Here is a 108437-nt window from a genome sequence, read left to right on the forward strand (position 1 = left end):
GAAAATATATATCGTTGGCAGAAGAAATTATTTAGACCAATTATCAAAAACTTCATTGATGACTTTATTCTCGATAAAAATCATCTGCTACCACAGAGAATCTATAAATGATAGTGCGTAAGTCCTAAATCATTGCGATAAGATAGACCAAAACAAAAAACCAATATTCTTTACGGCGTGCACGTCCAGTAAAGTTGGCATAATTTTTTAGACATTTGACAAACCAATCAATCATGTTGAATTTTGATTCAGCTTGGTCTTGGTTTGAAATTTTATCGAGGTGCTGTGAAATTTGTTGAATAGGATTACTGCTGCCAAGTGCATTGAATACTTGAACCGCTTGACCTTCGGGACTGATATCGAAATCTACATGATCGCCACGTTTAGGTGAGTTTTGGCCACGCCATTCTGCACCTGTAAACTCATAACGGTTTTGATCATCTCCACTGATGATGCCTGAATTGGTTTGTACTGAATAATCTAATATCTGACCTTTCATTCTGTCCTCTTTTATTATGTGATTTTTATTAATTAATGTATTTTTATACCGTTTTATATTAGCAGAATATGAATTAAATTAAATGCATAGATTTGCTTGGGTGAATGAAATTCTTCATAAAAAAAGCGGAACACTTGGTTCCGCTTTTGATATTTCGCTGAAAAATTTATTACCAGCTTAACGCTCCACCAGTTTGGTAGTCAGTTACGCGAGTTTCAAAGAAGTTCTTCTCTTTACGTAAGTCCATCATTTCTGACATCCACTGGAATGGGTTATTCACGCCAGCAAATTGTTCAGGTAAACCTAATTGGCTCAAACGACGGTTACAGATGAATTTCAAGTATTCTTCCATCATGCCTGCATTCATACCCAATACACCGCGTGGCATAGTGTCACGTGCATATTCGATTTCAAGCATTGTACCTTCAAGAATCATTTGAATGATTTCTTCTTGGAACTCAGCAGTCCATAGGTGAGGGTTCTCGATCTTGATTTGGTTGATCATGTCGATACCAAAGTTCAAGTGCATAGATTCATCACGTAAGATGTATTGGAATTGCTCAGCAACACCATTCATCTTGTTACGACGACCCATAGACAAGATTTGGCTGAAACCACAGTAGAAGAAGATACCTTCAAGGACGCAGTAGAACGCGATCAAGTTGCGAAGCAAGATTTGGTCGTTTTCAGGTGTACCTGTTTTGAACGTAGGATCACTTAAAGATTGTGTATATTTCAGACCCCAAGCTGCTTTACGAGCCACTGAAGGAATTTCACGGTACATGTTGAAGACTTCGCCTTCGTCCATACCTAAAGATTCGATACAGTATTGGTAAGCGTGCGTGTGAATCGCTTCTTCAAATGATTGACGTAAGATGTACTGACGGCATTCAGGGTTTGTGATGTGACGGTAGATTGCAAGAACCAAGTTATTTGCAACCAATGAATCCGCAGTCGAGAAGAAACCTAAAGAACGCATAACAATGGTACGCTCATCTTCGGTCAAGCCATTTTCAGACTTCCAAAGTGCGATGTCATGGTTCATGTTCACTTCTTGCGGCATCCAGTGGTTTGCACAACCGTCTAGATATTTTTGCCAAGCCCATTCGTATTTGAACGGTACAAGTTGGTTTAAGTCAGCGCGGCAGTTGATCATCGCTTTATCGTCAACTTGAACACGCTGAGCACCCATTTCTAACTCTTCTAAGCCAGGTGCAACGTCTAGATTTTCTAGAGCGTTAGATGCTCTTGCCAACGGATCGGTTGGATCTGTTGGTCGATTTGTACTGGTTCGAGCGGGTTGTGCAGCTGCCAAATTCGGCGATGAGTGCTGTGCATTAGATACCACTTGCGAATCAGTCGTTTTTTGCGGTTCGACGGGCGCAGGCTGGTGAGCTTGTGCAGCTTGTTTCGGTTCATCATCTTCGAAATCGTCCCAACTTAGGATAGACATAACAGTTCTCTCTTCGTTGCTTTATATCTTTTATAGACATCCAGCGTCGCTGAGATGTCCTACTATACGCTCAATTTGTGTAAGCAAAATTAAGTTTTGTCGATCACTGCTCTAAAAGTGTTCGGTAGAGCAAATATCCCCACTACTTATTTTGATTACGCGATTTATATGCCTTGAACCAGAAATAGGCGATCGGGACATAAAAAGTCAAAATAAAGGAAACCACCAAGGCAATTAACCCTAACTGATAGTTATGCGTCATATGTGGCATGGTGGATTCCTTTATTTATTTTTAATTTTTTAATCCCCCTAAATCCCCCTTTTGCAATGGGGGGACTTGCATCCCGCCATTTGCTTCGAGGAATCTCCCTCCTTTATTAAAGGAGGGTTGGGGAGGATTTAAAACCTGTCAGATTACTGACAAGCTTCACAATCAGGGTTGTCAATTGAACATGCCATTGGCACTGGAGCTGCTTGACTAAAACCTTCTTCTTCAGCAGCAACTTCAGCTTTAGGTTCTTCTTTCGCAACAGCAGTTACAGGTGCTGCAACTGTAGCAGGCTTAACCGCGTTCAATGCACCAGTATTAATGGTTGATTTCTCAGCAGAAGTCGCACCCAATGCACGTAGGTAGTAAGTGGTTTTTAGACCACGTAACCATGCCATTTTGTAAGTCATATCAAGTTTCTTACCGTTTGCACCAGAGATGTAAAGGTTAAGAGACTGAGCTTGGTCGATCCATTTTTGACGACGTGATGCAGCATCAACAATCCAACGTGGCTCAACTTCGAACGCAGTCGCGAAGATTGCTTTAAGCTCTTCAGGAATACGTGCGATTTTTTGAACCGAACCTTCGAAGTGTTTCAGGTCGTTCACCATTACAGAATCCCAAAGACCGCGATCTTTTAACGCACGCACTAGGTACGGGTTGATCACTGTGAATTCACCAGAAAGGTTAGATTTCACATACAAGTTTTGGAAAGTTGGTTCGATTGACTGTGATACGCCACAAATGTTCGAAATGGTTGCAGTCGGTGCAATCGCCATCACGTTTGAGTTACGCATACCGTCTTTTTGAACTTTAGTACGTAAAGTATCCCAGTCCAAACGTGTCGTACGGTCAACTTCGAACATACGGTCAGGACGTGCTTTTTGTACGATATCTAAAGAGTCAATTGGCAAGATACCTTGATCCCAAAGTGAACCTTTAAATGTCTCGTAAGTACCACGTTCAAGTGCCAAGTCGCTAGATGTTTGAATCGCGTAGTAAGAAATCACTTCCATAGATTCATCAGCGAACTCAACCGCAGCATCAGAACCATAAGCCAATTTCATTTCGTATAAAGCATCTTGGAAGCCCATGATACCCATACCCACTGGACGGTGTTTCAAGTTCGAGTTACGAGCTTGAGGAACAGCGTAGTAGTTGATGTCAATCACGTTGTCGAGCATACGAACAGCAGTTTTAACTGTACGAGCAAGCTTTTCACGATCTAACACACCGCCTTGAACGTGTTGTACAAGGTTGATTGAACCTAAGTTACATACTGCGATTTCATCTTCGTTAGTGTTCAGCGTAATTTCTGTACACAAGTTAGAAGAGTGAACTACACCAACGTGTTGTTGTGGTGAACGTAAGTTACATACGTCTTTGAATGTGATCCAAGGGTGACCAGTTTCAAACAACATAGACAACATTTTGCGCCATAAGTCTTTCGCACGGACTTTCTTATGTAGCATGTTGGTTTCTTTCGCAATGCCTTCGTAGTAAGCATAGCGTTCAGCAAATTCTGCACCTGTTAGGTCATGCAAATCAGGTGTTTCAGATGGTGTGAACAGTGTCCATTCAGCATCTTCGAATACACGTTGCATAAACAAGTCAGGAACCCAGTTCGCTGTGTTCATGTCATGGGTACGACGACGGTCATCACCCGTGTTCTTACGAAGCTCTAGGAATTCTTCGATGTCCAGGTGCCAAGTTTCAAGGTATGCACATACTGCACCTTTACGTTTACCACCTTGGTTGACTGCAACGGCAGTATCGTTGGCAACTTTAAGGAACGGTACAACACCTTGTGACTTACCATTCGTACCTTTGATATACGAGTTAAGCGCACGAACAGGCGTCCAGTCATTACCTAAACCACCCGCCCATTTAGACAACATTGCGTTATCACGCATTGCGCCATAAATGTTGTAAAGGTCATCTGAAATCGTTGTTAAGTAACAGCTAGATAACTGTGGACGTAAAGTACCAGAGTTAAATAGAGTCGGCGTAGACGCCATGTAATCGAAGCTAGACAATAAGTTGTAGAATTCGATCGCACGTTCTTCACGGTTGTCTTCGTTCAATGAAAGACCCATTGAAACACGCATGAAGAATAATTGTGGTAATTCGAAACGTACGCCATCTGAGTGGATGAAGTAACGGTCAAATAAGGTTTGTAGACCTAAATAAGTAAATTGGTTTGAGCGTTCTGGTTGAATCGCAGCAGCCAATTTTGCAAGGTCAAAGTTAAGTAGCTCTGGAGAAAGAAGATCAAGCTCGATACCTTTCTTCAAGAAAGTTTCTAAAGCGTCGCCTTCGTTCGTGTCAGTATCTAAACCTAAAAACTCTAAACCTGTAGCAACAAGGTCATTACGCAATAAACGCGCAGTCACGTATGTATAGTTTGGTTCTTGTTCGATACGTGTACGAGTTGCCATCATCATGGTCGTTGAGATGTCTGACTCTTTTACGCCGTTATATAGGTTTTTTACAGTCTCATCGATAATCGCTTGAACATCGATGCCTTCTAAACCTTCAGCTGCTTTGACAATATTTGCCTCAAGCGCGCCAAGATCAAGCGGTTTAAGCTGACCGTTTGAACCCGTCACTTGTAAAGTAGGGTGGTGGTGAGCACCAGTTTGTTTACGAGCTTCAGCACGTTGTTCGCGGTAAATCACGTAAGAGCGAGCAACTTTTTGCTCACCTGTACGCATAAGCGCAAGTTCAACCTGATCCTGAATTTCTTCAATGTGAATGGTACCGCCAGAAGGTAAACGACGGTTAAAGGTATTCAGTACCATCTCAGTTAATTGAGAGATACGGTCATGAATACGACTGGAGTCAGCGCTTTGCTGGCCTTCAACGGCCAAGAACGCTTTACCAATCGCCACAGAGATTTTTTCTGCATCAAAAGGTGCAACGTCACCGGTGCGTTTAATCACCTGAATTTGACCAGGGGTTGAATTCGTTACGCTCATGCTAGCATAGCTCCATTTTTCATCTATTTTTATGTTAGGACCGTTTGAACTGGGCAATTTTTATGCCACAGTGTTTGAGGTTTAAACACAAGACCTAGTGGTTTAAAAATTTATTGAACACAAGATACGGGAAAATTTAGGGTAGATCAATATTGACATTTTACTAAAAGCTTTGAACGTTTCTGGCAGCTATCCATCTCAAAAAATCCCTATTTTTTATCTTTGTTATATATGCCTTATCCGACAAGGGCATAGCATAGCAAAGTCGAAAAAGAGTGCTTATAGATAACATTGTGGATAACTTTAGAAAGCGTAAAAAGTTGTGAATCAACCAGTCAGTTTTTATCCGATGAAAATGTATCCAAATTTATAATTGTTGCTATTGTGAGCAATAGGTCATGGAAATGATCGGTAAATAAAATTGCAGAAATATGGCAGGTTAAAATTTATTACAAAATACGATATTGATGTATCAGTTTCGTGAATGCCATCTTGTTTACAATGTAAACGTGTGTATATTGCAAACTATGTTTAAGCGTATCTATCGGATTTCAAATAGGATACGCCCAATCAAATAAGGGGCAATCAATGAGCCAAGAAGAAAAGTTACCTAAAATTTTAATTGTTGAAGACGATGAGCGTCTTGCTCGTTTAACTCAAGAATACTTAATCCGTAACGGACTTGAAGTTGGGGTAGAACCAGACGGTAACCGTGCAATCCGCCGTATTATCGCTGAACAACCAGACATGGTATTACTTGACGTAATGCTTCCGGGTGCAGATGGTTTAACCATTTGTCGTGAAGTTCGTCCGCATTACCATCAACCAATTTTAATGTTGACTGCACGTACCGAAGACATGGACCAAGTTTTGGGTCTAGAGATGGGTGCAGATGACTACGTTGCAAAACCTGTTCAACCTCGCGTTCTACTTGCGCGTATTCGTGCATTATTACGTCGTACAGACAAAGCACCAGAAGATGAAGTTGCACAGCGCATCGAATTTGATGACCTTGTGATTGATAACGGTGGTCGTTCTGTCACGCTCAATAATGAGTTGGTTGACTTTACTAGTGCGGAATATGACCTTTTATGGTTATTGGCATCTAATGCGGGTCGAATTCTTTCTCGTGAAGATATCTTTGAGCGTCTTCGTGGTATTGAATACGATGGTCAAGACCGTTCAATCGACGTGCGTATTTCACGTATTCGTCCAAAAATTGGCGATGATCCTGAAAACCCGAAACGTATTAAGACCGTACGTAGTAAAGGTTATTTATTCGTAAAAGAAACCAACGGCATTTAATGTAAAATGCCGTCCCTCAGTTTGGCAAAGTAGGACACTTTTTACGTGTTTAAACACAGTATATTTTTGCGCGTCTACGCGGGACTACTGATATTAGTCTTCTTAGTCGCTACATTTGGCTATTTGCTGGTACAGATCATCAACTACCAGCGCGCGCAAGAATATCGTGAATCGCTTACTGACGGTTTGGCTTTCATTATAAGTGAAGGTATTGCACGTCAGCCAAATGAACAACAAAAGTCAGATTGGGTGTCAGATGCATCTGATCTACTTGAGTTGCCTATTTATTATGTAAAAGCTAATCAGGTTGATTTAACCCGAGCGGAAACAAAACGTATAGAAGAGCGTAAAGCTGTAGTGCGTTGGGATGCACAAACTACGGCAGCCTATATTATTATTGGCTTAAAAGATGACCCTGCGCATCTGCTGTATATCAAAGCCGATAATATTTCAGAACGCCAAATGAAGGCGTTGCCTGTCTTTATACTGGATTATTTGGTTTATTACCCAGGTCAAGAAAAACAATATCTTGAAAAAATTCAGCATCATTTTTCATATCCAATTTCAATTCAAAATGTTCAGAGTTTACCTTTAGATTCTGAGCAAATCGGCCGATTACGCTTAGATCACAGCATTATTTTGTATCGTGACAGTGCGACGGAGCGCGGTACAACTATTTCGATCGTATCGCCAATTCCAAGCTCAACTTCAGAAGTCTTGGTTATGGGGCCGGTACCGCTATTCAATTGGATGCCTTTTCAGTTGGCAGCCGGTATTACGCTACTAAGCTTATTTGTCTTGAGCTTGGGTGTTTATGGTCTATTGGTGCCGATGCAACGTAAGCTGCGTGCTGTAAATTATGCGTTAAATAAAATGAAGGGCGGGGACTTATCTGTACGTCTGCCTGTCGAAAGTACCGATGAATTTGGTACCTTGGCATCGAGCTATAACTCAATGTCAGATCATATTGAACGTTTAATTGAAGCACAGCGTGAGTTGATGCGCGCGGTATCGCATGAACTGCGAACACCTGTGGCGCGGATTCGCTTTGGTGTAGAAATGATGGCGGATGAAGACGACTACGACTACCGTCAGCAGCAAGTTGAACAAATCGACAAAGATATCGAAGCTCTCAATACCTTGATTGATGAAATTATGACTTATGCCAAGCTCGAACAGGGCATGCCATCTTTAGAGTTTGAAGATGTCAGCTTGTTTGAAGTTTTAGATCAGGTCTTGATTGAAACCGAAGCCTTAAAGACAGGGAAAACCTTGGAATTGCAAGCACCACCGATTGGGGTGATTGTGGAAACCGAGCGTCGCTATTTACATCGCGTTGTACAAAACTTGGTGGGTAATGCAGTGCGTTATTGTGATGATAAAGTGCTGATCAGTGGTGGTGTGAATGATGAAGGCATGGCCTATATCTGTGTTGAAGATGATGGCCCCGGCATTCCAGAAGAAGATCGTAAGCGTATTTTTGATGCCTTTGCACGCTTAGATGATAGTCGTACCCGTGCTTCAGGGGGCTATGGTTTAGGTTTATCGATTGTTAGCCGTATTGCTTATTGGTTTGGTGGAACAGTTGGTATTGATGGAAGTCCAACATTGGGTGGGGCGCGTTTTACCATGACATGGCCTGCGACACGTTTTAAGAAGAATAAGCCGAAGCTAGATGGTAAAGAGCTTAGTGCCAATGAAAGCTAAACAGCCTAAGAAATCTAACTCAGCTGTATTTAGCGAGTGGTACATATAAAAAGCCATTCAATTTGAATGGCTTTTTTACATCAGGTTTTTATTTATTCGGTAATCGTTGCATCAGGTTCAATAATGGGTTTGCCATTTTTCAGAGCAGCAAGGGCATCTGCATTGAAATCGATGAGTAAAGAGTTGTTTTTAGCATCGATAGAATAATTGCTAATGAGTTTTTGGTCGCCGTTTAGAGTCTCAATTTTATATTCATCTACAATATTCATAATCCCGCTAAGGTTGGTGGTTGCAGAAGCTAAATCTTGACGTAATAACTCATAGATATCACGTAAATCAAAAATGGCATTTTGAGCATCAGGGTGCTTATCTAAGTAGTTTTTAATATGGTGAATCACCAATTGCGCAGATAGAAAATAATCAGGTTTATGCGTAAATTCTAAAGTCATTATTGTCTCTCCGTTGTGATTGCTTTTTGTGTTTTAACTACAAATATCACACTCTTTATAGGTCGTGTCAAAGAATTGCAAAAAAGCCACAAGAAGCTAAAAAAATGTCTTTTTACATAGAACCAATACAGCTGGCTTTTCATTTGAAGAAAAGATCAAAAGCAAAAGAAGTGAATAAAGAAACAACAAAGTTGAGGTGGGGGAGTATTTATTTAATAAATGACACAGTTGATAAAAATACGCCAATTTGAACGTGTATGCTGAGAAATGAAGGGTTTGTTGATGAAACTGAACAGTCATAATTTTCTGATAAAATCACATAAATGTAATAATTAATAAAAAAATGCAATCTAATCTAATTAAGCGATTAATCCTAATTTTAAGGGAGTAAACCCAATTTAAATGCTGAAATGATTAAAAAATCATCCTAAAGACGAATACCGATAAGCTAGCAAGAAGCCTCCTCAATCAGGTACAATTGGCGGGATTAATTTTGTGTTTGGTGTATTTGAAGGCCAATACATACATTCTTTGTTAATAAATAGGCCTGCCAGGAGTTATCCCCGCATGAGTGCCATTACTCCATACGATTGGGCAATTATTGCCTTCGTGATCGGCGTTACATTCCTTTGCGTCTTTATGCTGACCGTCCCTTTACTCCTTGGGGGTAAATCATGGGGTCGTGCTAAGCAAGAGCAGTTTGAGTCAGGTGTAGTAGGTGCTGGTGGTGCACGTATTCGCTTGTCTGCGAAATTCTATTTAGTTGCAATTTTCTTCGTCGTGTTTGATATCGAAGCACTTTATCTATATGCATGGTCTACTTCTGTTCGTGAAGCAGGCTGGTTTGGTTTTACTACCGTGGTTATTTTTGTGGTCGATTTATTGATTGCTTTAATTTACGCGGTAAAAGTAGGTGCATTAGATTGGGCGCCTTCTGATAAGCGTAAAGCTGCAGGTAAAGCGTTGAAAATTGGTTCACCAAATATGGACATCGCAGAAATCACACGCTTTAACTCTATTGAAGAGTTGGTTATGGACCCTACAGGTCAAATTCCAGCGCAATCATCTGGTCGTGTGAAATCTAAGTCACCGACTGCATCATCTGACAAGGAGTAAGACGGGATGAAATATACATTAACCCGTGCGAATCCGGATGCTGATCAATATCCACTTCAAGAGCGTCAAATCGTTACCGATCCGCTTGAAGAAGAAGTGAATAAAAATGTGTTCATGACTCGTTTAGAGGATGTTGCACATACAGCAGTAAACTGGGGTCGTAAAAACTCAGTTTGGCCGTTTAACTTTGGTACATCTTGCTGCTACGTAGAGTATGCAACGACTTTAACAGGCGTGCATGACTTGTCACGTTTCGGTGCCGAGGTTATTCGTGCTTCACCACGTCAGGCTGACTTGATGATTGTTGCAGGTACATGCTTCATGAAAATGGCGCCTGTAATTCAACGTTTGTACGAGCAAATGCTTGAGCCTAAATGGGTAATCTCAATGGGCGCATGTGCAAACTCTGGTGGTATGTACGACATTTATTCAGTTGTACAAGGTGTGGATAAAATCATCCCTGTCGATGTGTATATCCCGGGTTGCCCACCACGTCCTGAAGCTTTAATTCAGGCATTGATGTTATTGCAAGACCAGATTCAACTTGAGCGCCGTCCTTTATCGGCCGTGATTGGTGATGATCTTAAGCCAGTGTATAAGCCAAAGATGATGCCAGAACGTGACCGTAAGAACGCACAGCGTATTGCAGTGAAAAACTTACGCTCAATGGATGAAATTAAATAATCACTGCGACGAAATATTGATACACCCGGACTGGGTGTAATTGTCGTTTTGATTGACTGAATTTGTATTAAATAGGAAGCCAAGCCAATGGCTGAAACTGACATTGCTATGCCAGAATCAACTCCAGTTGATTCCCGCCCTGCATTTGCAATTGTAGAAGAGCTCAAAACCAAATTTGGTGAGAACTTCTACGTGCAAACGACTTTTGAAGACTTTCCAACAGTCTGGGTTGAGCGCGCACGTGTACAAGAAGTTTTAATGTTCTTGCGTACGGTGTCACGTCCATACGTGATGCTGTTTGACTTGTCTGCGGTTGATGAGCGTTTACGTACACACCGCGATGGTCTGCCTGCATCTGACTTCACTGTGTTCTATCACTTGTTATCGTTAGAGCGTAACAGTGATATTCGTATCAAGGTTGCATTAGCTGAGAATGATGTAAACATTCCAACGGCAACCAATATTTGGCCGAATGCCAACTGGTACGAACGTGAAGCTTACGACATGTTTGGTATCAACTTCGAAGGGCATCCAATGCTCCGTCGTATCTTGTTGCCAACATATTGGGAAGGTCACCCGTTACGTAAAGAATATTCTGCACGTGCGACCGAATACACGCCTTATCGCCAAAACCAAGCGAAACAGGATTACGAACAAGAACATCTTCGTTTCGTACCTGAAGATTGGGGTATGAAGCGTGGGAACGATGATGAAGACTTCATGTTCCTAAACTTGGGTCCTAACCATCCATCTGCGCACGGTGCCTTCCGTGTGATCTTGCAGTTGGACGGTGAAGAAGTGAAAGACTGTGTTCCTGACATCGGCTATCACCACCGTGGTGTGGAAAAAATGGCTGAGCGTCAAACATGGCACTCATTCATTCCGTATACAGACCGTGTTGACTACTTAGGTGGTTGTGCGCAAAACATGCCTTACGTTCTTGGCGTAGAGCAAATGGCAGGGATTACCGTTCCTGACCGTGCACAATGTATCCGTGTCATGATGTCTGAATTGTTCCGTATCAATAACCACTTGTTGTTCATTGGTACTGCGATTCAGGATGCCGGCGGTATGACCCCTGTATTCTATATGTTCGCTGACCGTCAAAAAATCTATGACGCGATCGAAGCGATCACGGGTTACCGTATGCACCCAGCATGGTTCCGTATCGGTGGTACAGCGCACGACTTGCCAAACAACTGGCAGCACCTCATTCGCGAAATCCTAGATTGGATGCCGAAGCGTATGAACGAGTACTACACTGCGGCACTGAAAAACTCAGTGTTTATCGGTCGTACCCGTAATGTTGCTCAGTATGATGCAAAATCAGCATTGGCTTGGGGTGTAACAGGTACAGGCCTACGTGCTACAGGTATCGACTTCGACGTTCGTAAATATCGTCCGTATAGCGGCTACGAAAACTACGACTTCGATGTGCCTTTAGAGTACGAAGGCGATGCTTATGCACGTGTTCTTGTTCACTTCCGTGAAATTGAAGAATCACTGAAAATCATCAAACAATGTTTAGACAACATGCCTTCTGGTGCATACAAAGCAGACCATCCATTGGCTGTTCCACCACCAAAAGATAAAACTTTACAAGACATCGAAACATTGATTACGCACTTCTTGAGCGTGTCATGGGGTCCTGTAATGCCAGCAGGCGAAAGCTCTGTAATGGCGGAAGTGGTAAAAGGTGCGTCGAACTACTACTTGACTTCAGATAAGTCAACGATGAGTTACCGTACACGTATCCGTACACCAACCTTCACGCACTTACAGCAAATGCCTTCTGTGATTAACGGCAGCTTAATGTCTGACTTAATCATTTATTTAGCGACAATTGACGTCGTAATGGCTGACGTGGATCGCTAAGGGGTAATCGCATTATGATGATTTTGACTGACAAAAAACCACGTGTGAACGTTGAAGGGATTTTAACTGCGGAAGAAATCCACGATATCGAACATCACATTGGTCACTATCCGTACCCACGCGCAGCATGTCTTGATGCGTTGAAGTGTGTACAACGCCGTAATGGCTGGGTAGATGATGCACAGATGAATGCTATTGCGCAATTGCTTAGCATGAGCCTTGCAGACCTAGAAGGTGTTGCTACTTTCTATAACCGTATTTACCGTCAACCAGTTGGTCGCCACGTAATTTTATTATGTGACTCGATTGCTTGCTTCTTGATGGGTGCGGAAACACTTGCTGAAGCATTCCAGCGTGAATTAGGCATTTCATTTGGTCAAACGACTGCAGATGGTCGCTTTACTTTATTGCCAATTTGCTGCCTAGGTAACTGTGACAAAGGTCCGACGTTAATGATTGACGAAGACACTCACGGTCTAGTTGAAGTGACTTCAATTAAACAGTTATTGGAGAAGTATGTATGAATACTGAACCAAAACCAATTTATGGCGACGGTAACCCAGAAACTCACCCATTAACTTGGCGTTTGAGCAAACAGGAACACGTTCGCAGTGCAGATGATTACGAAGCACTTGAAGGTTATGCAGGCTTTAAGAAAGCTGTTGGCATGCAACCGAAAGAAGTGCTTGAAGTGATCAAAGCTGCGACTGTAAAAGGTCGTGGTGGTGCGGGCTTCCCAGCAGGAATCAAATGGTCGCTTATGGCACCAAATGATAACTCAGGTCCTCGTTACCTCATCTGTAATGCCGATGAAATGGAACCAGGTACCTTTAAAGACCGTCTGTTGATGGAAAAACTTCCTCATCAGTTGATCGAAGGGATGTTGATTGCTGCTTATACATTAGAAGCAACACAAGGTTATATCTTCATCCGTGGTGAATACATCGAAGCGGCTCAATACTTAAATGAAGCATTGGACCAAATTCGTGCCAAAGGTTACTTAGGCGAAAACATCCTAGGTACTGGTTGGAACTTTGAGTTACACGTGCATACCGGTGCGGGTCGTTATATCTGTGGTGAAGAAACTGCATTGATTAACTCGCTTGAAGGTCGCCGTGCGAACCCTCGTACTAAACCGCCATTCCCACAAGTTGCAGGTGCTTGGGGTCGTCCTACGATTGTTAACAACGTAGAGACTTACAACAACTTACCCGCAATTATGCTTCATGGTCCTGAATGGTATATCGGTTTATCTGAAGGTAAGTCGAAAGATCCAGGTACTAAAATCTACGGTGCATCAGGTAAAGTGACTTTCCCAGGTCTTTGGGAACTTCCATTTGGTACAACTGCGCGTGAAGTGATTGAAGATCATGCTGGTGGTATGCGTGATGGTTTAAAACTCAAAGCATGGTTACCGGGTGGTGCTTCTACAGACTTCCTTGCTGCTGAACACATTGACCTTCCTATGGATGCTGAAAGCATCATGAAAGCAGGTTCACGTTTAGGTACGTGTTTGCTCATGGTGGTTGATGAAACTCAGTGTATGGTTTCTGCGACACGTAACTTAGAAGAATTCTTTGCGCGTGAATCTTGCGGTTGGTGTACACCATGCCGTGATGGCTTACCTTGGGCGGTTAAAGCGCTTAAAGCCTTGGAAGATGGCACAGGTAAGAAAGAAGATATCGATCACTTACAAGAACTTACTCGTAAGCTTTGGATTGGTAAAACTTTCTGTGCGCATGCTCCAGGTGCGATGGAACCGTTAATGGGCGCACTCAAACATTTCCGTGGCGAATTTGAAGCTAAAGTCGTAAATGCGGCAGCTCAAACTAGCAACGTTGAACAAGCTTAAGGAATTCGACTATGGCTACAATTCATGTCGATGGAAAATCGTATGAAGTCAACGGCTCAGAGAACTTGCTACAAGCATGTCTTAGCCTTGGCATCGACATCCCATACTTTTGTTGGCATCCATCCTTAGGTTCTGTCGGTTCTTGCCGTCAATGTGCTGTGACTCAATACGCGAATCCTGAAGATACTCGCGGTCGTTTAGTTATGTCATGTATGACGCCTGCATCTGACAATACCTACATCTCGATTGAAGATAACGAAGCAAAGAATTTCCGCGCTTCTGTTGTTGAATTCTTGATGACCAACCACCCACACGACTGTCCAGTCTGTGAAGAGGGTGGTCACTGTCATTTACAAGATATGACTGTAATGACTCAGCATGATCGTCGTCGTTACCGCTTCACAAAACGTACGCATTACAACCAAGAGCTAGGCTCTTTCATTTCTCATGAAATGAACCGTTGTATCGCGTGCTACCGTTGTGTGCGTTACTACAAAGATTATGCAGGTGGTACGGACTTTGGTGTGTATGCAAACGCTTCGCGTGTTTACTTTGGTCGTCCAGAATCAGGTACTTTAGAATCTGAATTCTCTGGTAACTTGACTGAAGTTTGCCCAACAGGTGTATTCACAGATAAAACACACTCTGAACGCTATAACCGTAAATGGGACATGCAGTATGCGCCAAGCGTATGCCAAGGCTGTTCGTCAGGTTGTAACATCTCTCCGGGTGAACGTTATGGCGAACTACGTCGTGTAGAAAACCGCTTTAACGGTGACGTGAACCAATACTTCCTTTGCGATAAAGGTCGTTTCGGTACAGGTTATGTGAACCGTGAAGATCGTCCACGTCAACCACAATTCCGCTCTGGTGCAAATGTAACTACAGTTTCTGTAGACCAAGCATTGGATACCGTAATTGAAAATATCCAAGGCAAAAAAGTATTGGGTATCGGTTCACCACGTGCGTCACTTGAATCAAACTTCGCACTTCGCGAACTTGTAGGTCAAGACAACTTCTCAACGGGTATGTCTCAAAAAGAGCAAAAACTTGTTGAACTTGCAGCTTCTATTATGCAAACCGAAGGTGTTTATAACCCTGGTATGCGTGAAATCGAAAGCTACGATGCTGTGTTGATTTTGGGTGAAGATCTGACTCAAACTGCGCCACGTATGGCTCTATCTGTTCGCCAAGCTGCGAAAAATAAAGCTAAAGAAATGGCTGCAGAGCGCCGTACGCAAGAGTGGTTGGCTGAACCTGTACAACGTATTGCTCAAGATGCGAAATCTCCGATTTACATCCTTGCTGCAACTCAAACACGTTTAGCTGATGTTGCAACGGGTGAAGTTGTTGCATCACCTAACGACATTGCACGTTTAGGTTTTGCGGTCGCTGCTGCTGTGAAAGGTGAAGTGATCTTAGGTTTGGATGACGATGCGAAAGCATTTGCACAAACTATTGCGGACACTTTAAAAGCTGCGAAAAAACCATTAATCATCTCTGGTACGAGCTTACAAGACGCATCAATCATGGAAGCTGCTGCACAAGTTGCACAGAACCTTGGTAATGCGGGCTTAACATTGACTGTTCCTGAAGTGAACTCAATGGGCTTAGCGATCTTTGGTGGTCAAAGCTTAGAACAAGCATTCGCACAAGATTACGATATCGTGATCGTGGTGGAAAATGACCTTTATCGTCGCTTACCAGCCGCGCAGGTGAATGCTGCACTTACTGGTAAAGAAGTGATCGTACTTGATCATTCTGAAACTGAAACTGTGAAAAAAGCCAACATCGTACTTTCTGCTGCTTCATTTGCTGAAGGTGACGGTACTGTTGTCTCTCAAGAAGGCCGTGCACAACGTTTCTACCAAGTGTATGACCCAAGCTACTACAAACCTGAACTTGCGATCAAAGAATCTTGGCGCTGGTTACATGCCATTGAAACTGGCGTGAAAGGCAAAGCGATTTCTTGGACACTTCTTGATGATGTTATCGAGTCAGTAGCGAAAAACGTTCCTGCACTTGAAGCAATTCAAGACGTAGCACCAGATGCTGGCTTCCGTGTACATGGTCTGAAAGTGGCACGTGAACCACGTCGTTACTCAGGTCGTACTGCGATGCGCGCACCACTTTCTATTCATGAACCAAAACAACCAGTCGATAAAGACTCTGCGTTGACGTTCTCTATGGAAGGTTATGTAGGTAACCAAACTCCAGCTTCACTTGTACCATTTGCTTGGTCTGCAGGTTGGAACTCTCCACAAGCTTGGAACAAATTCCAAGACAACGTGGGTGGTCACTTAAAAGGTGGTGATGCAGGCGTTCGTTTATTCGATCGTTTAGCGAAACGTCCAGCACGTACTTTCGTTACACCTGCACCTGTTGCGGTTAATGGTGAAAGCTTCCGTCTTGTGCCGATGCATCACATCTTCGCTTCTGGTGAATTTACAGTGAAAACACCTGCGATGGAATCGCGTATTCCTGAAGCAATGTTTGCTGTGGGTGAACAAGATGCAGCACGCTTAAATGTTCAAGATGGTCAACGTATCGCTGTGAAAGCAGGGGATGCTGAAATCGTCCTTCCAGTTCAAGTGATTGAATACTTACCTACAGGTTATATCGGTTACCCAGTGGGTCTAGCACCTACAGTATCGCTTGCAGAACCTGTTTCAGTCGCGGTAGGAGTGTAATTCATGGAACAAGAATTAATCCGTCAAACGCCGCTGTGGGCTGAAAACTGGCCAATCGCCTATTCAGTTCTTCAAGCAATTGTGATCTTACTGGTTGTGGTATTGATTGCTGCGTTGATGTCTTTTATTGAACGTCGTTTACTCGGCTTGTGGCAAGACCGTTACGGTCCGAACCGTGTAGGTCCGGGCGGTATGTTCCAGATTGTTGCCGACATGCTGAAAATCATGTTCAAAGAAGACTGGACACCAAAATTTGCTGACAAATTGACTTTCCGTATGGCTCCAGCAGTTGCGATGGCAACTGCGGTGCTATCGTTCATGGTTATTCCTGTTTCACCTTATCTAGGTGTTTCAGACATGAGCATCGGTCTATTGTTCTTTATGGCAATGGCTGGTATTGCGGTATACGCAGTATTGTTCGGTGGTTGGTCATCAAATAACAAATACGCATTACTTGGTGGTTTACGTTCTGCTGCTCAAACCATTTCTTATGAAGTGTTCTTGGGTATTTCACTGATGGGTGTGGTTGCGATTGCAGGCTCATTCAACATGCGTGAAATTGTTGAAGCTCAACGTGATGTTTGGTTTGTTATTCCTCAGTTCTTAGGTTTCTTGATCTTCGTGGTTGCGGGTGTCGCGGTAACTCACCGTCATCCATTTGACCAACCAGAAGCAGAACAAGAATTGGCGGAAGGTTACCATGTTGAATACGGCGGTATGAAATGGGGGATGTTCTTCGTTGCGGAATACGTCAACGTTGTACTGATCTCGGCATTAATCGTGACTTTATTCTTCGGTGGTTGGTTAGCGCCTTTCAACCTAGATATTCCATTCATTCCAGCTGCGTTCTGGTTCATTATTAAAACAGCATTCTTTGTAATGATGTTTGTCTTGGCTCGTGGTTCTTTAATGCGTCCACGTTATGACCAAGTCATGAACTTTGGTTGGAAAATTTGCTTGCCATTGGCGTTGGTTAACCTTCTGGTAACTGGTGCTGTGATTCTGATGAATCAGGCCTAAGACAGCAGGGAGAATAAAATGTTTAAATTTCTAGCTGGATTTGGGTCAATTGTACGTTCGTTGTGGATGGTATTCTCACACGCGACACGTAAACGTGACACCATTTTATATCCAGAGGTTAAAGCGGAAGACATCGTACCACCACGTTTCCGTGGTCGTATCGTGTTAACGCGTGACCCTGATGGCGAAGAGCGCTGTGTAGCATGTAACCTTTGTGCGGTTGCATGTCCAGTCGGCTGTATTTCACTACAAAAAGCTGAAAAAGAAGATGGTCGTTGGTATCCGGAATTTTTCCGTATCAACTTCTCACGTTGTATTTTCTGCGGTATGTGTGAAGAAGCATGTCCTACAACTGCGATTCAAATGACACCTGACTTTGAGTTAGGTGAGTATGTTCGTCAGGACTTAGTTTATGAGAAAGAAAACCTTCTTATCTCAGGTCCTGGTAAATACCCAGACTATAACTTCTACCGCGTAACAGGTATGGCTGTTGCTGGTAAAGATAAAGGTCAGGCTCAACGCGAAAGCACACCAGTTGATGTACGGAGTCTATTACCATGATGTGGCCATTTTATTTGATGGCGCTTGTGGCCATCGTCTCTACCGTTCGTGTTGTAACTAACACGAACCCAGTACATGCTTTATTAAGCTTGATTATCTCTTTACTTGCAGTTGCAGGTATCTTCATGATCGTGGGTGCGCCGTTTGCCGGTGCCCTCGAAATTATCGTTTACGCTGGCGCAATCATGGTGCTATTCGTATTCGTCGTGATGATGCTGAATCTTGGTCAAAATACTGTTGAACAAGAAAGCAAATGGCTGACTTCTTCAGCGTGGGCATATCCTGCGTTGATGAGCTTCCTGATGGGTCTAATCCTTGTTTGGATGTTGAAGTCAGACTACACAACTGCTGGCACTGTCATGGGTGCTCAAGTTGTCGGTCCGAAAGAAGTGGGTACTTCACTCTTTACTCAGTACTTATTGCTGGTTGAAGTTGCTGCGATGTTATTGCTTGGCGCACTTGTCGCTGCATTCCATCTTGGCAAACGTGAGCCAGGTGCAGAAGAGGACAAAGAATAATGGGCAACATCCCTTTAGAACATGGTTTGATCGTTGCAACCATTCTTTTTGCACTGGGTTTTTACGGTGTGATGGTTCGACGCAACCTACTATTTATTTTAATGAGCCTTGAAATCATGATGAACGCTGCTGCTTTAGCGTTCGTTTTGGCAGGAAGCGCATGGGCACAGCCAGATGGTCAAGTGATGTTTATCTTGATCTTAACGCTTGCTGCAGCAGAGGCTTGTATCGGTCTTGCGATCGTCCTTCAGTTCTATCATCGCTTCCATCATCTGGATGTGGATGCTGCTAGTGAGATGCGCGGATGAGTTATTTATATTTAACAGTACTTTTCCCGCTAATTGGTTTTATCCTGTTGGCGGCAGGTCGTAAAAACCTTCTTGAATCAGTTGCTGCAATTATTGGTGCAGGTTCAGTGGGTCTTTCAGCTTTATTTGCATTAATTGCCGGTATCGACTTTGTTAATAATGGTTCAGTTGCAACAACTCAGCATCTTTGGACTTGGTTCAGTGCAGGTAACTTAGCACCGGGCTTCACGCTTCATTTAGATGGCTTATCATTATTGATGATGGGCATGATCACAGGTGTGGGTTTCTTAATTCACATCTTTGCAACATGGTACATGCGTGGCGAAGAAGACTTTGCACGTTTCTTCTCATACTTCAACTTATTCGTGGCAAGCATGCTGCTTTTAGTGTTGGGTGACAACTTAGCGTTGTTATTCCTCGGTTGGGAAGGTGTAGGTCTATGTTCATACCTATTAATTGGTTACTACTACCAAACACCTGCAAACGGTTTTGCTGCAATTAAAGCATTCACTGTGACACGTGTGGGTGACGTATTCTTACTGATTGCATTGTTCTTGATCTACCAACAATTCGGCACTTTAAACATTGCAGAAGTTGTGGCTGCTGCGCCAACAGTTTTGGCTCAGAGTTCTTCGATTGCAATTTGGACTGCATTGATGTTGTTCTTGGGTGCTGCAGGTAAATCTGCTCAGATCCCATTACAAACATGGTTGGCAGATGCGATGGCTGGTCCTACACCAGTATCTGCATTGATCCACGCAGCAACAATGGTAACAGCAGGTGTTTACCTATGTAGCCGTATGTTCAGCGTGTTTGAACAAGCGCCAGAAGTGATGATGTTCATCTCAATCACAGGTGCGGTAACATTGTTGGTTGCGGGCTTTGCTGCATTGGTACAAACAGACATCAAACGTATTCTTGCTTACTCTACTATGAGTCAGTTGGGTTATATGTTTATGGCTGTAGGTGCTGAAGCTTACCAAGCCGGTCTATTCCACATGCTGACTCACGCATTCTTCAAGGCATTATTATTCTTGTCTTCTGGTGCTGTGATTTTGGCTTACCATCACGAACAAAACATCTTCAAGATGGGTGGTCTATTCCACAAAAACAAATTCTTGTTTGCTTGTTTCGCTATTGGTGGCGGTGCATTGGCAGCGATTCCATTCATTACTATCGGCTTCTTCTCGAAAGATGCGATTCTTGGTGCGGTATGGGTGAAAGGTCAAGCGATTGCAGTTTATGACTGCTTGTACTGGACTGGCGTAGCAGGTGCGTTCTTAACTTCAATTTATACATTCCGTCTTATTTGGGTTGTATTCTTTGGTAAAGAAAACACGCCTTACCATGAAATCAAAGGTGTTACTTACTGGGGTCCATTGGCGATTCTTGCAGTGCTTTCAACTGGTTTAGCTTATGTCTTAAAAGCACCAGTAACGAATATTTTAAATGCTGCACAAATCCCAGCGTTTAATATTCCAGAAGCACTAGAACACGGTATGCATAGCGCTGAATATACAGCAGTTGGTATTGCACTTGCAGGTCTTGCAGTGGGTGTGGTGTTATTTGCCTTTGCTTATGGTGCAGTGAAATCGTTCGCGAAAACTTCACTGGGCGCGGGTCTTGCAAATATCTGTCGTAATGCACTTGGTTTCGATGCTTTGTACAACATTGTTTTCGTTAAGCCTTATTTGCTACTGGCTAAAATCTTTGGTCGTGATCCAATTGACGGCTTATGGCTTGTATTGCCTGCACTTGTTAAAGGCGGTAATAGTTTTACAAGTTCACGTCAAACAGGTTCATTGCGTGAATACGCATCTAGTATGGCATTCGGTACGTTTGCATTACTATTGATCCTGGTCGTGATTCAGGTCGTGGGGAAATAAAATGGAAACTCCAAACAATTTAATTCTACCCGCTCTGATCCTTATTCCGTTCATTGCAGGTTTTGTATGCTGGCTTGTCGATAAACTCGACAAGCACTTACCACGCTATATTGCCTTAATTGGTATGTTATTAACGTTGGTGTTAACCGTCGTTTTATGGCAAAGCGGTAGTTATAACTACGAGTTGGGTACGCAAGCTCCACAGTGGGCTGCTCAATTTAACCTACCGTGGATTACCACTTTAGGGATTAACATTCACCTTGCGGTGGATGGTCTTTCACTGCTTATGGTGGGTTTAACTGCATTACTGGGTGTACTTGCAGTTGGCTGTTCATGGGGTGAGATTCAAAAGAACGTTGGTTTCTTCCACTTAAACCTACTGTGGTCTTTAGGTGGTGTGATCGGTGTATTCTTAGCAATTGACATGTTCCTATTCTTCTTCTTCTGGGAGATGATGCTGGTACCAATCTACTTCTTGATCGCACTTTGGGGTCATAAAGGGGCAGAAGGTAAGTCACGCGTTTACGCTGCAACTAAATTCTTTATCTATACTCAGGTTGCGGGTCTGATCATGTTGATCGGTATCTTGGGTCTAGTGGTTGTTGGCTTCCAACTTCACGGTCAAATCAGCTTTAACTATGACTTCTTGATGAGTGTTGCACACACTGTTGAGGCGAAAGCTCCAGCACTTGCGTATGCATTCATGATCTGTATGTTCATTGGTTTTGCGGTAAAACTTCCAGTTTTCCCATTACACGGCTGGTTACCAGATGCACATGCGCAAGCACCTACAGCGGGTTCTGTCGACCTTGCAGGTATCTTGATTAAAACTGCGGCTTATGGTCTTTTACGTTTCGTAATTCCATTCTTCCCAGTAGCATCTGCTCAGTTTGCTGACATCGCGATCATTCTTGGTCTAATCGGTATTTTCTACGGTGCATGGTGTGCATTCCAACAAACAGACATGAAACGTCTGCTTGCGTACACATCTATTTCGCACATGGGCTTCGTACTTCTTGCTTTGTATGCAGGTAACATCCTGACATTCCAAGGCTTAATGATTATGATGCTGGCTCACGGTCTATCTTCTGCTGCATTGTTCATTATGTGTGGTCAGGTTTACGAACGTCTGCATACACGTGACATGCGTTTAATGGGCGGTATCCGTGGTCAGTTCCAATACCTTTCATTCTTCTTAATGTTCTTTGTTGCGGCACTTGTAGGTATTCCAGGTCTAGGTAACTTCATCGGTGAATTCCTGATCTTGATGGGTTCTTATGACAAGTTCCCTGTGTACACAATCCTTGCTGCAGTAAGCTTAGTATTTGCCGGTCTTTACGGTTTAATCCTGATCCACAAAGCATTGTTCGGTACACCAAACGAAGAACAAAAACAGCATTACGCAAATCCGTTGAAAGACTTAAATGCGCGTGAAGTTGTGATTCTTTTAATCTGTGCTCTTGGTCTAGTATGGCTTGGTCTATTCCCACAAACCTTCCTTGATATTTCAAATTCAAGCATGGCGTGGATTGCAAATAGCTATATCCCAGTTCAAGAAGTCGTTGATGTTGTGCAGCAGATTGCTGTACAACCTGAAAATGTGGAGATGCAATAAGCCATGGACTTCACAATGTCATTTTCTGAGCTTATGCCATTAGCTCCTGTGATGATCGTGGCTTTAACTGCGATCGTCGTGATGTTGCTAATTGCAATCAAGCGTAACCACAATTTAGTTGCAACGACTTCCGTTATCGGTCTGAACCTTGCAGCCTTTTATATTATTTTTGTTTTCGTTGCAGGGCAGTATGCACCTGCAAACGTAATGAATTTGTTCATCGTAGATCCATTTACGATGTTGTACCAATTCGTGATTTTGATTGCAGCACTTGCTTGCTGCACATTGTCACATGCGTATATCGAAACCTATAAAGATAACCGTGAAGAACTTTATATCTTGATGCTGTGCTCTGTAACAGGTGCATTGTTAATGGTTGCAAGTTCGCACTATGCGTCTTTCTTTATCAGTCTTGAGTTAATGTCGATTCCTGTATACGGCCTATTGGCTTATACACACCAACGTTCACAGTCGCTTGAAGCGGGTGTGAAATACTTGGTGCTTTCAGCAACTGCTTCTGCGATGTTGTTGATGGGTATGGCTTATGTATATGCGTACACAGGTACAATGGCATTCGTTGCTGAACCAGGCAAAATGTTCACAACATTCAGCCAACCGGGTGTAGTCCTTGGTCTTGCACTGATTGTCTTTGCTGTTGCATTTAAATTGTCTCTTGCGCCATTCCATAAATGGACACCGGACGTGTATGCAGGTGCGCCAGCGCCAATCGCGACATTCTTAGCGACTGTGGCTAAAGTGGCAATGATCGGTCTATTCGTTCGTTACTTCTTGGCTTCTGGTTTAATCCTTTCTGATAGCTTCATCACGATCGTGACCATCATTGCAGTATTGTCTATCCTTGCGGGTAACTTACTAGCAGTACGTCAAGTGAACTTGAAACGTATCCTTGCATACTCTTCAATCGCTCACTTTGGTTACTTACTTGTTGCGATTGTCAGTGCACGTAATACTGACTTTGTTCAAGTACAAGGCTTTGCAACATTCAGCAGCGTCAACGTCTATGTGATTACTTATGTATTAACAACGATTGGTGCGTTCGGTGTTGTGACACTGATGTCTAGCCCTTACAACAACAAAGACGAAGCAGGTAGCCTTGCGGAGTACCGTGGTTTGTTCTGGCGTCGTCCAGTGTTGACTGCAACACTGACTGTCATGATGTTATCTCTTGCAGGTATCCCATTAACAGCTGGCTTTATTGGTAAGTTCCTTGTGATCAAAACAGCGGTTGCTGGTGGTTCATGGTTCTTAGCTGCGATGGTGATCCTTGGTTCAGGTATCGGTTTGTACTACTACCTACGTGTGATGATTGTGATGTACATGACTCCACCGGAAAACCCACGTATCGATGCTGTCGATCATTGGGGTCAAAAAGTGGGTGGTATTATGGTGCTTGGCGCAGCTGCACTTGTGTTGTTGATCGGTGTATATCCAGATCCAATCATTGCAGTATCTCAAGTGGCATACTTTGCGATTTCACCTGAATTACAACAGTTCATTTTTAGCTTAATTCAGAGTGGTTTTAACTAATGAATTAAGCAATTAATTTGCTTATTACAAAAAAGCCTCCTGTAAAGGGGGCTTTTTTATTTTTATCATTTGTTAAATAGCTTTATAATGGTTGAAATTTTATCTTAACCTTTTAGGTGTTCTCCCGTGGCTATCCATGAAATCCGTCATCCGCTTATTCGACATAAACTCGGCTTACTTCGTCGTGCAGATATTAGTACTAAAAACTTCCGTGAGCTTGCTCAAGAAGTGACTATGCTTCTGACTTATGAAGCAACGAAAGATTTACCAATGGTCGATCATGAAATTGATGGTTGGAATGGTAAAGTAATTGTAGATCGTATTGCCGGTAAAAAAATAACAGTCGTACCGATTTTACGTGCAGGTATTGGTATGTTGGATGGTTTCTTAAACCTGATTCCAAGTGCGAAAGTATCTGTATTGGGTTTAGAGCGTGATGAAGAAACTTTAGAAGCGCGTACTTACTACAAAAAATTAGTACCAGACGTACAAAACCGTTTAGCGATGATTATTGACCCAATGCTTGCAACAGGTTCATCGCTCGTTGCTGCTATTGACGTTCTAAAAGCCAGTGGTTGTAAAGATATTCGTGTCATGGTGCTTGTTGCCGCTCCAGAAGGCATTAAACGTGTAAATGAAGCTCACCCAGATGTGATCATTTATACAGCATCTGTAGACCAAGGTTTAAATGAAAACGGTTATATCGTTCCTGGTCTTGGCGATGCAGGCGATAAAATTTTCGGTTCAGTTCAAAAAGACTAATTTTTGCATCATGAACAGAAAAGGGGCTTTTATAGCCTCTTTTTTATATACTAAAGACATTGGCATAAATGGAATAGGGTACTTTATGAAGTCCGAACAATATAAAGGTAAAGTGAAGCAGTACAATCCTGAAAAGGGCTTTGGCTTTCTTTCATGTGAAGAAGGTGATGTATTTTTCCATATCTCTGACTTTCCCGCAGATGGTGTCGAGCCAAAACGTAATGATCGCGTGAAATTTAATGTGGTGGAAAATGGTGATCGTTATAAGGCCATTAACATTGAGCGTGAAGAAGACAAATCTGCAAAAGCTAAAAAATCTAAAGTCGTGGCAAATAACCAGTCGATTACTTCAGCATTGCTTTCGAATTTGCGTAAATAATGTGATTTTAAGATTTCATAGAAATCTTTGAAATAAAAAAGAGGTCTATAGGACCTCTTTTTTATTATGATAAGAGTATTAAAAGAAAATGTGAGAGACAATTTTTATGTTTAAAGAGGGGAAAATCAAAAGCTATAATGTTGAGCGCGGCTTTGGATTTATACAACAAGATCAAGCAAAGGATTTATTTTTTCATATTCGTGATTTTCCTAGCCGACACATCGAACCACGTGTTGGAGAAAATCTCAAATACAGGATTGAAGCAGATCAAGGTAAATTTAAAGCTGTAAATATCATCCGTTTAGATTTGAAAAAAGAGCAGCCCACTCATGAACAGATAAATCCGTCATTTGAATCAATGCCAGATCGAGTAAACGATCAAGTTACTCCTCACGATATAGCCAAAGGCACAGTTTGGGGCAGTAAAATCATCAGTATTATTGGACTCATTGTGATTCTAGTTTTAGCTGTGGCCGTCTATAGTAAATATCAGCAGTACCAAGAACAGAAGCAACAACATTTACAACAGCTCATGCAAGAAAATGAAAACATCGTAAAAGAACAACGTAAAGCTCAGGGGGATTTACCCGATCGGGTGCTGTCTGAGCAAGGTGAAAAAAATCTATACGGAACAGCTTCAACGCAAGCTCAGTCTGTTGTTCAAGACACTGCGCAGGCACCTGCTTCAAGTGATTCGCCAAGGGCAGTAGAAAAAGCTCAGTTTAGTTGTGATGGACGACAGTATTGCAGTCAAATGCGCTCAAGAGATGAAGCTCAGTGGTTTATTAAGAATTGTCCAAACACGAAGATGGATGGTGATAATGACGGTATTGCTTGTGAGAATGATTCTAGGTGGTAATGGAAGCATTCACAAAAAAAGCGCCATTAGGCGCTTTTTTTATTTAGACAGATTTTTCACAAAATTGCATAAAGGCTTTGAGACCCGGTCCTTGGTATTTCTGACGATGTACCAACATGAATAATGGACGGGCAAGTTGCCAAAACGGCGTATCTAAAACCACCAATTGACCTTTTTCACGTAAAGGCTCAATTGCCAGTTTAGAAATACATGACATACCAAGACCACCTGCCACGATTTTTAGAATGGCTTCGTTATGACCCAAGGTTAAACGAATATTGGCATCTGGCAGGTCTTTTAAAATTGCGTTATCAAATACTTCACGTGTGCCTGAACCTTCTTCACGTAAGATCCATTCTACGTTATCAAAGTCAGCCGCAGTGAGTGCACGATCCAGCTTCGCTAAAGGGTGCTCAGGTGAACAGCACACAGCAAGTTCATCGTCACGCCAGTGAATACATTGCAGCTGTGGCAGATGACATGAACCTTCAATTAAGGCCAAATCCAACTGAAATTGGTTTACCGCTTCAATCATTTGGCGGGTATTGCCGACTTGAAGTTGTAAATGTGCTTGAGGCTGAATTTGTAGGAAATCTGCCATGAGGTCTGGCATCAAGTAGTCACTGATGGTTAGGGTCGCACCCAAACGCAGATCAATACTTTGTAGTTCGCCTTTGGCTGCTTGTTCAAAAGCTTCGCAGCGCCCTAAAATTTCCAAAGCTTGTGGCAATAAAAAACGACCCAAGTCATTCAATTGCAAGCGTTTACCAAGTCGGTCAAACAGTGGAGCACCGAGACCATCTTCGAGGTCTGCCAATGCCATACTTGCTGCACTTTGAGTAAGTTTGACAGCATCACTGGCTTTGGTAACGGTACCTTCTTGAGCGACTGCTACAAAAACAGCCAACTGGCGTAAAGTCATGCGCATGAATCAGGCCTTAACATTTAAAAAATATTAATAAATTATGCTGTCATGCTAACATGAGCACAGTCTGTCACGCCACGTTCAAATCATGTCAATTGAAAAATTTAGCTTAGAAAAGGTTTTATCTGTACACCGTTGGACCAATACTTTGTTCAGTTTTACCATGACACGCCCTGCACATTTTAAATTCACCGCTGGTCAGTTCGCACGAATTGGTTTGAAAGTGGGCGATGAATTGGTGGTTCGTGCCTATTCTGTGGTGTCGTCACCCTTTGATGAAACTTTAGAATTTTTCTCTATCGTCGTTCCAGATGGTGCGTTTACCTCGAATTTACAGCATCTACAAGTGGGTGATGAGCTGTATTTAGAAAAAGTCCCTTATGGCTTCCTTACCTTGGCACGTTATCAGTTGCCATTGCCGAAGGACTTATGGCTGTTGGGGACAGGAACGGGTCTTGCACCATTTTTATCAATGCTACAAGACTTTGAAACGTGGTCTAAATACGAAAAAATTAATCTAGTCTACAGTGTGCGTACCGTATCAGAATTGGCTTATATCGAGCGTATTCAAGAAATCGCCGAGACCTTTGGTGAAGGGCATACGGGTTTTAAATTTATACCTATTGTGACACGTGATCCAAATGCACCGCTGCATGATCGTTTACCAGTTTTAATTGAAAATGGCGAGCTAGAACAGGCGGCGGGCTTAGCGTTTAATGTGGAAACGACGCATGTCATGTTGTGTGGTAATCCACAAATGGTTGATGACACCAAGGCAGCATTAAAGGCGCGTGGTTTGACCATGAACCGCCGTGGTGAAGGTAATATTGCTGTAGAAAACTATTGGTAAGGTGCCATGAAAAAAAGCTCATCGATGGATGAGCTTTTTTATTTTCGGAAAATAAATAACTGATGTTATGCATGCAAAAGTAATTTTGCATTTTTAAAATGATTTTTAAGCCAATTCGACGGAGTCTTACATCAAGGGAATGAATAAAGTGATTAGCCTTCGGCTGGAGGTACTCTTACGAAGCACGCTTCTCATTAGGCAAAATGAGAAGCGAAGCTTCGCAAGGAAACCATCTTGCGGAGCAGTGCTCCTCACCGCAAAACTCGTTCACTAGCGTCTAATTATCTAAAGTATCGCAAAAACATTTTTGATTAGAAGAATTCCTATCTCAAACACTTGCGGATGACGTTACCGCGTATCGTACTTTTATTTGAATCAAATTACGCTTCTGATGTTACTTCGTAACATCAGTTAAATAAACGTTTTGATGTTAATGCAGAATTTTATTTAAGAACTGCTGCGCTCGTTCACCACGAGGAGCATTAAAGAAATCATCTTTGCTGCAGTCTTCTACAATTTTTCCTTGATCCATAAAGATCACTCGGTCTGCAACCTGACGAGCAAAGCCCATCTCATGGGTTACACACATCATGGTCATACCTTCTTTGGCAAGACCCACCATTACATCAAGCACTTCGTTAATCATCTCTGGATCAAGTGCCGAAGTTGGTTCATCAAACAGCATGGCAATCGGGTCCATACTGAGCGCACGTGCAATGGCAACACGTTGTTGCTGTCCACCTGATAACTGTGCAGGAAATTTAGCGGCATGCGCACTCAAACCCACACGATCTAAATAAGCCAAGCCTTTTTTCTTGGCTTCGGCTTCTGATCGACCCAAGACTTTAACCTGCGCAATGGTCAGGTTTTCGGTAATGGATAAATGTGGAAACAATTCAAAGTGCTGGAACACCATACCGACACGACTACGCAATTTATTTAAATCGGTTTTTGGGTCATTAATGGAAATACCGTCGACTAAAATCGTACCGGCTTGAAAAGGCTCAAGTCCATTGACGGTTTTAATGAGCGTTGATTTGCCTGAACCTGAAGGTCCACACACGACAACCACTTCACCTTGTTTAATTTGAGTCGTGCAATCGGTAAGCACTTGAAAATCTTTATACCATTTACTGACATTTTGGAGGTCAATCATCGTTTTTTGATCGGTCATACACTTAACCTCCGTTGTAATTTTTTAACTGCATAGGTAGCGATCATACTAATAGTGAAATACACCAAACCAGCAAACAGAATGTATTGAGTTAACAATGACATAAGGTCGCCTCGAACATAGTTGGTGCGGAAAAAGTCTAACAGTCCGATGGCATAAACCATGGTTGAATCTTGGAACAGAATGATGGTTTGTTGTAAGAGAAGTGGCGTCATTTTGCGAAAAGATTGCGGCAAAATAATTAAGCGCATCGCTTGGCTATAACTCATACCGAGAGCATAAGCTGCAGATGTTTGACCTTTAGGAATTGATTGAATCCCGGCACGGACAATCTCTGAAAAGTAAGCCGCTTCAAATAGCATGAAGGCCACGATACTTGAAACGAGGGCAGTATCAATCGTTAGATAGTTACCCGTGATCCCTGTGTAGATAAAGGGTACGGCAAAGTAGAACCACATCAGCACCAAGAGCAAAGGAATAGAACGAAAGAGGTTCACATAGCCTTTAGCAAAAATATTAAATACTTTAATCGAGGACAGGCGCATCAACGCCAACAATGTCCCCATAAAGACACCACCAATGGTTGCCGTGATCACCACTTTGAGTGTGATGCTGAAACCATGCCATAGCGCAGGGCCAGACGCTTGGAGGTCTTGAATAAAAGAACTGAGCCATTCCATTATTTATCTCCTGCAATTAAGCCAGGAACGCGTAGGCGTTTTTCCAGAAAATTCATGAAACCAATTAAACAGATATTGATCACGATGAAAATAATGGTGACGTAGGTATAAATTTCGATGGTGTTTTGCGTGTATTCACTGATGGTTTTCATCTGTGAAATGATTTCTGCAACACCGACCAAGGAGGCGACTGAGGTGTTTTTGACACAGTTGGTCAACTCAGAGCTGAGGGGTGGCAAAATCGTGCGGAATGACTGCGGTAAGATCACATAGCGGTAAAGTTGAGCCGTGCTAAATCCCATGGCATAACCTGCATTGGTTTGCCCCAAAGGAAGTGCTTCAATACCTGTCCTGACTTGCTCACAGACCCGTGCAGCTGTAAAAAGACCCAAGCCGACACTTGCAGAAATTAAGGCGGTCGTATTTGCCCCAAGGTCATTCATCCACCAGCTTTTAATCGCAGCAGGGAGGAAGTTGGGCACAACATAGAACCATATAAACAGTTGAATCAATAAGGGTACATTTCGGAAAATAGTCACGTAGGCCGTACCAATACCTCGTGCTACAGGACTCGGTAGGGTACGCATAATACCCAAGATGCTGCCGAGCACCATCGCAATGCTCCATGCCACCAAAGCGATGACAAACAACCAGCCGATTCCAATTAAAATCCAATTCAGGTAGGTCGAATCACCTACACCAGTAGATTGGAACAGCACACCCCAATTCCAGCTATAATTCATAGGAACTCCCTATAATGAGCTTAAGCCAAAATCCGTTTGGCTTAAGCATCTTTAGAATGTTTAGGGAAAGTTATTCGTCACGGTCATGTGGATTACTAATCAATGCTTTTAATTGATCAGACATCGGGAAATTCAAATTGATATTTTTTGGTGGAATTGGCGTTTGGAACCATTTTTTATACATGTCATTGATTTCACCAGAGCTATAGGTCGCTTTGATTGCATCATCAACCACTTGTTTAAAACCAGTATCGCCTTTACGCATCATACAACCATAGATTTCATGAATCGGTGCTGTACCCACGATTTCCCATTTATTAGGATCTTTGGCTTTCGATTTTTCACCCGCCAGCAAAATATCATCCATCATAAATGCCGCTGCACGACCATTTTGTAGCATGAGGAAAGACTCAGCGTGGTCTTTGGCAGAAATGACTTCACCAATACCTAACTCTTTTTCATGTTGACGAATATAACGCTCAGATGTAGTTCCTGCCGTGGTGACTAATTTTTTACCTTTAAGGTCAGCGAAGTCTTTAATCCCAGAGTCTTTTGCAGTAAGTAAGCGTGAACCCACTTCAAAGAAACCTGTTGAGAAATCAACTTGTTGTTGGCGTTCTTTATTGTTGGTGGTTGAACCACACTCTAAGTCGACGGTGCCATTAGAAACTAATGGAATTCGGTTTTGGCTGGTCACTAAGTTATAACGGATTTTTAAATCGGGAAGATTTAATTGTTTTTTTACTGCTTCAACTACTTTTAATTGAAGATCATGCGCATAACCCACAGGTTGGTTTGGATTATCTGCGATATATGAAAATGGAATCGATGAATCGCGATAGCCTAAAACAATCGTGCCCGATTTTTTGATCTTATCTAAAGTCCCTGAGTCAGAAACAGCAGCTTCACTTCCTGCAGCTTTATCCGTTGTAGGTGCTTTATTGTCACTACATGCGCTAAGCCCTAAAGTGAGCGCACTTGCACAGAACAAAGTTGCTAAATGTTTTTTTGACGTCATCGTTAAAACTCCTTTTACCCTGATTTAATATCCACTTTTTATGATCTTGTTACGTATTTAGTTTTATTGCTCTGTTTTTAAGAATGTTTCAACAATAAAAAAGAGATCATTTTCTACATCTTAGGTGATAAATCGAACAAGGCTCAAGCAAAATTTATTGCCGAATTGTTACTAAGAAATGGGATAAGTTATGAAGATTTTTTATAAGTAAATTTGTTATAAGCGATTGAATATTAAATGAATTATATTTATTGTGAAATAGATAATGAAAATAAAAGGCCATAAAAAAACCTCCAAATGGAGGTTTTCGGGATTAAACTTTAGTTTAATCTCCGTGTTAATGCACAAACATATCCATAAATTCACGAATTTCTTGAATCGCTGTGTCTACGTCGGAAGTCAACCAAGTCGGTTCAAAAAAGCCAGCATAATGCTCCAGTCGATCTTGGGGAACAACTAAGCGAATCGGGCATTCTTCTTCGAGCAAGCGCCAAGGAATAATAGGCACTTCATTATCTAAAAAAGCCGCAATATTTCGAATATCAATCACCATCGCATTGATGCATTCAGGGAATGGCATCACTGAAAACTCTTCAGTACGTCGGCGGAAATATTCCAAATCACCCCATTTCAACACATAACTTGGCTTACTAAATTCAATAATGCCAATAAGATGCTGATCACGAGTGTAATGAAGGGAACATTGATGAGTGACGTCAGTGTCAAGATCAAGCGTTACACCTTGTTGATGGTACGCCATAGATTTGATAACAGGTGAAAAATAAGGTGCATGATTATAGCTCATTTCATCCATCAAAAGCAGAGAATTCCATCTAGCTCAAAAAAAGCATTTATTATCGCAACACTTCTCACGCTGTAAATAAATACGATTGAAATGGTGCATTCAGTTCATTGTCCGATATTTATACCTTAGCGATTGATTTTAAATCTAAAAATAAGTCATCTATCTAAACAGTAACACGGAAATAAATTGAATTGATCTTTCAAGTTACATGTTTTCACGGATTGTAATTGTTCTTCACACAACAAAGGATATTGTATTGCTAGTATAAAAAGTGAACGACGAACAACAAAATAGCGAGGGGAATATGACACACGATTTTAATAAACCGCCCCATACCACCAGCGCAGAAGAAACAACACAAAAAAAACGTATCCCAGTGTATATGCTAATTTTAGTGGGTATCTTCTTAATCGCGTTATTATTTTATATGTTTGCAGATATGAAACCGTCTGCTTCGGATGCACCACCTGATCATCCTGCACCGAATGCACAAACTGCAACTGCCAATGATACGACTAGCGGTACAGCGGGGGATGAAGCTGTTGCCAATGATTCAAATACAGCAACTGCGACAGATCATTGATGATAAATACATGAGACAGATTTACATGATTGCAAGATCTGAACCTTAAGCATCTCATCAGAATGACACAAATAAAGCCTTGGTTATGCCAAGGCTTTTTTACATTCAATTGTGAGCTTTTGTTGGAGTTATGCATACTTTGGTTGATTAAAAAATACGCAAAAACTAAGGTGGAAAAGAAAGCTCAAGTTTAAAGCACCAATGCTGTGTGATATCGCGGCATACGTAAAAATGCACATAACAACAGATCATGTATAACAATGAGGGCGAACGTATGAATGATTATCTGGGTGGTCCGCGTGGCCGTTTTGATGCCATGTATTATTGGGAACAGTTTCACCCCATTTTAAGTGCAGTAGCAATTCTCCTGATTGGTTGGGTCATTGCTTTATTGATTGCTGCTGGCGTCAAAAAAGTTCTGCAACAATTAGGTACAAATCAAAAACTTTCAAATGCAACTGGGCACCGTTCCAATGTTGAAAATATAGTCTCCAGAGTAGTGTTCTGGATTATTTTGATCATTGCCGTCATTGGTGCGCTCAATGTGCTGAATTTGACCAGTGTCAGTGGCCCATTCAGTAATATGATTCAGCAGTTCTTGTTATTTATTCCACAGCTCTTGGCTGCGGTAGCCGTGGGTTTTATTGGTTGGATCGTGGCGAGTTTGGTCAAAGTCGGTTCAAAAAAACTGCTTGATAAAACCCAACTCGATGAAAAACTTAGTTCTGAGGTTGGCGTCAGCCCTATCAGTCAAAATATCAGTGAAATTGTATATTGGCTGATTTTGTTACTTTTCCTACCGATTGTTTTATCGATCTTGGGTTTGAACGGTCTATTGTTCCCAATCCAAAATATGGTCACTGAAGTTGTTTCTTATCTTCCCAATATCTTTATTGCCGGTGTCATCGTCTTTGTGGGTTATATTTTGGCGAAGATTGTGCGAGGTATCGTGGAAGGCTTGGTGAACAGTTTGAGTTTGCAGCAGCAAGTCGAAAAAGTGGGCATGTTTAAAAACGCAAAACTTGCTCAAGTTTTGGGTAATTTTGTCTTTGCTATAGTCATTATCACTGCATTAATTGTGGCTTTCGAAGCACTTGGTATCGAGGCGATTTCTCAGCCTGCAACAGCCATGTTACATGAGATCATGTATGCGATACCGAACATCATTGCCGCAGGTTTAATCTTAATCTTGGCCTATGTGGTGTCACGCTTTGTAGCGCGTCTAGTTGTGGATGTGATCTCGGGTACAGGTGTTGATGCTGTACCAGAAAAATTAGACATACAACGCTTTTTGGGCAAAACCAAAGTGTCGGATGTTGTCGGTTGCCTCATTGTATTTTTCACAATGTTGTTTGCGGTATCTGAAGCTGCTAACCGTTTAGGCTTTGAGCAAATCAGTGCCTTGATTGCCATGTTTATCCAGTTCGGTGCAAGTATTTTACTTGGTGCTGTAATCTTGGTGGTGGGTTTCTGGCTTGCCAATATTGTGGCAAATGTGGTGCAACGAGGGGAATATAACAGTTCACGTTGGTTAGGTAATTTGGTCCGTGTGCTGATTATGGGCTTGGTTGTAGCCATGGGCTTGCGTGCCATGGGTATTGCCGACTCGATCGTGAATTTGGCCTTTGGTTTAACGCTTGGTGCGGTTGCTGTTGCATTTGCTTTGGCCTTTGGTTTAGGCGGTCGCAATCCAGCGGAACGATTGTTATCAGATCTTATTGATAAAGCAAAACGTGAAGCCAACGAACCGAATCCAGTACAGGAACAGGCGAAGGCAAAAACCACCTTTAATACGCCAACATCGTCTACAGCGAGTCCAACGCCATCAACATCTGTGATGACTTCTGAAGTGAAAACCGATGATGGCTATCCAAACATTCAACAGGCTGCTCCCGGTGTCAGTGAAAAAGAAACGGCCACGCCAGATCAGTTGGATGTAAACCCAAGTGATCAACCACAAAATAATCCATTTGGATCGACAGGCGAGGCTGAAAATTCGGCACCTTTAACCCCGCCAAAACCAGATGATCCAAATTAAACTATTCTGTCTTTAAAAAAATCGGCCACGCTTAAGTGGTCGATTTTAATGCTTTATAAGGAATATTGTATGGCAAAAGCACCGAATAAATTTTTAGCCCCAGTGATTATTGCAGGGATCACGGTGGGTTTTTTGGCAAGCGCACGACGCTTTATTTTTGCAAAACCAAAACGCACTAATTTGGAGCAGGCAGAACAATCACCGCCAAAAAGTGAAAAAAATTATACCAATCAGTCCAAAAATAATGATTGAAATTTACTCGAAAATTGGTATTTTAAGTAATAGTGATATATAGAATATTACTTAAAATATAAAAACTTAGGATTCATATTGCTGTCATGAATGACACTTATGATCCGTGCAAAGGAATGGCAAAATGGGGGTAATTTCAATGCTCAATACTTTAGTATCGACACTCAAACAAACCGCAAGCGTGCAACCACAACATATTTCAGTTGCCGTTGAAAAAATGGATCTGACAATTCAACGAACTTCGACGTCGTCAGTATCATTATTTAAAACCGACTATCTTGAATAAGTTAGATCGGGCATAAAAAAGGGCTGAATGAATCAGCCCTTTTTTATGCAGAGTTCATCTGTACGTTATGTTTAATTCATTCTAAGTCGAGATCAGACGTATTCAGAAGCCGCATGTGCAGAAGCCCATGCCCATTGGAAGTTGTATCCACCTAAATGCCCCGTTACATCGAGCACTTCACCAATAAAGTACAAGCCTTTCTGTTTTTTACTTTCCATGGTTTTTGATGAGACTTCAGTGGTATCCACACCACCGAGTGTAACCTCAGCAGTACGATAACCTTCAGTGCCTGATGGTTTCACTTCAAAGCTTTCTAAACGGCTTGCAATGAGTTCTAGTTTTTCATCACTGATATTGCCAATGGCTAATTCAGCTTGTTCAGGCCAAATCAGATTTTGTAATTCTATAACTACACTTTTCGGTAAGTGTTCATTGAACAATGTGCGCAGTAACACTTTTGGTTGACTGGATTTTTTAGATTTGAGGAAATCTAAAACATCTAAAGCTGGCAGGAAATTGATATTAAAACGTTGACCGACATCCCAGTAGTTTGAAAGCTGCAATGAGCTTGGGCCACTTAAACCACGGTGAGTAAAGAGTAAAGCCTCAGTAAAACTGTTTAACTCATTCGATAACGTGGCTTCAATAGCATTGCCGCTCAAGCGAGAGGTTACTTCTTTAAAACTATCTGAGAAAGTGAAGGGTACTAAGCCTGCGCGAGTGGGGTAGACGGAATGTCCGAATTGTTTGGCAATCTCATAGCCAATTCCTGAACCACCTAACGTAGGAATAGAAAGACCGCCACTGGCAATAACCACCGATTCTGCTTCAAAATAGCCTAGATTGGTTGCCACTTGAAAGCCTTGTTCTGGCATGGTATTGACTGCTTTTACTTCGCAGTTGGTTTTAATATCCACCAAGCCTGTTTTGTCACATTCTGCCAATAGCATGGCGAGAATTTCTTTTGCACCATTTTGGGTAAATAACTGTCCATGTTTGCGCTCTTCGTACTCTATGCCATATTCGCAGACCATACCAATGAAGTCCCAGTTGGTATAGCGAGTTAATGCTGAAATAACAAAGTGTGGATTATGTGAAATATAATTTTCTGGTTCGACATACAAATTGGTGAAATTGCATTTACCACCACCAGACATTAGGATTTTTTTGCCAACTTTATTGGCTTTTTCAACCACCAAAACTTTGCGTCCACGCTGCGCCGCTTTATATGCCGTCATTAAGCCTGATGCACCAGCACCTAAAACAAGGACATCATATTGATTTTGCGACATGGTAAGTTTCCGCGTGGAAGAAAGGACGCAGGATTATACGCTTTTTAGCGCTTCGGTTGAACCTTTCAGGCGACCTTGTAGGCCACCAGTATGGATCACTAAAACACGCTGATGGTTTGTAATCTGACCCCGCTCAATCATACTGAAAATACCTCGCAGCATTTTAGCCGTATAAACCTGTTCTAATGGGACCGCATAGCGTTGTTCAAAGTCCCGCATAAACTGTAATAGTTCCGGCGTTGTTTTGGCATAGCCGCCACAGCAAAATTCATTACTGATGTTCCAATTGGTTTTCTGCGTCAACTGAGCAACATCGTCGCAAAGAAAATTACCTTTGAGCGCTGAAAAACCTAGAACATGTTGATGTTCCGCACTGGCTTCGATCAAGCCCGTTATGGTTCCACCTGTACCGACTGCACAGCAGATGAGATCAAAATTTTGTTGATTTTCATGGCTTAAGATTTCCGTACAGCCACGGATAGCCAATGCATTAGTTCCACCTTCAGGAATGACATAATGTTCGGGATATTGCTGTCGTAATTGCGCTAAAGCGTCTACTTGTTTCATTTCCCGATACTGTTGGCGTGTGACAAAATTGAGCTGCATACCAAACTGTTCGGCGGTAGCTAAAGTAGGATTTCGGGCTTGATGTTGTAATTCTTCCCCACGGATGATGCCTAGACTACCGAATCCAAATAAATGTGCGGCAAATGCGGTGGCTGCAATGTGATTTGAATAAGCGCCCCCAAAGCTAAGCACGTGTTTAACCCCTAATTTCTGAGCCTCAATAAAATTATATTTAAGTTTATAAAATTTATTGCCTGATATTTGTGGGTGTACTAAGTCCAAACGCTTAATACACAAATCAACCCCTTGATATTGAATAGTCTGCTCAGGAATGGCGTGGGCAATAGATTCAAACATGTTGGTGATCGTTATCTTGGTGGTTAGAGGTCAAATAGGTAGGCATTGTAAAACGGCAGGTGCAGAAGATGAAATCCTTTGCATCTTGTTCTATTCATCTTTACTTAAAGCACTTCACTACTAGCATCCGCTAACTAGCAACATCAACTAACTAGCAACATCAACAGAGGTGACGACAGACATACCGGGCCAAACCTTGTTGATTAGGATCAATTGCAATTTTCACGGCAATGCGTTGCACGACTTTGGTGAAATTTCCTGTAGCATTGTCAGGTTTCAATACACTAAATTCAGAACCAGCCGCAGGGGAGATTTGCTCAACTTTGCCGTAAAATTTTTGATGTTTCATACCATCGACGCTGAACCAAGCTTTTTGACCAATATGCATATCTGCAATTTGCGTTTCTTTAAAGTTAGCAGTCACCCAGCGCTGCTGTGGAATTAAATACATCAGTTGAGAGCCTGCAGCAACATATTGACCAATACGCGGGCTGACTTCACCAAGCTGACCATCCATAGGTGCCACAATCGTGCTGTAGTCTTTAGTGGTCACTGCCTGATCAAATTGTGCTTTGGCACTATTCACTTGCGCTTTAAGCCCTGTCGCTGCAACTTGTGCAGTTTTGAATGATTCTTTGGCAACTAGTAAATTGGCTTCTGCTTGATGAAGTTGGGCCAAACTATTTTTAGCGTCTGCAATCGCTTTATCTTGTTCTGATTTCGATGCAGCGCCAGTATTGCCGAGTTGTTGGTAGCGCGTCATTTGTGCAAGAGCTAATTCATAGGCCGCACGTGATTGGTCCACTTTCGCTTCGGCTGCCGTAATATCTGCTCTGCGTTGTTCAATGGCTTGACTTTGATTGGCAAGAGAGTTCTGTGCTTGTTCCACCCCAGATTCAGCCTGTGTGACTTTTTGATCATAGGTCGTTGCATCGATATGCATAAGCACTTGACCTTTTTTCACATGATCAAAATCCGTCACCAAAACATCTTTCACATAACCATTAATTTGTGATGAAAGCACCGTGGTTTTGCCTTTGACATAGCTATTTTCAGTCGACTCGATACTGTTATGAAATGGACCAATCCGCCACGCCCATAAGATCAGCGCAATTCCCAACAAGAGGATGATCAACATAAAAATCAAGGTACGCTGCGGCGTAGAAATAAGCTTACTCGATGGCGCAGGCATAGCGGTTGCTGTTTGTGGTTGCTGCGGTGCTGCTTGCTCAGTGGGTTTATGGTCTTCGGTCATGTTGTTCTCAATATCGATTAGGTCATTTGGCGGTTGCTTATGTTGTGTAAGTCGGGAAAATTTTAACTACTATCCGTGCGTTGCTGTTGGCGTAATTGATATTTATTTTTGCCCATCAGCAATAAACCCCAAAGCAACAATAAAACGGCGAATATGCCATTTAAAAAAATCACATCGTTATAGGCTCGAACTTGGGCTTCTCTAGTGATGGTTTGATTAAGGCTACGTATGGCTTGTTGTTGGTCTAAATTTGAGTCTAAAGAATATTGATGCGCACTTTGCGCCAATTGTTGTAGGCGCTGTTCGACTATAGGGGAGGTTTTCGATAAATCATTATAAATCTGTGCCTGATAGGTTTGGGTACGCATTTGCTGATAGGTCGAAAAGAACGATGAGCCGACGAGACCACCAAAAGTTTGCGTTGCAGAAAATAGTACGATAAACGTCACCATGTGCGATGGGCCTTTTTGCAAAGCACTGACAATGCCTGTAAGCAAAAGTGGGCCAATAAACATGCCACTGGCAAAGCCCACCAAAAACTGACTCCAATAAAAATCATGTGGTCGTACATCACTGGTCAGATGGTAATCCAGTGCACAGGCAAAGAGCACGAGACCTGCTGCACCGAGCAGATGAAGCACAATTTTTTCTTTGGAAAAGGTCAGGGCACTAAACACTGTGCCTAAGACAATTCCGATCAGCACAACGGTATAAAAAGAAACGAATTGGTCGGGTCCCATGCCCATGGTTTTCAAAAAATTCACGGCCGCATAGCTTTGTTCTGACATGAGAAAGCGAATGGCAAAGGCACCAATAATAAAACTCACGGTAGACGATGTTCCGAGCCAGCGTGTGACAATCAGGGGGTTGACCCGAAAATGTTCATAGGTCAGGCCGACAACTAAAAGAATCAAAGCGGCGATGAGTAAATAGGCCAACCATTCAGCCTCAAACCACCAAAGAATCGGGCCTTGAGTTAGCACGATACATAGCAAAGCAAAGCCGGGTGCTAATAATGCAAAGGTGAATAAATCTTGCTTTTCAAACACTTCTATACGTAGGCTTCGTGGCAGTTTTAGAGAGACCACCATCGCCAAACAACATAAGGCTAAACCTAATTCAAAGGTGTAAAAAATAGACCAATCGTTGACATCGACCAGATAGGGCGACATGATCCATGCCAGTGGAATCCCCAACTGCTGAAAGCCCAAAGCTAGATAAAGCCCACGACCAAAATGAGCACGTTTAAACGCTTGCATGATGTAATACATCCCAAGCGAACTGAGTGGAGCTGCAAGTAAGCCGCTAATCACCCGTGCAAAAATTGCCATTTCATAGGTATGGACGAATAAATGCAGCACCATCACAGCGATAAATAAAACCAAACCAATTTCTGAAAATAGCCTAAATCCATATTGTTGACGGGCTTTAAATAAGATCAGGTTAGAGCTGACATTGGCCATAACAAATGCCGCAGGAATCCATGCCGCTTCTGAAGGCGTTAAACCATATTCACCTTGTAGAAGGGGTAAATTTGCCGTGATAAATCCATTACTTAAACTCCCCGAGATCGCAACAAATAAACCGATAAAGAAGTATAAAAAACGCTTATAGGTGGGATGTGCAATGGCAGCGGGAGAGCCGGGCAAAGTCGGTTTTTCTTCGGGTGTCCAATCCGGAGCAGGTTCCAATAAACGTGGAGATTTGGACATGACGTATTACCCGCAAATACCATGTAGTAAAAACTCAACGGCACGTTTGGCGAGTTTTTCCTGATCTGCTTCGGTATGGCCTTGTAAAGCTGCACGTAAAATGGAAGTGACCATGGCATAGTCTGCCGGTTTAAAGTCTGCTCGACAGCGACCATTTTGAATGGCCTGATCAATCATCGGTTGCAAAATGGCATCACGTCGTTGGTATATTTCAACCATGGCAGGATCATCTCGATCGATCACGCGCCAATATTCCATTAGGGCTGTGAGATAGGGAATATTATAAATATGGTCTTGAATGAGGCGAATAAATCCATCATCGAACTGTGCATAATTAAGCGCACGCTGTTCAAGTCGGTTCAAGGCAGCTTGCATTAAGGCGCGTACCAACTCACGACGGTCATTAAAATTACGATAAAACGTCGCACGTCCAACTTGAGCCTGATCCATGATGAGTTGTAAAGGCGCATTGATTCCGTGAATACGGAATACCTCAACCGCAGCTTCTAAAAGCACTTCTCGGTTTTGCGCAGCGAGTTGTTGACGTGTGGACATTATTCTTTGACATCATCATTCTAAATTTATCTAGCTATTAAACGGACAAAAGTGTCCGAAGTAAAATCGTATTCGATAGCAGTTTTGTAACTTGTCTTTTATGTAGTTCAAATGAAATGAATAAATTATTTATTTTTAAAGGAAAAAATTCATATCTGCATGAATTTTCATCCGCATTCGTAAGACCCTCGAGACATAATTCCTGACAATTAACCCTAAATCGGCAGATAAATAAGGTGAATATCTGCACAAAAATGCTATGCTGAATTTATAAGCAAGATAATTATAAAAATGGAGGGCATCCAATGAGCAAATTAAGTCGGGCTGTGCTGCCTATGCTGTGCCTGTGCAGTTTTTGGATGGTTGGCTGTGATACGACTGACGAATTGCATCGTCCTCAAAATGAACATCGCACTATGATCATTGGCGGTGTCCCTGTAAATGACCATGACTATAAATTACCGCGTGAAGATGTTGCGCTCAATGAAGCTGCCGCAGATGATGATTAGCAGCTATATGCATCAAAAATAGGGTGGACATACTGTCAGTACACGGTAGTGAGACGTGACATGTAAAGAGTCACAGATGCAGTGTGCTACGTCAGATGTGTGAACATTTTGAAGTAGACGTCTTACTTCTGCAGTTTAGTTTGTTGGATTAAAGCCTTACAAACATTTAAAAAGGCTCTGTACTCGCCCAGTATGCCCGAACTGGAATGAACCGTGGTTCAAATGCTTAAATCAGGTCAATCTATCAGGTCTATTTGCCAATTTGATGCCTGAATTTCTAAGTTATTTTGTCTAAGTTGCTGACTAATGCTATCTGCCTGTTTCTGTAAATCTGCCACTGCAATGGTTTTAATCCAACGGATTTCACTTGAGCTATAACGACCATTTTCACGGCGTGAGCTGTCAATAGCTTGTTGCAAGATACGATGCTGTTGGGTCAATAAATCACGTTCATTGAGGACCGAAAGCATGCAGCGTCCTGAACTGGTTTTAGCCTGTGCATTGGTGGCGTGAATCTTTTCAATTAAGCCATAAAGTTCTGTATTTACGGCAAATGCTTCTTGAATTAAAGCATTCGGTTCTTCGCTAGGTGCATCACCTTCTTGAATGAGCACGTTGTTATTGATTCGTTGTTGCAGCGAGGCCAATTTTGTTTGTAAGTCACTGCGTAAAAGTAGGGCTTCGGCTAATTTCATTGTCTTGATATTAATTTGTACTTTTAGCGATCATGCGATGGATTAATGCGGTATTCAAGTTATTTATAGTGAAAAATTTGGTCAATTAAAATAAACACTGCAAATTATAGAGAGAAATTCAGAGAGTCTATCTGTAAAATTGCCACGAATTTAAGTGAAAACGGTGTGACAGTGGAATCATTTTGGATTTTAGGCTCGATTGCGGCAGCGCTATTACTTGGTGCAATGAGCCCGGGGCCAACGTCAATTTATGTGGCGAAGAATTCCATTGCAATTTCACGTAAACACGGTTTATTTACTGCACTTGGTACAGGTTTGGGCGCTGCAATATTTGGGCTTTTAGCGGTATTGGGTTTGCAGGCATTTTTATTGGCTGTACCTTCTGCATATTTGGCTTTAAAAATTTGTGGTGGTTTATACCTGCTTTGGATGGCATTTAAAATTATAAAACATGCCAAAGAACCGATTGAAACTGGTGATGCCAGCAGCTCGCAGATATCACTCCGTCGAGCCTTTACGACTGGTTTAATTACCCAGTTGTCGAATCCGAAAATTGCAATTGTGTTAGCCAGTATTTTTACGGCACTTTTACCGAAAGACATTCCGACGTATTTTTACTTTGTACTGCCAGTTTTGTGTTTCTTTATTGATGCTGGCTGGTGTTCATTGGTCGCTGTGGCTTTGTCGGCAGAAAAACCACGCAAAGTGTATTTGAAGTTTAAAGCGGGTTTTGATCGGGCAGCTGGGGCAGTGATGACAGTGCTTGGATTAAAGCTGATTTTGGGGATGAAGTGATTTACAGTTAAGGTGTAAAGAAATATATTAAAATACAATAATTTATTTTTGAATTTTAATATGTCTAATTACATTTCAGAACCTAATAAGCACATTGAAGACTACTTAGACTATTATTTCGATGGAAATAAGAATTTTGAATATGCTGTATTGTTGAATGGAGCATGGGGTAGTGGCAAGACATGGTTTGTAAAACAATATTTAGAAAAGAAAAAAGATCAGGGAAAAAAGATTTGTTATGTGAGTTTAAATGGTATTACTAAGACTTATATGATTGATGAAGCTATTTTTAAAAGTATTCATCCAATTCTTGGGAGTAAAAGTGCAAAATTAGCAGGTCAAATTTTAAAAGGTACATTGAAAGCAACAATTAGAGTTGATTTAGACAACGATGGTAAATCAGATGGAAATATCTCAGGTAGCATTCCCAATATTGATTTACCAGATTATCTAAAAATTAATGATAACTTCGTATTAGTTTTTGATGATTTAGAACGTTGTGAGTTAAAAAAAGAGGAAGTACTTGGCTATATTAATTACTTTGTAGAGCAGGAAGGAATTAAAACCCTTATTGTGTCGAATGAAGAAGAAATTAAAGATAATGAAGAATATACTAGAAAAAAAGAAAAACTTATTGGAGCAACTTTTTATTATATAGAGGATCAAGAGTTAGCAATTAGAAGTATTCTACATGAGGTTGAAAATAGAGATTTAAACAACCTGCTCACTTCAAATTTTGAATTAATAAAGCAAACTTTTAACCAAGTAGGCTATAAAAATTTACGATCTTTTAAGCAAGCAATTTTTGACTTTGAAAGATTTTATAAAAAAGAATATTTTTCTTATAAAGATTGTTTTGATCCTGACATTTTTAAAAAAGTATTAAAGGTTTTTTTAACACTTTCATTGGAAAATAAAAAAGGAAGATTTAAAGGAGAAATCTTAAAATTTAAGCTTGATGACAAAGAACCTTCGACCAATGAAGAAAAAAGGACTAGTGCTTTTCAACATCTTGTCAGCTATGTTGGTGAAGATGCACACGGTTTCCATAAAAAGTATCAAATGAATCTGAATGATTATATTTTTACTCAAAAGCTTTGGGATCAAATTCTGAATAAAAATATTATTTTAGATAAAATAATTCACGATGAGTTATATGAGTCATATTTTAGATTACAAGAAGAGTCACCCACTTGGTTTAAACTTTGGCATTATTTGGATTTAGAACAAAAAGAGTTCGAAGAACTAGTCAAAGAAGCAAAATTAAGTATTGAACATCAAAGTTTAACTAATGTAACAGATATTCTTCATACGGTTAGTATGTTGGTATATTTCAAAGAAAAAAGTCTCATTTTCTGCTCAATTGAAAGTCTATTAATGTTAGCAATTAGCCAATACAAAAAAATTGTAAATTTACAGGAAAATATTAAAAAATTTGGTTATTTTGATATTAGTGATGAGTCTGGTGGATATGGATTGTATGCTAGAGAAATTCCAGTTTTTCAAAAATTTATACAGGATATTGCTCAAGCATATGAAGATAAATATATTGAAAAAAATGAAGAAAGAGGAAAATTATTATTAACATTAATGGAAAATGATAGTTATGAGTTTCACCAACAAATTACGAATAAATTTTACGATTATCCAATCTTAAATGTATTAGAACCTCAAGACTTTCTTAATCAACTTTTTAAAATTAACTATAGATGTGCTATGTCTGCGATAGATGGATTAAAATCACGCTATACAGCACGTTCCCAAGCTAAAATTTATTTACAGGAAGAAAACTGGTTTGAGCGACTTATTGTAGTAACAAATGAAAAACTAGCTCAGCCTATAACTATTTTGGAAAAGCATAAATTACAAGATAAATTTTTGCCTAACTTAACAGAAATTAAGAACACCGCATACAAAGGCTAAATCGTACTTTCATGGAAAAGTTAATAAATTAAAAGCCAAAAAAAGCCCCCTACAACGTAGAGGCTTTTTCTTATCTTAATCTAAAAATTAAGACACTTTATCACCAGCTTTAGCACCAGTTTCAGGTGAAATCACCCAAACACCTTCGCCATTACCCGCAGCTAAAACCATACCGTTAGAAATACCAAAACGCATCTTACGTGGAGCAAGGTTCGCCACCATCACCACCAATTTGCCTTTTAAGTCTTCAGGTTGGTAGAACTCACGAATACCGCTAAATACGTTACGTGGCTCAGCTTCACCGACATTTAAAGTCAATTGAAGCAGTTTGTCAGAACCTTCAACGTGAGCAGCTTCTAAAACTTCCGCCACACGCAAGTCAACTTTCATAAAGTCTTCGATACCGATAATTTCAGCTTCGCCAACTTTAAGCTCAGGTTTCTTTTCAGCTTTCTTCTCTTTTTTCTTCTCAGCTTTTGGTGCTTCCGCAGGTGCAGCTAAAGAGTCTTTAGACGCATCAACCATCGCAGCAACCGCTTTCGGGTCTACACGTTGCATCAATGGTTGGAACAATGCAATTTCATGATCAACTAAAATCGTTTTGCCTGAAGCAAAGTCGAAAGATTCTAATTTTAAGAAGCTTTGAACTTCTGCTGCCAATGTAGGAAGTACTGGCGCAAGGTAAACCGCCAATTGACGGAACAAGTTGATGCCGACAGAACATACGTCATGCACTTGTTGTTCTTCGCCTTCAATCTTCGCAAGTGCCCAAGGCTTTTTCTCGTCGATATATTGGTTGGCTTTATCAGCAAGCGCCATGATTTCACGGATGGCTGCAGAGAACTCACGTGCTTCATATTGAGCAGCGATTGACGCACCTGCATCAATAAAGCTTTGTACCAATTCAGGCTCAGCACAATTTGCAGAAAGTTTGTTATCAAACTTAGTATTGATGAACTTGGCACAACGGCTTGCGATGTTCACGACTTTACCAACCAAGTCAGAGTTTACTTTCTGAACGAAATCATCAAGGTTCAAGTCAGAATCTTCAACTTTGTCAGAAAGTTTAGACGCGAAGTAGTAACGTAAGTATTCAGGGTTTAAATGCTCAAGATACGTTTCCGCTTTAATGAACGTACCGCGAGATTTAGACATCTTCTGACCGTTTACAGTCAAGAAACCGTTTACGAATAAGCTTGTTGGGGTACGGTAGTTTGCACCTTCAAGCATTGCAGGCCAGAACAACGCATGGAAGTAAACGATGTCTTTACCAATGAAGTGATAAACTTCATTTTTCGAATCTTTTTTCCAGTAGTCGTCAAAGCTTAGGTCAGGACGTTTAGTTTTGATGTAGTTTTCAAAGCTCGACATATAGCCGATTGGCGCATCTACCCAAACGTAGAAATATTTGTTTGGCGCATCTGGAATTTCAAAACCGAAGTAAGGCGCATCACGCGAGATATCCCAATCAGACAGACCTGCTTCAAACCATTCATCCAATTTGTTGGCAATCGACACAGGTAGACGACCTTCATCACGTGTCCATTTTTGTAGGTATTCACCAAAGTTCGGCAGTTTAAAAAAGTAGTGATCTGAAGATTTCTCTACAGGAGTCGCACCACTTAAAGTCGATTTTGGATTGAGTAATTCAGTTGCGTTATAGGTTGTACCGCACACTTCACAAGAGTCGCCGTATTGGTCTTCTGCTTTACATTTTGGGCATGTGCCTTTAATGAAACGGTCAGACAAGAACATCGCTTTTTCAGGGTCAAACAATTGCGTAACAGGGCGTACAGCAATGTTGCCTGCTTCACGGTTCTTAATATAAATCTCAGAAGCGCGTGCTTGGTTTTCAGGGCTGTTGGTTGAGTCGTAATGGTCAAAGTCAACTTTAAAGCCAGCAAAGTCACGCTCATGTTCTTTTTGAACATTGGCAATTTGCTGTTCAGGTGTAATACCGTTTGCTTCCGCACGGAGCATGATCGCTGTGCCGTGAGCATCGTCCGCACATACATAAGTCACGTTATGACCCATTGCACGCATCGCACGTACCCAAATATCTGCTTGGATATAACCGAGTAAATGACCCATATGAATTGGGCCATTCGCGTATGGAAGGGCGTTAGTAACTAAAATATTACGCACGGATATGACTCTCTCATTCGTATTTATGCAATGGGCTGTAATTTTACATGAGATAGCCAGTACTTGCACAAGGGAATAGGTGAAATCTTTGCAAAAGTAAAAAATTCTATATTGCTGACACAATTACAGTGATAATAGGGCATAACTGTGATGCCTAAGAGTAACAAGCCCATGTATGAAGATGACTATGAAGACGATCAGCCAATCACTCGTATTCCTCAAAATGAACAGCGTCATAAATTGGGGCATCACATTATTAAAGATGCGCAGCAATATTTAGAACAGATTTCAGCAGATGAGCATGCCTTACTGATTCAAACTCTGCGTCATTTGGCACAAGATGAGCCTTATTTCGATATTTTGGCCGATGAATTAGATCAGCCGGTAGAAATGAAAGTAGCGAATGATGCTTTAAATTTATTGTATTTTTGGCAACTGCTTCATCAACATGAAAATGATGCAGACTTTGATTTTCTGAATGTCATCAATAGCGAGTTTTTCCAAACTGAAATGTTGAAAGCCTTTGATGCTTTGAATATTGGTGAACATAAAGCAGCGCGCCGTCAGGTACTTTTAGATGCGTTTAAACTGTATAAATTAGACATTCATGCAGGCTGTATCCCAGTGTTATATGCACAGCTTGAAGGCATCTTGACAGACGTGCTGATTCAAACGGGTTTCTTAAGTCAAAATGGCACTAAATTTGTCGATGTCTATAAAATTGTACCGGGGCTTAAAGGCAGTGAAATTAAAAGCCTTTGGCACAAATCTAAAATTGCCAATGAGTTAAATCCGTATTTTGCCGAATTGGCGGCCTATCAAATGGATAACAGCTCTACCGTAGCGATGACCCGTCATAATATTTTGCATGGTACCGATGTCGCGCATTTTAATCAGGGACGGAGTTTTATCCTGTTTATTTGGCTGTTTTCCGCAGTGAGCTTTATGAGTACGGTCAGCAAATAAGTTTAATTTCAAGAGATCAATGCATAGGAGTGGCATTGATCTCTTTGCATTACATCATCCTTTAAAATTAAAAGCATAGAGTAAAATCGACCATACATATTTGTATCAAGCCATTGTGAAAATAGGCAATCACATGGCGTTTTCCTGTGGTTGATTTGTTTCTAAATGCGTCTATTTCAGGTATCTGCTTCAAATCGCGTTATAACTATTGTTAGGCAATAACTGAGAATAGGGTGAGCGAGATGACAACAGAAAGCACATTAAATGATTTAAAAAATAAAGCATCAGAACTCGGTGATGACATACAACTCAAGGCCAAAGAGGCGCAACTAGAAGGCGAAAAAGCACTCGATGGTGCAAAGCATAAAGTTGAAGAGCTCAAGCTTGAGGGTGAAAAAGCCTTAAATGAGGCCAAACATGAACATGCAGAACAGCATGCAGAACAGCATGCAGAAACCAAAGACCGTCTAGAGCAGTTAAAAGCAGAAGCGAGTCATAAATTTGATGAAGCCAAAGTCAAAGCAGCTGAACTTAAACATGAGGCTGTCGAAAAATTTGATGAACTGAAGGTGCAGGCGACAGAGAAATTTGACGAGTTAAAAAAGAAAGCCTCTGACACACTGCATAAGTTTAAAAAAGATGACCAAGCTTAATTGGGTCTAATGAAAAAAGCCGCTCTATCTTGAGCGGCTTTTTTAGGTTTCATTGCTTTAATCCATCTAAATTTTCAGTCTTAATATTTTTGACTTGATCATCGACTACGGTAATCACGTAGCGCATATTGGCAATTTCATAGGTGTAATCTACCGCCAATTTTGCAGGCTGATTTTTCTCTTGCAGCGGATAAGACACCATTTTCATCGGAGAAGCTTGCATACGCGAGCGCATGAGATCGAGGCTATCACCAATCGCCACAGTTTGTCGGTCAGGTGTTTGAATGGCTTCAGTCGCAATTTCTGCATAGGCTGCTGAAGTCAGGAGCATCAAGGCGCATAAAGTCGTTTTATACACAGACTTCTTATACATAGTCTTCCCCATTTTTAAAATTAAAAGTACAAAATGTGCCTTTAGATTGCACATCCATCGCTATGATTATTCTGTTGAAACGACTGAAATATAAACTGAAATTACGCTGAAAATGTATGGTTGATATGTAATCAATTCAAATTTAAAGGCTTTGGTTTAGCCGCAAAAATCAGTTGCAGGTGCATTTTTAAGCGTCACACGTTAGAAAAATTGTTTGAAAGCTGACTAAATTACTCAATTTTATAAGCTTATAGGGATAAGTCATTCATCTCCCTCTTACTCTGGGGCAGATGAACAGGTAAACTATCGCTATTATCTTTTGATGTTCCTGTTTGGAGACAACATAATGTCGTGGCTTTCTTCTCTAAAATCTGTGTTTTCACCCTCCCAAGAGGTGAAAGAGGAGGAAATCCAACAGGTTTTACAAAACTATGTACTTCCCAATTCGAATAATGCCTTAAAAGACCGTATTACTCAGGTGAATGTGCAAGGTCAGATCTTACAGATCACGATTAATACCTTTCCTTCAGAAGCCGATGACTTGCAAAAAATCCATGATGATTTGGCTGATGCGTTAGAAAAATGCGGTATTAACGAGCTGAATATGCATGTGATTCAACAAAAAACAGGGCATAAATCTGAAGGTGGTTGTGGTCATCATCATGCAGAAGGCGAAATTTGTTCTAGCCAAGAAAAAGCTGAAAGTTCAGCTGCAAAAAGTCAGTTACCTCCAGTTGTGGATGCGTCTGCGAAAACACCTGAAGCACCTGCCGAAGTTGATCCGAATAATCCACCGATTCAAAAAGCGGCTCCACAACAGCGTGATGTACCGAAACATCCACGCATTAAAAATGTCATTTTGGTGTCATCTGGTAAAGGTGGTGTGGGTAAATCGACCACCACTGTGAATTTGGCGCTCGCATTACAACAGCTGGGTTTAAAGGTTGGGGTATTAGATGCGGATATCTATGGTCCAAGTATTCCAACGATGCTCGGTAACGCTGGCCGTACGCCTATGATTGAAGCTGAGCAATTTGTTCCTATTGAAGCTTATGGTTTGGCAGTCTTATCGATTGGCCATTTAACAGGTGATAACAATACCCCTGTGGCTTGGCGTGGGCCGAAAGCGACGGGGGCGTTAATGCAGCTCTTTAACCAAACTTTATGGCCTGATCTGGATGTATTGGTCATTGATATGCCACCAGGCACAGGTGATATCCAGTTGACGCTTGCACAGCGTATACCGGTGACAGGTGCTGTGATTGTGACGACACCACAAAATGTTGCATTAATGGATGCGACCAAAGGCATTGAGTTGTTTAATCGTGTACATATTCCCGTGATGGGCGTGGTTGAAAATATGTCGACTCACATCTGTTCGAACTGTGGGCATGAAGAGCAAATCTTTGGTACAGGTGGTGGCGACCAACTTTCAGCCCAATACGACATTCCGCTCTTAGGTCGTTTACCGCTGAATGTACAAATTCGTGAAAATGCCGATGCAGGGAAACCATCTGTGATAGCAGGTGATGATGCTGCTGAAAGCTACATGGCGATTGCACAAAAAGTTGCAGATGCATTACCTCAGGCTGAAAAAGATAAAAACCGTATTTTCTAAGGGTGAACTGAAATTTAAGTTGATCGTATTAAAATCTGGCCTCGTGCCAGATTTTTTATAACGTGGTATTGGGAGTGTTTGAAAATTATGAGTACTGAACTTTAGACATTCAACGATGTCTATGAATTACACATCTAAAAAACGATTTGCACAATTTCTTATTTTTCCTGCGATTATAAGCCGTCTGCCAAGGATAAAATTCTTGAGGCATATCAAAGGATGTCGCGTTTGTACTTAGTTTTTACAAAATAGCTTTCACGATATTTCTATTATTTTGGCTAGGATCAATTCTCTGAACGGCAGTAACTGTACAAACGCATTGTGTCTTAGATTTTTTGCCAAATGTCCTCTGTTACAAGGGGCTTAGCATTGAAAAAATATAGAGGAACAAATAATTTTAAATATTATTTGAAGTCATTAAAACCCACCCATCAAATGAGGGTACGCCTTAGTCTAAGAAATTAAAAAGCCCGGTAATTACCGGGCTTTTTAATTGGTTTTTTAGGAGGAAAGAGACGGGTTTGCTTTACGTTTAGCAGTGATAATATTCACCGTAATTGCGATGATGACCATGATAATGCCTACAATATCTGTAATGGTTTCTGGAATAATCATACACAGCGCACCCACACCTAAAAAAATACGCCAGAACCAGTTGAGATAAGTCTTGAAATAACCTTCAACTGCGGAGCCTAAAGCGAGAATTCCTATCACTGAAGTGACAGTAATACTCACTATAGTTGTCCATGCAGGAAAGGCAAATTCTCGAGCATTGACTGCAACATTGGTGGTATCAATCATCAGCATGGCAGGGTTATAAACGAATAAAAATGGAACAATAAAACCAGCAAGAGATAGTTTTAAGGCCTGAAACCCAGTGCGCATTGGATCACCGCCTGCAATTCCTGCACCAGCAAAGGCGGCAAGGGCAACTGGTGGGGTGATGTTTGCAAATAAACCAAAATAGAACACAAACATATGCGCGACTAATACAGGAATATCAAAGTTTGCGAGTGCTGGTGCTGCCATAGTGGCAGTAATGATATAGGCCGGAATAGATGGAAGCCCCATGCCTAAAATCATCGATGCAATCATGGTCAAAAATAAAGTGAGAAAGAGACTACCTGCACCTAAACTCATAATTGAAGAAGTCATTACTGAACCAAAACTTGTCAGACTTACTACGCCGATAATAATACCAACGACAGCACAAGCAGCCATCACAGATAATGATTGTTTGGCTCCATCAACGAGCGCATCTAAAATATCTTTTACACCCATTCGTGTTGATTTTCTTATAGCTGCTACAAAGATGGTCAGGACGATGGTGTAGACAGCAGCATAGCTCACAGGAATATTTTGAAATAAGAAAAAGACCAGTGCCAAAATTGGAATAAGTAAATGTCCACGCTCTTTTAGAACTTCTTTTACTTTTGGTAAATCAGCTTTAGGTACGCCTTTCAGATCATCTTTACCCGCACGGAAATGAACTTGAGCCATGACGCCAAGGTAATACAATAAGGCAGGTAATAATGCGGCTAGTGCAATCGTGCCATAACTCACGCCAGTTGTTTCGGCCATAATGAAGGCACTCGCACCCATGACTGGCGGCAAAATTTGTCCACCGACGGATGCACTGGCTTCAACGGCACCAGCAAAATTCTTGTGATAACCAATTTTTTTCATCAATGGAATGGTAAATGAGCCTGTGCCAACAACATTGGCAACAGCAGTTCCATTAATACTGCCCATAAATCCACTTGAAATTACAGCAACTTTGGCAGGACCACCTTGTTTATGACCCGCCAATGCCATGGCAAGATCATTGAACAATTTCCCCATACCTGATTTTGCAAGAAAAGCACCAAAAAGGATAAATAAGAAAATAAAAGTGACGGATGCACCAATTGCCGAAGAATATAAGCCTTCGGTTTTTAAATACATATGTCCGAAAATGTCGCTGATGGTATAAGGGCGAGTAATTAATCGATCTGGCAACCAATCAAAGTGACTGATAAATGTATAGGTCAGGAAAATTAAACTTAAAATGGGCAGCATCCACCCCATGACCCGGCGAGTTGCTTCTATGACTAATACCACACTCATAATTGCAAACGCGATATCTAAGGTATTTGGAATACCACCTCGAGTGGTCATAATAGATTGATATTCTTTCCATAAATATAAAAAACTGAAGATGGAAAGCAAAGCCAAGAACCAATCGAGAAGTGAAATATGCTGTCGGGAGCTTGTTTGACGAGCTGGATAGAGTAAAAAAATGAGTGCTAGGCCAATAGCGACATGGGCTGCACGCTGTATTAACTCAGGTAAAGGATTAAACGTAATAAATAAATGAAATAATGAATAAAAGATCGCTACAAATGCAACAAAGTAGGTAACAGATTTGCTCATATTGATTCGAGTAACAGATTCCCGATCAAATTTTTCTAATATGGCTTGTTGTTGTTTCTCATCGAGTTGTTCTAATACAACTTTATCTTCTTTGGAATTCATAGGCATTCTCCAATCCACCAAGACTTCCATTTGGGTTGATATTGAACCGAGATGTTGACCAAACTATAGTCTGGGTAACTTTGAAAAATAGACCAAATTTTTTGGTCAGCGAGGATCGTGCCTTGCATATTTCTAGAAATCACCCAGTTGATTTCATCTATATTTTGATTGACCCGCATTCTAATCACACCATTTTTTTGAAACTCAATGGGATAATTTGAGGGTGTACCTGCACCAAATGAAATCAAATCGGTGTGGCGCAGTAAAAACTTATTCTTTTGACGCTGATATTGTTCAGACCAAGCCGTCTTTTCTACTGAATGCTTCCACTGTAAATCAAATTGATCAGTTGAAATTTTGCATATATCAGTTTCAACTCTAACCTGCGTATACAGTGTTGGATAGCTAGCATAGATTAAGAAGAACAATATAAAAAATGCAGTATAAACTGCATTTTTTTGAAGCTTATTATTTTTTAGCCACTTCATCATAGTAGCGTTTCGCGCCTGGATGTAGAGGCGCTACAAGGCCTTGTTGAGCACCTTCAAGCGTGATTTCTGTTGCTGCTTGGTGTGAAGTTGCCAATTGAGGCAAACTGTCAAAGAAAGTTTTTGTTAGTTTGTAGACATCATCATCCGATATATCTGTGCGAACAACTAATGCATTTTTAATTGCGGCAGTTTGAATGTCCGCAGTATTGCCATATGTGCCTTTTGGAATAATCATCGGTAAGAAATAACTTTGATCTTTAGCTATTTCTTTGACTTTATCTGCATTGATTGAAACTAACTGTAGATCAAAGCTTTGTTGAAGTTCCATGAGTGATGAATTTGGAATGCCACTGGTCAGGAATGCTGCATCAAGCTTGCCACCTTTTAAAGCATCAGCGGCTTCAGCATAGCCCAAATAATCAACTTTAATATCTTTATAGGTGATTCCAAAACCATTCAACAGTGTACGTGCATTTACTTCTACACCTGAATTTTGTGCACCTACAGCGATACGTTTACCTTTCAAATCTTCGATATTTTTGATCCCTGATTTTTTAGAGGTTACGATTTGTACGTAGTTTGGATAAAGCGCTGCGACTTGGCTGACATTCTCAACTTTACCATTTGCGAAACTTCCTGCTCCGTTCAGTGCTTCTGTTAAGCTGTCACTCATAACAAATGCCATTTCAACTTTATTCTGTTTCAGAAGGTTTAAGTTTTCGACGGATGCACCTGTAGTTTGAGTCTTAGAATTTACACCAAAGGTTTTGTTATAAATTTCTGCAAGACTTGTCCCAATCACATTGTAAGGTCCTGATGCTCCGCCAGTTGCAATGGTTACGAACTTGGTTTGAAGTTTGTCAGATGTAGCAGTTTCTGCGCTTTTTCCTTCCGTGGTATTTTTTGAAGTAGATTGATCATTTGAGCAAGCAGTAATACACGCCAAAGTAACCGAGAGTAACGTGAGTTTTGTCCATTGGTTCATAGAAACGTCCTTTTACACATAAATTTTGAATATTGATTTGATGAGTTTTAATTTTAATTTCCACTACTCAATTGAACATAACTTAATCAATTATTTTTGAAAAGTATTTTTTTTTATTTTTTAGTCTCCAATAAATAATGGTTATGCGTAAGAATGGCATGGAGCTATATCGTTTATTTTAATAATATTTTGTTACGTGTAAAAACTGTAGGGTATACATGGAATCATGTGAAATTTCTTTTATAAATATAAGTTCAAGATATTTCTTTGAATTGTAAGGTGCTCTGAATGACTGTTCAGCTAAGGTTTTGTTTTTCTATTTAAGTTACTGAATTTATAATTAAATAAGGAGTTTTTTATAAGCATTTCTATTTTTTATTTTGCTAATACGAAACAACTGAATTAATCTTCGCGGATTAAGTTTGAGGTCAAAGTATGATTTCATGGTTTTTTATTGGTCTAGTTATCAGTATTTTGTTAACGCCGGGACCAACCAATACCTTACTCGCATCTTCGGGTATTCAAGTTGGGCTACGTAAATCATTCCGACTCATTCCAGCGGAAGCCTTTGGTTATCTTATTTCGATTAGCCTATGGGGTTTTCTCATTGGTAAAATTTCCGTACATCTGCCTTTACTGCCGACCATTTTAAAACTGTTTAGTGCTGGCTATATTCTATTTTTGGCTATGCGATTATGGCGTACAGCAACTGTTGCTGAAAATTTTAATCAAAAGGGCATTCGTGCACGCGAACTCTTTGTTGCGACGTTATTAAACCCCAAAGCATTATTATTCGCATCTGCGATTTTTCCTGCATTGGCTTGGCAAAATGCGCAGTATTATGTAGCTCACATGCTGATCTTTTTGTTGTTGATCGTTCCTATTGCATTTTTTTGGACCTTCCTTGGTTCAGTTTTGGCATCGAATAAAATTAGTTGGCTCAATCAAGCCAATTTACAACGAACAGCGTCATTGGTCTTGGTTAGTTTTTCGATACCACTGAGTTATTCTGCGATTTTAAAACTCTAAATTGATTTCAAAATGACTAAATCCGCTTAGTTCGGCAAAGCTTATTTTCATTAAGTCGGATTTCAGTTAAAGTACCACGCAATAATTGATTTAAGTTTTTGGATAGAGATAAATGGCTATTAAGTCTGATCGTTGGATTCGCGAAATGAGCGAAAAACACGGCATGATTGAACCGTATGCAGAAAACCAAGTCCGTTATGATGAAAATGGCGAAAAGCTTATTTCGTATGGCGTGTCGAGCTATGGTTATGACGTGCGTTGTGCTCGTGAATTTAAAGTCTTTACCAATGTTCATTCAGCAATTGTTGACCCTAAAAACTTTGACGATAAAAGCTTTATTGATATCGAATCAGACGTTTGTATCATTCCGCCGAACTCGTTTGCACTAGCACGTACAGTCGAATATTTCCGTATTCCACGTAATGTGTTAACCGTTTGTTTAGGTAAATCAACCTATGCTCGCTGCGGTATTATTGTCAATGTGACACCTCTTGAACCAGAGTGGGAAGGTCACGTAACTTTAGAATTTTCAAATACAACCAACTTGCCTGCACGTATTTACGCGGGTGAAGGTGTCGCACAAATGTTGTTCTTTGAATCAGACGAAGTGTGTGAAACCTCTTATAAAGACCGTGGTGGTAAATACCAAGGTCAAACCGGTGTGACATTACCGAAAGCTTAATCCTTCGGATTGAGTTTAAAAAAGCGGGCGAATTAGCCCGCTTTTTTGTTGGGTCATTCATCGGAAAATAGACCATTCGGTGGGGAAGTTTTTGCAATTGAGTAATTATTCAGCATAATAAAAAGTTAAGTGACTGGTCTATCACAAGTCTCCATTTAAGGAATAAATGGACAATAACATCAAAGCCAGTTCTCAGGAATAAATATAAGAGAGATGCAGAGCATCTGATAAAAGGAAGGTCGAGATGACTCAATTCACCCAGGCTAAGTTATTCCGCCAGAGTTGCTTAGCAGCCGCAGTCAGCATGTTCGCTGCACCATCTGTTTATGCGCTTCAAGATTTATCAGATGAAGCACTTTCAGCCACAACGGGTGAAGGTGTTGCACTCACTTTAGAAAATTTCAAAATGGTCTTTCAAGGCCCAAATGACCGTTCTACAGCTTCTAGTTATGCGTCAGGTATGGTTGATCCTGGGAAAAACGATACAGGTTTTATTCGGATTATTCCTACTGGTGAAAACTATGAACAATTAGGGCAGCGTGCTTACGATAAAATCTACAAAGCAGCTTATGTTGATGCTTATCAGCAAGGCCGAGTTACGGGCTATAACGGTGTTTATGACTCAACTTTCTTAAGTTCTAAAAGCACTTATGAGACCAATAATGCTACACGTATTACCAATGAAACCATAACAACATATTCAACAGAATATCGTGGTCGATTAGTACAGTCTTATCTTGAATCGCCAACGATGAAGGCATATTACGATCAGCGTTATAAAGACTATTATAATGGGTCATCGTGGTTAATGGATTTCGAGGAAGATGGAACAACGAAAGAATCAATTATTCCAGGACTAAAAGAAAAGTCACAAACTGCTGCTTTAAAAAATACCTATGAAATGATTGAGTTACTATACGGTAACAATAGTACGGGTAATTTACCGACCACTTCGACTTTTTATAAAAATTATGTCTCAGGAAAAATTACACGTTCAAATCTTATTGATCCAACAAAAGATGCTCAGTTAAATGCCAAAGCTGCAGAAACCCTCAATCAGTTGGCAACGGACTATGCCAAGCTTGAAGCTCAAAAGGCGAGTGATTCAGCATTAGCAACGGTGAAAAAAAATGCTGAAATTACAGCAAAACAAATTGCCTCGACTGCGACCGTATCGAGCCTCAGATCGAAAGCAGATGTATTTATATATGGCTTAGCCCTGTCCAATAGCAAAGATAAAAATGGAAAAAGTTCATTAGCAACGCGCTATACAGACCAAGGATTTAATTGGGGTACAGCAGAAAACCCATGGCTTTTCCATGCGGGTAATCAAGATGTTGAACAATTTGCGAAAGATAATAAGGGGAATGTTGGTTACTTAGCGATTGAGGCACCATTAAAGAAAATTGCGGCAGATGATGCATCTAACAACATCAAGCTTGGTTTGTGGATGGATGTATTTTCACGGTCGTTGAATTCAAGCAATGTCGTCGATCCGATTACCGGTGCGCCGACTAGCGGCTTAGATAAAGACTATCGTTTACGTACTCAAATTGTTGCGAATGGCCTGAGTTTTAATGGATCACAAGTTCGAATTTTTCAAACCCTAAAATCTACAAATACAAATTACAACCAAACCTTAGGTTTAGCCAGTTTAATTCGTATTAATACCAATGATCGTGCTGAGTCACTGAGTATCAATGATGGAGATTTGGATGCTCGCGGCATGCGTATCAGTACAGCTGCACGCCCTGAATTGGATGATGGAACAGCAGCGACACCAGCGATGGATCGATCTGCAGCTCCAATCTTTCATGAAACTGAAGGTCTATATTTATATAGCCCAAATATCAATTTAGTTTTAGGAAATATGTATCAGCCCTTTATTGTGGGTTCAGAAGGTCGAAATATTATTTTGGAAGTGACACGTATTCCAAATGTACCTTCTATTTACAGTAAAATTTATACTTACTATACGGATATCGCTGGTAATACCACAGGTACATCGGGTTTAAATGCCTCAGACTTTAAAGGATCAACCTGTAACGTCTATAGTTGTGGCACGGAGTTAAAAGCAAACTCTTCAGATGCGACAGCACTATATCAAGGACGTAATGCAACACACAGTAGCATTGCGATCGGTACAGTAGAGCGCTTGCCTGGTAATCTGTTGAATGCAAAAAGTACGGATACTGCGACAGGTGTGGTGTTTAAAGGTGTCAATGGACAAAGCACGAATTTAGGATCTGTTGCCATAGATGGCGTATTGATTCAGCACTTAAAAATAAGAACAACAGGGCTGTAGGAGAAATCACATGTATAAAATTTTATGCGCTGTTGTTTGTGCTGCACTGACACAAACTCATGCAGGTTTAGTGTCTATGGATAATAGGGAACTTACCGCTGCAACCGGTCAAGGCGGTGCAGATCTCAGTTGGACACTTTCCTTAAATCATCAATATGCCAATGATATGTCAAAAAACAACATATCAATCATGGATGCGAATGGTAAAACAACGCAAGCATTTTATGGATATCAATGTTCATCCAATGAGTTTTGTCGCTTAGCACTTGCGCCCAATAATCATGTGGATGCAAATGGTAATAAGAAATGGTTGGTGTTTAAACAGTTTCAAGGAACGTTACAGATCGATCAATTTTCACTAGATGGTGTGACGATTATCAATCGTGAAGGTAATCCACAAACGGCTATGCAGTTGACATTTTATGATGATAAGCCATTAAAAATTAGGAATTTAGGCTTTGCTACGTTGGCGGTGGAAACAGGTACGACAGGTAAGGAAGGTTACGAGAATACCAGTACTTATACGACCTATACCGAAAAGAAAGCTGATGGAACAACTTCAACTTTAGCTGTGCCTGATTTTGATCGTGGTTCAGAACAAGGATTTATGGGTGTTAATGTGCATGGCAACATGCACATGAGTGGAAAGTTAAACATCTTCAGTTTTAACTGCACTGGAAATGGTGCAGGTCGCTGTTAATCAGCTGTGACTGAATATAAGGATATAGTGATGAAAAAAATAACAACTTTGACGGCACTCGCAACCAGTATTTTACTTGCTCAACACACCTATGCTTTTGAAGCAATGACCGACGAAAGCTTGGGTGCAGTTACTGGCCAAGATGGTATTTCGATTACCCATGAAGTTTCTAGAGTCAAAGTCGATCAATTAAATTGGGTTGACCCAACCGACCAAAATAAGATGAAAATGGGTTTGCACAATGTGCAAATAGATGGCGTTGGGCAAAGCACCATTACATCAAAATTAGATTTTGATGTTGGGACTACGGATGCTGGTGTAGGCATGCGTATAGCTGCGAGTGTCAGCCCATTTACGGCTGTTGCACAAAATATTATGTTGCTGTGTCAAGGAACAACGTGCCAAACGCCTACACAAAATTTAGGTTCACTTACGATTGCAACATCTTCACCTTTAAAAGTATTACTTGAAACCAGCAATGGTCTATTTAACCGTAATGATACGGCGTATATGGAATTTCAATTGCAAAATGCCAGTATTAGTCATGGTATGAATGGATATAGCGTAACCTTAAAGGACTTTAACTTTAACTTTGCTGGTTCAGGTTATATGTATGTTGCAGCTGATGAAGGCATTGTTCTCACCACAAAATCCACAGGGAGCAAAGATCATACGGTCAATTTGGGGCGGGTCAAGGACACATCAGATGTGCATAGCTCACGTAGCGATGCCACAAACCCCGGCGTTAATATCGATTTACGATACGGTACCGATGGTGGTGCACAGCGCAATTTAATTCGTATGGGAGCATCGGGTGCTGTCACTAATGCACGAGTGGCCTTAAACGCCAATCAAGAAGGAATCAAAGATTTTGGTCTAGCAACGAAAGCTTCAGGATATGAGTCTGTTGGTTCAGGTGGTTTACATTTAGGAGTGCGCGCGGATTTTACTTCAAAGGATGATCCGAGTCTTGTTGCAGGTCAAGCACCGACAACCTTAGAAATTGGCCATACGGGTATTGGTAGTTATGCCATTGAATTTTCTAATTTAACGTCTTTAGTTGCTGATAAAAATGCCTATATTGATTTTGGCGATATTTATATCAATACCATTCAAGCCAAAAGCCTTGATTTTCTGGTAAATGATAAATTAAAAGCGACATTAGGCTTAACCAATAATGTTTTAACCCAGAATCTGTCAAATCAAACGGCGGGTGGAAATTTTGCACTTGTGGCGATTCGTGGTATGGATTTTCAGTCCATCGCGCGTACCGCACGATTTATTTCTGATAACTCAATTGCTGCAATTGCAAGTAATGACAACAGTTGGGGGATTGGTATCCCGATTTATAATATGAATGCCAATGTTGCATTATCAGAGAAAAAATACAGTTATAAAAATGCGGCTGAAAAATCAGGTATTGGCTATAACCTTGTAATGAGCACAGATGGTTATGGTGTTGATAAAAAAACAGGAACACCAAGTACAACTTCCATTATTTTGATTGATGGTAAAAAAGGTATTAATGGTCAAGAAGTCAATTATTATGCAGGCTTACGAAACATCAATGCCCTTATTCAATCTGATGGTGTGATTGGTTATGAAAATGATGGCATCTATGTACGTGCAGATAATTTATTGATTGCAGCTAATGCCGAGTTAGCGATTGGTCAACTTCCGGGTTCAACCTATAACTGTGCGACTACAGCTTCTGCCAAATGTGGGACTACAGTACCTTTAGATAATTTCTCTAAACGTGATGATGTGTTGACGAATATTGCGTTTAAACTTGATGGTAAAGGTGAGCTATTTATAGTACCGGGCCTAAATGACAGTGCAGAAAATAATTATTTATCTTTTCGTGGAAGCTTTGAATTTAAAGCATTAACAGATGCTGAAAAGAAAGATCAAAAAGTTATGGGAAGCTATTTAAGTTTGATGAATGAAGATGTAAATGCCAGCGGTGTCGTTTCAGCTTCAAGTATCAATATTAATAAAATGCAGGGCGATCTAGGTTTTGATGCTCGAATTAAAATGAAACAAGATTCGGTAGAGTTTGATAATCAGGTGAAATTCAATCCAACCAATAATATGTCTAAAGCGTTTCGTGCAGAAGTATCGATGTTAACAAATGGCAATATGCAAAAGATGGCGGATATAGCCCTAACCGGTGGAACAATGCGAAGCACCATGGGGATTACTCCGCGCTAGTCAATTTAAATCAATAACAAATAAATAAAATAACGAACAGGGAATTTGTTATGAAAAAGAAGTTAATCAGAGGTTTGATCTTCTCGACATTTGCGATGAGTAGCTTATCTCATGCAATGATGGCTTTAGATGATGAAAGCTTATCAAAAGTTGATGGTCAAGCATTACTCTCCATGGAATATACGCAGGGGTATAATTCTGTGGATGAGAGTGGACAAGCCGTAGACCAATCCAATGTCGGCTTTTATAAGCTTGGTTTAGAAGCTGAAATGGAGCTCAATGCCAATATTAAAAAGCTGCAATTGGGTTGTGGTGGTGCAAATGGCTCAGGGGCTTGTGATATTGATATCGATCATATTTCATTGAGTGGATTGCCTGTAAATAGCAATTATACGTCTGATGAACGTGCGGCAACTTCTGCTTTGTTGACCAATCCTTTTATCGAAATTGCAATTAAAGATCCCAAATCAGCTGCAACTCGTGAAGTGATGGGCTTTCGTCTGAGCGCTGAAAAAATTTCTGGGTTAATGACATTAGGTACAGAAAATAGTAATACACCCAATGGTATCAACACCTTTAGTGGGTATATGAAAACCAAAGCGTCTGCGGGTGTTGCAACAACTGCCGAGCGTGTGATGGACTATGCTTCTACGCAGCAATACATTGAAGGGGCAGTTAAGGGGACATTATTTGGTGCTGAAGTTGATCTACCGCTTCACTACAAATCAGATAATTATTCTTTTAATTTAAAATCAACCACAGCACCTTTTACAATTCCAGCCACTGTCGTGAGCGGGAATAGAATTAAGGATAATATTGCGGTATTAAAAGGCACAGGTACAGTTGATCGTCTAGATTTTAGTGGTCCATTAGAAGCTCAGATCTCTCTACTTGGGTTAAATATTAATTTGAATAAAGACGTAACAGGCTATCTTACTGGACTACAAACCGATATTACGGTAAATCAAAGTTTAGGTTTGATCCATGCACTTTATCTAAATAACCCTGCTTCGTTATCCTTACAAGCTCAAAAAATACTCTGGCCTGGTGCTGCAGTTGCAGCAGAAAGAGGTTGGTGGTTGGCGATGGAAGATGAGGTCGATTTGGGGAGTATTACACCTTCAGATAAAGTGGCGATTACGGATGAAGTGTTGAAACAAACGATCGCTGGAATTAACCATGACTTAAGTACCAATGTTCGTAATTGTGGAGATTTAATCTTTGGTTGTGTTGCAGGTTCGGCTTTAGATGTTAAAGAAATTAAAAACCCGTCATTAATTGATTTCCCATTAAACAATTTAAAACTTTCTGGACAGGAGTTTCGTTCTAACTGCTTCGGCGGGCTGAAATTCTGTTAAGGCTTAAAGTATTTAATATAAAAAAATCCCGCACTTAGCGGGATTTTTTTATATTTAGCGCAAATTATTTTGCAATTTTCGCTAAAAGGTCTTCTTTACTGAGGTTGCTTGATTCTTCATCACGGCGACCTTTGTACTCAAATGTACCAGCATCCAAACCTTTCTCACCAATAACGATACGGTGTGGAATACCTGTTAACTCGATATCAGAGAATTTAACACCAGGACGCTCATTACGATCATCAAGAAGAACATCATAACCAGCAGCAGTTAATTCTGCATACAGTGCTTCAGCTGCTTCCATTGTACGTGGTGACTTATGTGCATTCATTGGCACGATAGCAACTTCGAAAGGAGCAATTGCAGACGGCCAAATAATACCTTTGTCATCGAAGTTTTGTTCAATCGCAGAAGCAACAACACGAGTTACACCAATACCGTAGCAACCCATAGTCACAACGAGAGGTTTGCCATCTTCACCTAAAACTTTGCAGCCAAGCGCTTCAGAGTATTTTTGACCCAACTGGAAGATATGACCAACTTCGATACCACGTTTAATCAAGATTGTACCTCGACCATCTGGAGAAGGGTCACCTTCAACAACATTACGCAGGTCATAAACTTCGGTGTATTGTGCATCACGTTCCCAGTTTACACCTACAGCATGTTTATCAACTTGGTTTGCACCAGCAACAAAGTCTGAAAGTACAGACGCTGCACGGTCAACAATAACGGTAATGCCTTTTTCGGTTAAGCCTTGAGGGCCACAGAAACCAGCAGTTAAGCCTAAGTCAGCTAATTGTGCTTCAGTTGCAAAAGTTAATGGAGCAGCAATTAATGGGTGTTTTTCTGCTTTAATTTCATTCAGTTCATGGTCACCACGTAGGAATAAGGCAACCACTGGTGCAGCTTTACCTTCTTCAGCAACACCTTGAACCAATAATGCTTTGACAGATTGAGTAGGGTCTGATTTAAGGAATTCAGAAACCTCAGCAATGGTTTTTTGATTTGGTGTATCAACAATTTCAAGTGCTTTAGTTGGAGCAGCACGTTCACCTACTAATACTGCTTCCGCCATTTCTACGTTAGCAGCATAATCTGACTCTGTAGAGAATGCGATGTCATCTTCACCGCTAGACGCAAGGACGTGGAATTCGTGTGAACCAGAACCACCAATTGAACCTGTATCCGCTTGAACTGGACGGAAATTTAAACCTAAACGAGTGAAAATTTTGCAATAAGCTGCATACATCTTGTCATAGGTTTCTTGTAAAGAAGCTTGGTCAACATGGAAAGAATAGGCATCTTTCATGATGAATTCACGTGAACGCATCACACCGAAACGAGGGCGGATTTCGTCACGGAATTTGGTTTGTACTTGGTAGAAGTTTGCAGGCAATTGCTTATAGCTTTTCAATTCATTGCGAGCAAGATCTGTAATCACTTCTTCATGTGTAGGGCCAAGTACAAAGTCATTGTTATGACGGTCTTTAAAACGTAAAAGTTCTGGACCATATTGTACGAAACGACCTGATTCTTCCCATAAAGATGCGGGTTGAGTGACAGGCATCAGGACTTGAAGTGAACCAGCACGATCCATCTCTTCGCGGATAATCGCTTCAACTTTATTTAATACGCGAACGCCCATCGGCAGCCAAGTGTATAAACCTGAAGCCAATTTACGAATCATCCCGGCACGAAGCATAAGCTGATGTGAAATAACTTCAGCATCGTTTGGGGTTTCTCTTAACGTTGCAAATAAAAAGCGACTCGCGCGCATGGAAACTGTCCTAAAAAATTAAGCGTTAAAGTGGAGAGTATACAATAAAAAATGAGGTGAACATTTTCCAAAGTCACCTCATTTTAGATTTTGTCATTATGACATGATTTTTTTGGCCTGACGTGCAAGGAAGTTTCGGAAATCATCCAAATAGGTAAAAATCACTGGAACAACCACGAGTGTCAGTAAGGTAGAAGTAATCACTCCGCCAATCACGGCATGTGCCATTGGCGCGCTTTGTTCACCGCCTTCACCTAGACCAAGTGCAAGCGGAACCATACCCATCACCATTGCACTGGTGGTCATTAAAATGGGGCGTAAACGGGTTTTACCTGCTTCAATAATTGCGTCATAACGATCTACACCATGATCCATGGCTTTTTTAATAAAGTCGATGAGTAGAATTGCGTTCTTTGTCACCAAGCCCATGAGCATAATAATCCCGATAATGGAAAAGAGGTTCATGGTTGAATTAAATAAGAATAGGGCTAAGAAAACCCCAATCAATGATAAGGGTAATGAAGCCATAATGGCTGCAGGGTGAATGAAGCTATTAAATTGTGAACCCAAAACAATATAAATAAATACAATAGAGAGGGTAATCGCTGTCATTGCATAACCCGCAGACTCAGCCATATCTTTATTGGCACCTTGCGTGACAAAACTATAACCCGGTGGCAAGTCGAAGTTTTTCTCTATCTCATTGATTTCGGCACCAATATCACCCGCAGGACGTCCTGCTGTGTTGGCTTCAACCATTACTTCACGTGCCAGATCACGACGGTTAATTTGTGAAGCACCAAGTGTTTCTTCAAAGCTTGCCACACTTGCCAATGGAACTAAAATAGGTAAGCCTGCAGCATCGGTTTTTTGTGATGTGATGTACATGCTTTGAATGTCAGTTGGCAGTCGACGCTGATCTTCAGTGAGTCTTAAATTTACATCATAGGTTTCGCCTTTATCATCCTTCCACGTTGTTACATTATCCCCCGCAAGAAGAGGGCGTAACACATTGGCGATCTGATTGACGGATAAACCTAAATCACTGGCTAAAACGCGATTGATATGTACACCTAGCGTCGGTTTAGGTTCTTTGAGTGAGCTTTCTAAGTCGACAATACCGTCGACTTTCGAAATTTCTTTCATGAAGCGGTCAGATATGCGTTGTAACTCATCCAAGTCGGGGCCTTTAATCGAGATCATGACCGGCTTTTGACCGCCCGAAACTGTTTCATCAGCTGAGGCAATCGAGGTAATAGTAATTCCTGCCACATGTTTTAAACGTGTACGGAATTCATTGTTGAGATCCGTTAAGGTTTGACTACGCTCCGTACGTGGTGAAACGGTGACACGAATGCTGGCATGGTTTTTGCCGCGGTCAGTAGCACTATTAATGGCACCATAAGTGGCTTTGACTTCTGGATGCTGGCGAATGATACGATCTACTTGCTTAAGCTTCGCCTGTGAATATTCAAGGGTTGCATCAACGGGTGTTTCAAATTTGATCCGAATTTCACCTTTGTCTGGTACCGGTACAAATTCGGTTCCGATCAGTTTGGATAAACCCAATGCACCAAATAATGATGCAACGGCGATTAAAAGGGTGATGAGACGGAACTTTAAAGCAAGCTTGAGTAATTTTTCATAATGATGGCTTAAGTTGTCGAGTTTGCCCGAAATCCAGTTAAAGAAGCATTTGATTTTTCCCGGCTTTTTATTAGGATCGTGGCGCTCTGCCCAGTGAGCAGACAACATCGGGTCAAGGGTGAAACTCACAAACATTGAAATCAGTACAGCAGTACTGACGGTTACACCAAATTGATAGAAGAACCGCCCAATAATACCGCCCATAAATGCCACAGGTAAAAATACCGCGACAATGGTCAAGGTCGTGGCCAATACAGCTAAACCAATTTCTTTCGTGCCGTCGAGTGCTGCGGTGACGTGGTCCTTGCCCATATCGGCATGGCGGACAATATTTTCACGGACCACAATGGCATCATCAATCAGGAGACCGATACTCAGCGAGAGAGCCAGTAGGGTCATCATGTTGATGGTAAAACCAAAAATCCAAACAAAGGTGAGGGTGCCCAGTAGCGAAATCGGTAGGGTTAAACCTGTAATGGCTGTCGAACGAAATGAGCCGAGAAATAACAATACAATGAATACCGCAAGTACAGCACCTTCAATTATGGTACGTGCCACATCTTTAATGCTGCCACGAATACCTTTAGATGAATCAACCACAATTTCTGCGGTCGTGCCCTGCGGCAATTGCTGTTGAATTTTACTTAAGGTTTTACGGGTATTATCAACAACCTCAATCACATTAGAGTCCGAACTTCTCAGAATGTCGACAGCGACGGCTGTTTTACCATTCAGATAAGCACTCGACTCCATTTCAGCTTGGCTATCTTCTATTTCGGCAATTTGTTTGAGATAAATCGGCGCGCCATTTTTATTGGCAACCACTAAATCACCGAATGAGTTTGGGTGAATAACCCGAGATTTAATTTCGACCACCAATTCTGAGTTCTTTTGTTTTAAAGTCCCCCCTGGAACTTCAATATTTTCAGATTTTAGGGTGTTTATAACTTGGTCTATCCCAATCCCGAAACTTTGTAATTTTTGCGGATTTACTTGAATACGAATTTGACGCTGTGCATCACCCAATAAATTGACCGTACCGACACCGGGAACCGTTCTAAGCTGGGGCACAATCCGTTGATTCAGATAGGAACTCAAATCACGTAAAGACATGTCCTTCGATTCAAAAACAATCGACATAATCGCACTGGCAGTAGGGTCATAACGTTCTACGATGGGGTCATCAATTTCATCACGAAATTGTGCGGTTACTGGTGCAATTTTATCTCGAATATCCTGTGCAGCTACAGAGGACGAGACATCTAGATTAAATTCGACAATAACCGTGGATAAACCTTCACTGGATTGAGAAATGACTTGCTTGAGGCCTGAAATGGTATTGATCTGATCTTCAAGTTTCTTGGTGATTTCAGATTCGACAGACTCAGGAGAAGCACCCGGATAGTTGGTGTAGACAACAACAAAAGGGAAGTCGATATCAGGAAACTCTTCAACACCCATACGTTGCCAAGATGCGAGTCCTAGTACCATCAGACAGAACATCATCATGATAGTGAAAACAGGATATTTCACACTAATTCGGGTTAACCACATAACAACTGTCCTGCCTTATTCTTTTAATTTTGGCTGATACTTACATCTTGTTTGATATCTGAATCATTAAATTTAATTCGGCTGATCAGATCACTATTTTGTAAGCCCTGAACAATCGCGGTGTTATTGCTATAACTCTGATTCAAAATTTGTACAGGTACTTTGGCAATTTTATTTTGACGAATGACCCAGACGTAAGGTTTATCTTTTAGACTTTGAATGGTGTCGAGTGGAATTTTTTGGCCTGAAATATTATCCGTGCCTAAGATGTGGCCTTCGACAAAAGCACCAATACTTAATGAAGTAATAGTTTCATTTGGGGCTGCAAAAAATTCAATTTGACGACTAGCCTGATCGGCAATTGGTGAAATCCGGCTGATTTGTGCTGTGAGTAAATTGCTATTACCTTGGATGCTATATTCAATCTTTTGTCCAATTTTCAGTGCAGCTTGCTGATCACTTGGTAATTTGGCTTGAATTTCTAATTGGTCTGGATTGACGATTTCAAAAAGGGTTTGTCCGGCAGCAACCGTTTGTCCCGGTTCAACATCACGTTTGGTAATCACGCCTTGGATAGGGCTATAAATGGTGCCGTCTTGATTGGCTTTACGTGCAATATCGACATTGGCTTGTTGAGCGCGAACATTTTCCATTTGAGCTTGGTAATCGACACGACTTTGTTCAAACTCTACTTTGGAAATAAAGCCTTGATTCAGCAAACGCTGTTTACGGTCCATCATCAGTTTAGCTTGATTGGCTTGAGCTTGTGTGGATGCAAGGTTTGCTTGTGATTGAGCAAGACGTGCGGCATTGTCTTGATTATTTAAACGCACCAACACTTGGCCTTTGCTGACACGTTGTCCGACCTCTGCATTCACATTGGTTGCAGTCGCAGTGACTTGGGCTTGAATACTGCTCTGATTGACCGCCCGAATGGTACCAGTAAAGGCCGTTTTTGAAATGGCGTTGCCTTGTTCGATCGTCACCAGATCTTGTTGAATCAATTCAATCTTATTTTCTGGTTTAACACTTTTCTGCGGATCTTCTTTTTGACATGCAGCCAAAGCCAGGCTTATGCAAAGCAGGCTAAGCTTTAAAAATGGGGATGATTGCTGTGCAGAGTGCATAATGGTCCTTATATCAGCGGTCTACAAAAGCAATTGAATAACAAGTTTATTCCATCGCTTTTAAACGCGTAATAATTCTGTCGTATTCAGCTTCTGTATTTCGATAGCGAGTTTGTAACGATTGAATGTATTCTTTTTTCGCTACCATATTTTTTTGATTATTATCCAACATTGTTTTTAATTTTGCCGGAACGGTTTCACCTTTTCGAAAATGTTCACGTTCTTGGCGAACAAATAATACACGATCATTTTGTAATTGTTTTAATTGTTCTTGTTCAAACACGATCTGTTTACGTATACCAGTCAGTGCATCACGCTTTTTGATGGCCGCAGTTCGGCTATTGGTATAGGCTTTTTTAAGTTTGATATCTGATGCTTGCTGACGTGCTTGGGCAGCACGCTGAGGAGCTTGTCTAACATCAGCTTCAGCATTGTAGGGGCGGTTACGTTTAATCACTTGCATATTTTGATCAAGTGCTTCATAACCATAGCGGATGTGATTTGGTGTCACATTGGTACTGATGTTTGCTACACCTTTACTGTCATAGTAACGATACCAAGTCGCCTTTTGTGGTTGCTGCGTATTGGTTGGTGCAGCAAATAAAAGCGGGGTATAAGCCAGTAAACAAGTCGTCAGAATGATTTTTTTTGAGAAATGTTTAAGGCCAATCAAGTGAATTTTTTTTGTAAGCGGACTCAACCTTGTACTCCCCAGTTTAAAGTTGACTAAATTACTTATTTTAAAGTAATAATCTTGCTATAATATGCTTAATTAAGACAATTAAATACTATTCCAAGTTAAAAAAAAATCGTTGGTCATCGGAAAGTGTGAAGCAGTTAATAAAAACAAGAAATCTTGTGTGTTTGCGCAGAAAATGTTCATTGAAAACGCAAGTAAAGATATGTTAAAAATGTTCACAACTTGTAAATAATAATGCTGCTAACTTAATTGTTTGTACATCCTCAATGGGTAGGGTCAATAAATGGACGATAAATTCCAAAATCTAAAAGTCATGGTAATTGATGATTCAAAAACCATTCGTCGTACGGCCGAAACGCTGCTTCAGCGTGAAGGATGTGAAGTAGTCACTGCTGTAGATGGTTTTGAAGCACTTTCAAAAATTGCAGATGCGAATCCAGATATCGTATTTGTCGATATAATGATGCCACGTCTTGATGGCTATCAAACTTGTGCCCTGATTAAAAACTCTCAAAATTATCAAAATATTCCTGTGATTATGCTTTCAAGTAAAGATGGTTTATTTGATCAGGCGAAGGGTCGTGTTGTAGGTTCGGATGAATACTTGACTAAGCCATTCAGTAAAGATGAATTGCTGAATGCAATCCGTAATCACGTTACGGCTTAATTAGATTTTTTATTTTTTGGGGAAAAAGCATGGCACGTATCCTAATCGTTGATGATTCACCAACAGAAACATTCCGTTTTAAAGAAATTTTAGGTAAACACGGATTTGAAGTGATTGAAGCTTCAAATGGGGCAGATGGGGTGACGATGGCTCAAGCTGAGTTACCTGATTTGGTCTTGATGGATGTGGTAATGCCGGGTGTGAATGGATTCCAAGCAACACGTCAAATTGCACGTGGTGCGACCACCAAACATATCCCGATTGTCATTGTAAGTACCAAAGATCAGGCAACTGACCGTGTTTGGGGTAAACGCCAAGGTGCTTCTGATTATCTAACTAAACCTGTAGACGAAAAACAATTAATTGATGTGATTAAGCAACACCTCAATGCAGGATAAAGCTCTATGGCAGCAAATGGATTTATCGAATTACTTCGAATCGCAAAACGAGGAAACAAGAACTACGTTTCCACTGAAAATGAAGTAAACCGATGGTCAGGCATTGCTTTTGAGATGATGGGGCAATATTACGTTGCTCCTTTAGGTGAAGTAGCTGAAGTGATCTACCCACCAAAATATACGCCAGTTCCCAACACCCAACCTTGGGTGATAGGACTAGCCAATATTCGGGGACGCTTACTTTCTTTGTCTGACCTAGCACAATATATAACCGGTCATCGAAGTAGTTTTTCACCCACTCAAAAAGTTTTATGTATTAGTCATAATGACCATTATGTCGGTTTGGTAGTCGATCAAGTTTTGGGTATTCAACACTTTAATAAGAAAAGTTATTTTTCTAAACATAATGAGTTGGATCGAAATTTACAGGAATATTGTCAGGGGTATTTCCACCAGCATAACCAGCAGTGGAATGTATTTCTCTTCAGTCGTTTACTGCAAAATCCAAAATACATGAACGCATCTATAAAATTTATAAATTAATTGTCGCGCACGAACGAAAGAAGGCGTAATCGGGGAGAAGCTGAATGGGCTTTAAACTTAAAAAGAAAAATACGGGTGAAAGCACCAGTGGTCGTAAAGGCGGTAATGCTTTTCTGGCAAAACTGCAATCACAGACAGATCAATTATCTCGAGTTTTTGGTGATAGTGAAAAATCCAAACCATTTATTTATGGTGCGATTGGTTCATTAGTACTGGCAACGATCATTTTATTATACCTATTCTATAGCGTTCCTCGCGGTAACCAATTAACGCAAAGTTTGGGTGAACTCCGTCTTCTTTCGCAAACAATTTCGCGTCAAGCAACTGAAGCAACAGCTTCAGGTACTGAAGATGCAATGAAAAAATTAATTGCTTCTCAAGATTCGTTCAAAGAAAACTTGGAAACTGTAAAAGATATTCATGCAAATACCGATGCGCTGAAATCTGTAGATACGCAGTGGGCTGAAGTTTCAAAAAGTATTGACTTGATTACTTCGCAACAAAAAATCATTAACAAGTTATATGACACAAACATCGCGATTGGTGAAACCATTCCGGGGATTCAGGCTGAATATAACTTGATGGTCGACCAAATGGCACGTCAAGACATGCCTTCGAACCAGGTGGTAATTGCGAAAAACCAAGTATTAATTGCGGAACGTATTTTACGTTCGATCAGTTCGGTGCTTTCAGGTTCTGATAGCTCACGTGAGTCTGCAGATGACTTTAGTGCCGATACTGAAACCTTTGGTTTGTACTTAAATGCTCAATTGGATGGTAGTACAGAGCTTGGTGTACAACGTATTGAAAGCCCTGAATTACGTGAGTCACTTGAAGGTATTAAAGCTGAATATGATGACGTATTAAAATCAGCGGCTGCGACAATTTTGAAAAACTCAACGCAAATTGTGAACGTACGTAAAGCATCTTCACAAATTTTTGCTGAGTCAGACAAATTGTTGGACAACTTAAATCAATTGTCTTCTAGCACAGGCTTGAAAACCATTTTACCTGCGGTACTGTTGATTCTTGCTTTAACAGCCTTCTTGATCTGTGTGTTCAAACTTCTTTCTTTACGTGGTCAATCGGATAAATTCCGTGTAACCCGTCTTCAAGAAGAATATGACCGTAACCAGAACGCGATTTTACGTTTACTCGATGAAATTGCCGATCTTGCAGACGGTGACTTACGTTCGTATGCGACGGTATCTGAAGACTTTACGGGTGCGATTGCCGACTCGATTAACTTCGCAATCGACCAATTACGTGACCTTGTATCGCGTATTACAGAAACTTCTCAAGAAGTTGCACAATATACGGCGAATACGCAGGGTATTACCAACCAGCTTGCAGAAGCATCTGAGCATCAGGCGCAAGAGATTGCTGGTGCATCTGCCGCGATTAACGAAATGGCAATGTCGATTGACCAAGTATCTTCGAACGCTGAAGAATCAGCTGTCGTAGCAGAACGTTCAGTACAAATTGCTGCAAACGGTGCAGATGTTGTAAACCGTTCAATTGAAGGTATGGACACGATTCGTGAGCAGATTCAAGAAACTTCAAAACGTATTAAACGTTTGGGTGAGTCTTCTCAAGAGATTGGTAACATTGTCGCACTGATTAACGATATTGCCGACCAAACGAACATCTTGGCATTAAACGCAGCAATTCAGGCGTCGATGGCGGGTGAAGCAGGTCGTGGTTTCGCCGTGGTAGCGGATGAGGTACAGCGTCTTGCGGAACGTTCAGCGTCTGCAACCAAACAGATTGAAGGCTTGGTAAAAACCATTCAAACGGATACTAACGAAGCCGTAATTTCAATGGAACAAACGACTTCGGAAGTTGTACGTGGTGCGAACTTGTCTAAGGATGCCGGCGTAGCACTGGATGAAATTCAGTCTGTATCGGGTAACTTGGCGAAACTGATTGCAAACATTTCGGATGCTGCAAAACTTCAGTCTGCTTCAGCAGGTCATATTGCGACAACGATGAACGTTGTACAAGAAATTACCTCGCAAACCACCAGTGCAACATTTGATACTGCACGTTCGGTATCTGAATTGGCGAACATGGCTGAATCATTACGTGAATCTGTATCTGACTTTAAACTCCCAGAGTAAGTCAGGCGCAAACCTGCAGTACCTTAGCTACGGTTAGGGTACTGCACCGATTACAGATAACACATCGATAAGGTGAACTTAACGTCACAGTTAAGTCTTAGGTGATGGTTACAATTAAGTTTGAGCAACCTTCTTGGTGGCAAAACATAAGAAGCCTTAGCTATGAAAGAAATATTAAAAAATTTAGTTGAAACAACTACGCTTCCTGAAGATAGTTATCTTGATCAAGATGCAGAAATTTTAGAGATTTTTGTTGAAGAAATAGAAGAAATCTTTGAAGAACTAGCGGGTTTATTTACAACTTGGTTGGAAAATCCACAAGATAAAGACACTTTAACGACGATTCGTCGTCATTTCCATACCCTGAAAGGTTCGGGTCGTATGGTCGGGGCAAAATCGGCGGGTGAAACTGCATGGGCAGTTGAAGATACGCTGAACCGTGTCATTGCGGGTTCAGTACAGTTAACGCCAACCGTTCAAAAGTTTGCACAAACAGTTTTAAATGTTTATCAATATAAGCTCTATCCACGGTTTAAAAATGTTGCCGAATTGGATGTTGATTTACGCCCATTGGTTTTAATGGGGCAACAATTACAACAAAATATCAGCCTTGAGCCTGCACTCGAAGAATTATTAAAACTGGCAGATCAATTAAAATCTGAAGATGGTGTCACTGGTTTAGAACTGACTGATGTTGAAGCTACAGCACCTGTAGAAGTGCTTGAAAGTACGATTGATGTGGTCATTGAATCAGAATTTGTTGTTGAGCAATTGGATGCAGATGCATCACTAGTCGAAGAAACAGTGAGCATTTTTATTGAAGAAGCTGAAGAACATCTACAAACGATTGATCAGTTCCTCCAATCTGATGACAGTAAATCACAAGACTATAATGGCTTGATTCGCGCGCTACACACCTTACGTGGTAGTTCGTCGATGGCACAAATCGAAGAGATTTTTGAAGCCAGTTCAAAAGTTGAAAATTTATTCAAAACTTTATTGCAAGACGAAATCGTATCGAGCTCGAAAGAAACTGCTTTATTGATTCAATATGCTGAATTTGTTCGTGATTATTTACACGTGCTGCGTTCAGGAGATAAGGCAAATCTTGCATCTATTTATGAAACCTTCAAAGCCGCTTGGGATGATTATGGTTTTGCTAGCCAAGATCAATTGGCGCCTGAAGATAATCCACAAGGTTTGGTTTCTAAACTAATCGAATTAAATATTGATCAGTTATTAGATGCTGAATTTGAGTTTGATAAACGTGCACTTGCTGAATTCCCAGACTATATTCAACAGCTTAGTCAGCAAGCTTTAGAGTTGATCGAACATACAGATAATCGTGCGTCTGTTGGTATTCATGATTTCACAACTCAACTGTGTGCAGCGTATCAGTCTTTAGTTGAAAAGCCTGAATTGCTCCATGCTGATTATGGCTATGAGTTATTTGCGCAAGCACATCAAGAGTTCATTCACTTATTTGACACTTTAGCTGCGGGTCAGCGTGTAGTGTTAAGTGAAGAGGTTCAGCGTTTCTTAAATGAGCTGACTGCATTTGTTCAACAAGACATTGAAGCAGTTGCAGCGACGACTACACCAGAAGCTCATGTAGTTGCTGAACCTGTTGCCACAGTAGAAGATAAAGCCGCTGTTGCAAATACAACAGCAGTAGACTTTGCACAATTAAGTCAGCGTATTCAACTTGATCATCAACAGATGCAAGCGGCTGATGCGAATAATGACTTTGATGAAGATCTTTTAGGGATCTTTATTGAAGAGGCAGAAGAGTTATTGGTGGGGATTGACCAAGACCTCAGTACTTGGACACGTGATCAGACCAATACTTCAGCTTTGAATAATTTAATGCGCTATTTGCATACCCTAAAAGGTGGTGCAAATATGATTGCCGCGTCTCATGTGGGTTTAATTTCGCATGAATTAGAGTCGATTTATGAGCGCATTATTCGTCAGCAAATTTCGATTACGCCTGCGTTAATTCAAATTATTCGTTTAGTGCAGGATGATATTTCAGATCGTATTCAAACCATTCGTGACCAAGGGATCGACTACCCAGCGAATAATGTGATCGATATTCTCAAGAATATTCAGTCAATTGTGGCAGGAGAGCGTTCAGAAGCTGTTGCATTGGCTTCGGCCCCTATTTCTGCTGAAACTGAACAAACAGCAGTAGAACCAGATGTATCGGTGTCAGAGCCGATGGATGTTGCTGAAGACACTGCAGAAGCAGTGGTTGAAGCTCAAACGACTGCTCACACTGAGTCTGCTGTTGAACATCTTGAACATGCGGTTGCTGAACATGTTGAGCATCCAGATGACGATCTACGTTCTGTCATGGAAGAAACCTTCCTTGAAGAGTCTGAGGAAATTCTTGAACAAGCCGTTCAATTATTAAATCAATGGACTGAACAACGTAGTGACCGTAACGTATTGCTTCAATTACAACGTGCTGCCCACAGTATTAAGGGTGGTGCGCGTATGGTTGAAAATGAACCTGTTGCCGCAATTGCGTATCAACTTGAGACGACGTTTGAGCATTTCGCGGTTCATCATTTCAACTCAAATGCATATGACGGCTTACTCAAAACGACGTTGGCATGGTTAAAAGAAGCGATCTTCAACCACGACTATAGTAATTTTGATAGCATCAAATTGAGCCTAGAATCCATTCAGTATGTGGATGTTACGGTTCAATTGCCAAACCGTGTTGCAGAATTAGAACAAGGTATTGTCAGTAAAGGCTTTGAATTTATTCAAGGTGATGGTGTTGAACCTCCATCTATGTTGGGTGAATGGTCTGAAGCTAATTCTTCTGATAACAGTAATGAGATGATTCGTATCTCGGCTGATCTCGTCGAGAAGATGATTGACTTATCAGGCGAAAACTCGATTAACCGTTCACGTATTGAGATGGACTTAGGTCAGCTAGGCAATACCTTGAATGAAATGGAGTTAGCAATTAAGCGACTTGCTGACCAGTTACGTCGAATGGATGGTGAGCTTGAGTCACAAATTATTGCCAAACATGGTTCTGAAAATTCACGCTATGCGGATTTCGACCCATTGGAGATGGACCAATATTCATCGATTAACCAATTGTCAAAATCTCTAGCCGAATCTGCGTCGGATTTGGTTGACTTCAAGAGTACTTTGGCAGAAAAAATCCGTGATGCGGAAGGTCTGTTATTACAACAATCACGTATTCAGTCAGAAATTCAAGAAAGTCTGATGCGTACCCGTTTGGTGCCATTTGATCGTTTGTTACCACGTTTACAACGTATTGTGCGTCAAACCTCTTCGACCTTGAACCGTCCTGCAGAATTGATTGTTCAAAATACAGAAGGTGAATTGGACCGTACGATCTTAGAGCGTTTGGTGACACCATTTGAACATATGCTGCGTAATGCGGTCGACCATGGTTTAGAAGATACTGCTGACCGTTTGGCTTTAAAAAAGCCAGAAGTAGGTAGCATCGTCTTGAACATTAGTCGTCAGGGTACTGATGTACTGGTGTCTTTCAGTGATGATGGTAAAGGGATTGATGAAACCAAAATTAAAGACAAAGCCTTAAAACTTGGTTTAATCAAAGCGGATCAGTTCCTCGATAAACAAGAAATCTTGCAATTGATCTTCCATCCAGGTTTCTCAACGGCACAAGCGGTAACGCAAATTTCGGGTCGTGGCGTTGGTCTGGATGTGGTGCAAAGTGAAATTAAAGCCTTGGGTGGTCATGTTTCCGTAGAGTCTGAGTTAGGTAAAGGGACAACCTTTACCATTCGTGTACCAACGACGGTAGCGGTCAGCGATGCCTTGATGGTGAAAGCTGGCGATCAGCAATATGCGATTTCATTAGCGCAAATTGAGCGTATTGTCCGTATTACACCTACGGCACTTGAAACTTACTTCAATAGTAAGGATGACGTGTTTAAAATTGACAATACCAATTACAAACTACGTTATCTATCAGAGTTTGTGGGTAATCAGCCAATTCCACGTTTAAATAATGTCGGCCATTCATTGCCTGTACTGTTAATTAAAGGCAACAGTGGTCAAACCATTGCTTTATTGGTCGATCAGCTGGTGGGTTCACGTTCTCAAATCGTGGTGAAACCAATTGGTCAACAATTTACCAGTGTGGCCGCGATTGCAGGTGCCACGATTCTAGGTGATGGTCATGTATGTTTGATTTTGGATGGGCAAAATATTGCACGTCAAATTCAAACTACACAGCGTGTTAAACATTCAGCTGAGCAGCGTGATTTGGGCCGTCAAGCCAATGCGCGTCGTTTAGTGATGATTGTCGATGACTCGGTGACAGTACGTAAGGTGACTTCACGCTTACTTGAACGTCAAGGTTATGACATCGTGACAGCGAAAGATGGTGTGGATGCAATTGAACAGCTTGAAAATGTCCGTCCAGACTTGATGCTACTTGATATTGAGATGCCACGTATGGATGGTTTCGAAGTGACTAACTTAGTCCGTCACCACGACATTCACCGTGACTTGCCAATCATTATGATTACATCGCGTACAGGTGAAAAACATCGTGAGCGTGCATTTAGCTTAGGTGTGACTCACTATATGGGTAAACCATTCCAAGAAGCTGAATTGCTTGCCAATATTGAAGCTTTAATTGCAGAAAAGCAGGGGTAATCTATGAGCCAAAATACTGTTTCTCAGGTTGTCAGCGATAAAATTGATCAACAGGAACTGCAACATCTTATTACGGTTTCTACCGGTTTTATAGATGCGTATATCATTGATTGTCATGGTAAAGAGCCAATGTTGTTGCCACAAAATATTGTGCTTTCAGCGCTCGATAGTGCAACCAAGGTTCCTTTTGTTGAATGGCATGAATTGAAATTGCCTGTTTTCTCGGTCAATGATCCTGCAAAAAATCAGGGCGTGGCTTTGGTGATTGAAGGTGATGATGTTGGACAGCGTTTTGCACTGATGTGTAATGAAATGCCGAAAACCATTCGTCTGCGTATTTCTGAAGTGGTTGATGAAGAAAAAGCTGTGAAAGACGCCAATATTTTCCAATATGTACGCCTGGCCGATCAGGTATTTCATATTCCAAATTTAGCCAATATTCAAAACAGTATTGGGCTTCAAGCGGCTTAATATTTGCAAAACGCGATATAAAAAAAGGAACTCAATGGAGTTCCTTTTTTTTGACTATGCAGGGAATATTTAAGCCAACAGGTTTTCTAAAATCTTTTCGTAAATTTCAGAAAGTGGCTCCAGTTCTGCCACATTGACGTGTTCATTGATTTGGTGAATCGTGGCATTTAAAACACCCAATTCAAGCACCTGCGCACCTGTAGGTGCAATGAATCGACCATCAGAAGTACCACCACTGGTCGAAAGTTCTGTTTCAGTCCCTGTAACATCTCGAATGGCATCACGTGCGGCATTCACTAACTCACCGACAGGGGTGAGGAATGGAAGACCAGATAAGGTCCAAGAGATATCATATTCAACGCCATGACGATCTAGAATTTCCAAGGTGCGTGCTTTGAGTTCGTCCGCCGTCACTTCTGTTGAATAGCGGAAGTTAAAGAGTAAATTCATCGTGCCCGGAACAACGTTGGTTGCGCCTGTACCGGCATTGATATTGGAAATTTGAAAAGATGTTGCGGGGAAGTATTCGTTGCCATTATCCCACACGGTATCGCAAAGTTCAGCCAGTGCCTTTGATGCTGTATGGATTGGATTGACCGCTAGATGTGGGTAAGCAACGTGCCCTTGTTTACCCTTAACCGTTAAATTCGCATTTAGCGAACCACGACGACCATTTTTAACAATATCGCCAAGTGTGTTGGTGCTAGATGGTTCACCCACCAAACACCAAGTCATTTTTTCATTACGCGCTTCTAAAGTTTCAACAACTTTGACAGTCCCGTTGATCGAAGGACCCTCTTCGTCAGAGGTAATAAGAAATGCAATCGAACCTTTATGATTTGGATGCTTTGCAACAAAACGTTCTGAAGCAACAACCATAGCTGCCAACGCGGTTTTCATATCTGCGCTGCCACGACCATACAGTTTACCGTCGCGAATTTCAGGAAGAAATGGGTCAGAACCCCATGCATCCAAGTTACCCGTAGGTACTACATCCGTATGACCTGCAAAGCAAAATACTGGTGCTTCAGTCCCTTTACGTGCCCAAAGATTATCTACATCATCAAAACGCATATTTTCAATGTTAAAGCCAATTTTGGCTAAACGATCCGCCATAATGTTCTGGCAGGTATGGTCAATCGGTGTCACCGACGGTTGGCGCAGTAGTTCTAGGCTGAGATCAAGAGTTGCTGTTGAGGTCATGCTAAATACAGAAGTCAAAAATGTCGCAATATAATAGGCGAATCAACAAGCGAAGGGAAATTTAGACGTAAAAAACCCTATTAAAAAAATAGGGCTCTTTTATAAAATCTTGGGAAATAAATTAATTGCGGCGAATTTCTTCTGAAGTTTTCTCTGCAGTATTGGTTACCGCATCTCCAGCTTTAGATACGTCTTGACCCATACCCTTTACTGTATTACAACCTGTCAGTATAAAAGCGACCATAAGTGATGCAGCTAGAATTTTTTTCATTGACTGTATTCTCCATTATGAAAGAATAATTTTTAGAGGAATAAATTATTCTGATGTGAGATTTAGATTAAAAAATGGCCGTATTAAACAGTAGGTGGTTTTTATGGTGATTAAGTAAATTAATGTAATTTCTACTAAACTACAAATTTCGCCTTCCGTTATTTTAAGTGATTTGCGGTAAAACCAAGCGTGGTTGTCTATACATATAATAGCTTTCATCACTGCTTTTTTTATACAGGCCATCTGTCCACCAATGAGCGGTTTCACTTGTGGGTTGCTGCTGCACGCAGATCCATTCATGTCGTTGTAAGCGATAATAGCCTTGACTTGTGGATGGAATAGCGTGTCCCCATTGACCTATTCTGCGCGCAGGATTGACCCAGTTTGGCAATGTGTTGGTACGCTGAATAGGTAAATATAATTGACCTTTTAAAACACAATAGCGCTGTTGAATTTGCTGCCCAAGTGCTTCATCAAATTGGAATTGTTTTTGGGTGAAATGATTAAGCTTACGAGCCAAAGTATCACTACGATTTAAGCCATACCAATAGGGTAATTGAAAATCACGCTCGGCTAGATAATATTTTAAAGCCACTTCCCAATGTTCAACTTCATCACTTTCGGTATTTTTTAAAACAAAATCGAGTTCACCTACTGTACGAGGGCCGTCAATTTTTTGAATGCTATGTCCGAGTAACTGGTAGGGATGGTATGGGTGATCGAGAAGCCAAAACCATATAAACATTTCGAAACGTAAACCAAGGCGAGTACTTTTTAATTTTTGTAAAAATTCTACTAATGCACTTGGGTGTTGTTCGAGTTGTTTTAAACGGGGAAGGTAGGCTTCAAAATGTTTTTGCCAAAGCTCGCTTGGATGAAAATGAAAGGGATAGCGGATTTCGAGTTCATTGGGAATTTGCTGCAGAATATTTGGGCTAGCAATACAGAAAGCCAATTGGCGAACTAAGGGCTGTTTAAATTGCAACCATGGCTCAAAATAAGACGACGTTGTCGGGGTTACAGCCATATTGAAACCTTTCGAATAATGCAGAATAACAACGGATAATTGTTAAAAACATCTTATACTACCTGAATTGAAAGTTCAGGGTAGCGGTATGAAGACGTTGTTTTGGCGAAGCTTAGTGGTTGTCTTTGTCATTTTAGGCTTTATAGGGGCTTTATTGCCGGGAATGCCCACGACAGTCTTCTTAATATTAGCAGCATGGGCAGCTTCAAAAGGCTGGCCACAAATGGATGCTTGGTTATTGAATCATCCTAAATACGGCCCAACCCTACGCGCTTGGCGCGAAAATGGCACCGTCCCCCGCAAAGCAAAATGGTTTGCATCGATCATGATGTTTGTGAGTGGTCTGATTATGCTTTTTACTTCTGCACCGATTGCCGTCAAGATTTTCACGGACTTAACCATGTTGATCGTTGGTATTTGGTTATGGACACGACCTGAGCCAAATCAGATGCGGACTATTGAACAATCGCCGCAGACTAAACAAGAAGATAAAGATAAGCAGAAAGAGCAAGAGCATGTCTGAATATACCCAAGATCAAGCCGATATCCTGATTAACTTGAAAGATCAAACTTTAACTTTGCCGAAGCTGAATAAGTTTTACCTGATTTCATCGGGTAAAAATGGCATTGGTGAGCAGGAAAATAGTGGTAAGACCCCACGAGGCTGGCATCAAGTCGCTGAAAAGTTTGGTGGACAACAACCTCAAAATGCAGTTTTTAAAGCACGTCAGTGGACCGGAGAGGTTTACGACGAGCAACTTGCTGCATCACACCCTGATCGGGATTGGATTTTATCTCGAATATTATGGCTCAGTGGTTTAGAACCCGGCTTTAATGCAGGTGAGGGCTGTGATACTTATAAACGTTATATTTATATTCATGGCACACCAGATCGCGAGCCTATGGGTATACCGATGTCACATGGTTGTATTCGCATGCGAAACAGCGATGTTGTAGAACTTTATCAATTGATTCCATTAAATGCGCTGGTTTACATCACTGAACATTGAACACGTCGTTAAAAGCACAAGCCATGAAAACCGAAGTTCATGGCATCAAAACTAAGATTTGAAAAATTAAAGTGAGTTTGAAAGGCGTTTTTTTGTCAGGACTTTTGTCAGGACTAATGCTCGCAAACCAACAGAAAGTCGTGTTTGAATGTATTTTGTACACTAGGGTGTTTTAGAATGCAGTGTGTGTGGTGAATTAATCGTCGGTTCGCTGAACGATTAGCTATGAGTCCACGCGAAAAACTGTTTTTATGTGAATGATGCAGAATATAAGTCATATTTTTAGTAATAAATTTACAGGTTTATAGCTAAAAAATGTTCAAAAATACTGATTTTTCCGCAATATAACTTATTTTTTAATCACTCAAACAGAAAAAGTGGAAAAGAGTTAGAAAAGCGTTTGACAGACCGTGAGGATTCTCTATAATGCACCTCATCAAACGATGAACATGTTTTGAAAAGGGCGCTTAGCTCAGTTGGTAGAGCGTCTGCCTTACAAGCAGAATGTCGGCGGTTCGATCCCGTCAGCGCCCACCAAACCTTTTCAGCGTTAAGATATTTAGAGTGCAGCGGTAGTTCAGTTGGTTAGAATACCGGCCTGTCACGCCGGGGGTCGCGGGTTCGAGTCCCGTCCGCTGCGCCACTTTAAATCTTAATTCGTTTGAACCACAATAGCGACATTGTGTAAGTGCAGCGGTAGTTCAGTTGGTTAGAATACCGGCCTGTCACGCCGGGGGTCGCGGGTTCGAGTCCCGTCCGCTGCGCCATTTACATGATAGATCTTTTGAGGGCGCTTAGCTCAGTTGGTAGAGCGTCTGCCTTACAAGCAGAATGTCGGCGGTTCGATCCCGTCAGCGCCCACCATATTTTTTGCGATGCAGCGGTAGTTCAGTTGGTTAGAATACCGGCCTGTCACGCCGGGGGTCGCGGGTTCGAGTCCCGTCCGCTGCGCCATTTCAAAGAATATAATTGTTGTACCCTTTAAGGGCGCTTAGCTCAGTTGGTAGAGCGTCTGCCTTACAAGCAGAATGTCGGCGGTTCGATCCCGTCAGCGCCCACCATATCTTTTAAGATATAGGTTGTGTTTCGAAAGAAACTACGTGATGCAGCGGTAGTTCAGTTGGTTAGAATACCGGCCTGTCACGCCGGGGGTCGCGGGTTCGAGTCCCGTCCGCTGCGCCATTTATCTTAAAAATCTCTGTTCAAGAGAATGCCTTTAGAAAAATCTTCGATTTTTCTCTTGCGCTCAGACAAAGCTTCGCTTTGTTACTCTTCGCTCAGGGCGCTTAGCTCAGTTGGTAGAGCGTCTGCCTTACAAGCAGAATGTCGGCGGTTCGATCCCGTCAGCGCCCACCATATTCTTCTATAGAAACTTCTTTATCCAAAAGCTTGCCTAAATTTTCTGATTTACATAGAATCCGCTCTATAATAATTTTAATATTGTATGTGATCTATGAGAAATCCATATCAGCGCAAGGCAGCGTCTAAAACTCAAACCACAAATTACAATCCTCAAGAAACCTATAAACAATTTATTGAAAATATGGTCGCTCAAGGTGGCGTGATTGCGTTATATCAAGATGGTTGGGCACTTTGTGCGACACCTACAGGTCAACGTTCCTTCGCCATTTGGCAAAACCGTGGTTTGGCACGTTTATTAATTAAAGACAATTGGTCCAATTATGAAATTCAGGAAATTTCATTAAAAGACTTTATCGAAAAAGTCATTCCGTTTTTACGCAGCGAGAGCACTACAGTATCTTTAGATTTAACCCCAGAAGGGCAAAATATTTTGGTTGCGCCTGAAAAGATGCTGTTAGATATTAAAAATTATTTATATCAAGTCTATCAACAGCGCCCAGAAATTTTTGAAAACCTTAAAATTCCTTTGCCACGTAGTATTCGTTTAAATTAATGGTTTATTTACAGCATAAAAAGTCCTTGTTCATTGGTCGAACAAGGGCTTTTTTAATATTCATTGAGTACAAAACCACTCAAAAAGGCAAAATATTCACGTAACCAAGAGTTGTAGCGGATGTACAGCGGTGTAGGTGCTGCAATGGTATACACTTGTGTATAGCCTAACTTTCGTGCAATTGCTTTTGCACGTGGGAGGTGAAAGTCACTACTGGCAATTGCAATGGGGGCATCAAGAGAAATCTGATGTTGTTTTAAAATCATTTTACTGTTGATCAGGTTGAGTTCTGTACTGGTACTTTTACTTTCTTCATATATGCCTGCCGCTGAAATGTCATAGTGTTGAAGTAAATAGCGTTTCATGACGGAAGATTCGGTCATTTTTTCATTAAAGCCTAAACCACCGGTCATGATCATAATAGTATTGGGTTGTTGCAAGGCATACGGTGCTGCGGCATCGAGACGCGCCTTTAAGGTCGGAGAGGGTTGACCATTTTCAATACCGCTACCCAAAACGATGATGGCTTGGAAGGAAGTAAATGGCTTAGATTGGTGGCTATTGAAGTGTAAATACGCAAAAAACAGCAAAAGGCTCAATAGCCAAAGCCAAAACAACCACCATGCCGCACGCCAGAGCCTTTTGAGTTTGGGGGAATGATCTAAAATATTGTGGATTTGGGTTGTAAATAGTCCGGATATAAGAAAAATACACCCAATGACTAAGGGTAAAAGAATGCCTAAATGAATTTTATCTAATGTAAGCAACCAAATGGCATCTACACAGAGCAGCAAGCCTACACAAAGCAGTAGTATTCTTTTCATTCAAAAAATTAAAGCAGTATCCGTATTTGGCCTAAGTATAGCGTGAAAAAAACCAGACACGAGGTCTGGTTTTGAGTTGGGGCTATTGATTAGTAAACATCTTATTAGTAAACATCACGGCGGTAACGTCCAGCTTGACGCAGTTCAGCAACAATATCTTCACCTAATATATCAATTAATGCGTGGTCAACGTCAGTTGCCATACCATTGATACTACCGCAGACGTAAATCACGGCACCTTGTTCTACCCATGATTTTAATAAGGTCGCTTGGTCACGTAGCTCATGATGCACATAGCGTTTCTCCGTTTGATCACGAGAGAAGGTGAGGTCTATGCGTTGTACTAAACCGGTGTTTTGCCATGCTTCAATGATGTCTTGATAAAAGAAATCATGTGCGCGTTGGCGCTCACCAAAAATCAGCCAGTTTTGCGTATAGTCTTGACGAACGCGTGCATGTAATAAGCTGAGTAAACCAGCAATACCGGTACCGTTACCAATACATATCACAGGACGATTATCTGCAATTAGATGGAATGATTCATTGGTACGAATACGCAGTTGTAGTGTGCTGTTGATCGCTGCATGTTGTGTTAACCAACCAGAGCCTAAACCAAGCTCACCATCCGCATTGGACTGCTGACGTACCACTAAGCGTAATACTTGCTGACTTGGAATACTGGCAATGGAGTATTCGCGAGTTGGAAGCGGTGGAAGCTGTTCGAGCAAATGATCAAGATTGGCAAATGGTTCAACATCCGTATTTAGGTTGCGATCCAATAATGCATCTTCAATGCGTTGCTGAGTAGAATCAACCACTTGCTGACTTTGAATTTGGTACTTTTGCATGAAGTTTGCAATACGTTCAGCACTATTACCCGGCTGAATCTCTGCAATATCACCCGCTTGCCAGTTGGCTTCATGTTGCGGTTTTAACTCAATATTAAATGCAGGGGCACCTAAACTGTTCGGGTTGAGTAGATCACGTTTGGTCAATGTCCATGCATCAAAAGTTTTTTCAATTTGCATGTGCTGAAGTTCAAGTTTAGTCGCTTTGGCTAAAGCGCTATTCCATGCTTGAATGGCTTGGGTGTCGCCATTATTGACTTCAATTGTGTCAAACAGGGGCTTCGCAGCATTACTTTGCATCCAGCGATGAATCGCATGACCAAAGCTACAGAACGTATCCGGATATTCTTCAGAGCCTAAAGCTAAAACGGCAAACTGAACATGACTCAAATCGAGGCGTTGTGTCATCAGTTTACGTTCAAAGCTTGAAGCGAGGTCAGGTGCTTCGCCAGTGCCATAAGTACTTGCAACAAATAAAACCTGAGAGGCTTGAGTTAAGTCATCTGCTGAAAGTTGCTGAACAGGTTTCACTGTTACAGGCTGATGAGCCTCTTGTAAGCTTGTTGCTGTACGCCATGCCAATTGTTCAGACTGACCTGTTTGTGATGCATAGCAAATTAACCAAGGCTGTGCATTTGGGTCGATGGTAACTGGTGCTAAGCTTTGACGGGCTTGCTGTGTCAGTTTTTTCTGTTTACGACGTTTGAGATAGAGCATCCATCCTGTGACAAAGAACAGCGGCATCATGAGGGATGCAATAACCGCAAAGAACTGATAAATCGGTCCGAAGAAACTACCACGATGCACAGGTAACATGCTGGTCATGATTTTTTCATTTAACTTTTTATCTTCGTATAACTCGATATCGGTGAGAGCAGACGTTTGGTAGTTATAAGTCGCTTTGTTGCGAGCACGCTCATGTTGAGGGACTGCATCGACGAAGTTAATCTCTAATTCACCATTGGCTTTTTTCGGAATATTAAAAGTGACACTTGAGTATTCACGACCAATATTTTGATTAAAGCCGTTCCAACTTTGCGTAAGAGCAATATTTACTTGTTTAGGTTTTAGACCACGTTTTTCTCCGCGACCTTCAGCACCATGTTTATTTTCTTGAGCGCCATGTTCAGAGAGACCTGACGTTGCAGGATTGCTTTCAGAACGTGCTTGGTGTTCACCTCGAGATTGTCCTGCTTCAGTGGCTTGTTTTTCACCACCTTGCTTTGCACCTGCCTGTTCAGTAGGGTGCCCATTCGTTTTTGGCCCTTCTTGTAATTGGGGCTGTGGACGTTCAACGCCCATGACCTTAAACATGCCATTACGCCACCAGTCATAAGACCAGTACAGACCTGTACATGCCAAAATGAGATAAAAAACAATCACCCATGTGCCGACGACTGCATGTAAATCCCATAGGAAATTACGTCCTTTGAGTTTCGGTTTTACTGCAAGCCATTGTTTTACAGAATGTCTTTTTGGCCAACGCAGATACAAACCACTCAATACAAAATAAATCAGCATCAGTGTACATGCGCCGGTAATTTGTTTACCTACAGGGCCAACAGTTAAATTACGGTGTAGTTGCTGTACAAACTGGAAGAATTTTTGACCTTTGATTTCAGGTAAAACTTCGGCTGTATAGGGGTTAACCATCATGTTATAGCCACGACGAGCACCTTCCTTGACAATATTCACGGTACTTGAGGCGGTAGCATCTGAGGCAATAGAGATGCTGTTAATTTTCATGTCAGGATCAGACTGACTAAAGTGCTCATAAAGCTCAGCAGGGGTTAGTTTAGGCTGCTGTTGAACCTGAACTACATAACTGTCCTGATTGATTGCTTTAAGTATTTGCTGTTCATAGGAATAAATGGCACCTGTAACCCCCATGAGCGAGAGTATTAAGCCGGCACTAATCCCCAAGAACCAGTGAATCTGGAAAAGGGTTTTCTTAAACATGATGGATTTAATATTGATAAAAGGTTGCTGAATTGCGACGAATTATAAACGATGATGTAGTAGAGAATGTGGAAAAAGTAAGTAATATTCATTCTCATTATTGTAATTATCAATGATCATTCGAAAATTAAACAGATAAAAAAACCTCCAAAAAGTGGAGGTTTTTTTATACATAAATGTCTGTTTGGCTTAAATTGCTTTAGCTGGGCCTACAGTTTCATTTAAGTGCTTACGAATGGTCGAAAATGGAAACTTCTTGCTATCCATACGTTTAGGCAAGATGTATGCACCGTCTTGACCCTTCACTTTAAAGTTTAAAAGGATGAAGTCTTTGGTGTCATACCATTCATGAATGTCTTTCCAACCGACAGTCATCGTACCCATGTTTGCGCCCATACGTTGCTGCATTGAGATCCCATGCGGCTGAACACCCATACGAATGCCTTTAATTTCTTGTACAGGGACTTCGTTCAGTTTGCGTTTCGCATACCATTCGATACCGAATTTACGCACAAGGAAGTAAATCACGACACAGACAATAGCTACCCAGCAAAATACTGTTGAATAGTTCTTAATAAAGATGAGGCCCAAGAGTGCCAGTGCAAGAATTGCACCCATAATTAGCCATGCTTTTTTGCCAATTTTGAAGTTACTGCGAGACAGAACAAGTTGAGCATAACGTTGTTCTTCTTCAGAAATTTCATAAGCCACTGGCTCTAGCGTGTAGGCGTATAAATTTTTTGCGGTCATAGTGAAAGTAACAGATTTAAAACTGTAAAAAGTTTAGCATTATTTATACCAATTCAGTGAGTATATTGTTCCAAAATCATCCAAATTATAGCGAAGCCAGTTCAGTCGATGCCTGATCATGCTCATGACTGAGATTTTGTTTCAATTGGCTAAATTGGTTCAACACGTTAAACATCAAAGAAAGCTGTTGTAGCACAATTAAGGCTTTCTGATCTTCCTCACTGTTTTGTGACAAACGCTGACGGATTTCTTGCAACATATTTTGCGCAGATAAGTCTGGAACTTCGTCACGTAGCAATGCACCTTGAATGTCATCCGCAGCTTTATCCAATAAGGCTAAGACCTGTTGGCCTTGAATTTTTTCACGATGCGCACCTAAGGCCGCGATATAACTAATAAAGGTATGATTGAGGCACAAAAACTCAAAGGCTAAAGCTTTTTGAGTCGGATCGGTATCGGGTTCGGTGGCTAATGTGGAAATCAGTGATGCTACTTCTGCATCGGTATTATGTGCTGCACGACGGACCACACGATAATTCAACCCGTTATTACGACCAGATTTGTATTGTTCAACCACTTCGGCCAAATAATCACACTGCGCTTGAATAGAACGACTGATGGTCCGAGGCAGGCGACGGAATTTCCAATCTGGGAAAATGAAACTCACACCAAACCATGCCAAGGCACAACCAATCAGTGTATCAATCATACGCGGCATAGCTGCGGCAAAACCCATGCCATCTAAGTTAAAGTTAATCAGCGCCAAAATGGTAATAAACGCAGTGGCTTGTGCATATTGCTTACTACGTAGTTCAAAAAACAATACGCCACTTAAAATGAGTAGCAATAACTGACCTTCGACAGAAGGGACAAAATATAAAATTGCATAACCTAAAATAATCCCGACCAAGGTGCCAATGATACGTAAATAGAGGCGGCGCTTGGTGGCGTTAAAGTTCGGCTGGCTGACAAACAGGGCAGTCAATAAAATCCAATAGCCATAACTGATATTGGTCACTTGGACAAAAATATAACCAATAAATAACACGGTCGATAAACGCACAGCATGACGGAACAGCACCGATTCAGGGCTCAAATGTTGTTTGAATCGAATGACGATGTCGTCCCAACCTTTTAAATCATCATCTTTTAAACGATTTTCAATCAGGTATTGTCGGTCAATATAACGCTCGGTTTCGACATTACGTAATTGCGCATCGATGCCTTTTAGGTTTTGGTATAAAGCAAATAAAGAGTTGATCCAAACTTCATCATATTTTTGCTCTTCACGCAGCTTTTCGAGTGACAGTTTTAGATTGTGGAATGCATGTTTAAAGCGTTGATTATGATGATATGGCTTTCGCTGTAAGATACTGATACTCAAATCTTTACAGGCTTTTCCTTGAATTGAAAGCACACGTTGAAAGCGAAATAAAATATCACTATGTTCAAAAATACGGGTCAATTTTTGATAATCAATATGCGCGGAATCGGCACGTTCATGAATGTCTTGCGCGACAAAATAATATTGCAGGCTACGACGCGTATCTTTTTGTCCACGGTCGCCTTTTAAACGCGTTAATAAGGCTGTTTTCATATCGTTGAAAATGCCAATTAATTTGCCATTTTCTAGCGATAGCTCAATCAAACTTTGCTGGTAACTTTCTGGTGTCATATCGACATCAAACAAGTTAGATTTTGCAAATAAGAAGTCACCTAGAGATGAATAGCTTTGCGCCAATTTGTCCTGAACTTGACGTACAGGAAACAGTAGAAAGCTCAAAGTCGAAAGCAGTCCATACCACATCGCACCGATGACCAATAAACCTGCTTGTGTATACCAATTTTCAAAAAGTTCGACCCCTAGCATGGAATACACGGAGATCACCAGACAGCCATAAGAAATGGTGGCATAGCGACGACCCAATGAACCCAAAAGAATCCAACCGATACAAGACACAATCAGCCCCAAAGCAAATAAAATCGGATGCGGGAACAACAGATAAATGGATACCGCAGTAACAAAGAACCCGATATAGGTATAAATTTGATTGAGCACGCGGACTGAAAAGCGGTCATCGATATCACTTAGACCTGCGGCAACCACACCCAAAGTGAGGGGAATGGTCATCAATTGCTGATCTAAAAAATATGGGACAAAGGCTGTTCCTGCGAAGGCAATGACCATGCGCAAGTTATACATAAAGGTCGTGTTATAGGTTGCTTGTTTCAGTCGTGCGAGCCAGGCGTTCAAAATTTTTCCTTTGCTAAAGCGATGGGACAGTAAGCAATGTGTATCGTGTGAATTTTCACATTGAAGCCAAGAAATAATACTATGTGCAGTGTAAACTTGTCTGCAAAACTTGCTTGCGATAAATGAATTATTCTTATGAAAAGCGTCGAATCACAAAAGGAATTTTCTCAACGCTGGATCGTCTTGTTGGCGTTGCTGACTGCTTTAGGTCCACTTTCAATCGACATGTATTTGCCGGCTTTACCTCAAATGGCCGACGATTTTGGTGTGACAACGCAACAAGTGGCCAATAGTCTTCCAGCGTATTTCTTGGGTTTGGCGATTGGACAGTTAATTTACGGGCCGGTCAGCGACCGCATTGGGCGTAAAACACCGCTATATTTCGGTTTGGTTTTATATATTTGTGCCAGTTTTCTGTGTGTCTTTGCCAAAAGTGAATGGAGCTTGATCGCGGCTCGCGTTTTGCAAGCCTTGGGTGGCTGTGTTGGTGTGGTGATTGCCCGTGCAGCAATTCGTGATCGCTTAAGTATGCAAGCTTCTGCTCAAGCCTTTGCCAGTATGATGATCGTGACAACAATTGCACCGATCATTGCACCTACTTTAGGCGCATGGGTATTGCAGGTGTTTGAATGGCAATACATATTTGCGGTATTGGTACTTGTCGGTATTTTTTGTCTTTTCTGCGTACATTTTTTCTTTCAAGAAACCCTGCCTGTTGAGCGACGCTTAAAATTAAGTTTGAAACAAGTCTTAGGTTTATATGGTGCGATTGTACAGGACGAAACTTTCCGTAAACCGATGCTCACAGGCTGTTTTTCTGGCGCAATTTTATTTTGTTATATCAGTGGCTCATCTGCCATTTTGATGGATGGTTATGGACTGAGCCAACAGCAATTTGCTTACGTATTTGGTGCGAATGCTTTAGGGATTATGGTGTTTTCAACCCTCAATAAGAAACTTGCAAATCGACTGGATGTTCGCCATCGATTGCACTTGGGTAATGCACTTCAATTATGTGGTGTGCTGATCTTATTGGTGGCGGGGCTATTTTATCTTTCATCTATCGTTGTTGTAATGTTTGGCATGTTCTTATGTGTTGCTTCAATCGGCTTCACTGGGCCAAATGCCATGGCATTGGCGATGTCTGAACAAGGCTCACGAGCTGGCACAGCCAGTGCCATTATGGGAAGTATGCAATTTGCCTGTGGTCTATTGGCCGGAGTGTTTTTGAACTTTTTAGTATGGTCAGCGCTGATCAATATGGCCCTGATTATGTTGCTATTTGTAGTTGTTGCAATGATTACTATGCGCAGTTTAAAAGCTTCAACGATGGGGTGAGCTGAATGCAGGTGATGATGTTTAGGTCATTTGACTTAAACGTCGGTCATCAACGTACTAGTATTTTGATCAAATATCCGCGTCACTCATTATAAATGTTCATCATCCATAACGATGAATGAGGGTGCTATTTTCCCATTGTGAGGGCAGTATCTGTTTACTCGAAATTTATCTCTAAACAATCATCCACTTGAAAATAAAAAGTGAAACGGTGGATCGCTGTAGTCCCATTGTAATGAAATAGAGCAACTGATAAATAAGTATTATTTGCATTAAACACAGTGCTTTATGCTAGATCACTACATATCGAATGCCTCTATCGGTAATGTGTCGGATTTTATCGTTTTTATGACATACCTATAGGGTATGGATATTTACCTTTAAGGTATGAGTGTTGAGCTTTTTTGCCATCTGAATCGGCTAAGTCTGAATTTTAACTAAATATTTCAGTCTATTTTCAGTGATGGATTCAGCGTTTTTGCTTTTTGCTTTCAAGTATTTCGTTATTAAGGGCTGCAAGTTGGGACTTTAATGCGACTAAAGCACGGATATGCAGCTTGAAATTTGTCCGCTCAAATAGGCGAATAACAAAGCGCCCAGAGTTAGGGCATACAACAATGACAGGACAATAGAGAGCTTAGGATGAAAACTCAAACTGTATTCCACCCAATGAAAACCCTTGTTGTTGCCATGAGTTTGGCTACGGTCTCAATGGCTCATGCAGGCAGCAATACTTCTGAAATTGAACAATTACGTGCAGAAGTTGCAGAACTGAAAAGTTTGATTAAAGCGCAGCAGCAAGTTCAACAACAGCAACAAACAGAGATTCAGCAAGTTAAAGCGCGTCCTGTTGCACCACCACCGCCACCAGCTACTCCAGCTGCAAGCTTGAAATCTAAAACAGGTGCAGATGTAAGTCTTTATGGTTTTGTTCGTGGTGATGCAAACTACATCATTGAAGGTGCGGATAACGACTTCAACAACGTACATACGTCTAAAGAAGAAGCACGAGATAAACTTCGCGCAACTGCAAAAACCACACGTTTTGGTTTAGATTTTACAGCACCTGTCGGTGGTGATAATAAAGTGGGCGGTAAAATTGAAGTCGACTTTGCAGATGCAAGTGGTTCAAATGATGGACTTCGCTTACGTCACGGTTACTTAACCTTTAACAACTGGTTATTTGGTCAAACGACATCTAACTTCTTGTCTAGCCATGCACCAGAAATGATTGATTTCAATACAAACTTGGGTGGTGGTACTACACGTATTCCTCAAGTTCGTTATAACTACAAATTAGCTCCAGATACTCAACTATTTGTTTCTGCGGAAGAAGGGGATAGTAAAGGGACTGTTGCTGCAGATCCGACATATCGCCTTCCAAACTTAACTGCCAAAGTGACTCAAGGTTTTGCTGCAGGTAAAGGTACCGCTTCAGCTCGTGCATTGGTTGAAAACTACAAATCTAAAGCTGCGGATGATACAGAAACAGCTTGGGGTGTAGCAGCGGGTGCATCTTATGCAGTGACTGATCAATTGAAATTGAATGGTGATGTCTCGTATACAGAAGGCAACAGCAACTATTTATATGGTTCTAACTCGGCTTACTCTGTTGTAGATGGAAACATCGAGCAAAACAAATTCACTGCTGTACAAGTGGGTGCAACTTATAAGTTTAATGAAAAACTACGTTCGACTTTAGCTTACGGCGCGCTATTTGCGGATGATGGCAGCGCGTATGCGAAAGATGCATTGAATTCAAATGCGAACGAAGAAGCACAGCAAGCTTGGATTAACTTTATTTACGCACCTGTAAAACCAGTTGAACTTGGCTTGGAATATGTGAACGGTAAACGCAAAAACTTTGCTGGTGAATCTTATAACGATGACCGCGTTGGCTTAATGGCTAAATATAGCTTCTAAGCTCAAATCATCGATCAGAATCGATCAAAAAAGCCTGACTTAGTTCAGGCTTTTTTTGTTTAAACAGAGGATGTATTAACACAAATGAACTCACAGCACTAAACAGATAGATTCATTAAATCGCCTGAGTCATGATGTCGTACTGGTTAAAGCAGGCGTTGAACCACGTACAGTGTATAGATCACGCTTAAATCTTTAATATTTTATATAGATAAAAAATACGAATGCATTTAAATAAAAACAATTGGATATAACTTTAAATTATAGAAAAATTAACTTTTTGTAATAAAAAGTACTGAAATTTTATTGTTCAGGCTGCATAATGTGCGACTTTTCAGAAATAGTGCGAAACAGTACAGACATACACAATGTTCTGTCATTAAATTTGCTTCATTTGAGGCTGTTTCTCAATTTAAAACTTTTAGCGATTTGTTAGTCATTTTGAGTTGATTTTTAAAGCTCAGACTTACTTATTTGAATCAGATGATGAATATTTTTCAAACTCTTTAGCTTGAGTCGTTTAATTGCATTATTGATTTGAAATTACAAAATGTAGTTGTATTTCAGACCATAAAGGCAGCTAATGCTGATAGAAGAGCTTTAAAAATATTCAAATAATTTTGGACAAATTATATGGAATTTAGTTTTAACGCGTTTTATACCTTAATCGCAGCGGTAATTGTGCTTTTGTTGGGACGGTTTCTAGTTAATCGTATTGGCTTTTTAGGCCGATATAACATTCCAGAGCCTGTTGCCGGTGGTTTAGTTGCCGCGATTATTTCTTTGGTGGTGCATAGTCTTTGGGGTTATAGCATTACCACAAGTAGTGAATTACAAACAAGTTTCATGCTGATTTTCTTCGCTTCTATTGGTTTGAGTGCAAACTTTGCCAAATTAAAAGAGGGTGGAATCGGCTTGGTCATCTTTATCGTCGCTGTCGCTTCATTCATCATGGTGCAGAACCTCGTAGGTATCAGTCTTGCGACGGTGCTAGGTATTGACCCTCTTATTGGTTTGATTGCAGGTTCTATTACCCTTACCGGTGGTCATGGTACTGCAGGCGCATGGGGTGAAATTTTAGAAGTTCAACATGGCATTCAAGGTGCATTAGCCTTAGGTATGGCAAGTGCGACATTTGGTTTGATTATTGGCGGTATTATCGGTGGTCCACTGGCTAAGCTATTAATTAACCGCTATCAACTTGCAACGCCTCGTACTCATTAACAAATTGAAAAAAGTGATAACACTCCTCTAGCAGATATTAATTCAACAGAATATGTACCGTTTGAATATCCGCATCGAGTTCGCCTTATTACAGCCGATAATGCAATTACCACATTAGGTTTATTTGCAGGGTGTTTAGCATTTGCGGACTTCATGACCGATTTTAGTAAAGGTACTGTATTTGAATTACCGACATTTGTTTGGGCACTGGCTGGCGGCGTAATTTTACGAAATGTACTGGAAGGTATTTTCCGTGTACAAATTTTCGACCGCGCTATCGATGTATTTGGTAATGCATCTCTATCTTTGTATTTGGCGATGGCATTGTTGTCATTAAAGTTATGGCAATTATCCGATCTCGCTGGCCCACTTGTAGTCATTTTGGGTGCACAAATGCTGACGATGGCTTTGTATGCTGCTTTTGTGACTTTCCGTGTCATGGGTAAAAACTATGATGCTGCTGTTTTATCAGCAGGTCACTGTGGTTTTGGTATGGGTGCAACGCCGACGGCTGTGGCAAATATGCAAGCGATTACAAATATGTATGGCCCTTCACATAAGGCATTCTTAATTGTACCGCTATGTGGTGCATTCTTTGTTGACTTAATTAATGCGACGGTTATTCAGTTAATTCTCAAATTTTTCGCTTAATTCTACAAAGGCTCTAAATTAGAGCCTTTGTTTTTTTGTATTCGCATTTTAGGTATTGATTATGGATGAACAATTAAATGCAACTCTCATGGGCTGGGTCAAAGTTTTTAATGATCCGCTTTGGGATTTCTTAGTCGTATTCTTAGTGGCTGTTGGTATTTTCTATACTTTAATCACTGGCGCAGTCCAGATTCGTCTATTTTTTCATAGTATTAAAGTGATGAAATCTAGCCGTAAAGAAGGCGATGATGAACATGGGATTACACCATTCCAAGCCTTTGTGACAGGGTTAGCCAGTCGTGTCGGTGTAGGTAACGTTGCAGGTGTTGCAATTGCGATTGCGATTGGTGGGCCTGGTGCGGTGTTCTGGATGTGGTTTACCGCATTTTTAGGGATGAGTTCAGCATTTGTGGAATCTTCACTTGCACAGCTTTTTAAAGTGCGTGATACGCAAAATCAGCAATTTCGTGGTGGTCCAGCGTACTACATCACGCAAGGCTTGAAGCAAAAGTGGTTGGGTGTGGTTTTTGCCATCGCGCTGATTTCAACTTACGGTTTTGTCTTTAATGCGGTGCAAGCCAATGCGATTACAGGTGCGACCTCACATGCGTGGGGCTGGGATAAAGCCAATATCATTTTAGACTTAGGTGGTTTCGGTTTCGAAATCTCTTGGGTGGGCTTGTTCTTGGTGTTCATTACTGCGCTGATTATTTTTGGCGGGATTAAACGAATCGCCAAAGTTGCAGAAAGATTTGTACCCTTTATGGCGTTGCTTTATCTCGCAGTTGCTTTCTATGTTGCATTTGCTAACTTTGCGATGCTCCTAGATATTTTCCAGTTAATTTTCAGTAAAGCCTTTGAATTTGATGCTGCGGCAGGTGGTTTTTTCGGTGCCATGGTTTCTATGGCAATGATGCAGGGGATTAAACGTGGTTTATTCTCGAATGAAGCGGGTATGGGCTCTGCACCCAATGCTGCGGCAGCATCAGATGTTAAACACCCTGTCAATCAAGGCCTAGTTCAGATGCTCGGTGTCTTTGTCGATACATTTGTCGTGTGTACCTGTACGGCGATCATTATTTTGGCATCTGGCTTGTATGAAAATGCAGGCTTTGAAGGCGTTGCTTTGACGCAAATGGCGCTTGAAAGCCAGATTGGCGCATGGGGAGATGACTTCCTTGCTATTATCTTGTTCTTATTCGCTTATTCTTCAGTAATCGGTAACTATGCTTATGCTGAAGGTAATGTGCAGTTTATCAATAACAATCCTAAGGTCATGTTTGTATTCCGTGTATTCGTCCTGATGATGGTGTACTTTGGTTCAATCATGAGTGTGCCTCTGATTTGGAACTTAGCGGATCTCTTCATGGGCGTGATGGCGAGTATTAACCTTTTTGCGATTTTATTGCTGACTCCATTCTTATTGATGTTGATGAAAGACTACACCTCACAGTTAAAACGTGGTGTAAAAGAGCCAGTGTTTAAAATGGATGAACATCCAAAGTATAAGGATCGCGTTAATTCCGATATTTGGTAAAGTCAAAAATTAACTAAAAAAAGCTCCGTTATCGGGGCTTTTTTTGCTAGATAAAGTCTAAAATCCTGATGTGGAAATTCTGCTAGACATTGAAATTTTGACAGCCAATGACTTTCTAGGTTGTATGTCAATATAATGTGCATCGGTCATAGGCATTAACGAATAATAACAGTGACGTGAATGCGGACTGATTAGACTACTTTTTCTCTTCAAATCTCGAGTTGCATTTGGAATATCTCTCAATGAAAAGCATAACTGTTTTGATGACTGCATTCGCAATCAGCCTTGTAGGTTGTCAAAGTGTGGGCTCAAAAACGGTCAGCGCTGAAACAACCGCACAAATTCGGACTTATACAGCAGCACCTGCACAGGTGGCGAATAACCGCATTGACTTTAAAAAAGTGAAAAAGCAGGAAAAGCGTCCGATTGTTGCTTTGGTTTTAGGGAGTGGTGGGGCACGTGGTTATGCACACATTGGCGCCATTCAGATACTTGAACAGCAGGGAATACACCCAGATTTCATTGTTGGAACCAGTGCGGGTAGCATTGTGGGTTCAATCTATGCATCAGGTAAAAGTGCCAATGAGTTAAGAGATATCGCCTTAAATATGAAAGCCAATGATGTTCGAGAAATACGCTTGGACAAAAAAGGCTTTTTTGACGGTAAAAAAGTTGAAGATTATATCAATGAGCAAGTTGATGACGTGCCTTTAGAGTTGCTAAAAACCCCAATGTATGTGGTGGCAACCGAGTTAAAGAATGGCAAAAAAGTCGTGTTCAACTATGGCAATACGGGGCAGGCTGTTCGTGCTTCGGTGTCGATTCCAAGTATGTTCATTCCCACGATTATTGAAGACACAGAATATGTTGATGGCGGATTGGTCAGCCCTGTTCCTGTGGATGTTGCACGCGATTTAGGGGCAGATATTATTATTGCAGTAGATATTTTGGCACGACCTATTCATACCGAAACGTCTAATGTTTGGGGCTTGTTTAACCAAAATATCAATATTATGCAAAATCGTTTAGCTCAAGAAGAACTCAAGCGAGCAGACATTGTGATTCAACCTGATTTACGTGAAAAAGCACATATATTTGATGTGAAAGGGCGTGAAGCGACGATGCTTGCAGGTGAAGAGGCAACCATGGAAAAACTTGGAGAGATTTCTCGGGTTTATGCTGAACATCAATACAGCAAGGGACATCATATTCCTTATTTAGCAGCCAAAGATTAGGCTGGTACGATTCGCAAATTTAAACGCATCCTGTTCACGTAATAGGGTGCATTTTTTATTTCAGCAAAGCATTTTAATTTTTGTTCTCAGCTTTTCCCATGCTCAATAGTATCCAGTAATCATTAATATATTGGATGTTGATTGGTTTTAGGTCTTAATCAAAAGATTTGCCAAATATAAAAATCGTAATAATAAGAAAATATACAGTTAATTATTTGAAATTAATTAAGAAAATCATATTAATTGGTTTTACGTAGATTTTAAGAGTATATACCTATATTAGCGTTTTTATTCATGTGCTTACGTTTACCAATACTGTTGAAGTGTTTAGAATATCATCAGGTTATTAATACTTAAAACCAATAAATATTTTAAAGGTGGCTGTAGATGAAAACGCTTGATGTAGGACAAAAAGTAAAGCTTGCGATGATGGAAGAGAGCGTGTTTATTGTCACTCATGTGCATGTAGATAATTCTTACACGCTAGAAAGTACCAATGATGGTGGACAAAAAACCAGCTATGACAACGTATCTTTCGAGATGTTAAAAGTCTTAGAAGATTAAGTTTAATGCCGTGCTATGTTGAATCGATGGAGCAACGCGTTTTAATGAATATGTTTTAAATATAAAACACAGCATAGCTTGGATTAAAAAATTGATAGATAGCGCGATAAATACTTGTTTATCGGGTGTATATCGTTATCGATATATATTTTACTGAATGATGGTATGATCACTATAAATAATAATGATGGTTTTTTTGCCGATTTGAACATTTAATTTTGATTAAAATCTATATAATAATCACATTAATCATTGTTATATCACGAGTCTAGAGAAACAAGATGTCCCCATTAGATCAAATTGCGAATGCACTAGACGACCAGTCAGAATTATCGATGTCAGTTTTAATGACTCCTGACATGGCGAATTTTTCGGGTAATGTGCATGGTGGAACGATTCTAAAATTGTTAGACCAAGTCGCGTATGCTTGTGCAAGTCGCTATTCTGGTAGCTACGTGGTGACACTATCAGTCGATAAAGTGAATTTTAAAGAACCAATTCACGTGGGTGAGTTAGTGACTTTCCTTGCAAGTGTGAACCATGTAGGTCGTACTTCTATGGAAATTGGTATTCGTGTTGAAGCGCAGAATATTCAAAAACGTACAGTGCGTCATACCAATAGTTGCTATTTCACAATGGTTGCTGTTGATGATCAAGGTAAACCAAAACAAATTCCGGCATTGAATCTAGATAATGACTGGAAACGTTGTCGTTTCGAAGCTGCGGAACATCGTAAAGTGGCACGTTTACAGGAAAATCATCATCCTTCTTGCAGTATTTATAAAAAGTCGACACAAAGCTAATCGCTTTGGTGGCTGAATATTTGAAAAGATCGCTTTGGCGATCTTTTTTTTATTCTGAAATTCGTCTGGAGAGTGCAGTTGGGATTTGAATTCCGAGTGTGCGACTAAAGTTTATTCTTCACAGCTCAGTTAATGATAGTCATTCAGTCCAATACTGTTTAATATAAAACGATACGTAGCGTTTCGTTTTTTAAATTATGAGTGAAACTGAAAAAACTTCTCGGCGTAAGCAATGTATCTTACAGGCAGTCACAGATGCTTTAGCGGAAAGTGATTATCGAAGCATGACCATTGAAGATATTGCGGCTCGTGCAGGCGTGGGAAAATCGACGATTTACCGTTGGTGGAAGCATAAGTCCGATCTGGTTTTCGATGCTTTTAAAGCGCACACCGCGTCGGTGTTTGAACTCGATTTATCACAAAGTTTAGAGTTCAATCTAAATCAACAATTGCTCAAACTATCACGGGCTTTAAATCAGTACGTGGGTCGAGCATTGCTGGTTGTATTGGCGGAGCATCGTGAAGCAGCGGGTGAGTTTTTTAAACAGTATTTGTTACCTCGACGAGAAGCAACACGTGAGCTGATCCAATTGGCCATTCAACGAGGCGAAATTCGCGCGGATTATCCTTTCGAACTCATGTTGGACATGTTGTACGGCCCGATTCATTATCAGATTATTTTCTTTAATACCCAGCCAGATGAAGACTATATCAAGCGACTGGTGCAGTTGGCGCTAAACCCGATTTTTACGCAGTCCCAAGCCACGCGTAGCAGCGAGACAATGATCTCATGACTACTCAACATCAGGCATCGCTATGGAACAAGTCTTTCGTTTTTTGTCTGTGTAATAACTTGTTTTTATTTAGCTATTACTTTGCGCTGCTGACCATATTGCCCATTTATATTATGAAAGAATTGGGTGGTTCGATTCAGCAAGCGGGTATGGCTTTAACGCTGTTTTTGGTGTCATCCATTGCGATTCGTCCCTTTTCCGGCATGATCATTGAGCGTTTTGGTAAAGCCAATTCTGTACGTATTTCAGGCTTTATCTTTGTCGTTTTTGCGCTGAGTTATTTGTGGATTGACAGCATGTGGTCGTTGTTGGTCATTCGTTTTTTACATGGTTTTTGGTTCAGTATATTAACCACGGTCAATGTTCCCATCGTAAATGATTACATCCCAGATCATCGAAAGGGCGAAGGCATGGGCTACTTTGTCATGTCGACCAACTTAGGCGTGGTGATCGGGCCATTTTTAGCGCTGAGTATGATTCAATTCAGCAGTTTTAGTACCTTATTTGCAGTATTAGCCTTATTGGTTGCAGTGGGCTATATTTTTACGTGGTTGGTTCAAATACAAGAACACGTACAGCATAAATCAAGTGATCAAGCGAGCCAATCCGCAGCCATCCAATGGCGTGATGTGATAGAAACACGGGTACTTGCCATCAGTTTTGTGGCATTGCTGACCGCATTTGCATATTCGAGTGTGATGAGTTTTATCACCGCTTATGCAGAGTTGAAGCATTTACTCGCTTATACCAGTATCTTTTTTATTGTCTTTGCTGTGTCGATGTTGCTCGTCCGTCCTTGGGTTGGCAAAGTTTATGATCGCAAAGGCCCGAGTGCAGTCATCTATCCATCCTTTATTTGCTTTGCCATTGGTTTGGTGATTGTGAGTTTTCTCACGAATCAATGGGTGCTTTGGATATCGGCCGTTTTTATGGGCATCGGCTACGGTTCAGTTTTCCCATGCCTGCAAACGGTCGCGATTCAAACGGTAGAAAAAGCCCGAATGGGACATGCAATATCCACCTTTTTTGCCTTGTTTGATATTGGCCTTGCTGTCGGTTCGGTCATTATGGGTGTGCTGATTGCATACTTTGGATTTCAGGCAACCTATTTATTTTGTGCAGTGATGGTGCTGTTCACTTTGTGGATGTATCGTCTATTCGTGGCAAACCAATTTAAACGCAGTGCTTTAGGAGCTGAATAATGGAATTACGACATCTACGATATTTTGTTGCGGTTGCCGAAGAGCTAAATTTTACTAAGGCTGCGCAGCGGATGTGTACAGTGCAACCTTCTTTAAGTCAGCAAATTAAAGACTTAGAACAGGAAGTTGGGGTGCAATTATTGATGCGAACCAACCGAAAAGTTGAGCTGACTGCAGAAGGTCAGGCCTTTTTAAAAGAAGCGCGTTTGAGTTTAGAGCATGCTGAAAAAGCCATGATAGATGCGCGTCAAATTGCGCAGCTCAGTAAAGAACAACTGAATATCGGCTTTGTTCCTGTGGCTGAAATGAAGGTCTTTCCTTATATCATGCCAAATATCCGTGCTCAGTTTCCTGAGTTGAAAATTCATTTTCATAGTTTAATGGATGTCGATCAGATCAGTGCAGTACGTAAAGGAGAGATTGATATTGCCTTTACCCGTTATGTCGAAGAAAGCCCTGATATAGAATCTGTTCAGATTTTTACTGAGCCTTTGGCGTTGATTGTACCGAAAAATTCGCCTGTAGCAGAACAGCGGCATATCAGCATTAAAAACATGAATAATCAGGATTTTATTATTAGTGATGAACATTCATCACCTGAGCTATACCGAATTATTCAAGATTTCTTTAAGCAAAATAAACTGAATGTGAACTTGGTGCAGCATTCGACCAATATTTTGTTAAATGTCAATTTGGTCGGTATGGGTGTCGGTTGGAGTTTAGTACCGTCTTATGTGATTCCATTGCTCGGTGATAAAATATTGGTTAAAAGTACGGTTGAACCTTTGCCGACCATTGGTTTGTATGCGAGCTATCGAAAAGATCGTAAAAATGATGCAATCGAATTGATTTTAAAAGTCTTAAAAGAGCAGTTCTATATGGGCTTTTTCTAAGCCTTTAAATATTGCCCTAAGATTTAAATAAAAAAATCCTGAATTAAGCGCTTCGGGATTTTTTTATTTATCGTATTTTTAATCAAAGACTCAATGATACATAGCCTTTGTCACTCTGATTTATTTAAACCATTTTTGTAAATAGGGTTTCATCACGCGGTAGGCAATCAAACCGATGAGTATAATCAGATAGAGTGGCCAAATCGTAATGAGAACAACCAACAGGCTCAACACAAATTGCCACCCTTTTTGTATACCGTACCATGCTCTTTGCCAGAAACTATCGCCATTTAACTGCGCAACAGCATCAAGGTTAATATCGATATGTTCACGGACAGTGGCAGGTTGAGTAAAGCTAATCACAATCGTGCTATAGCGGACACGATCTTGAACTTCTAAGCGGGTCAGGCGTGAGATTTCATTGACTTGCGCTGCAGAAACATGGTCGGGCACGACCTGTGTTTGCGACATTTTTTCTTCGAGTAGTTTTAGCTCATAGCGTTTTGCCGAATATTGCTGACGGTTCAAAAAATGCATTAGTGGTAACAGTTGATTGACGAAATGTGCAGCTTTTTCACTTGGCACACGAATGATCATTTCCGCTTGCGGATTTATTTTTTCAAAGATTTTAATTTTGCCGTCAGCAATCGGGTAGGATTGACTCTCTTGCACCACAAAGTCGATATTTTTCTGTTCAATAAAGCCACCTAAACTTAGCGTGAGTTTTTCAATTTCTAAGGCCGTTTTAACCACATCTTTCGACTCAAAACTGACATTGGCTTCTCGAACCATTTTACGAGAGGCTTCGGCTGGGTTGACCTGCTCATTTAAAATAGTTTCAGGTTTTTGTGTTGTTGCAGGCGTGGTAGACGGCTCATTGGAAGTGCTTTCCGCTGCTTGATCTTGCTGTGTACTGACTTGAGCAGGTTGTGCATCTGCGCTGGCTTCAGTTGCCATTTTTTCGGTTTTCTTGGAACAGCCTGAAATTAAAATCACCGTAAACATGGCAATTAAATATTTATTTTTCATCGATGTAGAGCTCAATTGTTTGATTATCAGAAAGTCGGAGTAAATACTTTTTGCTTTAAATATAAATTCAAATTTAGCGTAATTATTAGTCGGGCGTATTGTATCGGAAAGTGTTTAAAGTACGGATGAACGCAACATAATTCTACATAAAGCCGCGTATAGTAATAGACAGAACAACAAGGATGAAAATAAGGATATCTACAATGAACCCAGCAATGAAACTCTACAGCAATCCACGCTCACGCAGTAATACTATTCTGCCTTTATTGAAAGAATTAGACATCGAGTCAGAAGTTGAGATTATTGAAGTGCCATATGAAGAGATGCACCAAGCGGCATATCTCAAGATTAATCCCATGGGCAAAGTTCCCTGCTTGGTCGATGGTACTGCCGTGATCAGTGAAACTGCAGCCATCTTTAGTTATTTAGCCGATAAATTCAGTGACAAAGGTTTGGCACCCGCCTTAGATGATCCCAAACGGGGTGAATATTTGAAATGGATGTTTTTCTGTCATGGTCCGCTGACTGAATATATGGATATGAAAAATGTTGGCATTAGCACTGAGTTAATGGATGAGAAACGTGGCAGTTTGAGTTTTGGTAATGAAAAAATACTTTTAGATTTTATTAAAACAGGGCTTGCGCAGGCCCAGCCATATCTGTTGGGGGATAAAATTAGCGCAGCAGATTTATATTTGGCTTATTGGATGGTGTATGCCATTTCATTCAAAATATTGCCATATTTAGAGGAATTTAAACCTTTTATTCAGCAGATTCAGCAACGTGAATCGGTAAAAGATGTGCATTGGTTTCAGTCGGTTTAACTTGGATGCTTATTTGATTGTTGGCTGAACTTGGTATTGCTATATGTCTATTCATATAACTCTTTCTTTGAGAACTAAAAAGAAAGAGTTTTAAATATCAATCACTAAGATGATAAAGCGATTTTAATTATTGCCATAAATAATGTATGGCATATATTGCGCTAAATTAAATAGACTCAATCGTTGTTGGTTCTATTTAAAAAATCATGGGCTTCATCATCAGATAGAGGTGGGCCTAAATCTCTTTCAAGTTTGGCATATATTTCGAGTAGCCTTTTTTGTTGAGGATCCATATCTAATGCACGATGCTGCTGATATGTTAATTGATCATCAATCCAATCATAATCCTGAATCGCAGCCCCTGCGAAACTGGTTTTCAAATGGAGTTTGTAATAACCAGAAAATTTATGTTTCTTGGTATCTAGACAGAGATACGCGAAGGTAGACCAACCACTTTCGGGAAATTTAAGGCGAGCTCGGCAGGGCTTCTTTTCTAGTGTAAATGTGGGTGAATAGACTTGGCCTTTTAGAATGATATTTTTATCTTGACCAAAATATTGAGTTTGTAATGCAAATAAAGCAAGAATCACTGTGGTGAGAAAAAAGCTGGCAATGACTGCATAAAAAAATGAAATGTATAAATGGAAGGACAAAAAATTAGATTCTTCGTTTTTGTTCACATCTTTTTCTAAGCGTAATAAATAGCAATTCAAAGAAATAAGAAAACAGAGGCAAAAAACGAAAATAGCTAACCAACTATTGGCATGAAAATGATGTATCTCTACGAAAATGAGTGAACAGATAAAAATAAAACCTAACAAACTATAAATGAATAATTTCTGAAATCTTTTTTGCATTTTGCGAAGCTTATAATTATGTATTGAACGATTATAGCATGCGATGTTTATAGTGATTATAGAAAAAATCACCATGCTTTATGCATGGTGATTTTTAATTCTTGCAGATCTATTTAGATTATTAAGCATGCAATTTTGCAAACAATTGTTGGCTCACGCTGTCTAAAGTTTGTGGAATTGCAATCGCTGCAACAAAACGGTCTGGGCGAAGAATCGTAACAGATTCAGTGGTTTTACCAAACCAACCACGAATATCGGTACCAATATCACCAATCGTAATCACATTGTCGTACTTGGTGCGATTTTCATTGCTGAGCTGAACAGCAGGCAATACTTGGATAAATTTAACGCCCAATTTTTGCCATTTTTTCATGGTCGCATCTGACAGACCCCATTTCGGATCGACGCCCCAAGCAATGATTGCAAAGTCGTTACCGATGACTTCATCGAGTAGGACTTTCTCACCAGATTCAAGTTGCACATGTGGCTGAATGAACATTTTACCTACAGGTGAGTCTTTAACACCGTTATTGATCAATGCACCGTCGTTGTACTTCGGCATTGGCTTGAAGCGCATTTCCAATAGATATTGCTTGATCGGTTTGATGTAATTGAGTGCATAGGCAATACCATCACGGATGAAACCTTGCCATTTTTTCGGTGGAGCAAGGACATGACCCGCCATTACAGAAAGATCAATCATCGCTTTTGCATGATCTTTACGTTCAACTTGGTATGTATCTAAAAGCGCAGGGCCAGCTTTGCCTTGTACAACCATTGCAACTTTCCACGCAAGGTTGAACGCATCACGCATACCACTGTTATACCCTTGACCTTGCCATACTGGCATGATGTGCGCAGCATCACCTGCAAGTAAAATACGGTCTACACGGAATTTATCTGCAATACGGGCATTGTGGGTATAAACGCGCTGACGAATCACTTCAATACCGTCGGTCGTTGGAAGCACTTTCGACAATAATTTGGCAATGTTTTCAGGTTTGCTTAATTCATCTTGAGTTTCACCAGGCATCACCATAAATTCGAAACGACGAATACCGTGTGGAAGCGCAGCAGATACATAAGGACGCACAGGGTCACAGCATAGGTAAATGTGTGGCGTTGCAAGTGGGTCGTTATTGATGTCGATCACGATCCATTGGTTCGGTGCAGTTTTACCATCGAAGCCGATGTTGAGGGTACGACGTACCACTGAGTTACCACCATCACAAGCAATCAAATACTGCGCTTGAATTTTTTCAGCTTCACCGTCTTTATTTTGAATATTTAGCGTTACACCATTGGCATCTTGGCTAAAATCAGACAATTGACGAGAGAATAAAACATTTGTGGTTTCGTACTGTTTTAAACCTTGTAGCAGTACATTATCGACTTGCGGTTGAATAAAGGCATTACGACGTGAGAAACCAAATTCACGAGTGAGCGGTTGAATGTCAGCGAAACAACGACCTTTAGGGGTTAAGAAACGCATCGCGTGGTTCGGTGTTGTATGTGGTAATACTTGATCCACTAAACCTAATGATTGGATGGTACGTAATGATTCATCATCAATACCAATCGCACGTGGGTAGTCAATCAGGCTGTCCAGTTGTTCAATCACAGTGACATTGACGCCTTGCTTACTTAAGTAGTTTGCAATGGTTAAGCCGACAGGACCTGCGCCCAGAATGGCAACTTCCGTTGTGTAATTTGCTTTATTGCTCATGCGTAAACATCCAATCACTTCACATATGCCACTATTAAGTTCTAAACAGAGACTTTCAACAAGCTAGGCATAAGTCGAAACGATGAATCGAATTGTCGTGTTTTTTGCAGGGTTTTATTTTAAGTGGATGATATATATTTATTTATATGAAAATCATCAATCATTTTGAATGATTTATCGATCATTAAAATCTATCAATCAGTGGCTTTGAGCATAAAAAAGCCGAACCATTTTTCAATGATCCGGCGACTTTAATTCATTTAGCACAACATTTTATTAGTGAGGGATAAATGTTGAGCAGCAGACTAAATGAATTTAGCGTGTGGAGTACGCTATCCGTCTATTACTGAGCAGGTTGAGCTGGTGCAGAACCTTCAGCATTTGCTTCTGAAGCAGGTTGAGCAGCAGTACCTTCAGCAGCAGTTGTTTCAGTCGCTGGCTGTTCTTGAGTGCTAACCACTACTTTTTCTTGTTCAGGCGCTTCTTGTTTATCTTTGCTCGCAGCAAAACTTGTTGCAGCTGCAGCAGCTAGAGTAGAAGCAAGTAAAATTTGAGTTAATTTCATTTTGAGCATCCTTATATATTTTAGCTCTGTACACGACAAATTTCATAGGATCCTTGTCCTATCAGGCTTTTTCTTTCTTAAAATTGCTAGCACTTTCTTAAATTCTTCTTTTTTTCCAAAACCAATCAAACGTAGAATAGCCATTTGAACA

General features: G+C 40.9%; 90 protein-coding genes, 8 tRNA genes and 3 pseudogenes. 64 read left to right on the forward strand and 37 right to left on the reverse strand.

Translation table 11 applies throughout. The features are described from left to right. Nucleotides 1-111: pseudogene (locus FTV03_RS01655) on the forward strand (IS701 family transposase); the annotation flags it as partial. A 13-nt stretch (nt 112-124) separates the two neighbouring features. Here FTV03_RS01655 and FTV03_RS01660 read toward each other — a convergent pair. The 4 genes from FTV03_RS01660 to FTV03_RS01670 form a co-directional block, all read right to left on the reverse strand. After that, the gene (locus tag FTV03_RS01660; protein WP_180039649.1) at nt 125-499 is read right to left on the reverse strand and encodes a DUF805 domain-containing protein; all 375 of its coding nucleotides are present in this window, start codon (nt 497-499) and stop codon (nt 125-127) included. Between the two features lie 169 nt (nt 500-668). Further along, nucleotides 669-1952, reverse strand: coding sequence for a ribonucleotide-diphosphate reductase subunit beta (locus FTV03_RS01665; protein ID WP_078191110.1), 1284 nt, complete (start codon nt 1950-1952; stop codon nt 669-671). 142 nt (nt 1953-2094) lie between these two features. Continuing rightward, nucleotides 2095-2223, reverse strand: a complete 129-nt coding sequence (locus tag FTV03_RS17860; protein ID WP_257220656.1) for a hypothetical protein — start codon at nt 2221-2223, stop codon at nt 2095-2097. 143 nt (nt 2224-2366) lie between these two features. Then, the gene (locus FTV03_RS01670) at nt 2367-5198 is read right to left on the reverse strand and encodes a ribonucleoside-diphosphate reductase subunit alpha (RefSeq protein WP_180039651.1); all 2832 of its coding nucleotides are present in this window, start codon (nt 5196-5198) and stop codon (nt 2367-2369) included. A gap of 588 nt (nt 5199-5786) precedes the next feature. On the opposite strand from FTV03_RS01670, the gene bfmR reads away from it, so the two are divergent. Together bfmR and bfmS are read left to right on the forward strand one after the other, a co-directional pair. Continuing rightward, nucleotides 5787-6503 (forward strand): response regulator transcription factor BfmR, encoded by a 717-nt coding sequence (gene bfmR, locus FTV03_RS01675; RefSeq protein ID WP_067764711.1) that lies wholly within the window; start codon nt 5787-5789, stop codon nt 6501-6503. Nucleotides 6504-6548: 45 nt separating this feature from the next. Further along, a complete protein-coding gene (gene bfmS / locus FTV03_RS01680; RefSeq protein ID WP_180039654.1) occupies nt 6549-8210 on the forward strand; it encodes a sensor histidine kinase BfmS in 1662 nt (553 codons plus the stop codon). A 92-nt stretch (nt 8211-8302) separates the two neighbouring features. Here the strand turns inward: bfmS and FTV03_RS01685 are convergent, their stop codons facing one another. Next, nucleotides 8303-8659 carry a hypothetical protein gene (locus FTV03_RS01685; protein WP_180009319.1) on the reverse strand — a complete coding sequence of 119 codons (357 nt, stop codon included), beginning with the start codon at nt 8657-8659 and terminating at the stop codon, nt 8303-8305. Nucleotides 8660-9226: 567 nt separating this feature from the next. Between FTV03_RS01685 and ndhC the strand changes: the two genes are divergently transcribed. The 16 genes from ndhC (at nt 9227) to FTV03_RS01765 (ending at nt 26332) form a co-directional block, all read left to right on the forward strand. Then, entirely contained in the window at nt 9227-9775 is a 549-nt protein-coding gene (gene ndhC / locus FTV03_RS01690) for an NADH-quinone oxidoreductase subunit A (protein WP_078191106.1), read from the forward strand. 6 nt (nt 9776-9781) lie between these two features. Continuing rightward, a complete protein-coding gene (locus FTV03_RS01695; protein WP_078191105.1) occupies nt 9782-10459 on the forward strand; it encodes an NADH-quinone oxidoreductase subunit B family protein in 678 nt (225 codons plus the stop codon). Between the two features lie 87 nt (nt 10460-10546). Next, nucleotides 10547-12334, forward strand: coding sequence for an NADH-quinone oxidoreductase subunit C/D (gene nuoC / locus FTV03_RS01700; RefSeq protein WP_078191104.1), 1788 nt, complete (start codon nt 10547-10549; stop codon nt 12332-12334). A gap of 14 nt (nt 12335-12348) precedes the next feature. Further along, a complete protein-coding gene (nuoE, locus tag FTV03_RS01705; RefSeq protein ID WP_078191103.1) occupies nt 12349-12858 on the forward strand; it encodes an NADH-quinone oxidoreductase subunit NuoE in 510 nt (169 codons plus the stop codon). Next, a complete protein-coding gene (gene nuoF / locus FTV03_RS01710) occupies nt 12855-14186 on the forward strand; it encodes an NADH-quinone oxidoreductase subunit NuoF (protein ID WP_180039656.1) in 1332 nt (443 codons plus the stop codon). The genes nuoE and nuoF overlap by 4 nt, the downstream gene beginning before the upstream one ends. An 11-nt stretch (nt 14187-14197) precedes the next feature. Beyond that, nucleotides 14198-16876 (forward strand): NADH-quinone oxidoreductase subunit NuoG, encoded by a 2679-nt coding sequence (nuoG, locus tag FTV03_RS01715; RefSeq protein ID WP_180039658.1) that lies wholly within the window; start codon nt 14198-14200, stop codon nt 16874-16876. 3 nt (nt 16877-16879) lie between these two features. Further along, nucleotides 16880-17896 (forward strand): NADH-quinone oxidoreductase subunit NuoH, encoded by a 1017-nt coding sequence (nuoH, locus tag FTV03_RS01720; RefSeq protein WP_078191100.1) that lies wholly within the window; start codon nt 16880-16882, stop codon nt 17894-17896. Between the two features lie 18 nt (nt 17897-17914). After that, nucleotides 17915-18457, forward strand: a complete 543-nt coding sequence (nuoI, locus tag FTV03_RS01725; RefSeq protein ID WP_078191099.1) for an NADH-quinone oxidoreductase subunit NuoI — start codon at nt 17915-17917, stop codon at nt 18455-18457. Continuing rightward, nucleotides 18457-18975: an NADH-quinone oxidoreductase subunit J gene (nuoJ, locus tag FTV03_RS01730; RefSeq protein WP_171262661.1), complete on the forward strand. Its 519-nt coding sequence runs from the start codon at nt 18457-18459 to the stop codon at nt 18973-18975. Before nuoI ends, nuoJ begins: the two co-directional genes overlap by 1 nt. Then, the gene (nuoK, locus tag FTV03_RS01735) at nt 18975-19283 is read left to right on the forward strand and encodes an NADH-quinone oxidoreductase subunit NuoK (protein ID WP_067665227.1); all 309 of its coding nucleotides are present in this window, start codon (nt 18975-18977) and stop codon (nt 19281-19283) included. Before nuoJ ends, nuoK begins: the two co-directional genes overlap by 1 nt. Beyond that, entirely contained in the window at nt 19280-21169 is a 1890-nt protein-coding gene (gene nuoL, locus FTV03_RS01740; protein WP_180039660.1) for an NADH-quinone oxidoreductase subunit L, read from the forward strand. The genes nuoK and nuoL overlap by 4 nt, the downstream gene beginning before the upstream one ends. A 1-nt stretch (nt 21170) precedes the next feature. Further along, on the forward strand, nt 21171-22784 hold the full coding sequence (gene nuoM, locus FTV03_RS01745) for an NADH-quinone oxidoreductase subunit M (RefSeq protein WP_180039662.1): 1614 nt from the start codon (nt 21171-21173) through the stop codon (nt 22782-22784). Between the two features lie 3 nt (nt 22785-22787). Beyond that, the gene (gene nuoN, locus FTV03_RS01750; protein ID WP_078191095.1) at nt 22788-24332 is read left to right on the forward strand and encodes an NADH-quinone oxidoreductase subunit NuoN; all 1545 of its coding nucleotides are present in this window, start codon (nt 22788-22790) and stop codon (nt 24330-24332) included. A 126-nt stretch (nt 24333-24458) separates the two neighbouring features. Next, the gene (gene upp / locus FTV03_RS01755; protein WP_180039663.1) at nt 24459-25094 is read left to right on the forward strand and encodes a uracil phosphoribosyltransferase; all 636 of its coding nucleotides are present in this window, start codon (nt 24459-24461) and stop codon (nt 25092-25094) included. Nucleotides 25095-25179: 85 nt separating this feature from the next. Beyond that, a complete protein-coding gene (locus FTV03_RS01760; RefSeq protein WP_168378567.1) occupies nt 25180-25473 on the forward strand; it encodes a cold shock domain-containing protein in 294 nt (97 codons plus the stop codon). Nucleotides 25474-25579: 106 nt separating this feature from the next. After that, nucleotides 25580-26332: an excalibur calcium-binding domain-containing protein gene (locus FTV03_RS01765; RefSeq protein ID WP_180039665.1), complete on the forward strand. Its 753-nt coding sequence runs from the start codon at nt 25580-25582 to the stop codon at nt 26330-26332. A gap of 43 nt (nt 26333-26375) precedes the next feature. Here the strand turns inward: FTV03_RS01765 and gigC are convergent, their stop codons facing one another. Beyond that, complete coding sequence (gene gigC, locus FTV03_RS01770) at nt 26376-27260, reverse strand: LysR family transcriptional regulator GigC (RefSeq protein ID WP_078191091.1); 885 nt, start codon at nt 27258-27260, stop codon at nt 26376-26378. Between the two features lie 85 nt (nt 27261-27345). Between gigC and FTV03_RS01775 the strand changes: the two genes are divergently transcribed. Beyond that, nucleotides 27346-28107: a ferredoxin--NADP reductase gene (locus FTV03_RS01775; protein WP_180025850.1), complete on the forward strand. Its 762-nt coding sequence runs from the start codon at nt 27346-27348 to the stop codon at nt 28105-28107. A 430-nt stretch (nt 28108-28537) separates the two neighbouring features. Here the strand turns inward: FTV03_RS01775 and FTV03_RS01780 are convergent, their stop codons facing one another. From FTV03_RS01780 to FTV03_RS01800, 5 genes are all read right to left on the reverse strand, one after another. After that, nucleotides 28538-29281, reverse strand: coding sequence for an amino acid ABC transporter ATP-binding protein (locus FTV03_RS01780; RefSeq protein ID WP_078191089.1), 744 nt, complete (start codon nt 29279-29281; stop codon nt 28538-28540). Then, a complete protein-coding gene (locus tag FTV03_RS01785; RefSeq protein WP_180039667.1) occupies nt 29278-29961 on the reverse strand; it encodes an ABC transporter permease subunit in 684 nt (227 codons plus the stop codon). Before FTV03_RS01785 ends, FTV03_RS01780 begins: the two co-directional genes overlap by 4 nt. Beyond that, nucleotides 29961-30704 carry an amino acid ABC transporter permease gene (locus FTV03_RS01790; RefSeq protein ID WP_078191087.1) on the reverse strand — a complete coding sequence of 248 codons (744 nt, stop codon included), beginning with the start codon at nt 30702-30704 and terminating at the stop codon, nt 29961-29963. The genes FTV03_RS01785 and FTV03_RS01790 overlap by 1 nt, the downstream gene beginning before the upstream one ends. Before the next feature lie 70 nt (nt 30705-30774). Next, the gene (locus FTV03_RS01795) at nt 30775-31722 is read right to left on the reverse strand and encodes a transporter substrate-binding domain-containing protein (protein WP_180039669.1); all 948 of its coding nucleotides are present in this window, start codon (nt 31720-31722) and stop codon (nt 30775-30777) included. Between the two features lie 337 nt (nt 31723-32059). After that, nucleotides 32060-32482, reverse strand: coding sequence for a hypothetical protein (locus FTV03_RS01800; RefSeq protein ID WP_078191199.1), 423 nt, complete (start codon nt 32480-32482; stop codon nt 32060-32062). A 349-nt stretch (nt 32483-32831) separates the two neighbouring features. Between FTV03_RS01800 and FTV03_RS01805 the strand changes: the two genes are divergently transcribed. The 4 genes from FTV03_RS01805 (at nt 32832) to FTV03_RS01820 (ending at nt 35686) form a co-directional block, all read left to right on the forward strand. Next, complete coding sequence (locus FTV03_RS01805; protein ID WP_078191085.1) at nt 32832-33110, forward strand: hypothetical protein; 279 nt, start codon at nt 32832-32834, stop codon at nt 33108-33110. A gap of 274 nt (nt 33111-33384) precedes the next feature. Next, the gene (locus FTV03_RS01810; protein ID WP_180039671.1) at nt 33385-35148 is read left to right on the forward strand and encodes a mechanosensitive ion channel; all 1764 of its coding nucleotides are present in this window, start codon (nt 33385-33387) and stop codon (nt 35146-35148) included. A 69-nt stretch (nt 35149-35217) separates the two neighbouring features. Further along, entirely contained in the window at nt 35218-35400 is a 183-nt protein-coding gene (locus FTV03_RS01815) for a hypothetical protein (RefSeq protein ID WP_168378574.1), read from the forward strand. A gap of 124 nt (nt 35401-35524) precedes the next feature. After that, entirely contained in the window at nt 35525-35686 is a 162-nt protein-coding gene (locus tag FTV03_RS01820) for a hypothetical protein (protein ID WP_162689753.1), read from the forward strand. A 92-nt stretch (nt 35687-35778) separates the two neighbouring features. On the opposite strand, the gene FTV03_RS01825 is transcribed toward FTV03_RS01820, so the two are convergent. From FTV03_RS01825 to FTV03_RS01845, 5 genes and pseudogenes are all read right to left on the reverse strand, one after another. Further along, nucleotides 35779-36978, reverse strand: coding sequence for an NAD(P)/FAD-dependent oxidoreductase (locus FTV03_RS01825; protein ID WP_180039672.1), 1200 nt, complete (start codon nt 36976-36978; stop codon nt 35779-35781). Nucleotides 36979-37011: 33 nt separating this feature from the next. Next, nucleotides 37012-37902, reverse strand: a complete 891-nt coding sequence (locus FTV03_RS01830; RefSeq protein WP_180039674.1) for a 1-aminocyclopropane-1-carboxylate deaminase/D-cysteine desulfhydrase — start codon at nt 37900-37902, stop codon at nt 37012-37014. 147 nt (nt 37903-38049) lie between these two features. Then, nucleotides 38050-39157, reverse strand: a pseudogene (locus tag FTV03_RS01835) (HlyD family secretion protein). A 62-nt stretch (nt 39158-39219) separates the two neighbouring features. Next, nucleotides 39220-40869, reverse strand: coding sequence for an MFS transporter (locus FTV03_RS01840; RefSeq protein ID WP_180039676.1), 1650 nt, complete (start codon nt 40867-40869; stop codon nt 39220-39222). A gap of 6 nt (nt 40870-40875) precedes the next feature. Then, nucleotides 40876-41424, reverse strand: coding sequence for a TetR/AcrR family transcriptional regulator (locus FTV03_RS01845; protein ID WP_180039678.1), 549 nt, complete (start codon nt 41422-41424; stop codon nt 40876-40878). Nucleotides 41425-41729: 305 nt separating this feature from the next. On the opposite strand from FTV03_RS01845, the gene FTV03_RS01850 reads away from it, so the two are divergent. Further along, nucleotides 41730-41933, forward strand: a complete 204-nt coding sequence (locus FTV03_RS01850) for an NF038215 family lipoprotein (protein WP_078191077.1) — start codon at nt 41730-41732, stop codon at nt 41931-41933. A 236-nt stretch (nt 41934-42169) separates the two neighbouring features. Here the strand turns inward: FTV03_RS01850 and FTV03_RS01855 are convergent, their stop codons facing one another. After that, nucleotides 42170-42628, reverse strand: a complete 459-nt coding sequence (locus FTV03_RS01855; RefSeq protein ID WP_168378581.1) for a DIP1984 family protein — start codon at nt 42626-42628, stop codon at nt 42170-42172. Nucleotides 42629-42799: 171 nt separating this feature from the next. Here FTV03_RS01855 and FTV03_RS01860 point away from each other — a divergent pair, with 171 nt between their 5' ends. Next, nucleotides 42800-43423: a LysE family translocator gene (locus FTV03_RS01860; RefSeq protein WP_180039680.1), complete on the forward strand. Its 624-nt coding sequence runs from the start codon at nt 42800-42802 to the stop codon at nt 43421-43423. 60 nt (nt 43424-43483) lie between these two features. Continuing rightward, complete coding sequence (locus FTV03_RS01865; RefSeq protein WP_168378583.1) at nt 43484-45346, forward strand: P-loop NTPase fold protein; 1863 nt, start codon at nt 43484-43486, stop codon at nt 45344-45346. Between the two features lie 87 nt (nt 45347-45433). On the opposite strand, the gene metG is transcribed toward FTV03_RS01865, so the two are convergent. Continuing rightward, complete coding sequence (metG, locus tag FTV03_RS01870) at nt 45434-47491, reverse strand: methionine--tRNA ligase (protein ID WP_180039682.1); 2058 nt, start codon at nt 47489-47491, stop codon at nt 45434-45436. Nucleotides 47492-47662: 171 nt separating this feature from the next. On the opposite strand from metG, the gene FTV03_RS01875 reads away from it, so the two are divergent. Beyond that, the gene (locus FTV03_RS01875; protein WP_180007599.1) at nt 47663-48457 is read left to right on the forward strand and encodes a hypothetical protein; all 795 of its coding nucleotides are present in this window, start codon (nt 47663-47665) and stop codon (nt 48455-48457) included. Between the two features lie 242 nt (nt 48458-48699). After that, nucleotides 48700-49110, forward strand: coding sequence for a hypothetical protein (locus FTV03_RS01880; RefSeq protein WP_180039684.1), 411 nt, complete (start codon nt 48700-48702; stop codon nt 49108-49110). A gap of 49 nt (nt 49111-49159) precedes the next feature. Here FTV03_RS01880 and FTV03_RS01885 read toward each other — a convergent pair whose 3' ends face one another. Continuing rightward, nucleotides 49160-49483: a hypothetical protein gene (locus FTV03_RS01885; protein ID WP_180039686.1), complete on the reverse strand. Its 324-nt coding sequence runs from the start codon at nt 49481-49483 to the stop codon at nt 49160-49162. A gap of 346 nt (nt 49484-49829) precedes the next feature. On the opposite strand from FTV03_RS01885, the gene apbC reads away from it, so the two are divergent. Next, complete coding sequence (apbC, locus tag FTV03_RS01890) at nt 49830-51101, forward strand: iron-sulfur cluster carrier protein ApbC (protein ID WP_180039688.1); 1272 nt, start codon at nt 49830-49832, stop codon at nt 51099-51101. Nucleotides 51102-51602: 501 nt separating this feature from the next. On the opposite strand, the gene FTV03_RS01895 is transcribed toward apbC, so the two are convergent. Genes FTV03_RS01895 through FTV03_RS01905 form a run of 3 tightly spaced genes read right to left on the reverse strand, consistent with a single transcriptional unit; the run spans nt 51603 to nt 55091 of the window. Then, nucleotides 51603-53615 carry a TRAP transporter permease gene (locus tag FTV03_RS01895; RefSeq protein ID WP_180039690.1) on the reverse strand — a complete coding sequence of 671 codons (2013 nt, stop codon included), beginning with the start codon at nt 53613-53615 and terminating at the stop codon, nt 51603-51605. Continuing rightward, nucleotides 53612-54106: a DUF1850 domain-containing protein gene (locus FTV03_RS01900; RefSeq protein WP_227591861.1), complete on the reverse strand. Its 495-nt coding sequence runs from the start codon at nt 54104-54106 to the stop codon at nt 53612-53614. The genes FTV03_RS01895 and FTV03_RS01900 overlap by 4 nt, the downstream gene beginning before the upstream one ends. Next, complete coding sequence (locus tag FTV03_RS01905; RefSeq protein ID WP_067764588.1) at nt 54084-55091, reverse strand: TAXI family TRAP transporter solute-binding subunit; 1008 nt, start codon at nt 55089-55091, stop codon at nt 54084-54086. Before FTV03_RS01905 ends, FTV03_RS01900 begins: the two co-directional genes overlap by 23 nt. Nucleotides 55092-55526: 435 nt before the next feature. Here FTV03_RS01905 and FTV03_RS01910 point away from each other — a divergent pair, with 435 nt between their 5' ends. From FTV03_RS01910 to FTV03_RS01935, 6 genes are all read left to right on the forward strand, one after another. Next, on the forward strand, nt 55527-56120 hold the full coding sequence (locus tag FTV03_RS01910; protein WP_078192265.1) for a LysE family translocator: 594 nt from the start codon (nt 55527-55529) through the stop codon (nt 56118-56120). Between the two features lie 112 nt (nt 56121-56232). Further along, nucleotides 56233-56802, forward strand: coding sequence for a dCTP deaminase (gene dcd / locus FTV03_RS01915; RefSeq protein WP_005008040.1), 570 nt, complete (start codon nt 56233-56235; stop codon nt 56800-56802). A gap of 244 nt (nt 56803-57046) precedes the next feature. Beyond that, a complete protein-coding gene (locus FTV03_RS01920; protein WP_180039691.1) occupies nt 57047-59107 on the forward strand; it encodes a hypothetical protein in 2061 nt (686 codons plus the stop codon). 10 nt (nt 59108-59117) lie between these two features. Further along, entirely contained in the window at nt 59118-59807 is a 690-nt protein-coding gene (locus FTV03_RS01925; RefSeq protein WP_168379306.1) for a hypothetical protein, read from the forward strand. Between the two features lie 30 nt (nt 59808-59837). Beyond that, nucleotides 59838-62018 carry a DUF6160 family protein gene (locus FTV03_RS01930; RefSeq protein WP_168379305.1) on the forward strand — a complete coding sequence of 727 codons (2181 nt, stop codon included), beginning with the start codon at nt 59838-59840 and terminating at the stop codon, nt 62016-62018. Between the two features lie 50 nt (nt 62019-62068). Beyond that, complete coding sequence (locus FTV03_RS01935) at nt 62069-63376, forward strand: hypothetical protein (RefSeq protein WP_180009837.1); 1308 nt, start codon at nt 62069-62071, stop codon at nt 63374-63376. A 64-nt stretch (nt 63377-63440) separates the two neighbouring features. Here FTV03_RS01935 and FTV03_RS01940 read toward each other — a convergent pair whose 3' ends face one another. The 4 genes from FTV03_RS01940 to FTV03_RS01955 all read right to left on the reverse strand — a co-directional run bounded on the left by FTV03_RS01940 (nt 63441) and on the right by FTV03_RS01955 (nt 70124). Then, complete coding sequence (locus tag FTV03_RS01940; protein WP_180039693.1) at nt 63441-65156, reverse strand: proline--tRNA ligase; 1716 nt, start codon at nt 65154-65156, stop codon at nt 63441-63443. Between the two features lie 96 nt (nt 65157-65252). After that, nucleotides 65253-68357: an efflux RND transporter permease subunit gene (locus tag FTV03_RS01945; protein ID WP_180039695.1), complete on the reverse strand. Its 3105-nt coding sequence runs from the start codon at nt 68355-68357 to the stop codon at nt 65253-65255. A 23-nt stretch (nt 68358-68380) separates the two neighbouring features. Further along, entirely contained in the window at nt 68381-69484 is a 1104-nt protein-coding gene (locus tag FTV03_RS01950; protein WP_180021272.1) for an efflux RND transporter periplasmic adaptor subunit, read from the reverse strand. Between the two features lie 46 nt (nt 69485-69530). Next, the gene (locus FTV03_RS01955) at nt 69531-70124 is read right to left on the reverse strand and encodes a hypothetical protein (RefSeq protein ID WP_373684136.1); all 594 of its coding nucleotides are present in this window, start codon (nt 70122-70124) and stop codon (nt 69531-69533) included. A 343-nt stretch (nt 70125-70467) separates the two neighbouring features. Here FTV03_RS01955 and pilG point away from each other — a divergent pair, with 343 nt between their 5' ends. From pilG to FTV03_RS01985, 6 genes are all read left to right on the forward strand, one after another. After that, nucleotides 70468-70851, forward strand: coding sequence for a twitching motility response regulator PilG (pilG, locus tag FTV03_RS01960; RefSeq protein WP_078191060.1), 384 nt, complete (start codon nt 70468-70470; stop codon nt 70849-70851). A gap of 29 nt (nt 70852-70880) precedes the next feature. Then, nucleotides 70881-71249, forward strand: coding sequence for a response regulator (locus FTV03_RS01965; RefSeq protein ID WP_078191059.1), 369 nt, complete (start codon nt 70881-70883; stop codon nt 71247-71249). 6 nt (nt 71250-71255) lie between these two features. Further along, entirely contained in the window at nt 71256-71792 is a 537-nt protein-coding gene (locus tag FTV03_RS01970; protein ID WP_180007529.1) for a chemotaxis protein CheW, read from the forward strand. A gap of 44 nt (nt 71793-71836) precedes the next feature. Then, complete coding sequence (locus FTV03_RS01975) at nt 71837-73912, forward strand: methyl-accepting chemotaxis protein (protein ID WP_180039697.1); 2076 nt, start codon at nt 71837-71839, stop codon at nt 73910-73912. A 162-nt stretch (nt 73913-74074) separates the two neighbouring features. Continuing rightward, complete coding sequence (locus FTV03_RS01980) at nt 74075-78589, forward strand: Hpt domain-containing protein (RefSeq protein ID WP_180039699.1); 4515 nt, start codon at nt 74075-74077, stop codon at nt 78587-78589. 3 nt (nt 78590-78592) lie between these two features. Next, on the forward strand, nt 78593-79060 hold the full coding sequence (locus FTV03_RS01985; RefSeq protein ID WP_180039701.1) for a hypothetical protein: 468 nt from the start codon (nt 78593-78595) through the stop codon (nt 79058-79060). A gap of 69 nt (nt 79061-79129) precedes the next feature. On the opposite strand, the gene dapE is transcribed toward FTV03_RS01985, so the two are convergent. The 3 genes from dapE to FTV03_RS02000 form a co-directional block, all read right to left on the reverse strand. Beyond that, nucleotides 79130-80263 carry a succinyl-diaminopimelate desuccinylase gene (gene dapE, locus FTV03_RS01990; RefSeq protein ID WP_180039703.1) on the reverse strand — a complete coding sequence of 378 codons (1134 nt, stop codon included), beginning with the start codon at nt 80261-80263 and terminating at the stop codon, nt 79130-79132. A 121-nt stretch (nt 80264-80384) separates the two neighbouring features. Continuing rightward, nucleotides 80385-80534: an entericidin A/B family lipoprotein gene (locus FTV03_RS01995; protein WP_180004989.1), complete on the reverse strand. Its 150-nt coding sequence runs from the start codon at nt 80532-80534 to the stop codon at nt 80385-80387. Nucleotides 80535-80697: 163 nt separating this feature from the next. Then, entirely contained in the window at nt 80698-81561 is an 864-nt protein-coding gene (locus FTV03_RS02000) for a DUF1853 family protein (RefSeq protein ID WP_180039705.1), read from the reverse strand. 88 nt (nt 81562-81649) lie between these two features. On the opposite strand from FTV03_RS02000, the gene FTV03_RS02005 reads away from it, so the two are divergent. The 11 genes from FTV03_RS02005 (at nt 81650) to FTV03_RS02055 (ending at nt 84486) form a co-directional block, all read left to right on the forward strand. Further along, nucleotides 81650-82084 (forward strand): YbaN family protein, encoded by a 435-nt coding sequence (locus FTV03_RS02005; RefSeq protein ID WP_180039707.1) that lies wholly within the window; start codon nt 81650-81652, stop codon nt 82082-82084. Continuing rightward, nucleotides 82077-82571 carry a cell wall-recycling L,D-carboxypeptidase ElsL gene (gene elsL, locus FTV03_RS02010; protein WP_180039709.1) on the forward strand — a complete coding sequence of 165 codons (495 nt, stop codon included), beginning with the start codon at nt 82077-82079 and terminating at the stop codon, nt 82569-82571. The genes FTV03_RS02005 and elsL overlap by 8 nt, the downstream gene beginning before the upstream one ends. Nucleotides 82572-83032: 461 nt before the next feature. Continuing rightward, a tRNA-Val gene (locus tag FTV03_RS02015) sits at nt 83033-83108 on the forward strand. A gap of 29 nt (nt 83109-83137) precedes the next feature. Next, a tRNA-Asp gene (locus FTV03_RS02020) sits at nt 83138-83214 on the forward strand. Between the two features lie 47 nt (nt 83215-83261). Beyond that, nucleotides 83262-83338: transfer RNA gene (locus FTV03_RS02025), tRNA-Asp, on the forward strand. A 21-nt stretch (nt 83339-83359) separates the two neighbouring features. Beyond that, nucleotides 83360-83435 (forward strand) — tRNA-Val (locus FTV03_RS02030). A 13-nt stretch (nt 83436-83448) separates the two neighbouring features. After that, nucleotides 83449-83525, forward strand: a tRNA-Asp gene (locus FTV03_RS02035). Nucleotides 83526-83556: 31 nt separating this feature from the next. Then, a tRNA-Val gene (locus tag FTV03_RS02040) sits at nt 83557-83632 on the forward strand. Nucleotides 83633-83676: 44 nt separating this feature from the next. Beyond that, nucleotides 83677-83753, forward strand: a tRNA-Asp gene (locus tag FTV03_RS02045). A 98-nt stretch (nt 83754-83851) separates the two neighbouring features. Then, a tRNA-Val gene (locus FTV03_RS02050) sits at nt 83852-83927 on the forward strand. A gap of 97 nt (nt 83928-84024) precedes the next feature. Continuing rightward, complete coding sequence (locus tag FTV03_RS02055) at nt 84025-84486, forward strand: DUF2750 domain-containing protein (RefSeq protein WP_078191441.1); 462 nt, start codon at nt 84025-84027, stop codon at nt 84484-84486. A 53-nt stretch (nt 84487-84539) separates the two neighbouring features. On the opposite strand, the gene FTV03_RS02060 is transcribed toward FTV03_RS02055, so the two are convergent. From FTV03_RS02060 to yccS, 4 genes are all read right to left on the reverse strand, one after another. Further along, nucleotides 84540-85310, reverse strand: coding sequence for a YdcF family protein (locus tag FTV03_RS02060; protein WP_180039711.1), 771 nt, complete (start codon nt 85308-85310; stop codon nt 84540-84542). A 104-nt stretch (nt 85311-85414) separates the two neighbouring features. Continuing rightward, a complete protein-coding gene (locus FTV03_RS02065; RefSeq protein WP_180039713.1) occupies nt 85415-88117 on the reverse strand; it encodes a sulfite reductase flavoprotein subunit alpha in 2703 nt (900 codons plus the stop codon). A 189-nt stretch (nt 88118-88306) separates the two neighbouring features. Further along, a complete protein-coding gene (locus FTV03_RS02070) occupies nt 88307-88867 on the reverse strand; it encodes a YcxB family protein (RefSeq protein WP_078191438.1) in 561 nt (186 codons plus the stop codon). Between the two features lie 85 nt (nt 88868-88952). Further along, nucleotides 88953-91121, reverse strand: coding sequence for a YccS family putative transporter (yccS, locus tag FTV03_RS02075; RefSeq protein WP_180039715.1), 2169 nt, complete (start codon nt 91119-91121; stop codon nt 88953-88955). Between the two features lie 135 nt (nt 91122-91256). Here yccS and FTV03_RS02080 point away from each other — a divergent pair, with 135 nt between their 5' ends. The 10 genes and pseudogenes from FTV03_RS02080 (at nt 91257) to FTV03_RS02125 (ending at nt 103285) form a co-directional block, all read left to right on the forward strand. Continuing rightward, nucleotides 91257-92459, forward strand: coding sequence for a multidrug effflux MFS transporter (locus FTV03_RS02080; RefSeq protein WP_180039717.1), 1203 nt, complete (start codon nt 91257-91259; stop codon nt 92457-92459). Nucleotides 92460-93101: 642 nt separating this feature from the next. Beyond that, entirely contained in the window at nt 93102-94382 is a 1281-nt protein-coding gene (locus tag FTV03_RS02085) for a DcaP family trimeric outer membrane transporter (RefSeq protein ID WP_180007538.1), read from the forward strand. Between the two features lie 633 nt (nt 94383-95015). Beyond that, nucleotides 95016-96257 (forward strand): annotated as a pseudogene (gene gltS / locus FTV03_RS02090) (sodium/glutamate symporter). 61 nt (nt 96258-96318) lie between these two features. After that, entirely contained in the window at nt 96319-97794 is a 1476-nt protein-coding gene (locus tag FTV03_RS02095; protein ID WP_180039719.1) for a sodium:alanine symporter family protein, read from the forward strand. Between the two features lie 242 nt (nt 97795-98036). Then, nucleotides 98037-99029, forward strand: coding sequence for a patatin-like phospholipase family protein (locus tag FTV03_RS02100; RefSeq protein ID WP_180039721.1), 993 nt, complete (start codon nt 98037-98039; stop codon nt 99027-99029). A 387-nt stretch (nt 99030-99416) separates the two neighbouring features. Then, nucleotides 99417-99593, forward strand: coding sequence for a hypothetical protein (locus FTV03_RS02105; RefSeq protein ID WP_171262670.1), 177 nt, complete (start codon nt 99417-99419; stop codon nt 99591-99593). 281 nt (nt 99594-99874) lie between these two features. Further along, nucleotides 99875-100396, forward strand: coding sequence for an acyl-CoA thioesterase (locus tag FTV03_RS02110; RefSeq protein WP_078191431.1), 522 nt, complete (start codon nt 99875-99877; stop codon nt 100394-100396). 197 nt (nt 100397-100593) lie between these two features. Continuing rightward, on the forward strand, nt 100594-101190 hold the full coding sequence (locus FTV03_RS02115) for a TetR/AcrR family transcriptional regulator (RefSeq protein ID WP_180039723.1): 597 nt from the start codon (nt 100594-100596) through the stop codon (nt 101188-101190). Next, the gene (locus FTV03_RS02120; RefSeq protein ID WP_180039724.1) at nt 101187-102392 is read left to right on the forward strand and encodes an MFS transporter; all 1206 of its coding nucleotides are present in this window, start codon (nt 101187-101189) and stop codon (nt 102390-102392) included. Before FTV03_RS02115 ends, FTV03_RS02120 begins: the two co-directional genes overlap by 4 nt. Continuing rightward, a complete protein-coding gene (locus tag FTV03_RS02125) occupies nt 102392-103285 on the forward strand; it encodes a LysR substrate-binding domain-containing protein (RefSeq protein WP_078191428.1) in 894 nt (297 codons plus the stop codon). Before FTV03_RS02120 ends, FTV03_RS02125 begins: the two co-directional genes overlap by 1 nt. Nucleotides 103286-103405: 120 nt before the next feature. Here the strand turns inward: FTV03_RS02125 and FTV03_RS02130 are convergent, their stop codons facing one another. Next, nucleotides 103406-104314, reverse strand: coding sequence for a DUF4349 domain-containing protein (locus tag FTV03_RS02130; RefSeq protein WP_180039726.1), 909 nt, complete (start codon nt 104312-104314; stop codon nt 103406-103408). A 215-nt stretch (nt 104315-104529) separates the two neighbouring features. Here FTV03_RS02130 and FTV03_RS02135 point away from each other — a divergent pair, with 215 nt between their 5' ends. After that, nucleotides 104530-105138: a glutathione S-transferase family protein gene (locus FTV03_RS02135; RefSeq protein WP_180039731.1), complete on the forward strand. Its 609-nt coding sequence runs from the start codon at nt 104530-104532 to the stop codon at nt 105136-105138. A gap of 176 nt (nt 105139-105314) precedes the next feature. Here FTV03_RS02135 and FTV03_RS02140 read toward each other — a convergent pair whose 3' ends face one another. The 3 genes from FTV03_RS02140 to FTV03_RS02150 form a co-directional block, all read right to left on the reverse strand. Further along, nucleotides 105315-105995 (reverse strand): hypothetical protein, encoded by a 681-nt coding sequence (locus FTV03_RS02140; RefSeq protein ID WP_180039728.1) that lies wholly within the window; start codon nt 105993-105995, stop codon nt 105315-105317. Nucleotides 105996-106116: 121 nt separating this feature from the next. Further along, the gene (locus FTV03_RS02145) at nt 106117-107721 is read right to left on the reverse strand and encodes a bifunctional 3-(3-hydroxy-phenyl)propionate/3-hydroxycinnamic acid hydroxylase (protein ID WP_180039729.1); all 1605 of its coding nucleotides are present in this window, start codon (nt 107719-107721) and stop codon (nt 106117-106119) included. 343 nt (nt 107722-108064) lie between these two features. Next, on the reverse strand, nt 108065-108286 hold the full coding sequence (locus tag FTV03_RS02150; RefSeq protein ID WP_078191424.1) for a hypothetical protein: 222 nt from the start codon (nt 108284-108286) through the stop codon (nt 108065-108067). Nucleotides 108287-108437 lie beyond the last annotated feature (151 nt).

The organism is Acinetobacter sp. YH12218 (assembly GCF_013417925.1).
Classification (GTDB): domain Bacteria; phylum Pseudomonadota; class Gammaproteobacteria; order Pseudomonadales; family Moraxellaceae; genus Acinetobacter; species Acinetobacter amyesii.

Bases quoted from the DNA above. Each gene is read 5' to 3' on its own strand.
- FTV03_RS01660 (WP_180039649.1), bottom strand. From the start codon at position 499: ATGAAAGGTCAGATATTAGATTATTCAGTACAAACCAATTCAGGCATC.
- FTV03_RS01665 (WP_078191110.1), bottom strand. From the start codon at position 1,952: ATGTCTATCCTAAGTTGGGACGATTTCGAAGATGATGAACCGAAACAA.
- FTV03_RS17860 (WP_257220656.1), bottom strand. From the start codon at position 2,223: ATGCCACATATGACGCATAACTATCAGTTAGGGTTAATTGCCTTGGTG.
- FTV03_RS01670 (WP_180039651.1), bottom strand. From the start codon at position 5,198: ATGAGCGTAACGAATTCAACCCCTGGTCAAATTCAGGTGATTAAACGC.
- bfmR (WP_067764711.1), top strand. From the start codon at position 5,787: ATGAGCCAAGAAGAAAAGTTACCTAAAATTTTAATTGTTGAAGACGAT.
- FTV03_RS01685 (WP_180009319.1), bottom strand. From the start codon at position 8,659: ATGACTTTAGAATTTACGCATAAACCTGATTATTTTCTATCTGCGCAA.
- ndhC (WP_078191106.1), top strand. From the start codon at position 9,227: ATGAGTGCCATTACTCCATACGATTGGGCAATTATTGCCTTCGTGATC.
- FTV03_RS01695 (WP_078191105.1), top strand. From the start codon at position 9,782: ATGAAATATACATTAACCCGTGCGAATCCGGATGCTGATCAATATCCA.
- nuoC (WP_078191104.1), top strand. From the start codon at position 10,547: ATGGCTGAAACTGACATTGCTATGCCAGAATCAACTCCAGTTGATTCC.
- nuoE (WP_078191103.1), top strand. From the start codon at position 12,349: ATGATGATTTTGACTGACAAAAAACCACGTGTGAACGTTGAAGGGATT.
- nuoF (WP_180039656.1), top strand. From the start codon at position 12,855: ATGAATACTGAACCAAAACCAATTTATGGCGACGGTAACCCAGAAACT.
- nuoG (WP_180039658.1), top strand. From the start codon at position 14,198: ATGGCTACAATTCATGTCGATGGAAAATCGTATGAAGTCAACGGCTCA.
- nuoH (WP_078191100.1), top strand. From the start codon at position 16,880: ATGGAACAAGAATTAATCCGTCAAACGCCGCTGTGGGCTGAAAACTGG.
- nuoI (WP_078191099.1), top strand. From the start codon at position 17,915: ATGTTTAAATTTCTAGCTGGATTTGGGTCAATTGTACGTTCGTTGTGG.
- nuoJ (WP_171262661.1), top strand. From the start codon at position 18,457: ATGTGGCCATTTTATTTGATGGCGCTTGTGGCCATCGTCTCTACCGTT.
- nuoK (WP_067665227.1), top strand. From the start codon at position 18,975: ATGGGCAACATCCCTTTAGAACATGGTTTGATCGTTGCAACCATTCTT.
- nuoL (WP_180039660.1), top strand. From the start codon at position 19,280: ATGAGTTATTTATATTTAACAGTACTTTTCCCGCTAATTGGTTTTATC.
- nuoM (WP_180039662.1), top strand. From the start codon at position 21,171: ATGGAAACTCCAAACAATTTAATTCTACCCGCTCTGATCCTTATTCCG.
- nuoN (WP_078191095.1), top strand. From the start codon at position 22,788: ATGGACTTCACAATGTCATTTTCTGAGCTTATGCCATTAGCTCCTGTG.
- FTV03_RS01760 (WP_168378567.1), top strand. From the start codon at position 25,180: ATGAAGTCCGAACAATATAAAGGTAAAGTGAAGCAGTACAATCCTGAA.
- FTV03_RS01765 (WP_180039665.1), top strand. From the start codon at position 25,580: ATGTTTAAAGAGGGGAAAATCAAAAGCTATAATGTTGAGCGCGGCTTT.
- gigC (WP_078191091.1), bottom strand. From the start codon at position 27,260: ATGCGCATGACTTTACGCCAGTTGGCTGTTTTTGTAGCAGTCGCTCAA.
- FTV03_RS01775 (WP_180025850.1), top strand. From the start codon at position 27,346: ATGTCAATTGAAAAATTTAGCTTAGAAAAGGTTTTATCTGTACACCGT.
- FTV03_RS01780 (WP_078191089.1), bottom strand. From the start codon at position 29,281: ATGACCGATCAAAAAACGATGATTGACCTCCAAAATGTCAGTAAATGG.
- FTV03_RS01785 (WP_180039667.1), bottom strand. From the start codon at position 29,961: ATGGAATGGCTCAGTTCTTTTATTCAAGACCTCCAAGCGTCTGGCCCT.
- FTV03_RS01790 (WP_078191087.1), bottom strand. From the start codon at position 30,704: ATGAATTATAGCTGGAATTGGGGTGTGCTGTTCCAATCTACTGGTGTA.
- FTV03_RS01795 (WP_180039669.1), bottom strand. From the start codon at position 31,722: ATGACGTCAAAAAAACATTTAGCAACTTTGTTCTGTGCAAGTGCGCTC.
- FTV03_RS01800 (WP_078191199.1), bottom strand. From the start codon at position 32,482: ATGGCGTACCATCAACAAGGTGTAACGCTTGATCTTGACACTGACGTC.
- FTV03_RS01805 (WP_078191085.1), top strand. From the start codon at position 32,832: ATGACACACGATTTTAATAAACCGCCCCATACCACCAGCGCAGAAGAA.
- FTV03_RS01810 (WP_180039671.1), top strand. From the start codon at position 33,385: ATGAATGATTATCTGGGTGGTCCGCGTGGCCGTTTTGATGCCATGTAT.
- FTV03_RS01815 (WP_168378574.1), top strand. From the start codon at position 35,218: ATGGCAAAAGCACCGAATAAATTTTTAGCCCCAGTGATTATTGCAGGG.
- FTV03_RS01820 (WP_162689753.1), top strand. From the start codon at position 35,525: ATGGGGGTAATTTCAATGCTCAATACTTTAGTATCGACACTCAAACAA.
- FTV03_RS01825 (WP_180039672.1), bottom strand. From the start codon at position 36,978: ATGTCGCAAAATCAATATGATGTCCTTGTTTTAGGTGCTGGTGCATCA.
- FTV03_RS01830 (WP_180039674.1), bottom strand. From the start codon at position 37,902: ATGTTTGAATCTATTGCCCACGCCATTCCTGAGCAGACTATTCAATAT.
- FTV03_RS01840 (WP_180039676.1), bottom strand. From the start codon at position 40,869: ATGTCCAAATCTCCACGTTTATTGGAACCTGCTCCGGATTGGACACCC.
- FTV03_RS01845 (WP_180039678.1), bottom strand. From the start codon at position 41,424: ATGTCCACACGTCAACAACTCGCTGCGCAAAACCGAGAAGTGCTTTTA.
- FTV03_RS01850 (WP_078191077.1), top strand. From the start codon at position 41,730: ATGAGCAAATTAAGTCGGGCTGTGCTGCCTATGCTGTGCCTGTGCAGT.
- FTV03_RS01855 (WP_168378581.1), bottom strand. From the start codon at position 42,628: ATGAAATTAGCCGAAGCCCTACTTTTACGCAGTGACTTACAAACAAAA.
- FTV03_RS01865 (WP_168378583.1), top strand. From the start codon at position 43,484: ATGTCTAATTACATTTCAGAACCTAATAAGCACATTGAAGACTACTTA.
- FTV03_RS01875 (WP_180007599.1), top strand. From the start codon at position 47,663: ATGTATGAAGATGACTATGAAGACGATCAGCCAATCACTCGTATTCCT.
- FTV03_RS01880 (WP_180039684.1), top strand. From the start codon at position 48,700: ATGACAACAGAAAGCACATTAAATGATTTAAAAAATAAAGCATCAGAA.
- FTV03_RS01885 (WP_180039686.1), bottom strand. From the start codon at position 49,483: ATGTATAAGAAGTCTGTGTATAAAACGACTTTATGCGCCTTGATGCTC.
- apbC (WP_180039688.1), top strand. From the start codon at position 49,830: ATGTCGTGGCTTTCTTCTCTAAAATCTGTGTTTTCACCCTCCCAAGAG.
- FTV03_RS01895 (WP_180039690.1), bottom strand. From the start codon at position 53,615: ATGAATTCCAAAGAAGATAAAGTTGTATTAGAACAACTCGATGAGAAA.
- FTV03_RS01900 (WP_227591861.1), bottom strand. From the start codon at position 54,106: ATGATGAAGTGGCTAAAAAATAATAAGCTTCAAAAAAATGCAGTTTAT.
- FTV03_RS01905 (WP_067764588.1), bottom strand. From the start codon at position 55,091: ATGAACCAATGGACAAAACTCACGTTACTCTCGGTTACTTTGGCGTGT.
- FTV03_RS01910 (WP_078192265.1), top strand. From the start codon at position 55,527: ATGATTTCATGGTTTTTTATTGGTCTAGTTATCAGTATTTTGTTAACG.
- dcd (WP_005008040.1), top strand. From the start codon at position 56,233: ATGGCTATTAAGTCTGATCGTTGGATTCGCGAAATGAGCGAAAAACAC.
- FTV03_RS01920 (WP_180039691.1), top strand. From the start codon at position 57,047: ATGACTCAATTCACCCAGGCTAAGTTATTCCGCCAGAGTTGCTTAGCA.
- FTV03_RS01925 (WP_168379306.1), top strand. From the start codon at position 59,118: ATGTATAAAATTTTATGCGCTGTTGTTTGTGCTGCACTGACACAAACT.
- FTV03_RS01930 (WP_168379305.1), top strand. From the start codon at position 59,838: ATGAAAAAAATAACAACTTTGACGGCACTCGCAACCAGTATTTTACTT.
- FTV03_RS01935 (WP_180009837.1), top strand. From the start codon at position 62,069: ATGAAAAAGAAGTTAATCAGAGGTTTGATCTTCTCGACATTTGCGATG.
- FTV03_RS01940 (WP_180039693.1), bottom strand. From the start codon at position 65,156: ATGCGCGCGAGTCGCTTTTTATTTGCAACGTTAAGAGAAACCCCAAAC.
- FTV03_RS01945 (WP_180039695.1), bottom strand. From the start codon at position 68,357: ATGTGGTTAACCCGAATTAGTGTGAAATATCCTGTTTTCACTATCATG.
- FTV03_RS01950 (WP_180021272.1), bottom strand. From the start codon at position 69,484: ATGCACTCTGCACAGCAATCATCCCCATTTTTAAAGCTTAGCCTGCTT.
- pilG (WP_078191060.1), top strand. From the start codon at position 70,468: ATGGACGATAAATTCCAAAATCTAAAAGTCATGGTAATTGATGATTCA.
- FTV03_RS01965 (WP_078191059.1), top strand. From the start codon at position 70,881: ATGGCACGTATCCTAATCGTTGATGATTCACCAACAGAAACATTCCGT.
- FTV03_RS01970 (WP_180007529.1), top strand. From the start codon at position 71,256: ATGGCAGCAAATGGATTTATCGAATTACTTCGAATCGCAAAACGAGGA.
- FTV03_RS01975 (WP_180039697.1), top strand. From the start codon at position 71,837: ATGGGCTTTAAACTTAAAAAGAAAAATACGGGTGAAAGCACCAGTGGT.
- FTV03_RS01980 (WP_180039699.1), top strand. From the start codon at position 74,075: ATGAAAGAAATATTAAAAAATTTAGTTGAAACAACTACGCTTCCTGAA.
- FTV03_RS01985 (WP_180039701.1), top strand. From the start codon at position 78,593: ATGAGCCAAAATACTGTTTCTCAGGTTGTCAGCGATAAAATTGATCAA.
- dapE (WP_180039703.1), bottom strand. From the start codon at position 80,263: ATGACCTCAACAGCAACTCTTGATCTCAGCCTAGAACTACTGCGCCAA.
- FTV03_RS01995 (WP_180004989.1), bottom strand. From the start codon at position 80,534: ATGAAAAAAATTCTAGCTGCATCACTTATGGTCGCTTTTATACTGACA.
- FTV03_RS02000 (WP_180039705.1), bottom strand. From the start codon at position 81,561: ATGGCTGTAACCCCGACAACGTCGTCTTATTTTGAGCCATGGTTGCAA.
- FTV03_RS02005 (WP_180039707.1), top strand. From the start codon at position 81,650: ATGAAGACGTTGTTTTGGCGAAGCTTAGTGGTTGTCTTTGTCATTTTA.
- elsL (WP_180039709.1), top strand. From the start codon at position 82,077: ATGTCTGAATATACCCAAGATCAAGCCGATATCCTGATTAACTTGAAA.
- FTV03_RS02055 (WP_078191441.1), top strand. From the start codon at position 84,025: ATGAGAAATCCATATCAGCGCAAGGCAGCGTCTAAAACTCAAACCACA.
- FTV03_RS02060 (WP_180039711.1), bottom strand. From the start codon at position 85,310: ATGAAAAGAATACTACTGCTTTGTGTAGGCTTGCTGCTCTGTGTAGAT.
- FTV03_RS02065 (WP_180039713.1), bottom strand. From the start codon at position 88,117: ATGTTTAAGAAAACCCTTTTCCAGATTCACTGGTTCTTGGGGATTAGT.
- FTV03_RS02070 (WP_078191438.1), bottom strand. From the start codon at position 88,867: ATGACCGCAAAAAATTTATACGCCTACACGCTAGAGCCAGTGGCTTAT.
- FTV03_RS02080 (WP_180039717.1), top strand. From the start codon at position 91,257: ATGAAAAGCGTCGAATCACAAAAGGAATTTTCTCAACGCTGGATCGTC.
- FTV03_RS02085 (WP_180007538.1), top strand. From the start codon at position 93,102: ATGAAAACTCAAACTGTATTCCACCCAATGAAAACCCTTGTTGTTGCC.
- FTV03_RS02095 (WP_180039719.1), top strand. From the start codon at position 96,319: ATGGATGAACAATTAAATGCAACTCTCATGGGCTGGGTCAAAGTTTTT.
- FTV03_RS02100 (WP_180039721.1), top strand. From the start codon at position 98,037: ATGAAAAGCATAACTGTTTTGATGACTGCATTCGCAATCAGCCTTGTA.
- FTV03_RS02105 (WP_171262670.1), top strand. From the start codon at position 99,417: ATGAAAACGCTTGATGTAGGACAAAAAGTAAAGCTTGCGATGATGGAA.
- FTV03_RS02110 (WP_078191431.1), top strand. From the start codon at position 99,875: ATGTCCCCATTAGATCAAATTGCGAATGCACTAGACGACCAGTCAGAA.
- FTV03_RS02115 (WP_180039723.1), top strand. From the start codon at position 100,594: ATGAGTGAAACTGAAAAAACTTCTCGGCGTAAGCAATGTATCTTACAG.
- FTV03_RS02120 (WP_180039724.1), top strand. From the start codon at position 101,187: ATGACTACTCAACATCAGGCATCGCTATGGAACAAGTCTTTCGTTTTT.
- FTV03_RS02125 (WP_078191428.1), top strand. From the start codon at position 102,392: ATGGAATTACGACATCTACGATATTTTGTTGCGGTTGCCGAAGAGCTA.
- FTV03_RS02130 (WP_180039726.1), bottom strand. From the start codon at position 104,314: ATGAAAAATAAATATTTAATTGCCATGTTTACGGTGATTTTAATTTCA.
- FTV03_RS02135 (WP_180039731.1), top strand. From the start codon at position 104,530: ATGAAACTCTACAGCAATCCACGCTCACGCAGTAATACTATTCTGCCT.
- FTV03_RS02140 (WP_180039728.1), bottom strand. From the start codon at position 105,995: ATGCAAAAAAGATTTCAGAAATTATTCATTTATAGTTTGTTAGGTTTT.
- FTV03_RS02145 (WP_180039729.1), bottom strand. From the start codon at position 107,721: ATGAGCAATAAAGCAAATTACACAACGGAAGTTGCCATTCTGGGCGCA.
- FTV03_RS02150 (WP_078191424.1), bottom strand. From the start codon at position 108,286: ATGAAATTAACTCAAATTTTACTTGCTTCTACTCTAGCTGCTGCAGCT.